Below are 115,343 nucleotides of genomic sequence, written 5' to 3' on the forward strand. Positions count from 1 at the left end.
GGTAAAGGGGTTGATGTTGCGCGGGGTGGGTTCCATCTGTTAAATATAAAAAATTCGGGGGATTGTTGTGACCGAACAACGGGGATTTTTTGGGGTGTGGGGGAAACTCCAACCGGCAGCTGCTCCCTGCCTCCCCCAAACGACCACGAAAGTGGTCAAACCTTTCAATAGCTCCAATGCACCGGCTCGTTGGGATGAACATGGTTTTGGTTCCTTCCCAAAATGTTTTGGCCCGCGATTCCGGTTTGTTTCCCTCACCCCAGCACTCTCCTCCCCTAACCACTTCGTTCTACGGGATTTTCAACTTGAGGGAGAGGGGAGCTAGTGTGCACTTTCGGGATCGGGGTTCTTTGGGAATTTATGTTTACACCTGCCAAAATAGGTCAATCCCCAAAAAGTTCTCTGAAATCTTTGAAAGATATTACTTTTATGTTTTGGACTTCGAAATCCAGCAGTAGTTTGTCTCCTGTGACAACTAATTCGGCTTGTGACTGAATGGCTAGGTCAAACAGGAAATTGTCCTTTGCATCTGGGCATCCCTGATAATTGCCGGAAATTGTTATTGAAGTAGTCAAATTTTGAACAAAGTCCAGATAATGACCCGGCTCAGAATAAAGGAGATTTTTAAATTTATCCCTCGCCAACACATCCCCCAATTCTTCTTCTAGTTCCGTGCAGGAAAATACAATCAAATTATGATCGAAGATGAGTTTTGCAATTGCATCCAATTTTCTGCCGACAATGTAGCTTACCCAGATATTAGTGTCAAGGATTATCTTTTTTCCTTTTCTCATACCGGGCTTTTCTCACTGAGCTGCAAGATTCGACAATTTCTGAAAGTGAAATACTATTTGCCTGCACGGATTTATTCAGCCGCTCGGCTTGAGACATAACTAATCCTTGCTTATCGGCGACCCTCAAATCAATGCCCATTTTTTTCGCAATGGCTAAAAGAAGCTTAATGTCTTCATCGGAAGCGTTACTCAAAATCAATGTTTCCATCCTTTGGTTGATTTTCTTGCTAACTAGCTAACAAGTCCGTTCTAATTGACTGGATTCACTAATATAACGGATTAACAGGACAAATGAATATTGCTGAACACGTAACGTTCATTTCTTTCAATTATAATGGTCTTTTTTATCTAAGACATGTGTACAAAGACAACCCCATTGCCAGACCTTCCAACGTATTTGTCCTCTCCCTTTAGGAGACTTAGAGAGGGGTAACTGAGGGGACGGGTTCTCGTGGGAAAAATGGTTTCGCTTCGAAATTGGCTTGGGTCGCGATTCCGGGTCCTTGTGCCCTCACCCCAACCCTCTCCTCCCGTAACCACTTCGTTCTACAGGATTTGCAACTCCAGGGAGAGGGAGCTTGATTGCGTATAGGAGAATGGGTTTTTTCCATTTCCTGGCCTGTGAAACGACATGAACAAAATATATTGGGGATATACGCACTCCAGAGGACAAAAACAACCTCTCGCTCGCCCCCTCCTGTTTTAGGAGGGGAAACACCTGGGTAAACCAAACCACCCATTCGCACAAAAACAAATCACCAAGTCTCTCTGCCTCTAAGAAACGGAGTCTTTTAGGTGAATTGGATAGTTTTATTGAATGGAATACCCATCCGATTCCTTGTTCGCGGAGTTCAACCCCGTCCGGGGTTGGGGAATCGTCGTTGGTCCTCCAGATCCCCGAGCTAACGCACGGGGCTAATGGGGTTGAAACCCTCCGGGTTTCTTTGAACCTGTTGGAGACTGTGTCAGGTGTCACCCAATGGAGTGAACCTAGGAAAGGTTATTGTCTTTTGCCGTTTTCCTTTACAGTGACGGCCGTTTCCATACCAGCACTTGTGTTCCCTGTTTCGTCCCAAGACCCTGAAAGGGTCCAACAATAATAACGCCGGGAGAAACCCGGGGAATTGGGACACCACCCCCAAACCCAGAACCACGGAGTGGTTCAACTCCACAGCTCTTCCTAGCTGGGAGGAATATATTTTGATAAGCCTAACCTTGTTTCAGGATGAGGGATGGTGGGTGAAAAATGGTAGGCTTCGAAAGGTTGATCATTGCCTCCGCCTTGTTTCCACCACCCCCTTTTTCCCCCTCCTAAAACAGGAGGGGGAGAGGTTGAGAATGGTTGTTTTCGCTTCGGAAGAGATTGATTTTAAGAAGACGCTGTACCGTCATTCGGGATTGGTAATCCCCCAGAACAAAGTCTGAAGCATTCCTCTAGAAAAGTATAGGCTCTCAAATCCAAACTATTTTTTCGAAGACCTGCAGCCTGCGGATTACAAATCCGCTTTATCTGTTCTCGAAATTGCAAATTTCGAGAAACGGGGTGTTTTTAGTGACTTGCACTATTTCGGCCCTCGTCCCTGACCTTCTGTGAAAAAAAACTTTTTCGGAGCGAGCAACAACGTTCCACATAAAGAACCTTCGCGCCCTCTGTGCCTCCTTTGTGTTCTTAGTGACAAAAACCTTCCGAAGCGAAAACCAACCTTTCGCCTGAAAACAAGTCCCTAAGTCTCCCGGTCTTAAAAATTACCAAAAAACCTTCGCGTCCTTTGTGCCTCCTTTGTGTCCTTAGTGACAAAAACCTTCCGAAGCGAAACCAACCTTTCGCCTGTAAACAAGTCTCTAAGTCCCTAAGTCCCCTCGTCTCTAAGTCTCTTCGTCACCAAGTCACCAAGTCCCTTCGTCACAATCACTCCTCCTCAAGCTCTCGGTAGGCTACAATGCCTCCGAGCACGTTGCGGACTTTGGTGAAGCCCTTGCTTTCCAAGAACTTCTTGGCGTTGCCGCTGCGGGCGCCGGAACGGCAGTGGACTACTATCTCCTCCTCCTTATGGGCCTCCAGCTCGCTGAGCTTCTCGGGGATATCGGCCAAGGGGATGTTCCAGGCTTCCAGGTTGTCGTCCTCGTATTCGTACTCTTCCCTGACGTCTATAAAGACAAACTTTTCCTTGTTTTCCAGTCTTTCCTTAAGCTCGTTTACGGTAATATCTTCCATCTTTTGTTTATTTCACTAGTATTCTTACTGACTTGATTTTGTCTTTTTGTCTAAAACGAATCAAATATATGCCTTTTTGCCTGTCCTCAAAATGAATAATCTTGCCTTTTTCGAAGTTTTCTATCCTTGCGGGAACCTGCCTGCCCTGAAAATCATAAACCGCTAGCTCATCCAGGTCACTCCCGGATTCCAGGTACAGCCTTTCTACCACGGGGTTGGGATAGGCCCTTACCTCCTCTTCCGGCTCCTCCTCTTCTTCATCCACTACCTCCCCCAAGGAAAGGTGAGGCCTTATCATGAGGTTGCCGCTCACGGTTTCGTTTTGTTGCCAGGCACCGGAAACGTTGTAAAACACCTGCTCCCCTGAGTCCGAGGACTTGTCCAGGCCCACATACACAAAGTCGTTGGTGAACTGGGTAAAGCCTACATAGAAGGTGCCCGACACCTGTATGTTGGAGCCCAGGGGGAAATAGGCAAACTCCCCGAGATCCTCCAGCTCGGGAATAAGCACCTCCCGCTTGTATAGGGGCTCCTGACCCAGGCTGTCCCATACCATCAGCTCTACGGATCTGCCCCGCTGCATAAAATTGGTGAAATTGATGCTGATGCCCTTAATAAATACCGGAGTGCCAATCTCGTACCTGAGGGCCAACATCCCTGCTCGTTGGTTGATGCCTGCGGAATAGTCCACCGATCCGTTGTCATAGGCCAGGTAATCCCTGACGGGCAAAATATACCGTACCGTATCATTGACTTTGTAATCCATGCTGGTGTTAAACACCGTGTCCCTGCCACTAATGCTTTCCACCTTAAACCTGTCCCCGGTACTTAGGTACATAAGTGCCTCCAGGTCGAAGGGCTCCTCCTCCTGCCAGTCAATGTCCTCCTGCAGGGTAAAGCTGGTAAAGCCCCTGCGCTCCCCGGCCTGAGGAACAGGACTGAGGGGCGTGTTTACGTTGATGTTTTGGATCACTGCCCCTGTCTGAAGGTTCCTGAACTGTACGGTAAACTCCATGGCCCTAAACCGGTTACTCAGGTTCTTAAACTGTCCCGAAAGGGGGCTGAGGTATTCTTCCGACTTTTGGGTAAGTTCAAAAAGGGGAATGGCCCCATACTTTCCAAAGGGGCTGGAGGGCAATTGGGTAAGAGTACGGTCCTCGTAGAAAAGGTCACTTTCGCTCCTGCCCTTGTTCAGGTAGATATAGTCCAGCACCCAGGTATCGAAAGGGCCTGAAAGCCTGCCTATATGCAGGAACCTAAAGCGAAACTGATCGTGTTGGAAGGCTTCGGTAACCTGTAGGATTTCCTGGGTAAAGTCCTGGGTAGCACCCTCGTCTCCACCTATTACCTGCCATACCAACTCCCATTCCCCCTGCTCATTTAAAAAATGCAGTTCCAGTTGATCGTTGTCATCCGGCATTTCCCCTTTGCCGGCGGCTTGCCAGAAGAAGCTGAGGTAAACGGTAGCAGCCTCTGCTGTGGAAAGCCCTGAAAGGTCTATGGGTTTGGAGGTCAGGCGATCCCCTTCCCCATTTTCCAGCAGTTCCCGTGCATAGGCCTCCCCTCTTTGGTCCACCCCATCCAGGTAGCATACACCTATGGAGGGAGGGTTGTTTCCCAAGGTCATGGAGCCAAGTACCCCTCTGCTGTCCCAGAGGTCCTCGCGAACGGCCCCGCTGCTAAAGTCGTCCCAAAAGGGCAGGCTTAGCCGCTCTTCCAGGAGGCGAAGGGAAAGAGCCTGGTGATCGGGTGATTTTTTCGGGGTGGGAAGTTGTTGAAATTGGGCACTTGCCTTCCAGCATGGCAGTATCCCAGCCAAAAGCAAGCACAAAAAGGCCCAATTTCTCCTTCTATACATACGTTAAAGTTCCAAATCTTCTTCCAGTTCAGACACCCATATATCCACCCTTTCGCCTGTAGAGGCATCAATGCCAGAAGGGGGCAACTGTTTTATCACCGTGCCTTTGGGTACGGTGTCGGTTTTTACGTAGTTGAGGTTGCCCATCCTCAGGCCTGAGCCCAGGATAAGGAATTCCGCCTCAATATCATCCATGCCGATGAGATTGGGCATTTCCAGCCTTTGGTTGCCAAGCCCGTCTCCCACCACCAGGTCTATTTGTGAGCCCTTGGGGATTTCAAAGCCCTCGCGGATATCCCTACCTCGGTATTTTTGTTCCAGCACCACGTTCATGCCAATATCCGGTACATAGGAGATGTCCCCTCTTACCAAGCCGTGGTTTGCCAGAATTTCCTGTGCATTCTTCAGGGGAGCATTCACCAAATTAGGCATACTGATCAATGGGGCGTTTTGGGCATTGAGGGTCACGTAAATTTTTCGGTTCTGCTTTACCTTGGTGCCGGGCCTGGGGTTTTGCTTCAACACGTGCAGGGGCTTTTCCTCCGCCACATACCCACTATCCGGGGTAATTTCCAGCAACAAATCCCGGGCTTTCAAAAAGGCCTCCAGCTCCTCGTAGTGGTACCCCTCCAGGTCCGGAACGCTTACCGACTCCCCGTGATTAGTGTACTTGGGTAGGTACATGTAAAAAAACAACATTAGGAATACCAACAATATCCCTATCATAGCCAAAAGGTGTATTCCTATTTTTTTAGCAATCGCTAGTATTTCATTCATTATTAACAGGCATAAGTTACTTGCAAATCTACATAAAATATTTTCAGTCTTGACCCATGTTCGCAAAACCGTAAACGGCTAAAAGCAGGATTACGGTATATGGACTACCGGATAATCAAACGCTTGGTGGCAGAAATGGACTGACCGGTAATTTTGACCACAAAAACACCACTATTTAGCAGTGCTTTGCTAAAACTGTAGGTTTGGTTCAGCGTAAAATCAAAATCCACCGAATAGGCCACCTGCCCGCTCATATTGATAAACTCTATCCTCACGTTTTCATATTCACTCAGGTTGAATGCAATGTTAAATACATCCTCGGCGGGATTGGGATAGATAACCGTGTTGTCCAACCCAGGGTCAACAGGATTTGGGTTGTCGGACAAAAACAGCTCCACGTTGTCCAGATACAATGCCGCCCCGCTGCCTCCTTCTTCCGAGACCCTGAAGTACACCCGGGTCTGTTCTGCACCCTCCCCGGTAAATTCATTTAGGTTCACGAATTCCCGTTCATAATCTGTTGCGGTATTGGGGTTGGGAAGGCCGGAGCCTGAAACGGTATTTATCTCCTCCCCGGTCCTACTCCAGACCACGGTGCCCGAACTTCCCCCGTCCTTGCTGACAAGGACTTCTAAGCTGATCGGATTCGCCTGGGAAAAGCCTCCTGCAGCCAAGTCAAAAAACAAGCTGGCCCTATTCGTCTCGCTAAGGTCAAATAACGGGGAGGACAACCAGTGGGAATCACCAGGGGTGAAATTTTCAAGGCCAACCACATTCTCTCCGTCTTCCTGTAGCGAAAAGATCCTCCAGGTAGGGAACCCCCTCTCCGGATTTATTTCGGTCCACCGCCCCAGGTCATTTTCTTGGTCGAAATCCTTCCTCCAGGGAACCACTACTTCGGCTTCACTTTGTACAAAGCGCCTACTGATTTCGTCGTCGGTGCCCGGGTTTTGGTCAAAATTGGGTTGGTATAGGCGATAATCCAGCCGGTTTCTTCCATTCCGAAGCAGCGAGGGCATGGCTACACTCACACTTTCACCCACAGGGATAGAGATGTCATCGAAAAGCTGGGTGTCCATGTCCCGCCTATTGTGCAGGCGGTCGATAAAGAAACCGAAAGAAATGGGCAGGTTGCCTGTATTTCTGATCCGCAACACCTCATCTCCTTGCTGCCCCGAGGTGACGGGCAAAGGCTGCTCTAATTCCACTATCTCAAAGTCGTAACGGAAAACTTCTTCCTGGAAAACCTCCACATCCTTAATAAACAAGTTGTTTCCCCAGCCATTTACCACGATAAAGGCTATTCTTACATTCGGCTGCCCTGCATATTGGGCCAAGTTCACCACTTCCCGTCTAAACTGGCTCTCCGAACTAGGAAAAAATTCTAAAGAGGATGGGGGCTGAGTCTGAAGGGTGACTTCCTCCCTGTCATAAAGGGGTCCGGTAAGGTCAAAGGTATTGCCACAATCGGTGGAAACGGCCACCACCATCTTATCCTGAAAGAATTCATTGTCAAAGGGTCGGTAAGCCACGTTGAAGGTCAGCTGGGGGTTCTCCAACTGACTCAGATCCATATTTGGACTTATAAAGTAATTTAGTTCCCCCCGCTGCTGGTAGTCGTATCCGTTTACGTACATCATCTGCTGGGATACCCCATCTATGGCCATGCTGATGCTGGACCAGGTAATAGACTGATCCGGGTTTAGAATGTCCCATTGTCCCAGGTCACTTGCCATGTCCAGCCTGTAGGGCAAAGTCATGTTGGAAGCCAGATTAGGCCTGGTTCTCCTAAAGCTGTTGAAAGGGTCCTGGTCTGGTTGGTTATTTACCTCCAGGATTTCCACCTCAAAGGTGTTTTCCCCTTCCGGCAGGGTAAGAAAATCGAAATTCAATGTGTCCTTTTCTCCGGTCCCTAGATTTAGGTTAAATTCCCGTAGTTCTATTACCGTTCCGTTCAAGGTGATTTCCACTTCGGCCTGGGTTACGGTTTCAGTACCCACATTCATGACCACTATGGAGGGTACCACCTCTGGGGTGCAGATAAAATTGTCGGGGCCTATTACCTTTTCTATGGAAAGATCGAAATCAAAGAGATCGGGTGCCACCAATCCCGGGCTGGAAAGCAGCGAGTTTCTTCTGGGACTGGAGGCGAGCACCACATCCATCCTTTCCACCTGCCCCCTGGTAAACAGGTTCATACATTGGTCCTGAGTGTAATCCATGAAGTTTTCCACCATATCCCTGGAGTCGCAGGTAAACCTGGGGGTTAAGGAACACTCAAAGTTTGCCCCATCTTGATTAGGGGTGTCGTCCACAAAATCGCTCGCTTCACAACCCCCATCCCCCCAAATATGGCGTAAACCCAAAAAATGGCCAATTTCATGGGCGGCCGTCCTCCCCCTGTATTCGGGGTCAGCATTGCCCCCTACCCCAAAATAACGGAAATTCACCCCTACACCATCTATGTTTCTAGAAGTGGGAGGGAAAGCATCTAAACCGGGTAGGTCTGCAATGGGGTAGGTAGCAAAGCCCAGCTCTGCACGAATCAAAGGCAATACCCATATATTCAGGTAGTCTTCTGGTGGCCAGAATGCAATGGAGCTGATTAAAGAAATATCACTTGCCCTATAGCTGAGCCTGCTGCCTTGCACCCTGTTGATGCCATTGGTGGGCATACCATCCGGATCCCTTCTGGCAAGCACGAATTCTATATTGGCACTGGCGGCCACGTCCCTAAACTCATTGGGGGTCAATATTGTGTCCTCGTTGAGTCTATTGAAATCTTCGTTTAATATTCGGATCTGGGAAAGGATCTGTTCTTCGGGGATATTGGCTCCCACCCCTAAGTCGGTGCCCGTATGGATCACGTGCACCACCACGGGGATCTGTCTTGGGGGCCCATCCTGTAGGGTACGCATGGAGGACGCATCCCTTTTCTGCTCCTTAATTTTCTCTTTCATCCAGGACTCAAAATATTCCCGGCTACCATAGACCCCTAGGGCTTTTTCCTGGATTTCCTCCAGCACAGCCACTCCACATTGTTCGTTGTGCTGGTGTTGAAAAGTCTTACCAAAATGGACCTGACTCCAGGCCGATCCGGTACCTATACATAAAAATACCAGCACTGAGAAGTATAGGATACGCAATGCTGGTAAATTTTTTCTTATAAGCACCCCAAAAAAATCAGGCAACTTCCACATTTATAGCTTCCACTTTTGATATTTCTGGGATGGCTTTTTTAATGGCCTCTTCTACGCCTGCCTTTAGGGTCATGGTGGACATGGGGCAAGAGCTGCAGGCTCCGGTGAGTTCCAGCCTTAGCACCATTTCGTCCGAAAGATCCACGACTTTCACATTGCCCCCATCTGCTTCCAAATAGGGACGGATAGTATCCAAGGCATTTTCAATTTGATCTCTATATGTACTTAACATGGCGTTTTGTTAAACTTTCATCTGAACCACTTCTGTTTTTGCCTTTTCCGCATTCCGGATGGCAATTTGTCGGGCTACATTTTCTGCCAAGAGCCCAAAGGCATCAGCAGTAAGCCCATCCTTCAATACAGCGGGATATCCGCTGTCCCCACTTTCCCTGATGCTTTGCACAATGGGTATTTCCCCCAAAAAGGGCACCTTATGTTTGTCCGAAAGCGTTTTGCCGCCATCCTGTCCAAAAAGATAATACCTGTTATCCGGCAACTCTTCGGGGGTAAAATAGGACATATTCTCCACTACACCCAAGATTGGCACATTTATTTGCGGCTGCTTAAACATGGACAGCGCCTTGGTGGCGTCTGCCAAAGCCACTTTTTGGGGAGTGGTCACAATCACCGCCCCCGTTACAGGTACCGTCTGCACCATGGTCAGGTGGATGTCGGAAGTACCAGGGGGCAAGTCCAGTATCAGGTAATCCAGTTCCCCCCAATCCACATCTCCAATAAACTGCTTTAAAGCAGAACTCGCCATGGGTCCCCTCCACACCACCGCACTGTCCGCAGGGGTAAGAAATCCAATGGACATCAACTTAACTCCGTACTGCTCTATGGGTAGTATTACGTTTTTTCCGTTTTCTTGTTTCACAGCGGGCTGTTCCCCTTCCACATTAAACATGGTAGGCACCGAAGGCCCGAAGATATCGGCATCTATCAGGCCTACTTTCGCACCTTTTTGAGCCAGGGAAACTGCCAGGTTAGAAGCGCAGGTGGATTTGCCAACCCCTCCTTTTCCGGAGGCCACGGCAATGATGTTCTTTACCTTGGGAAGTAAGGGCGCATCGTTCCTGGTGGTGGTCACGTTGGAAGTCATAAATATATCCAGTTCCAACCCCTCACCAAAGGCCTTTTCCAGGGCTCCCTCGCAATCGCTTTTGATCAGTTCCTTCAGGGGACATGCCGGGGTGGTGAGCACCACCTTGAAGGCGATCTTTTTTCCATCCACTTTTACGTCCTGAATCATCCCTAAGCTTACCAGATCCTTTTTTAAGTCAGGATCCTGTACCTGCGAAAGTGCCTTAAATACCTTATCTTCTGTAATGCTCATAAATTTACTTTGCTAAAAGCCTCCATCTTCCTTGTTCCGATTCCAGCTTTCCTTGTACTAATAAAGTACAAAGTTAATGGTTATTGTCTAAATTGTATCAATTCATGGGGATAACCTGCCCAAGCTCCTAATAGTTTCAGGAGCCAAAGGGAGGAATGGATATTTTAATTTGTTTATAATTGATTTTTAGGGGTCCACCTGCCTATTCCGTCCTAAGGTGGAATCTCGAAATCTAAATCATCCCCACCATTCTTAAAAATTATTGATTAAGTACTAATTTTTAAGGCTACCAAGCTGCGCCCGTTGCGAATTCGTTGCGCTCCCCTGAAAAAACACAGGGTAAGGCTGCGAGAAACCCAATGTCATTTCCTTTCTGTAAATGCCAATTTTTAATACTCCGTATGATGTGCTCCTCATGCTCGATTTAATAGGATAAGCCTTATCTTTGTCCTCAAATCGTATGTATAGGGTATGGCAATCAGCAATCAAACCACAGAAAAGGTAAGAGAAAGAGCTGACATCGAAGAGGTTGTCAACGACTACGTTTCCTTGAAGAGGAAAGGCCAAAACCTATGGGCATGCTGTCCCTTTCACCAGGAAAAGACCCCTTCCTTCTCGGTGTCCCCTTCCAAACAAATCTACAAATGCTTCGGCTGCGGAAAGGCAGGGGATACCATTCAGTTTATCATGGACATAGAAGGTGTGGGGTTCAACGAGGCCATCAAGCACCTAGCACAGAAATACGGGATAGAAATTGAGGAGAGCAATGCTCCCTCCACCCCGGAGGAAATACAGCAGTACAATGAAAAGGAAAGCCTGCTCATAGTCCTTAACTACGCCAAAAACCATTTTGCGGAAAACCTCAAGAGCGAGGAAGGCAGATCCATAGGCCTTTCCTATTTTAAGGAAAGGGGCTTCGATGCCGAAATCATAGAGAAGTTTGAACTGGGATATGCCCAAAACAGTTGGGATGGCCTTTTGACTGCCGGAAAGAAAGCGGGATTTGAAACAGAAACCCTAATGAAGGCAGGCCTAATCCTCGAGAAAGACGGGGAAAAGTGGTACGACCGCTTCAGGGGCAGGGTGATATTTCCTTTCCATAATCTCAGTGGCAAGGCCATTGCCTTTGGGGCTAGGATACTCACCAATGACAAAAAGCAGCCTAAATACATAAATTCCCCGGAAACCGAGGTGTATCACAAAAGTGATGTGCTTTACGGGATCTATCAGGCCAAACAGGCCATACGGCAACATGACCTCTGCTTCTTGGTGGAAGGATACACCGATGTGATTTCCCTGCACATGGCAGGCATACCAAACGTGGTGGCCTCCTCAGGGACTTCGCTTACCGAAAACCAAATCAAGCTGATCAAGAGGTTTACCGACAACGTGACTGTGCTCTATGACGGAGATCCTGCCGGGATCAAGGCCTCCCTGAGGGGTATAGACATGCTGCTAGAGGGGGGGCTTTTTGTCAAGGCGGTGGTTTTTCCCGAAGGAGAAGACCCGGACAGTTACTCCCGCAAAGTGGGAAAGGAGCGCTTTGCCTCCTATTTGAAGGAGAAGAGCCAGGATTTCATCCGCTTTAAAATTGGCTTGATGTGGGAAGAAAGCCGGGAAGACCCCATCGCCCGGGCGGATGGCATTAGGCAGGTAATACATAGCATAGGCAAGGTGGGTGACGCCATGGTGAGAAACCTGTATGTAAAGGACGCCTCACGGTTATTGGAAATCGATGAGAACCTTATTCATGCGGAGATAAACAAACATTTCCTTTCCCAACAACGCCGTAAAGATTGGAAGGAAAAGCACATGGATTCCCCTTCCCCTCAGGAGGAGTTTCTTCCGGTGGAAAAACCTAAAACCGACTACGGGAATATCCTGATGCTCCAGGAAAAGGAAACCATTCGGATCCTGATTACCTATGGCTGGGAAAAAATTTCCGAGGAGCTTCACGTCTGCGAGTATTTAATGCAGGAAACCGGCGAACTGCAGTTTGAAACTCCCGTGTACAAAAGAATGTTTGAGTACTATAAGCAGGCATTGAAAAAAGGTATTTTACCCGGAACCGATTATTTTCTACAAGGAAATGACAATGAAATCAAACAAGTTGTCATAGATATGGTTAGTCATAAATATGAATTGTCGGAGTTATGGGAAAAAAGATTTCAGATTTTCACTATCAAAGAGGCAGATGACTTGGCAAAAACAGTATATTCCAGCGTCCTAAGGCTTAAAAGAAGGGTAGTACACAAAATGCTTCAGGAAACCATGGAGAAAATGAAGTCGGCTGAAGATGCCGATATCCAGGAGCTGCAGCGGGTGTATATGGAAGTTAAATCCTATCAGGTGACCATAGACAAGCAATTGGGCATGGTGATTTCAAATTGAACAATTTAAATAGAATATAACCAAAACAACATATTTATCCATTGACATATATGGGAGAATTCAAGTTGAACAGCATAGAGGAAGCCATTGAAGACATCAAGGCGGGTAAGGTAATAATAGTCGTAGATGATGAGGATAGGGAAAACGAAGGGGATTTTATTTGCGCCGCAGAAAAGGTCACCCCAGAGATCATCAACTTCATGGCTACCCACGGCAGGGGTTTAATCTGTGCGCCATTGGTGGAGGACAGGTGCAAGGAACTAGGCCTGGAAATGATGGTGGGTTCCAATACCGCCGTATTCGAGACCCCCTTCACCATATCCGTGGATTTGGTAGGGCATGGCTGTACCACCGGCATCTCAGCCAGTGACAGGTCTAAAACGATTCGGGCTCTGGTAGATCCTGACATAGATCCTGCCGAACTTGGAAAGCCGGGACATATTTTTCCACTGAAGGCCAAGGCCGGGGGAGTGCTCAGGAGGGCTGGACATACGGAAGCTTCTGTGGACTTGGCAAGGCTAGCCGGGTTGGCTCCTGCGGGAGTGCTGGTGGAAATCATGAACGAGGACGGCACCATGGCCCGACTTCCGGATTTGGTGAAAGTGGCAGAAAGGTTTGACCTGAAGCTGGTCACCATCAAAGACCTTATCGCCTACCGACTCCGGAACGAAAGCCTGATCAAAAGGGAGATAGGGGTGAATTTGCCCACCGAGTGGGGGGATTTTGACCTGATTGCCTATGAGCAGACCAATACCAACGAAATCCATATGGCCTTGATCAAGGGGCAATGGGAGGAGGATGAGCCTGTAATGGTGAGGGTACATTCTTCTTGTGTCACCGGGGATATCTTTGGCAGCTGCAGGTGTGACTGTGGCCCCCAACTTCACAGTGCCATGGAAATGGTAAACAAGGCTGGAAAAGGTGTGGTGGTATATATGAACCAGGAAGGCCGGGGCATAGGTCTAATCAACAAACTAAAAGCTTATAAACTTCAGGAAGAGGGGATGGACACCGTGCAGGCCAACCTAGCTTTGGGATTTCCCATGGACAAAAGGGACTATGGCATAGGTGCCCAAATCCTTAGGGACCTGAACATCTCCAAAATTAACCTAATCACCAACAACCCCACCAAAAGGGCAGGGCTTTTAGGGTATGGCCTGGAAATAGTGGATACGGTTCCTCTGGAAATCGATTTTAACCCCCACAACGAGAGATACCTTATCACCAAAAGGGACAAAATGGGCCATCAAATCCTTTCCAAAGGATTAAAGAAAATTTAGGTTATTCCCCCAAATACCCCTACTTTGCTTCAACATATGGAGTGGTTTTTGCGTACTAGGTAAGTAGAAACCAAATTTAGTTGTGGTATGAAAAAGTTAACCTATATCTTCATTGTAAGTTTATTTGTGTCGTTAGGTGTTCAGGCTCAGGAGTTCCCTTCTCAAGTATGGCATAATGGCAAGGTGTTTCTGGAAAACGGTGAGGTCTTTGAGGGTAAGGTAAAATATGATCTTGAAAACAACGTGGTAAACGTACAGGATCAAACCATTAAGACCTTTAATGCGGTATCTATACACCATTTCGAAATATTTGATGAATATTATGGAGGGGTAAGGGTTTTTTATAGTCTTCCCTATGCCATGAACTCTGATTACAAGGTTCCGATTTTCTTCGAGTTGTTGGTGGAAGGGGAGGAAATGACCCTGCTATGCCGGGAATTCATTACTGTGGACAACCGGGGAATGAACCATATGGGCATGAGAGGTATGCACATGGGTCCCATGTGGGGAGCCCCAATGATGGGATTCAATAGGCTAGCTTTCGAATATTATTTCCTTGCAGACCAAGAAATACAAAAATACAGTCAAAAGAAAAGGGAACTTTTTGACCTCATGGACGACAAGTCCTCCGAGGTGCGCTTGTACATGCGCAAAAACAGACTTTCCCACGATAGGCGTGGAGATCTGACAAGGATCACCGCGTACTATAACCAGCTTAAACAAGATACATAAATGTCAAAACCGCTTATTTTGGTGTCCAATGATGATGGCATCACTTCCAGAGGGATCAGGGTTTTAGTAGATATCATGAAAGAGTTGGGAGAGGTACTTGTAGTAGCTCCCGACAGCCCCCAATCCGGAATGGGACATGCTATCACCATTGGAAATACCCTTAGGTTGTATGAAGAAGATATTTTTAAAGATGTAATAGCCTTCAAATCCAGTGGTACCCCTGCAGATTGTGTGAAACTGGCTAAGCATTATGTGCTTAAAGATCGTAAACCCGACCTAGTGGTAAGTGGCATCAACCACGGCAGCAACACCTCCATATCGGTGCTCTACTCCGGAACCATGTCTGCGGCCATTGAAGGAGCGATAGAGGGTTTCCCCTCCATAGGCTTCAGCCTCTGTGATTACAGCTCCAATGCCGACTTTTCCCATACTGAAGAATACGTTTACAAAATTGCCCAGCAGGTGTTGGAAAATGGAATCCCCAAGGGCGTGGCCCTAAACGTCAACTTCCCCCCTAAGCGAAACGAGGCCATGAAGGGCATCAAGATTTGTAGACAGGCCAGGGCCAAATGGCAGGAAGACTTCGAGGAAAGGTACGACCCAAACGGAAGGAAATATTTTTGGCTGGCAGGCAACTTTGTGAATTTTGACAAGGGAGAGGACAACGACGAGTGGGCCATTGCCAACAACTATGCTTCCATCGTACCCTGCCAATACGACCTCACCGCCCATCACGCCATCTCCCAAATCAACAATGATTGGGATTGGGAAAAGATGAAGGATTGATATGCATGGTTAATGGATGCACAGCATTTATGATCCCAAAACACGGAATTGGTTAAACTTTACTGCATTATGCGGAGGGAATAGGAAACTACTCCAATGCACAATCTAACTCAAATCCTACATGTGCCTCAAAGGTCCTGTTCCAGGGGAGCTGGAATTCCAAGGAGGATGGAGGCAAGCACCTTAACTTATTTTGCTGCTCATAGTTTAGGGCGGAAAAGTATTCAGCGGCAAGGCTGGAAAAATGCTGCTGCATTTCACGCATGCCTAAGGCCTCCATTTCAGCACGCTGCTCATCACTGAGAATCCTACTGCTTTGCTGGTATTGGTTAAATGCCTTATTTACCACATCTCGGGTCAGGTTATTGTAATAATAATCGTTCATTACCCGGTGAAAAGTGAACCAATGCTGGGCAATCAATACTCTCTCTTTCCTTTCTCGATCATCCAGCAGCTTTTCTGTAGCAGCGTAATAGACCAAACCGTGGGGTAAAGCTGTGCCGATGGTATTGCCAGTGGTGTTCCAGGAGGCATATCCATAAAGCAATGGCAACACGCCTGAACTTATCAAAGCATCCGTAAATGGCCCATCTCCACCTTGTACGTTACCCTTGGGGTCAATATCTGCTACAATTACCCTATGACCTTGCTGTATGGCTTCCCTTATCTTTTCGGTAAACTTACCTGCTGCATTCTCCTCAAACCTACTACTGAACACAAAATACAACAAGTCTGCCTCCTTTCTTTCCTGGACTTCATCCGCTCCGGTGGCAGCTATATGCAGGCTTACGGTCTGCCTAAGTGGCCTGTCCTCGAATGCCATGATCTGATCACTCATCTCTTTGGAAGAGTAAACCGGATATACCTTTGGCTTTACACCCAGCCTTTCATTCACTGCCCTTGCTAATAGCAGCATAAGCGTTTCATCTGCACCTGGTTGCACAGCAATTTTTTCCCCAAGACCTTTTTGCTTGGTTACTTCAATCAATTTTTCCCTGTCCTGAATGTGAATCCCCTCAGGCATGGCGTCATCCTGCGAAAGAATGAGATAATCTATTACTCCCTTTTCTACCAACTCAATGGCTTTTAGGTTTACATGGAGGTTCCTCTTTCTGGTTTTTAGGTAATCAGAAATAACCTCTTTAGGTAATAGGGCATTCAACTCCTCGGTACGCTTTACAGCATCCACACCATCTTGCACAGAAACTTCTGCCCATTCGGCAAGCTGTACCCGGTAGGATTCGTTTTTGCCATCCGCCGTGGGTGCCAAACGCATGATTACATTTTGGAAATAAAAGGGCACATCAGGGGCAAGCGCCTTTACTTGTTCCAGGATCTCCATTCTTTGGATGGCTTTGGCCTCCTCTACTCCATGCACTCTTGCTGCTACAAGTCCTCCATAGGTGAGCATATCCATAGCCACTACCACAGCATCAATATCCCCATAGTCCTGCTCCAGCATCCATTCCAGCAGCTCATCAGATTTCCCCGGATCGGTAAACCAACCCAACAATTCGTCTGGGGGGCTGACTACCTCGGCATCTGAAATCTCCGCTATTTTCTTGGGAAATTGATAGCATGGTGGCCTGTCATCCAAGGGGATAAGTAAAATTCTACTGCTGCTCTCCTGGGAATAGGCAAGGTGGATTAGGGATAGGAATAAAAAAAATACTAAACTGTTTATTTTATGCATAACGACTATTTTTCGGGCCATTGGATGGCTATACCTTGAGATTGAATAAAGGATTGAAAAGACTTTAGGAGTGCAGGGTCTTCCCTCACGGTTTTAGGGGAAACCCCTTTTTCCAGGGCAAAGGGAACCAGCATTCCTACTGCCTCCCCAATACTCCACTCCACAGGGTGCAGTCTATAGCAACCGTTTGTGATATGGGTGGTGCCGATATTCTTGTTGGCAGCAAGGATATTTTCCATCCGCTCAGGGATTAGGCTACCCAAGGGGATCTGAAAGGGAAGGGACCCGAAGTCGATATAATTGTCCCCTCCGCTGCTGGGGTGAAGGTCTATATGGTAATACCCAATACCCACACTATCGTGGAAATTCTTGGAAACAAGTGCATCTCCACTCAGTCCAGAAACCTCTGCCCTCTGCTGGGCACCCACATGCTCCTCCAAGACGGTGAACAGTGCCTTAATTCTCCTGGATTCCCGTATGTAGGGATATTTGGCCAGACCGTCCTCGGTGCCCATGACATCATTCCTCAGACGAAGGCCCTTCCATCCCTTGCCCCCGTCAGGCCTTGGTGCCTCGGTTTGCAGCCAATACAGCATAGACAGGCTGAGTTGTTTTCCCCTTTCCACGTGTTTGGCGATTTCCTCCTCACTTACATCCACGATATTTCCCAGGAAATAATCGTTTTGGGGCCAGTTCACGATGCTGATGTCCCCTTCATAAAACCCATCGGTAAAGTTTTCTTTATGGATGATCCTCCTGTAGTTCCAAAGGTTGAGTTTACTGCCAGTGGACACCCCCTCGGGATGGAAACCCAGTTCTTTTGGCTGCAGGGTCTTTGGATCGGAGTAATTCAACTCCAGTAGTTTCCCTGCCCAGGGTGGGTTCATGTCCGGTTCAAAGTTCTTCCAGAAGTCATATTCTTCCGGTTTGGGAATAGTCCAGTCCTCCCCTTTCAAGTAATCCATGGCGAAGCATACCGTAAAGGCCTGGTTGTTTTCCGGCCGGTTGGTTTCTGTGGCATGCAATTCCCCCGTTTCCGACTTGGCCTCGGTGCCGGTCCGGTATTCCGTGCCAGTCATCGGCAACAAATCCCCCAGTTCGGTAGCATCCACAAAATAAGGTGCTTCAAGTAACATCTTGTTACCTGTATGTAATGATTTAATTTCCAGTGATTTAACCTTATTACCCTGTACAGAAGCTTTAGATGCCTTATGGTTCCTTAGGAGTAGGAGCTGTCGGGCACTTTCATAGGGGGCAAACATGCTTTCCAATACCTGAAGTGCTACTTTTGGTTCGTGGCAGAGTGCGGAAACAGTACCGTTTCCCGGGTTCAGAAATTCCCTTTCAGCAGCCTCCTCCGTAAGGGGATAGTGGTTTTTGTAGTATTCTCTAACCTTTCTTCGGAATTCCCTATATAGGGATGTGGCTCCATGGGTTTCTATCCATTGGTGTTCGTCTGGGGGAACACCCTGCTGGGTAATCTGTCCTCCTATCCAATCCGTTTCTTCGGTCATGATCACACTAAGTCCATTCCGCAAAGCGGAAAAGGCTGCTGCACATCCCCCGAGCCCAGCACCCGCAATAACTATATCCGCCTTGAAAAGCCTTCCATTTTCATTAACCAATACTTTACCGGATGTACCGGAAGCGGTGTACGGGATCCCGAGGCCTGATGCAGTAATTACCCCACCCAAGGCAATCCTCTCCATAAAGTTTCTCCTGTTCATATCTATTTTTGTTTATTGTATGCAATCCTTTGGGTTGGGGACAAAGCTTGGAATAACCACCCTTTTTCTGCCCCTAATTAATCCTTGCCGTAGGACTCAAAAAAGCCCTCTTGAAGGGGAAGCCCTTCATAAAAGAAAAAGACTTCTCCGAAAACCCCATTTTCTCTATGCAGTGCAACCTTGGTCTCCAGAAATTCCTTAGGGGCCAGGTAGTCCCCTACCTTTAGCAGAACCCCGGGAACGAAAAGGTGTTTTTTGCCCTCTGGTACCCAATTTAGGTTTTCCAAGAAGGTTGCTATATATGCATCTTCTTCATAACGGTAAACCTGGGGTATTACAAGGTCCACATATCCTTCTTTTATCCACTTTGGCCAATCCTGAAGGTACTCCTCCTTGCTCCATGGATATACCGAAGGAGAAGAAGAAACCGTCATCCGCGGTTTTTTGTGCTTCACCTTCCCATATAGCTTCTTCCAAAAGTCACTGAGTTTGTCTGCCCTCCATTGTACCCATTCCTCATCCAGGTGGTCGGAAGGGGGAGTATTGCCTCGATGCTCTTTTTGGTAAACGGAAACGGTATAATCATCGTATCCCCCTGTGGATGGCAGGGCGGGAAGCCTGTCATCACCTTGTACACCCGCCACCCCATAGTTGCTCACCACCTCCATTACCAATTGGATCATGAAATCCTGAACCTCCGGATGGAAGGCGTTCAACCACTGAAAGCCATTCTTGTCCAGCAGGTTACCCTCGTAATCCCTGGCCGCCCAATGGGGGAATTTCTCCAGGATTTTTCCCCCTTCCCCCTGGTGGTAAGAGGCAGCAAACCCATATTCAAACCAGGCATGCACTGCAATCCCTACTGCCTCAGCCTCTTCGATTACCTCTTGTAATGGATCCCTGCCTTTATATTTAGGGTCTATATGCTCCCCAAAATACTGCATAGTCACCTCACTGGGATATTGGGTGTACCCTTTATTCCAGGTTACCATAAAGAGGGTATTAATACCATTAGCCTGACAACGGGCCACTGCCTTCCGAATATTATCCCTGCTGTGCAGGACATCACTGGCCACATTGGTAAGCCATACCCCCCTTATGGGGCTGTTATTCCTTTTGGCCACTGCTTCTCCCCCACCTATCACCATTAGCAGCAGGAAAACTAAAGCCATCTTCAACTTACACAAAACTATCCCAAACTCCTTAAACATAGCCTTCTAACCGTTTACTCCTAAAACCAAAAATCATTCGATACTCTCAAGCGTCTTCCAAACCTGGTACAATCCCCTAGGCACATGAAAGCAGCCCTTCCATTTACCCCCCTTGATGGGCAGCAGCACTTTGCCATACCTGTCCAGGTAGCCATACCATTCCGGGTAGTCCTCGTCCCTGAAATGGGTCCAAGTGTACTGATGCACCTTTTCAAACCACCTGGCACAACGTTCATCCCCGGTAAATTGGTAAGCCTTGGCCAAGAACACCAAGGTCTCCAAATGCACCCACCATAGTTTTTGGTTCCATTCCAATTTTTCCGGTGGGAGACCTTTGTAGTCCAGAAAATAATAAATACCCTCGTAGGTGTTGTCCCAGCCGTACTCCAGGGTCTTCAATCCGGTTTCAACGGCCTTTTGCACCAAGCTTTCATCCCCAAACCTATGGGAAAGGTCCAGCATAAACCACATGGCTTCCAAGGCATGTCCGGGGCTGGTAAGCCTTCCCTCAAAAGAATCGCAAAAGGATCCATCGGGATAAACATTTTCCAGGATAATCCCGGTATCCTGCTGGAGAAAGACCTCCATCACCTCATGTATCACCCCCGGCACCAGCTCTTTCACCATCTCCGGACCCAAGAGATGTTCCAGCTCCAGGGTGAGGTTACTCAAAATCATGGGCAACGCAAAGTCCCTTAAGGGACGGGTACCCGGATAGGCCTTGGCATATTTGCCCTTGGGGTTCGACTTTCTCTTTAAAATCCGTTGGAAGGTGTTCTTGGCAAGTTCAGCATATTCCCCCCGGGCATCCACTTTATAAAGTGCCCCGAAGGCCATGGCTGCAAAGCAGTCGGAAAAGATATTGTAGGGCTGAACCAGGGGTCTTCCCATCCGGTCCAGGGAGAAATAAAAATTCCCTTCCGAATCATGACCGAATTTTTGCAGGAAATCGGCACCCTTGGAGGCCAATTCCAGCCAAACGGGGTTTTTGTCCACCTTATCGTAAAGCGTGGCATACATCCACACCTGCCTCCCCTGAAGCCATACAAACTTATCGGTATCATAGACCTTTCCCTTTCTGTCCAAACAGGTGAAAAAGCCTCCATACTCATGATCAGGGCTGTTTTCTGTCCAAAAGGGCATTACCCTTTCCAATAGCTCATTTTTATAGGTTGTTGCCAACCCCTTCATTTTTTCCTTGTTATTCATTGATCCAATGGTCTTTTTTCTTTGCTGTCTTTCATCCAATATGCCTCTATGGCCTCCAGGCTCATTCCCGCAGTTTCGGGTATCATCCTCCATATGATATACATGTAGGGCAGGCACATAAACGCAAAGAGCAAAAAGGTGCCCGTGGGGCTTAGGTTTTCCAAAAACCACGGCGTGAGCTGCCCAACCAGATAGGTACCCACCCAAAGGGAAAATCCGGCAATGGACATAGCCAATCCCCGGATGTAATTGGGGTACATTTCTGAAAGCAAAACAAAGATAACAGCAGAAATGGAAATAGCCGTACTGAAAATATAGGCCAAGAACAGCACCAGTAGAAATACGGAGGATAAACCCAACTCTTCCCCTTTATAAAAATAAAAACTGATCAACAGCAGGGTGATGATCATCCCACTTACCCCAAAGTACACCAGCTTCTTTCTGCCCACCTTATCTATGATAATAAGTGCAAGGATGGTGGTGAGCACATTCACCACCCCTACCATAACCTGGTAGAAAAGAGCATCTCCATCAGAAAGCCCGCTCTGCTCAAAAATACTGGGGCCATAATATAGTACTGCATTTACGCCCATAAATTGACCCAAAATGGCTATGGCCACCCCTATAAGTACGGGTCGGAGTACCTGAGGGCTTTTTAATTGCTCCCATTGCACGCCCTTTCCAGTGCTGGATACCCGCCCCACTTCCGATATTTTTTTCCTTGCGGCCTCTAGGGACCCGTATAAACGGGTAAACACCAGTTCCGCTTTTTCCACTTTGCCCTGAATTACCAGCCAGCGCGGGCTTTCAGGAATCAACAAAAGGACCAGGAAGAACAGGAAAGCAGGTAAAAATTCCATACCCAGCATGGCCCTCCATACCTCATCCTGAAAAATTTTGGCCCAAACACTCTCCGAAGAAAATCCAGCTGACCTGGAAATATGCAGTAACTGAAAGTTCACCAGGTAAGCACCCAAAAAGCCTATGGTGATGGCAAGTTGGTATAGGGAAACCAAGGATCCCCTGTACTGGGGTAAGGCCACCTCAGAAATATACATGGGAGAAACAATGGAAACCATACCAATTCCCATGCCTCCAATGATGCGAAACACCACCAATTCGGTTAGGCTATGGGAAAATGCACAGCCAATGGCCGAGGCGGAAAACAACAGCCCCGAAAGAATCAGTACAGGTTTTCTGCCATACCTATCCGAAAGGGCCCCAGCTATGGAGACCCCCAAAATGGAGCCTATCAAGGCACACCCCACATACCAACCCTGCTCCATGGCAGAAAGCTGGAACTGGGCACTCACCTGGCCTATGGTCCCCGAAATCACGGCGGTGTCATAGCCAAACAAAAACCCGCCAATGGCGGCAACTATGGATAAAAAAAGGATATAGGCAAGTGGTTCTTTATTGTTCATGTAGTTAGTATTGCACTGTTATTTTTGGTTCCTTTTTAGGCCCCACCGTGTTCAGGGCAAAATATAAGTAAAAAAAGCGAGATGCTACCGCTATATTTAGAAAGTAAGCGATTGCGGAGAACAGGCAAATGCAAGTAAGGCCCAGCCCTGGTATTCCAAGTCCATTTTATTGAATACCTATAAAGATTGTCCAAACCTGGCTTCCTGCATATTCCAAGGTAGTTTAGGCGCAAATGCCCTGTAAAATTTCAAAGTTGAGGGCTTATTTGTGGGTTTTGCCCAATAGCCACCTGAAATGCCCATGAGAAAGAATTCTCACACAGGGGGATGATTATTCTGGGCATTCCCCCGAAACGAGTTCGGGGCAGGCTATATGACCGCTTAAAAGAAATTATAAACAGATGAAAAATAAATCCGAAGACAATCCATATTCTTCCCTGCAACTGCAACTCTAAAATCATTGCCATTTTAATCCTACTGGGGTTTTACCTCTCTTCGGTTACAGTCCAGGAAAGGATGCTCATTATTCCATTTACCTCAAGGTGAAAAATTAGGATTCCTTTCTCGAAAGGTTGCCGCGACATTTGAACTTATACCAGAAAGGGGGGACTATTTTTTTCATCCGCTTAAGCAGGGACATCATCCAGAACCTGTATATCTCCTGTAATTAAAAAAAGCACCGAAAAGGAGGCTTCAGCTCCTTTTCGGTGCGAACTTTTATTCTGCACTTCCCATCTCCATCATTTCTGGTGCTCCGCTTACGCTGAAGGTGTGGCTGGCATATTGGGGGCGACCTTCGCTGCTTACCCCTTCAAGGATCACCTTATAATCCCCAACTGCATCTGAGGTATAAAAAGTGATTCTGGCCTTGCCTTCATCGGTCACCATCATATTGGGGTTCCAATATACTGTGGACCTTAAATCCGGCAGGTCATAATAATCAGACTCAGGGGATTCATATTTTGGGGCATAAAACCTCTTCGTTTTGGTATATCCAGTGGCCTTGTGGGTGACCAGGTGTTTTCCCGGTTCGGGTTCTTCCTGTATAGCCGCTCCCCTTTCAGTAAAGAGGGCAATTACTCCTCCCCCTCCCCTACCTCCGTAGATTCCTATATTTCCGGGACTTTTGAGAACTTCTACCCTGGCGATGTCAAATTGATTGATGCTGGAAACCGTACGCTCATCAATGGGCATACCATCCAAAAGGTACAGTGGTGTACCTTGTCCACGTATCACGGCCCTGAATTCATTGAATCCGGACTGGGTGACCTGAAGACCAGCAACCCTTCCTTGCAGTGCTTCCATAATGTTCCCCGATGGAGCCACAGGAAGCTGTCTCCTCTCCAAGGTGACATCTGCCTGCCTATGGAGACGGAAAGGTTCGTGGATATCCGCCCTTCCTTCTACCACCACTTCTTCCAATAGGATTTCTCCCAATTCCATGGCTCCTACATCAGCGTCAAAGGGTTGGGTATATTGCTGTCCTGAAAGTGCGTATCCTTCGGGTACCATCTTGCCAAATTCCGCGGGAAGGCTAACCTTAGGCTGAGGCTGAAAAGGGAAAAAATCCCGGTAGGCCATATGTACTTCCACATTGCTGGTTCTGCCCCTCGCGTCGGTACCTTGAACCATCACATCAATGGAATCCTTAAAGTAAAAGCCCCTAAACCTAAATCTTCCCTCCTCATCCACGGGGGTGGTAATAAAGGTTTGAAAACGGTCTTTTAAAAACAAGAGGGCTTCCCCTTTTTCTATGGGTTGTCCATTGGGCTTTCTCAAGGCTCCCCAAATATTAAGATCGTACTCATTGGGATATTGGATGTTGGGTAACTTTTGTGCGGCAATGGCCTCCCACTGGTATTTACTCCAGCCCTGGGTCATCATCAGGTAACGTAGGGCACGTTGTCTTTCCGGATCCTGGTTATCAAAATAGTAGGCAGGCTGTTCTATATGCCCTTTTAAGTCTGAGCTTAAAAGCAAATAGGTCATGATATTCTCCTCATTCTGCTTTCTGCCTACCCACTCATCAGCGGTCACGGAAACGGAAAACCTGAAATCCTCATCCTCCTCCTTGTCAAAGTCTACCTCTAAGGTCACTTTTTCCCGAGTTTCGTAATTGTCCTTATCCGACCCCACTTTTAGGGCATTGGGCTTGCTTTCCCTAATAAACACCAGTCGTTCCGCTAGGGGCTCCCCTTCTGCAGTTCCCAGGTTGAGCCTTAGGATTCCCGATGGAAATTCAGATTTCTGGAGGTTAAAGACTTCCGGAGTATCTGGTTTAGCCTGTACCTCCTCTGCTTGTTTAAGATCATCCCCTGCAATTACCGTGAGTACCAGGTTTTGTTCAGATGAGGAATTGGTTTTTACCCGCACTTGGATTTGCTCAGGGTCTTCGACCTCATCTACTTCCAGCACATAACCGGTTTCCAATACCTGTGGTAAAGGATAATCCAGGGTAGAGCCATCCTTGAAATTCACTTTTGCAAAATACCTTTTTCCCACTTCAGGAGTCAGTTCAAAGGCACCCATTCCCAAGTGAAAATCCTTAAAATCCGTAATTTTCTGTCCTTTGGCATCAAAAACAGTACCTTCCACAGGCACTCCATATCCATTATTGCCCAAGGCCTTGAAAGCCACATTGGAGGTAATCCCATCTACCAAGTCCCCTCCTTCGGGAAAAAACTGAAGATCCACTGTGGCCTCCCCGTCCAGGGTAGGTTCTTCTGAGCTCCTGTCTTCACCCAAGACCAGTATTTCTTTTTGGAAAAAATGCTCCTCCCCGAAATTCCTCATCCAGTTGGTAAATGCAGAAATCCGGTAAACCCCGGGATCCAGATCATCCGGCAGTAAAATGTCCCCCACTGCCTCCCCGTCCATGATGGGCAGGGTAAGGCTTTTCACATGGGTGCCTGCATTATCCAACAAATCCACGTAAAGGACGCCACTTTTTTTGGTGGGGATAAGGTTGCTGCTTTCCACTACATAGCCTTTCAGCCATATCATTTCCCCTCTAAGGTAATGGGGCTTGTCGTGGTGAACATATACTTTTTCAGGAGCCAAATTCACCCGGTATGCATTAAGGGTCACCCTTATTTTCTCCGCCAATTCATCCGAAAAGGGCAGCATTCCCAGTAACCCCACTAATGGTATTACCCATAACAAACTGCTATATTTTTTTATTAAATTCATGTGCTTATATTTTCTTTTTATTTGCCACATAGCCTGCCCCATCCAGTAGCTATCAGGGGGCATCCCTCCGTGTTTCATCTTCATCATGCCTGACTGCCGTCCAGGCAGGCTCGATTTCATTCATTGTTAGTGGATTGCATCATTGCTACTGTAATTATGTACGCAAAAATCATTCTAAATGATTTGCAGGAGAAAATATGTGGCCCAATTCCCCTTTATTTTGCATTTTTTAATGCTTACATTCGCTAAAAAACGGTTAGTTATGAAAAGTCCCTTCCTATTACCCTTCTATCTTCTATTGTTTTTTTTATCTTGTAGCGGGCCCAAAAGGCAAAATATGGATACCCAGGAGTGGCATAACTACTGGTACCAGGGCCAGGCAGAAATCAGCACATTTGACCTGCTCCAATATCGCTACGGCGAAGAAAGAGAGGGAGAGGCCGTGATGATATTCGTCACAGAGGATTTTTCCAGAAAGAAGCAGGTAAAACTGGACGACCCTGAGCAAGCTGGCAGGGATGCCGAAAAGGTGCTAAAGTTGAATTTTACGAAGGAGTTTAAGACCGGTATCTATCCTTACCACATGATGCTTTCCGTGTTTTCACCTGTATATGCCAACACTTCTGCCATGAAAATCACTGCCTCCTCCCAAGAATGGTGCGGGCAATCATTTACGCAGATGAATCTCTCCGGAGGAGACCGGTACAAGGTGAAGTTGTTTTCCTATTTTGAGGAAGAGGGAGATGAGGAATTCAGCATTACTGCCATGGCAGAAGACCACCTCTGGAACCTGATCCGCTTTGGCCCTGAGCACCTTCCCACAGGGGAGATAAACCTGATCCCGGGATTATTGGAACAACGGTTTTCCCATATCCAGCCTGCCCCCCAAAAAGCCCTGATCCGTATCAACAGGGTGGACAGCACCTATGACGAACTGGAGGTAGATTACGTGGAATATAACAGAACGCTAAAGGTCCACTTCGAAAAATCATTTCCTCATCAAATTATTTACTTTGAGGAAATACATGAAAATGAGGACGGCAACCAAGAGGTCACTACAGGGGAAAGGAAGGCAATCCGGCAAATTGACTACTGGAACCGAAACAAGAAGTCGGATACCCGGTACCGCAGGGAATTACAGTTGAGTCCATGAGGGATAAAAGGGTTTATTTAGGGACACTGATTATTTTCTATGCCCTTGGTATAATCTTGATGGGGTATTTTATTCCCAGGACCCAGTTTGGGCTGGGCTTTTTTATCTTTGCCTTACTTTTTGGGCTGTACTTGTTGATTTACGATTCCTTTGGGAAGTTTCGGCCCCTATTCCGGACGCTGATTCTCCTGTCTCTGCTGTTCCGCTTTCTACTTCTGCTGGCAATTCCCGCGCTGTCAGATGATATTTACCGGTTTATCTGGGATGGCCACCTCCTGCTGAATGGGATGAATCCCTTTGTCCATACCCCCACCGAAGCCCTCCCCCTCCTGCAATCTGGCGACCCCACATTTTACAGAGGCCTGTACGAACAACTTAACAGCCCTGACTATTTTTCCGTGTACCCCCCACCAAACCAGCTTATCTTCTGGATGGCTGCTGCCATTGGACAGGAAAACCTTTGGATTTCGACCCTAGTGGTAAGGCTTATCCTACTCGGTTTCGAAGTTGGCGTGATACTACTTTTGTATATTTTGTCGAAACAGTTTAAAAAACCGACCTCCAGGGTCTTACTTTATGCCTTAAACCCTTTGGTGATACTGGAAATCACCGGAAACCTTCACTTCGAGGGGGTGGTCTTATTCTTTTTGTTGTTGACTTTTTGGCTATGGCACAAAAAAAGTAAGAGGATTGGATTAGCCTATGGAATGGCGATTGGCATTAAATTGACTCCCATAGTATTGGCTCCCCTCCTTTACTTTCAAAGCGAGTCTACAATCAGGAAATGGTTACTGCTGGGCACCATGGCTGTGCTGTTGCTGGCGTTTTTGCCCTTAGGTGCTGATTGGGGTGGGTTTTGGGAAGGTATAAAACTCTACCACGGAAAATTCGAGTTCAATGCATCCATATACTTCCTGGTGCGGGATGTCGCCATGCAATGGATGGATTACAATCCCATTGTTTACCTGAGCCCCATTTTAACCCTACTTACTGCATTGCTGGTTCTTTGGATCGTTTTCCAGAGGGTATTGCCCATGGATATTCTCCAAAAGGCTATCTGGTGCTATTTGATCTATTTTTTGCTGCATACGGTGGTGCACCCCTGGTACATCCTTATTCCCTTGGGAATCTCTGTACTTACCCATTATAGAAGCCTTGTACTTTGGTCCTTGATGATTTTTACTTCCTATGAGGCATATAGCGTCCCTGAGGTCGAAACCTCTGCAGCACTACGGTTTATCCAATATGCAGTCTTGGCGGTTGCCCTTCTGTTTGATATCCGAAAAGGCAGGCCGGGTGTATTGAATTAATTTCCCATCATCTACTCCAGCCTCTTGATGGTGATGGTATCTTTGCCCCTTGACTTGGGAGAGCGATACACCAAGGCTATCCTTTCAAGTCCATCTGGCCAAGCAGTTTGCAGACGCTCATCATCCATCTTAATAGGATTAGTGGATACCTCAAACAGGTTGGGATCAAATTGCATTTCCAACTTAAACCCATCTCCCGTTAAGGTCAACCTTCCCTCACCGTCATTACTTACCTTACAGGCCGTTATAAAATGCTGAAGGGTTTCCCCCTCGGTTTTTTGAAGTCGGAAGTCATTTTCAATCAAAAATTCCTTTCCAGGCCTTAGGGAATAAGTCCTCAACCAAGTGTCTACTCCTGCTTCATCAGGATAGGCATTTGAAATATCCACTGTAAAACGCTTTCTCCTGTTATTTTCCTCAAAATCCACCGATTTTGCGCTATACTGCAGTCCGTTTTTCTGGCCAAGTCCATTGATCACAGGAAGGTTATGGTATTCTGACTGCATGGTCCATATTTCGTACCTGCGGTCACTGAAGGTTTGGGCTGTATAGGTCCCCACCCCTGCATCTACCAGCGCAGGTTTTCCGTCCATATATAAAATAAATGTCCCCACATCGTTGTGGTTGTGGCTTTCTGCATTGTGGCCACCCTTTGCTGCAAAGTAAAACCCTTCCTTACTTCCCTCTTTTTCCCTTGCAGCTGCAAGTCCTGTATCAGGCAACCAAACACTTCCCAAATAGGGGGCCTCCTCTTCATACTCCAGGAGTTCCTCCATGTGGAGGAGATTTTCTAGGGCCAGCTCTATTTTTCCGGTCAAGGGTTTACTTCCGTATTCCTGTTGTCGAGCCACATAGGCACCAAACCCCATCATAGTATCGTCTTCTATCTTTTTGCCAAAACGGAAAATTTCCCCTGCCCTTGTAGCAACACGGTTTGAGGCATCTGCGAAATTGATGAAGTATCGGTCTGCAATAAAAGCCCGGTAGATATACCTTCCAATATTAGCAATTTTTTCTTCCCCATACACATCTACCTTACCTTGGGTGGCCCTGTCCAGAAGGTTGAGGTAATCGTAGAGTTTGCCCCCGGCATGACTCCAATAAGAAGGCCCCTCATCGCAACCACCATCATCCTCATAGGCATCCAAAAACCTATCCACTGAAACCATGGTTTTAAACACCCCTTCCTTTCGCTTGTTTGGGTTTTCCTCCATCAAGAGTATGGTAATCAGGGCATTGTAATTACACCAAACGGTCCAATTATTCATTCTTTGTCTACTGGTATTTAGTCCCATCCACCAGAAATCGTCCCGTTCATAATAGGGCTCCAGCATCTTTTCACGGACTTCTTTTTTGATTCTCCGGTTTATTAGTGGGCTTATCTCTTCAAAACTTTCATGGAAAAAATGATGTGCTAAAGCCAACTCCGCGGCAATTTGACCCACATTAAGATCTATAGTGGGTTCCTCCACGTCTGGAATTCCGAAACCCGCTTCCTGTAGATAGAGGTGTGCGGACAAACCCCAATAGGTCATTTCTGAAAGATCCCAGATACCGTTGACTAGGTCATCGATAAACCTCCCCTCTCCTTCCATCAGCTCTGCCATAAATAGGGCTTGAAATGCCTTTCTTTTTTCTGAAAAGGGGTTTTGCATAATTACCCTGCTACCCGATCTTACAAACGCAAGGTAATCAGTGGCCTTTACTTGTGGCCAATCAAACCCCAAATAAGCTTCACCTGTTTCTATATAAACCATTCTCAAGGGTTCCGAAATAGAAGCTTCCCAACCTTCCCTGTCCTTATATGCAGGATAATCCAGCCAGGATCTGTCTAAGACCAAATGGGTATTTAAATCTTCCTGGGTGTATTTTTTGGATAAAAGGTTGCCTTGACCATATAAAGTGGAAACTATCAAGAGGAATACCGAAGCAAAAGCGAGTAGGAAACGCATAATATTGGGTTTATGTTGAGGAAATTAATCGACTTCCGATTAAATATTACCATTCCTAACCTATGTAATAAATTTTATTTCACCAAAGGTGCCCGACTCGAAAATTAGGAAAAGTTAGGGTCAGTAAAAAAACCAAATGGTTGTCCTTTTACTTTCCCATCTGTGATCATTATTAGAATAGCTCCTTCAAATCCTGCCACCCCTTGTCCCTTTGAAAAGTCAGCTCCCCATTTGCTATGCTTAAAGGTGATCTGAAATTGTTGTGATAAAGCTGCCCGGTACCAAGCCCCTGGTGGAGGGTATTGCCTGTAGTGGCTGTAAATTGGGCTATGGCATTTAGGCCTATATTGCTTTCCAGGGCAGAGGTAATCCACCAGCCGACTCCTTTACTATCTGCCATCCCTATCCATTCCCTGCTGCTTGACAGTCCTCCAAGCAGGGTGGGTTTCAGTATGATATAGGGCGGTTGAAGGGTGTCCATCAGTTTTTTCTTACCTTCCACTTCGGCAATGTTTATGAGTTCTTCGTCCAAGGCCACATGCACAGGGGATTCCCTGCACAACTTTCCCATAAGGTCCCACTGGCCTGGCTGTACTGGCTGCTCAATGCTATGTATCTTAAACTTGGAGAGGGCCTTTAACTTTTCCATGGCAGTGTCACTGTCAAAGGCTCCATTCGCATCCACCCTTAGAATGACCCTTTCGGCACCGTGGGTTTTACGCACCATCTCCAACAACCTACATTCCTGGTCAAAATCCAATGCCCCAATTTTCATCTTTATACAGGAGTAGCCATCTCTCAGCTTTTGTGCAATCTGATCCTGCATAAACTGCATTTCCCCCATCCACACAAGACCATTTATGGGTATGGCACGCTTGGAAGAGGTAAATGTAGAGGGAAAAAGCACTTGGTTCCCTCCCTGGACCAAGTCCAGTAATGCGGTTTCCATAGCAAACCTTAAGCTTGGTAGAGAGGAATCCATTTCACTACCCAGGACATCTAACAGCTTCTGGGGGTCTTTTGGCAATGTTAAGGTTTCAACATATTGAAGGGCCTTCTTTGCCCTTTCCTCAAAATCCGGCAGGTCATCCCTGCTAAGCCCGGTAAGGGGACCTGCTTCTCCGTAACCAAATTGATTTTGAAAGGCAGTAGAACGTACCTGAAGGAGGAAGGTAACTTTGGATTTCAGTACCCCCCGGGAGGTACCGGCATCAAACTTAAACTGAAGGGTGTAAGGTTTTAAAATGGCCTTACAGGTAAATGATGAACTCATCTGCTTTTGGAGAAAATGGGATTGAGTTGAAATCGCCTTATATTTGCACTCGTTTACTCAAAAGTAAGCTTTTGGCAGTTCTTTACAGGCAAAAATGACATAAAAAGCATATGCAGCGTTTTCAAAACTCTGATTTTCACTACGATTTACCACAAGAAAGAATTGCAAAGTTCCCTTTGGAAGAAAGAGACCTGTCAAAGCTCCTATGGTATAAAAATGGGGATATTAGGCATTATACTTTTCGCCAACTCCCTGCCCATATACCTGAAAATTCACTGATGGTATTTAACAACACCAAGGTGATTCCGGCGAGGTTGTATTTCAAAAGAGAAACGGGTGCCCTGATTGAAATTTTCCTGCTGAAGCCAGTTCTTCCCTCTACATTAATCCAGCTAGCAATGGAGGCAAATGGGGAGGCTACCTGGGAATGCATGATAGGCAACCAAAAAAAATGGAAGGACCTTGAAACCCTCAACCTGGACTTAAGCCTTGGTCAAGGGAATATTCGGTTAAAAGCCCGCCTAGTAGATAGGGAAAAACGGTGGGTAAACCTCCAATGGACACCGGAAAACACTTCTTTTGCCTCGGTAATTGAGGCGATTGGGGAAGTGCCTCTACCCCCTTATCTGAACAGAAAAGCAGAGGCGGAGGATAAACCCCGCTACCAAACAGTATATTCCAAAAACGAAGGTGCTGTGGCTGCTCCTACTGCGGGACTACATTTTACCAAGCAAGTACTGGACACCTTGCAGACCCAGAAAACAAGGTTGGACTACCTTACCCTACATGTGAGTGCTGGGACCTTTCAACCCATAAAAAGTGAAGATCCCAGGGATCACCCCATGCACAGTGAGCAAATGGTTTTTAGCAGGGAAAACCTGGAAAACTTAATCAGGGAAAGGGACAAGCTTGTTGCCGTAGGTACCACCTCCCTAAGGTCTTTAGAAAGTCTTTACTGGTATGGTGTTAAGTTGTTGAATAACCAGCAGGAACCCTTTGCCATAGACAAGAATGATCCTTACTTATTTGATCCTGACGAACTTCCCCACCCCAAAAAAGCCATAGAGGCAGTACTCAAAAAAATGGAGGAGGATAGAAGTGATGTACTTTTTGGAACTACCTCTATCTATATTTATCCGGGATATCCTTTCAAGATGGTCGATGGCCTAATTACAAACTTTCACCAACCCTCTTCTACACTAATGCTATTGGTTGCTGCGTTCGTCGGTGAAAAATGGAAAAAAATTTACAGCGCAGCTCTGGAAAAAAACTATCGTTTCTTAAGCTACGGTGATAGTAGTTTGCTCTGGAAATAAGGTAATGGCTATCAATCTATACCATTACTTCCCAATTTTTGGATCCCATTGATGAGGTTTTGATAATATGTCCTGCCCACCGGTACCTTTTCCTCCAGCACTGTTATTTCTTTGGGAGAAATCGTGTTAATTTCATTTACATTGATGATGTAAGATTTATGGATCCTAATAAAGAGGTCACTTGGTAGCAACTCCTCAAATTCCTTCAATATATTACGGAGGGAATAAGACTTCTTCCTAGTCACCAGCGTGGTGTAATTACCATCTCCCTTAAGGTAAATGATATCCATAAATTTAACTTTCGATAAACAGCCCTTATCCCTGATAAATATGGCATCCTTGATGAGCAATTCCTTAGAACTAGTCAGCTTTCCATTCGAGGATAATCCATTTTTGGCGATTCTTTCCTTCATTTTCATAACCTACCTTATTAAATACATGTTTTATTCAACATGAAACCATGAAACGGGTGAAATGTTTAATGTACGTTATCAAAAATGTAATAAGCACAATTAAACTCCTAAGGTAAAATTATGCAATATTGAGACCTATAAAAATTTATTGGAGAGAAAATGTTAATTCTTAGGTTAAAATATTAAAAATCAATAAGTAAGGGTTTTTATTTTATTTGGATGTCAACATTCTCATTTATAATTTCAGACAGTATCTCTAATTTTTCTTGTTGAAACAAATCGTCAATAATGAAAATGTCCTCTGCATCATCTGCCTTGAAGTTTTTGTAGTCTTGGAATTGTACCCCCCCGATTTCCCTTCTATTTATGGCTTCCCTAAATCTTTTGCCTCCTCCATCAACATGAAATTCATAAGCAAGGTAATCGATCAGGTAAGATTCTTTGTCAATCCAGTAGAGGTAAACATCATCATGATCGTCTCCGCCCCCGTCTTTGTCGAAGGTCACCTTTAGTAGAAAATAGGGTTTGTCATGGATAGCCACCTCTCCAATTAACTGCTTATTCACTGCTTGGTCGTTAAGCACCACCGGCAATAGGTTAAAATACATGACAGAATTAACCGAATTGCTATATGCCCTCTCCTTGTCTTTGGTTACCTCTACAGCATTCCCTTGCACATAACGCTGGAACTCCCCGTTGACCAGGACGTCCCTTACACTACGAGAAAGGGAATCTTCAAATTCACGGCTGTAGTTGCTGTAGCCATCCTTCCCTCTCTGTAGGGTATAGTGGATGTCCCTGAAATCAAACTCCATTTTTATAGTTTCCCAACCCTCACCCCAATGTGCCGCTATGCTTTTATCCACGATAATTTGTGCCTCATTGTCAAAGGTACAAGATTGAAACAAACATAAAAATACCCCGTAAAAGAGGGCAATAAAAGGCTTAAAGGTGCTACATTTTACTTTCACCATGCAAGAAACTGTTCATTGGATTTAATTGAACAGCAAGTTAGCCCAATAATTTAATTTTTTGGTTATATTTCAAGCCCAAAGTGGTAGATTTTTAGGATGCTTCACCCAGGTATTATGAGAAAAATAGTCACGAGTTTGTTTTTGTTTATTTCCCTGTTTCAAGCGGGCTTTCCTCAGGAGGGATCCCTGAACACAGAAACGCAGTCCCCTCTCTCTATTGAGGAGTTTTCTGATGGCCTTCTCAAGGGATTAATGGCCGAACATGAAATTCCCGGGGCAGTACTTGTGGTGGTCAAAGGAAACGAAACCCTTTTTTCCAAAGGATACGGATATGCTAACCTGCAAGAGAAAAGCAAGGTAAACCCGGATACCACCATGTTTAGGATAGGGTCAATCAGCAAACTTCTGATTTGGACCTCCATTATGCAACTCCAGGAAAAGGGGCAGTTGGATCTGAATGCGGATATTACCCAATACCTTGGGGATTTTACCCTTAAAAAGAAAAATGGCCAAAGGATTACTTTAAGAAACCTAATGTCCCATACTGCGGGTTTTGAAGAAAGGATATTGGGTTTAATGGGTGAGGATGAAAGTAGCATGGAACCATTGGAAAAGCTGCTGGAGGAAGATATGCCTTCCTTGGTAAGGCCTCCCAATAGCCAGGCATCCTATTCCAACCATGGCAGTGCCCTTGCGGCATTAATCGTAGAAAAAGTAAGTGGCTTGGACTTTGAAACCTATGTGGATGAAAATATATTACATCCCCTAGGCATGAATTTTAGTACCCTTAGCCAGCCAGTTCCCGAGCCACTCACTCCCTACCTTTCCCAAGGATATTCCGGCACCTCAAATCCTGTGGCCAAGGAATTTGAATTTATACGGGCTTACCCCGCCGGTGCAGCCAGCAGTTCTGGGGCGGATATGGCCAAATGGATGAAAATGTACTTAGGTGAAGGGACATTTCAGGAGAGCACTATACTGGATTCCGCTACCTTCAGGGAAATGATTAAGACGGCGTTTTCCCATCACCCCAATATTAACCCCATGCTACATGGGTTTTTGGATTTAAGCAGAAACAACACTAGAGCCTATGGTCATTTTGGGGACACCTTCTGGTTTCACTCCATGATGTTGCTGGTGCCGGAAGAGAAGATTGGGGTATTTCTCTCTTTAAACGGCAGCAAGGGAACATTGACCTATCTTGGATTCTATGAGCAGTTTATGGACAAATTTTTCCCCGAAAGGAACCCTCAGATTTCCGAAATCAAACTTACCGAGAAGCTGTTGGACGAACTGGAGGGGGATTATAAACTCAACCGCTATTCCAAATCGGATCTTACTAAAATCACTTCACTCTTTGCGCGGTACAAAGTTGAAAAAGGGGTAGATAATTCTATCAGGGTGGACAGCCCATTAGGAACATCTATTTACCTGCCTGAGGACAGCCTTTTGTTCAGAAAATCAGGGAGTTCAGAAAAAATCGCTTTCGGGAAGGACGACGAAGGTAAGGTGAAGTTCCTGTATGCCGATTTGCTACCTATGATGGTCATGGAAAAAACACCCTGGTACGAGGGTGAAAAACTGCATCTCTTTATCTTTGTTACCGCAACATTGGTAAGCTTCTTCATCTTGTGTTTTTGGCCCATGGTGTTTTTATCCAGAAGGAGGTTTTACCCTAGCGATCCCAATAGGCGTTATTTGCCTTTTTCCTCCAAGTCCCTAGCCTGGACAAATGCCTTTCTTTACTTATGCTTTATTATTGGAGTTTCCTCTGTTTTGAGTGATCCCCTTGCCCTACTCATGGCCATTCCCACAAGCTTTAAGTTATTACTTTTTTTGCCTATCCTATTTACAATTTTGACCCTGCTTATGTTAGTACATGGCTTGAAGATATTCGAAATCGCCGCCATATCTATAAGGACCAAAATTTTCTATTTCATTCTGGTGCTAGTCAATATTTCGGTGGTGTTTCAGTTGTTTTGTTGGAACCTATTAGGATGGCAATACTGACGGGAAAATGAGCCTTGAAGGTTTTGCCATTGGGGTGGACTACCAATTCTTGAGATAGGTCACTACATCTGGTATACTGGCACTATGGCCGGTGGTAATATAATGCCCTGAGGCAGCCATTCCCGCAAGCAAGGAATGTTCTGCTCCCAACCCCCTTATCCAACTTGTCATAAACCCCGCATTAAAGTTGTCTCCTGCCCCGGTAAGTACTTTGGGCTTTTCCACGAGTTTTCCCTGCACCTCTACTGTTTTATCCTTCCTAACCAGAATGGAAGAGGAATTGGGGTGAACCAAAAGTAAATCCACCGATATCTCCGAAAAGAGGATTTTGGAGGTGGTAATAAGGGACTGCCCGGAATGTGGCTCTTCGCCCTTCAGGGCTGCATAGATCAATATGGTCTCATTTTCGTTTAATCCGAGGACTACCGTTCCATAAGCCTGGTATTCCGAAAGGACCTCAAGCATTTCCCGTACAGATGCACTGGATTTTTTGGACGGATCACACAGGTCAAAGAAAAAGTACCTTTTTTTATCCTTTGCCTTGGGCAACAGTTCTGTAGCTATTCCCCTCCAAATATCCGTGGCGTGTGGAAGGTTCACCCAATCCACAAAGGCCAACAAATCCATGTTATCAAGGGCTTTGGAAATCTCTGACAAAAGGGGTTTTTGTTTCTTTATATACTGCCAATCCAACTCATCAAACACATCCAACTCGGAAAAAATTATCTTGCCGTCACCGAACTCAAAAGCGTTGCTTACCGCTTCAGGGCCCAGGGACACCAATTTGCAGCGTTTGTTCAATTCCTCAAAGACAGGGTGAAGCTTGGGTTTTCCCAAGGTACCCATACAAGTGGTATCTACCGACAAGGCCCACAAGGCATCTGACATGATTGGGGCATTGCCGCCTGCCTTTGTAATCCTGGTCTTAAGCTCCACCTGTCCGCTCTTTCCTGCATGCTTGGCCAAATGCTTGGAAAAATCAAAAATATCAGGGAAAAAAACCCTTTCTTCCCCATCTAAACTCTTCACCGGAAGTTGAATCTTATCTACATAACCGTCAAAGCCCACAAATGCTTTAGGTACCACCTCAGCCGCTTCCTGCAGTTTTTCAATGGTTTCTGCTATGAGTTCCTTCATTGGATTATTTGTCTGCTTCCGGTTTTTGGTTTTCAGTGGCAGTTGGTTTTCGGGTACTTTCAGAGTTCCCAGCTTTTGTAGTACTTTTAGAGGTTCCTGCTTTAGGGGCACTTTTGGGAGTACTCCGCTTCGGTGTGCTTTTGGAGGCACTTGGTTTTGAGGTGCTTTTTGGGGTACTCTTGGTGGCCTTGGCTTTTGGGGTACTAAAACGATTTTTAGCTTCCTCCAACATGGCCACCGTGGCGGTAGCACCTACCCTTGTCACTCCTATTTTCTTCACTTTTAGAAGGTCATCCAAGGTGCGGATCCCTCCAGCAGCCTTTACTTCAACGGATGGGTTAGCATGGGTACGCATTAGTTTAAGGTCTTTTAGGAGTGCTCCTTTATAGCTGTATTTTCCGTCCTTTCCCTTTACAAAGCCATAGCCTGTACTGGTTTTCACAAACCCTACCTTGGCTTCATTACAGATTTCACAAAGTTTGATTTTGAATTTGTCCTCCGGTAAATAGTCGTTCTCAAAAATAACTTTCAATACCGCACCAAAAGTGCTCGTAGTCTCGGCCAAAGCCTTGATCTCATTACTTACGTACTTCCAATCTTCCTCCAGCACCTTTCCAATATTCACCACCATGTCGATTTCCTTGGCCCCATCTTTACATGCCTGCAGGGTCTCTGCCAGCTTGATGGTAAGGGAGGAATTTCCATGAGGAAATCCAACCACAGTGCCTACCAACACTCCTGAGCCCTTTAACCATTTTACAGCATCCGGTACTGCATAGGGCTTGATACAAACGGAGGCCACCTTGTACTTTTTTGCAATGGCACATCCATCCTTGAGTTCTGCATCTGTCATCGTGGGATGAAGCAGGGAGTGATCTATCATCTTGGCCAATTCTGAAAGTTGATCCATATCAATTTTATTTGGATTAGTGAGCAAAGGCAATTTAAAGAACTTTTTAGGCATATCCACATTTTTCAGCCTGCATTCCAGAAATGAAGCTGAAATTAAGACAAGAACCAGCAAATATCCCTCCGGAACACTATACCTTGAGTTCCCTGTACAAAGACCCCCAAGGTTCCCTCATTCTCCTATGCAAAAGTTGATTAGCTGCAAAACTATTGGTGAATTTTTCCTTTTCCGGATCCCATTCCAGATCCTGATTAAGCATCATGGCGATATTACCAAGGTGCGAAATGGTGATAGACCTGTGCCCCACTTCGCAGGGGGCTATAGCCTCTTCCCTAGACAGCACGCAATCTATGAAATTCCGGTAGTGGTTGTCACTTTTGTAAAGATTCGTTTCCTGGGACTGGATCTCTGTTTCGTCAATTTTCTCTGGAGTCACCTCGTAGTTACCCCTATTGGCCCATGCTTCACCTTCGCTTCCTATGAAGGTCACACCATGCCTTGCCTCATTGGAGACAGTGAGCACGACACCATTCGCATATACACATTCAAAATAGAATTCAGTCGCGGTGTCCCATAGGGGGTGGTCAGACCATTTGGCTCTGGCATTTTGGATTTTGACAGGCCCGGTACCATCTGTGCCCATCCCCCACTGGGCAATATCCGGATGGTGCCCTCCCCAGTCCGTGACCATTCCGCCGGAGTAGTCCAGCAACCAACGGTAATTCACATGGGTACGGGCAGGGCTGTAGGGTGCCTCAGGGGCAGGGCCAAGCCACATGTCATAATCAAAGCCCTTGGGAACAGGCTGTGGTTCGTGAAGATGGCCAGTTTTACCGAAATCGGGTGTGCCACCGGGCAAGCCACAAAGCACATTTCTTAAATCCCCTATTCTGCCATTCCTTACCAGCTCACAAACCCTCCTGAAATTCTTGTCTGAACGCTGTTGACTGCCGGTCTGAAAGATAACTCCATATTTTTTTACTGCATTACTCATGTCCCTTCCCTCTTCAACAGTTAGGGTAAGTGGTTTTTGGCAATATATGTCCTTGCCCTTTTTTGCTGCCATCATTACGGGAATGGCATGCCAGTGATCGGGGGTAACCACCTCCACCGCATCTATGGACTTCGTGTCCAGCAACTCCCGGAAATCGGTAAACCCCTTGCTGGATTTGTAAGTCTTTCCGTGCTTCTCCTTGTAGTGCTCGTCCACCATATTCATGATGAATTTCCTTCCTGCTACCTTGCCATCCCAATACCCATCGCTTTCCTCGTTGACATCACAAATGGCCGTGATTTGAACCCTGGGGTCATCGATAAATCCCCTGACATCATTTCCGGCTTGGTTTCCCGCTCCAATAAAACCCAAATTGATACGGTCTGAGGGAGCCACGAACCCATTTTTACCTAGGGCAGAGGCAGGAATAATGGTAGGCGCGAACAATGCCCCCGCAGCCATTGTCCCCGCTTTTTTTATAAAATTTCTTCTGGGTTTATACATGAGTGTTAAGTGTTTTGGTTTGGTAATTATATGATTTCAAAATATCGCTTCCTTTCCCAATCGGTCACCGAGGCTTGGAATTCCCTGCACTCCCATTCCCTAGTATTACAGAAATGATCCACAAAACCCTCTCCAAATAATTCCTTGGCTAGACCAGAGGTTTTCATTTGGGTGGTGGCTTCCTGTAGGGTGCTGGGCAAGATTCCGTGGCTGAAATCCTTATAGCCGTTACCCACCGTCGCGGGCTGATCCAACTTTAGCTTGTTTTTGATTCCATATAAGCCTGAAGCCAGACAGGCGGACATGGCAAGATAAGGGTTTACGTCAGATCCTACCACCCTGGTCTCCAACCTGGTGGAACTCTCCTTTCCTTGAAGTACCCTGAGGGCAGTGGTCCTGTTATCATAGGCCCAGGTCAAGGTGGTTGGTGCCCAGGCCCCTTCCACCAGCCGCTTATAGCTATTGATGGTGGGAGCCACCATGGGCAGTATATAGGGAAGACAAAACAATTGTCCGGCCATATACTGCATCATCGTTTCACTGATGGACTGCCCGTCCTTGTAAAAGAGGTTGCCTTTTCCTTCCTTACTCCACAGACTCTGATGGATATGTCCTCCATTACCCGGGAGATCGTCGGACCACTTGGCCATAAAGGTGGCCATAATCCCATGTTTGTAGGCGATTTCCTTGGTGCAGGTCTTAAACAGGGTGGCACGGTCAGCGGCAGCCAGCACATCCCCGTACTTGATGGCAGCCTCATAGACCCCTGGCCCCGTTTCGGTATGCAAGCCCTCCAAGGGAACATCAAACTGCTGACAGTAATCAAACAAATCATTGAAAAAACCGGACTTTAGGGAAGACCTCAGGATGGAATACCCAAACATGCCCGGAGTCATTGGCTTTGAATTTCCAGATATGCCAGACTGAAACCCATCCGGAGTGGTCTCGAAGTTGAACCACTCAAACTCCTGCGCAAACCGGGGGAGAAAACCAGCAGTCTCAGCCTGCTTTTTGATTCTTTTCAAAAGGCTTCTTGGGCATACCTCCAGGCCATTCCCTTCCTTATCACTGAAGTCTGCCAAAAAAAAGGGCAATCCATTTTCCCAAGGTATATTCCTCATAGTACCATGATCCACATAGGCATCAAAATCCGGATACCCGGTATGCCAGCCCGTAACCTGCACATTGTCATAAGATTTATCCTCCATGTCCCAGCCAAACACCACCGCACAGAAACCCATACCCCCTTCCAGGATAGACAAAAATTTCTCCTGTGAAACCACCTTGCCCCGCAATACGCCATCAATGTCCACTATGGCCAGCTTGACTTTATGGAAATCGTTGTTTTGGAGATAGGCTTTGATCTCTACTTTACTTTTCATTGTCTAAAGGTTGAAGGTTTTGATAGATAAATAAACGGAATACCAAATAGGATCCCCCCATCATTCCAAAAAATAACAAGGCCAACAAGGAATTATAAAGGGTGAGGGCAATTAGGGAAACCATTGCTATCACAAGGGCTATCCAGGGGAACAAGGGAAAAAAGGGGACTTTAAACGGTCTTTCCAGTTCTGGCTCCTTCTTCCTTAATGCCAGTAAGGAAACCATGGAAAGAATATATAAGCCCAGTGCGCCAAACACAGCGACAGTGATGATTTCGCCGGTCTTTCCTGTCAGTAAAGCCAGAATACCTATTCCCATATTGAAAACAAGTGCGTTGGTTGGGGTTTTGAACCTGCGACTTACTTTTCCAAATGCCTTGGGGGCATAACCCACCCTCCCAAACTCGAAGGTGGTTCGCCCTGCTGCCAAGATGATCCCATTAAAGGAAGCTACCAAACCGAAAAGTCCGATAAAGGTCAGTAACTGATACATGCCGGTGCCCTCCCCTACCACCATGGCCATGGCCAATGGCAAGGGAGAATCGGATGCTTCCATGCTTCCGGGTAAATAAACCACCGACTCCCACCCACTCACTCCAACAGCGGCGGTAAAAGTCAGCAAACAAAGCACTATTAATGTGAGTAAGGCTGTTCCAAATCCGATAAGGATGTTTTTCTGAGGGTTGATCGTTTCTTCTGCCACATTTGCTACGCCTTCGATAGCCAGAAAAAACCAAATAGCAAAAGGAATAGCAGCAACCACTCCCATATAACCATTGGGGAGAGAATTTTGCTCCAGATGCTCAAAGGAGAATGCGGGCAGAGTGGTACCTGCAAATAACAACAATCCCCCTACAGCAATTACCGTGATAAAAAGCTCGAAGGAGGCTGCAAGTTGCAAGCCCAGGATATTTAGCCCTGTAAAGATAAAATAGGCCACAATCCCGATAAGAAGGGGATCCAGTGCTGGGAAAAATATCCCAAAATAGGCCCCAATCGCAGAAGCGATGGCGGGGGGTGCAAAAATGAATTCTATGTTTTGCGCCATCCCCGTCAGGAATCCCAGGTGCCTGCCCAATCCCCTTTCGGCATAGGCAAAAGCCCCACCGGCACGGGGGATGGCACAAGCCATTTCTGTATAGCTAAAGGTAAAGGTGATGTACATAAGGATGATAAACCCTATGGCTATGGCAAGGCCTAGGGTACCCCCTGCCTCCAACCCAAGGTTCCATCCAAAGTAATTGCCGGAAATCACGTAGCCCACCCCGAGGCCCCAAAGCATAATGGGTCCCAGTGTGCGTTTGAGTTCTCCCGAACCCTCTTTTTTATTTTCCATAGAGGTTGGTGTTAGTGGTTTTTTACAAGTGTGGTCTTACGGTTGGTTTATAAAAAAGCATGCTTTAAATATATCAAAGAAAAGGTAAAATCACATCATTCCTTTGGCAAGTTTCCGAATTGGAAACCTACATTTGTAAAAATGGATGTACGAATGGAAAAAATAACAGTCATAGGAGCAGGCACTATGGGCAATGGAATAGCACATGTCTTTGCCCAGCACGGATACGAAATAAGTCTATTGGATGTGGATGAAAAAAGGCTGGAAAAAGCCCTGGCCACCATCGAGAAAAACCTGGATAGACAGATAAAAAAAGAGCTGATGGATAAAGCCAGCAAAACCGCCACCCTTCATCGCCTTAAAACCTTTACAGATCTCCGGGAGGCTGTGCACAGTGCCGACTTAGTGGTGGAAGCTGCTAGCGAGAACCAATCCCTCAAATTGGACATTTTTAGGCAAATGGATAAGTTGGCACCAAAGGCCTGTATCCTTGCCAGCAATACCTCTTCTATCTCCATCACCAAAATTGCGGCTGCCACCCAAAGACCGGAGCAGGTTATCGGTATGCATTTTATGAACCCGGTACCTGTAATGCGGCTGGTGGAGGTGATCCGGGGATATGCTACCTCCGATGCCACCACAGAAAAAGTGATGACACTCAGTAAGGAAATCGACAAAACACCCGTAGAGGTAAACGATTATCCAGGCTTTGTGGCAAATCGCATTTTAATGCCAATGATCAATGAGGCCATCTATTCCCTTCATGAAGGGGTGGCAAAGGTAGAAGCAATAGACACGGTAATGAAATTGGGCATGGCCCATCCCATGGGTCCCTTACAATTGGCAGACTTTATAGGGCTAGATGTATGCTTGTCCATCATGAGGGTAATGCAGGAGGGCTTTGGCCAACCCAAATACGCTCCCTGTCCACTATTGGTCAATATGGTGGAGGCAGGGTTTTTGGGAGTGAAGACAGGTGAGGGATTTTATAAATATGGGAATGATGGGAAAGCAACTGGCATTTCCAATCGGTTCAATGAATAGTTTTATACCACCTAGCTACCTATACTTCCAATAAGTAAGATTGCAATTTAGATGGGGGTAGTGAAAAAAGGAGGGGAGAAAGTGACCTTAGGGGATTTCCGAACTCCAAAGGTCTTTTCTGAAAACTGAACCTTATTTATTGATCTACTTTTCCAAGGTTGGAAAACCCTCGAGGTCCAAGAAAAGATCTCAAAGGTTCGGGCATTTGACCTTTGGGGTTTTTTTCCGAACCCCGAAGGTCTTTTTTGGTTTGGGTGTCGGTCGGATATACCTATTTTGTTATCGTTGAAAACCCTCGAGGTCCAATTAAAGACCTCAAAGGATTTGTGAACTTGACCTTTGGGGTTTTTTTCCGAACCCCGAAGGTCTTTTTTGGTTTGGGTGTCGGTCGGATATACCTATTTTGTTATCGTTGAAAACCTTCGAGGTCCAATTAAAGACCTCAAAGGATTTGTGAACTTGACCTTTGGGGTTTTTTTCCGAACCCCGAAGGTCTTTTTTGGTTTGGGTATCGGTCGGATATACCTATTTTGTTATCGTTGAAAACCCTCGAGGTCCAAGAAAAGTTCTCAAGAGTTTTTTGCCAATCACAAGGGTTTAATCCGGATATTCCTGAACTTCATCACATACTCCTGCCCGTCTTCCATGCCATGTGCTTGCAAGCCAATAAAACCTTTGGAATGGGTTTCATACACCTCTTCCAAAACCAAATCTTCCACCTCCTGGCCATTTACCCAGGATCGTATCCTGGGCCCCTCGGCAAGGATCCGCATATGGTTCCAGCCTTCGTCATGAAGGTAATGATGTCCGTTTTGGATCTTCTCTTCCGAAGACAACCAACCCGTGCCTAACGCCTCCCCATAGATCAAACCCGTGGTGGGGGTTCCGGGCTTGTGGTTCCGCTGCATTTCCACCTGAGGGCCATACACCCTGCCCGCCCGGTTATGGTGGCCCTCCCCATGCGTAAGGGGCTTGGCCTTGGAACGGATTTGTATGCCCGAGTTGGTCACGCTGTCTATCATTACTTCCAGCTCCATCTCAAAATCGCCAAACTCTTCCTTGGTGCATAAAAAGCTGTTCTCACTGTTTTGTACGGTACGGGCCACAATGGCCCCATCTTCCACCCTGAATCGGTGCGAACCGTTCAGGTGAACCCAACCATCCAGGCTTTTTCCATCAAATAGGGATTTCCATTCCCCCTTTTCGGAGCTAGAATCATCCTCTTCATCGGGAAGGGCAAAGGCCACAATGGAATCTCCGTAGGGAGTGGCGTTTTTACCTCCTCCCCCTGCGGCAATTACGATGTATTGTTTTCCATCAATCATATACACCGAGGGGGTGGCATACCCGGCCGCAGGCAGCTTGTACTCCCACAACAGCTCCCCATTATGGCTGCTGAAGGCCCGAATCATCTCATCCGGAGTCCCGGAAATAAAGACAATCCCGCCAGACGTGGTGACAGGCCCACCAAAATTCTTGGCTCCCGTCCCGGTAATCCCCTTGGCTGCCAATTCAGGATATTCCCCCAAAGGCACCTTCCACAGGATTTCTCCCTCTACAAGGTCCACGGCATTTAAGGTACCCCAAGGTGGGGAAATGGCCGGTGCACCGTGGGAGTCCGTGAAAAAGGGATTGGACACCGAATACCGTCGTATGCCATTGTCACTTTTAGCTTGAACCTCACTGCTGTCTGCCTGTAAAAAGGCTATCAGGTCATTTACCTCCCTCCAGGTAAGCTGCTGAAAAGCGGGCATAATACCCTTTCCTGTGGCCAATAATTCCCGGATTTCTGCTTCCTCCATGGACACTTCCTTTAATGCCGGATAAGTGGGAGGATTGCCTTCCCTATCCGCTCCATGACAGGAGGTACAGTTCTTTTGGTACACCAAGGCACCTTTGGCCAAAGGCCCTTCCTCCTCTTCCCCATCAGTATCATAAAAAAGATGCAAAGTATTGATAGAAGGGGCCTCATTGGCATTGATATATACGACGTTAAGGTATGGGTTGTACGTCCCTCCACCCCACTCCACTCCCCCTTGATGGCTGGGAGTGGTGATGATTCCGGCCGTAGATGGCGGGGTATAGAGAAAGCCTGACTCATACTTTCGGAAGGTTTCCAGTACTTCCTTGTGCGTATCAGGGGTGATCTGTGACAAGTCCGCCTCATGCATGGAAAGCCTGACCAAGGGGGGAGGCCTTAAGGGGAAGGGCTGGGTGGGCCAGGCTTCCTCTCCCGGCACGGTAGAGGCCGGAACGGGCAATTCCACCACGGGAAAAACGGGCTCCCCGGATTCACGGTCCAGCACAAAAGTCAATCCCATTTTGGTAAACTGCACCACTACATCCCGCTTTTCCCCCTTATTATTGATTGTGAGCAACATGGGTGCTGGGGGGTTGTCATAATCCCAAATATCATGATGTACGGTTTGGTAATGCCAGATTCGCTCCCCTGTTCGGGCGTTCAATGCCACCACACAATTCCCAAACAGGTTCATTCCCTTTCTGAACCCCCCGTAATAGTCATTAGCCGGGGAGCCGGTGGCAAAAAACACCCAACCCCTCTCCTCGTCCAAAGAAAAGCCTCCCCAGGGGTTTGCCCCACCATAGCGCTCGCCCTCTACCCATTCCCAGGTATCATAACCATATTCCCCTTCATGGGGAATGGTATGGAAGATCCATCGAAACTCCCCGCTGACCGCATCAAAAGCGCGTATATCGCCTGGGGTGGAATTGTATTCCTCCGGCACCCTACTGGTGACGATCAGGAAATCCTCAAATACGATCCCGGGAGTGGTCACTTCAATGGAAGCTGTTTCGGACTCCACGGGCAGGTGTTTTCTTAAATCTATGGAACCGTTTTCACCAAAACTTTCTATTAATCGGCCAGTACCTGCATCCAGGGCAAAGACCCTGTTGTTCACAAAGTGAAATATCCTTTTTCCGGCCTCACCCTCCCAATAGGTCACGCCCCTGTTTCTTCCCCTGAACACCTTTTGATTATCATTATGGGGAGTGGGGTCAAACACCCATGCCTCTTTTCCAGTTTTGGCATCAATGGCCACCGCATCGAGCTTTGGAGTGGTGAAATAGAGCAACCCGTCGATCATAATGGGGTTGGAATACATGGAGGGGCTATTGGGGTCCCCGGTATGGTATTCCCAGGCTTTCTCCAGCCTATGCACGTTTCCGGCATGGACCTGTGCCATTTCTGAAAACTGAGTGGCCTTTTTATCCCCCCTGTAAATGGCCCAGTCGGTGAAGTTGTCGTAGGGGTCTACTTTGTGGGAAGATTGCTCTTCCTTTTGTACGGGTTCACAGGCGATGGAGATCAAAAAAACTAAAGGCAGGTAATATTGCTTCATGGTGCGATTAAATTGGGTCAGCCGGAAAAGTAAAAAAAATCCCTGAAAGCTCCCAGTGGTTTTAGGATATGAGGAAACAGGATTTGATAAAAGAGGGGTCGGACATATCGGTAGGCCCATTTTCAAGAAAGGTCTCCCTGAAGGCATTTTTGTTGCCCTTAACTCGGAATGACTTCAAGGTCTCAAAATCATATGGAGGTGCTGCCCCGGTAAGCTCCGGTGCTGCTTTCGGGGTAGCATAATCCACCCTAATTTGCTGGTGATAAGTGATAGGTGATGGGTGAGAAGGTGGAACCTAGTTATCATTCCTCATTCCTCAAAAATACCCTCCCTTTGTGGAGTCCGCTATTTTTTTAAATACCGATGTGCTTCTCTAAACGTAATAGACGCTTTTCGTGATCGGCTACGTGTCCAGCAACATAATTCATGAATTCACCGATTTCCTCTTGAAATTCCCCAAATGAATCCTTGAGATGACCTGTGGACTCATGCAAGTAGGAAATTTTTGCATCCACGTTTGTCAGGGCACGTTTCACACGTTGTTCAAATTCTTCAAATCTTTCCATTAGTTTTTGCTTCTGTACCTTCCCTAAATATAGTATACTTATATTCAATATTTTAGGTTTTAAGAACTTTTTGCACGCAACAACTTCCCCATTTGACTTATTCCTTGAAGTCAATCCAGATTCTTTTTTCTAAAAAATGACCGCTCTGGGAGCAGTAGGATGCAAAAGATAATGAATTTAGGTGTTAAATTTTAACCTCTTCAACCTTAACCTGAAAATCAATCTTTAAACGAGAAGTTGTTTTACACAGCAAAAAACTATTTTTTGCGAGACGAAATTTAAACCTATAGGCAAATTGATTTTTAATTTTTTGCCAAATTTTGTCTCACTCCATCACGTTTGACCGTCTAGGGTTGAAATAAGACATAACCATAAGACGAACCCAAGCAACCTTAAACCAAAGATGACTGACTTGTAAAACAAATCCAATGAAATCGAGCATGAGGAGAACCTCACACGGAGGGATGATTATCAAAGCGAGATTCCATATGACCGCTGAAAAGAAATTATAATCATATGAAAAAATTCCACCTTCTTGTCCTTCTAGGCATTGTATGCATAAGCTGTGAAAGGGAATGGGATGACCCTATTCCGGAGGGAGCTGTGCTGGGTGCACCGTATTTAGTCGCAGAACTTACCGAAGAGGGAAAAGTCCTGCTGAACTGGGGATTTAACAGACTGTGTGCCGGGTGGTTGTGTCCCCACACCGTGGATGGAAGCAGGTATGAGGTGTACTGGAAGTTTCCAGGAGCTGATGATTTTGTTCGCTTAGCCCAATTGGGAGAAGAGGAGCGGTCATTTATGGTCGATAACCTGGAATATGGCGTCCCTTATGAGTTTAACATGAAAACCTTTCGGGCGGGACACATGACCACCTCAAACCGGATCATGATCGTGCCCAACCCAATCCCGGCATATGAAACCTTGATGGAGCTGGACAACTGGGACCCTATCCTTAATCCGAAAATTAACAGTCCAGGGGACAAGGTTGCTTTTGTCTCCAATTACCGATGGGCTCAGGGCAGCCAAGATTTCATGACCTTAAGCCTCTTCTTACATGACTTGGTGTCCGGTCAAACAGAATTGGTTAAGCAGAACAGCTACCATCCGCAGTGGTCAGCGGATGGGCAACGCATACTGTACGGCACCACCGACGGAAAAAGTCAAATTGCCCAAGGCTACTTCCCCTCTCAATTGGAAACCTATAATGTGGAGACCAAGGCATTTAGACTGGTAATAACAGGTCAATACCAGCAGTATTTCCCAAGTTTTGGTAAAGATGATGATGAGGTATTGTTTCTTTCGGACTCTCTAGAAAGAGGGGAAATGGGATTATGGAAAACCGATAGCAGTGGCGACACAGAAGTTCTCTGGCCTTCTTTTCAATTACCTGAACATGGAGCGGGGTTGCCTTTATTCACTGGTCTGGATGCCTCTAATTTCAGGAATTTGGTGGCCTTGGATAGGCTGAGTACGGTAGAAAACAGGTCTGTGTATACAATCTATGGTGTGGAATTTGGAGAGGGTGTCCAAAAGAAGGCAATGGTGGAGTCCCGCTGGAATGATATGGCACCTGCATTTTCGCCATTCGATGAAAAATTGCTGGCCTTTGTATCCGACAGGTCGGGAAGCAGGCAAGTTTGGACGATTGACATTTCTACTGGCAAACTCAATCAGGTCACCTTCTTTCAGGAAGGTGCATTCATTTCAGGTACAAGCCTAAGCTGGATCGACGGTGGCCAATCCCTGGTGGTACCGATATCCAGTTCTCAAGGTGTGTCGCAGCTGGTAAAAGTGAATGTGATTACATAAACATTCATTCAAATAAGAAAACAACCATTTATATTGAAATTTTTCTGCTAAGCTTACACGAAACTATCAACGAAAACGTTAAAAGTTTTAATTTCTAAATTGTTCGAACATGAAAACGCTGGGCTTTTTTCTTTTGCTATGTATGGCCTTCTCCTTTCCAGGCATAGCCCAAACACCTTCTTCCCACTCCATCTATGCCGAACTGGGCGGGGCCGGCTTGGCCTATTCCTTTAATTATGATTTTAGGTTTGACAAGGAGGACCTTCAATCCTGGGGTATGCGTATAGGTGCCGGTGGTTGGGCCAGAAACGATACCTATAACAAGGAGGCCCTTCTTACCCTTCCCGTGCAGATCAATAAGCTTTGGGGCAAAGGCCCTCATTATTTTGAGCTGGGGGCAGGTGGCACTTTCTTGTATTATAGGGACAGAAACATCTGGCAAGACGATGTGTTTATCCGGAGAAACTTCCACTTTATCCTGGACTCCGGACGCACCCCGGCAGTGATGGGAACCCTCAATATGGGATATCGAAAGATCCCTGTGGACGGAGGGGTTACCTTTAGGGTAAATTTGACCCCAATCTTCAACCATAACGGCTTCTGGCCCCTCTTTGCCGGAGTGGGTGTGGGATATGCTTTTTAACTCCAACAAATAAAAAAATGAAATACTTCTTTTTGGCCATATTGGCCACGCTTTCGCTACATCAATTGGCTGCACAGGAAGTCCCTGTCCCATCCAGAGCGGTATATACTGAATTAGGCGGAAACAGCTTGATTTATTCCTTTAGCTATGATTTCAGGTTTGACCCTACCCACACGGATGGCTGGGGAATGCAGGTAGGAGCTGGTGGCTATTACCGGGATAATATGGGTTTTTTTACCATGCCCTTGATTGTTAACCACTTGTTTGGTAAGGAAAAACATTTCTTCGAAGTGGGTGCAGGTGCCACTCTTATGGCCTTCCGGGCCAGGTATGTCACTTGGCAATGTGATGAATTCGGATGCGGACCTATTTACGAACGAAACAGGACAGAAATCGGTCTTCCCATCCATGGGTCCCCAAATGCCATGGGCATGCTTAGTTTTGGTTACCGTAGAATCCCCGTAGGCGGTGGTGTGATGTGGAAAGCCACTCTTACCCCTATGTTCAACAGCAATGGGTTTTGGCCGCTCTTTGCCGGAATGAGTGTGGGTTATGCCTTTTAATGCTGCCTAGTCCAAGCTAATCCTTACAAATCCTAATTCATCTTCTATATTTTCGTACAACCAGATTTTGTTATCGATGAAAAAGTGAGGGGGTGGTATTTTTTGATAGTGGTCGAGAAAGGTTTCTTTGATGATATTAAGGTCCTTGTCCAAAACCGTGAGGAAAACCTCTGCTCCCCTTTCTATAGGTAATCCACGCTCATTTCGATCTTTCTCAAATAGTGTTTTATAGGAGATTCGAATAAAACGCTGTGTTTCATGATCCCATGTCTGGGTAACTGGTAAAATGAGGAACCTTATGAGCCAACCAATAAAGGCTATGCACTAGTTGAGCTTTTTAATAATTTAGCATTCTTGCGTTGGAGCGAAGAATGGGGGGAAATTTCAGTTTTACCATGGAAGCAATTATTGGAACAACTCTGGTGGGATGAAGTTATTTTAAAAGAAGGTTAGTTCCGCAATCATTGCCAGCAAAGATATTCTTTGCCATTGTAGCTGTTCCGCATGTGGTAATTGGTGGCTTTAGAGTACTCCGATAATGGCTTAGCCTTTTGAACCCTTTGATTATGGCACCCATAGGTTTAAATTTCTAGCTTATGACATGATTTAGGCAGCAGGTAATTTATACCTTTCAAATCACCCTTGTCTCTGAATACAGGTCAAAGGCAGCTACCAAGAGTTGATGGTCGGGGGCCTGACCGTAACGGGGATACTTTTGCAGTTCGCTTCGCTGTTCCACATAATCAGGAGCATAGATGGCTTCCAGTTCATCCCAGATAATTACTAGGTAGGCATAAGGCACCCTGCCTGAACGACCTTTTTCCAGCCATTCGTCCAAAAGTGATTCATCAAGCGGTTGGGGATAATTGGGGCCTTCAAACAAATTGTAGTGTCGAATTATAATTCATCCTCAAAGATAGGTCAATCAGGAGGATGTTCAAAAGATATTGTTTTTGAATTGATTTTCATTAATATGAAATCGAGCCTGTCCTGACGGCAGTCAGGGCATGACGAGCACGTCACACACTGGGATGATTATCAAAGCGAGATTCCCCCGAAACAAGTTCGGGGCAGGCTATGTAGCCATTGAAAAGAAAATATAAACACATGAAAACTCAATATTATCTATTTGCTTTCTAGAACTCCGACTGGGTGTAGTATGCCACTACACCCTTCTATCGGAAGTATACTTGAAAAACGTTATCTTTAAAGGGCCATTTGCAATGGCCAACTTGCGCATCATCAATTTGAAAGATGTACAACCAAATCGTCCTTTTTGTCAGGAATGCCACCTAACCTACTACAAACTTTCTTATTCTCCTTTGCGTCGCAATTCATAGATATAATAGCATTGGTACTCCTTTTCATACTCGTGAAGCTCGGCTTGATCCCGGTGGTAATGGATAAACCGGTTTTCTCCCACAGCCAAGGCCAGTTCACCGGGCTTTTCCCAAAGCATAGGTTTACCGGCCAGTTCCCCTTCTTTGATGGGTATATAATACCGTCTCACCGAGGCATTGAATTTGTCCCTTGAAGCCTCGTCCATCTGTTCCGACCAAAGCCCCTTTTCCCCACCAGTTCTATAGGCCAGCAAAAAGGTATCTCCCGTTCCCATCATATTGTGAAAATTCCCACTAAAGGCAAGGGAGGGCCGGTTATTTTGAAGGTTTTCCCTACTTGCCTCCTCCATAGGAATAGAATTGAGCACATCCGGTGTTAACCTCGGCACAGTAATGCGGTTGACCAGTTCAAAATCCCTATTGGGGTCATACTGATACAGGACGCTATCTGCTCCCAAAATGACAGAGACCACACTCGAAGTCCCGTCAGAGAAATGTAAGGGTTTATCAAGATAGGGATAGAACCTGTCCTGAGAAAACCTGCTGCTGGGATCCAATTTTCCTCCTTTTTTGACCTCCCCATTTTGTGGGTTGATGAGGTGTACCATGTTTAAAGTATCGAAATAATCCCTGGGATATTGGTGTAGGATGGCTTCGTTGAGGTTTACAATGGGCCATTCCTGCTCATCCAAATTAAATGTCGATAGATAATCCCTTACAAAATGAATCACTTTAAACCTGGGCTCCTGTTCAAAGGGGTAACTTCTTTGCTTCTGCAAATCAAGGTCATAAACATGCACCTGATCCATTCCGACCAAGACCACATCATCCCCCACAAACCCGGCACGAAGCAAAACCATACCAAAACCGTTTGGGCCTTCGGCAAGTGAATTTTCCACCACGATATTACCCTTTTTGTCCAAGATATAGTAAGTACCTTCCAACCCCATGGTGGACATCAAGTAAAGTCCTTTTTCCTTATGAAAATCAATCAGGTTCAAGGGCTTTAAAATATCCGTGGTCAAGGAGTCCACCAGTACCAATTCCATCTGAGGAAGTTCCTTCTCCAACCCTTGGTCATTTTGACAGGAAGTCCCAGCCAGGATCACTCCCATGATTAGCATACCTAACCGCATGTTTTTCTGTGCTTTGTGAATGCTAAATGTAATTAATTTTTTCGTTAAAACTAATTAATAGGTTGTTTTTATGGGGAAATGCTTTTTTCCAAGAACTCAGGAAATTCATCTTTACTCGGATCGAAAGCCACCAGCAAGCCATCCTAGTCCACCAAAAATATTTTGCCCCCGGAATTGGCCCCGACCGGGTGTAGTATGCCACTACACCCTTCTATCAGAAGTATATTTGAAAAACGTAATCTTTAAAGGCCATTTGTAATGGCCAACTTGTGCATCATCAATTTGAAAGATGCCAGCAAAAAGATATCTCCCGTTCCCGTCAAATTGTGGAAATTTCCGCTGAAAGCAATAGAAGGCCCGTTTTTTAGAAGGTTTTCCCTACAACAACTATAAAGCCACTATCTTTGTATGCATCATAAATGGGCTTCCTTTCACTGCTAAAAAGATGGTAGATTTGATGGGATCTTATAAATTGTAATCATAAGTAAAACCAAATGAAAAATTTTCGGCTACTTTTATTCGGCTATGTGCTATTTTTACTACCACAGTTATCTACTTATGCCCAGGACTGTACATTTACCAATCCTGTTTGGAAAGGTGCGGATCCGTGGGTTTTTCAAAAAGGACAATCCTATTTTTTCTGCAAGTCCGAAGGCAAGGGCATAGCCATAGCGCAATCCAGCACTTTGACAGATCCGGGGGAGTGGATGAAAGTATGGGATGCCCCACAGGGATCTTGGAACAGCGCCAATATATGGGCTCCAGAGATCCATTTCATTCAGGGGAGATGGTATATCTACTACACCGCAGGAAAAAAACCTGGTGGACCATTTATTCACCAACGTTCAGGGGTACTAAGGTCAGCCTCTGATGACCCCTTTGGCCCCTATGAGGATATGGGAATGCTGCAAACCGGAGATGATGTGGAAGACCCCGATGATGTAAAATGGGCCATAGACCTTACCCCCTTGGAACACCAGGGTAAACTTTACGCCATTTGGTCGGGTTGGGAAGAAAATAGGGACACCGACAAAACCAAACAGCATCTTTATATTGCCAACATGGAAAACCCTTTTACCATAAATGGCCCAAGAGTGAAGCTTTCTTCCCCTGAGGAAAACTGGGAAACCGGTGGGGAACTTGACCTGCAGGAAGGGCCTCAAGTCCTAAAAAATGGGAACAAAATATTTATCATCTATTCCACCCGTGAATCCTGGAGGCATTTTTACCGCCTAGGCCAGCTTGAACTAATAAGCCAAAACGCTGACCCCCTGAACCCGGGGAATTGGCTCAAAAAAGGGCCTGTTTTTGAAGGAACAGAGCAGGTGTTTGGGGTGGGGCATTGCAGCTTTGCAAAAAACCCGGATGGAACAGAGGATTGGATACTCTACCATTCCAAAACCTCCACCGAACCCGGATGGGACAGGGACGTGCGGTTACAACGGTTCTATTGGGACGATCAGGACCACCCTGATTTTAGGGAGCCCATACCTACCGGAATAAGTATACCTTGCCCCAAACCCAAATAAGGATATTTAGGATGCTGTTTGGGTGTAGTATGCCACTACACCCTAATATCCTCGACTGGGTGTAGTATGCCACTACACCCTAATATCCTAAATCAACCTGAGAAACGTAAACCAAAAAAAGCCATTTGTAATGGCTAACTCGCAGCAACAATTTGACACATGTAAATCCAACCCCCTCGACTGGGTGTAGTATGCCACTACACCCTATTATCCTAAATCAACTTGAAAAACGTAAACCAAAAAAAGCCATTTGTAATGGCTAACTCGCAGCATCAATTTGACAAATGTAAAATCCAACCCCCCTTTTGTTAGAAACTACACCTAATCCACGATTTCGGGGTACTAATTATCTGAAAAACTAAATTCCCCTAAAAACCAATTTCATGGGCCAGAAACTCCTTTTGTTCCTCTCCTCTAATGCCTACAGCTATGGAGCGATTCTCCCAATCAATATGAAAAACCGCATAGTGCAGCTCGGCAATATGCTCACCAATCCTGTGTTTATTGGCTTCGGGTCTCCATTTATCCCAAGTATGGGTAAGACCGCTGGAGGTAATGTCATATAAGTCGTATCCATTTGAAAGGGTCTTCCTGGAAATCTCGGCGATATGCCTGTCCCCACTGAGCAAAATAGGGTTTTGGATGCCGGTATCCACAATCAAATTGAATAATTTCTCCCTTTCCTTGGGGAAATTCGCCCACTTTTCGGAACCGTGCTCCTCAGCGATGATTTGAATCCCGGAGGCAATAATATGGATGCTGGCATCAGAATTTTTGAACTCCTTTTCAAGCCATTCCCACTGTTCCTCTCCCAAAATGGTTCCTTCCAGGTTCGGTTGATAGGCATTGTCCTTTTTATAAATGGTATCCCTGTGGTACCTGGCATCCAGCAAGAACACCTTTATTTTTTGATCTCCGGACCCATAGGTATAGGAAGCATAGGCACCTTTTTGATCCCTACGGGGCGAGTCTTCGGGTTCATCCAAGAAATCCAGCATCAGTTGCTGGCTTTCATCCTTTTTCGCATACTGAAATCCACCGTCGTTGATGCCGTAATCATGATCATCCCAGATTCCGATTACTTCGACTTGCTCCCGGACTTTCTTGTATTCTTCGTGTTCGTATTGGCTTTTGTATTTTGAAGCCAACAATTCCATATCATGGGTATCCCCATACACATTGTCCCCCAGCCAAATCCACAGGTCGGGGTTTTCCTCCAAAATGGGTTGCCAAAGTGGCTGTGGGAGATTATGCCTGTTACAGGATCCAAAGGCTATTACGCTGATACCCGCTTCCTCCTCGGCCACCAGCCCATTTTCCACTTTTTGGTTACAGGAAAAAACCAATAAAAGACCAATCAGCCAAATGGTGAAAGTATATGTATTCATATGATTATAATTTGTTTTTTAAAGGCCATATAGCCTGCCCCTGCCTGCCCCGAACTCGATTCGGGGAACTTGTTTCGGGAGCCTGTCCCGAATTTATTTCGGGAGAATCTCGCAACGATAATCATCCCAGTGTGTGACGTGCTCGTCATGCCTGACTGCCGTCCAGGCAGGCTCGATTTCATACTGTGCAATTTACTACAAGGTTGAGGAAAAACCGACTCCCAAATCTGTAAAATATTCGCGAATTTGGTTTTTGGGCAGGTTTTTTTGAACCATATAAGACATATAAGGGCATTTAAGGGATATGTTCTCTTATACTTTTTGGGGTTTAAAGGAATTAAGTCCACATTTTGTCCATCCGGGTTTTCTAGGTGCTACATGTACGGAAAACTTAATTTGGGACAAGAAATAGACACGCTCTCTATCAATCATCACTAATCCACCCGATGGTGCACCCTTGGGGGTCCGCACATGGCCCCTATTACATCCAGACATGGAAATTCCAGGGTCAGTTGGGTGTGGTTAGCTGACAATATTACCTCTGCACTTCTGCCCATGTTGCCCTCCACTTCGGGCAGGCTTTCCAAGGGTCCGTACACCCCACCCTCCAGGGCCAACTCATGTTCATGGACAAACTGAATCTCTTTTCCCGAAAGCGAATAGGTACCCTCCAGATAATATGAATATCCTATGTCTGTCACCCCTTCCCTCTCCCTATAGGTATTTGTTCTAAGGAAATCGCCATTGGGAAAAAACACATAGGTATCCACAAAGTCAAGGTCCAAATCCTCTCGAAGGAACACTGCTTCCCAGGTCCCCAAAATGGATCTGGGGTCGATTTGTTCAAAATCATCCTGGCAGGCTACGGCAAAGGCAAAAGCCATACAAATATAAATGCGAAAGAAAATCTTATCCATAAGTAAATATATTTTGTGCTATCCACAAAAGTGAAAGGTAGGGCAATTACTCAAGGCCTCCTCCGCGTGTACCTCTCCCAAATTGATTTCAAATCTATCAATATAGGTAGGTTTTTCATTTAAAGGGATTTAACTGCATTCCAATGTCCCTCCTTCATGCTCCAATGCTGAAAAAGAGAAATCCCTTTGGCCCCTGCTTCCACAGATAGTTTATGGGCCTTCTTGATTTCCTCCGGGCTAAGTTCAGGCACAAACAGTCCTGCGTAGATTGGGGCATTTTGCTGGAGGGCAGCTTTTTCCTCCTGAATCATTCTCCCCACCCATTCGATGTCCTCATTATAAAAATTATGGTATAGCATGGGCAGAAAAGCATCCAGCTGCCACTTGCTCCATTGTTGTCTTACATGTTCCCAGTTTGGAAACACGGCAGCAGTGGCCACTTTATTTTGCTTTTTGATTTCCGGCATAAAACGCTCATTGACCAAGTCTGTAATCAGGTCGTACCTGAATTGCCTCCACTCTTTACTAGCAGAAGGATCATCCAAATCCTTTAACGGATCGATGCCCGTTTCATTTTTGAACTTTTCCCGGGTTAGAGGATGATAACAGTAATCGTATTCAGGCATTTCCCTGTCTTGAACAAGGTCATATTTAGGTTGTAGTGCCTCTGCCAGGATCACATCGGGTAAGCGGATATAATCCAGGTGCACACCCGTTAACCCCTCTATGTCTGCCAGGGATTTGACAGTTTCCTGCACAAAATCCATGGCATCAGGATGAGAAGGGCTCAGAAACTTATAATAGTCCACGTAAGCCGGATGAGTATTGGCCGGCTGGCCAAGTCCATTCACCGCATACCAATCCGTCTTTTTGGCAACATATTCCGGGATATTGCAGGGCATGGTAAACATCCAAGCGTGTACCTCCAAACCTATTTCTTTTCCGTGAGCCGACAGGTTATTGAGAATGGGCTCTCCCATAGGGAGGCGGTCGGTCTGAAAGCTTGCTTTTCGGCCATTATAGGATTCGAATAGCACTGCGTCAAACCCTGCATCTTTGATTTTATCCAACTCCCGCTTCCACTCTTCAGGCTTCAACCCCTCCCTGGGGGTCATCCATATCCAGTTTTTAGCATTCAGGGGGAGGCCTTGGGGCCTTTTAGAAAAAGTAGAAGCCATTAGGGTAGGAGAAGCCAATAAGGCCATTCCACTCACACCAAGATTTCTAAAGAATTTTCTTTTGTCCATATCAAAACGAATTCGGTTAAATTTATAGTTACAGCTTTATGTTAAGGAAGTCGACTAATTATTATTTTTAAAATTATCAAATAATTTTTACTTATTAATCTATTTTTTATACTAATTTATAAATGATTTAAAAATTTTTTCTATAAATCCCTATATGGCTATTAACTACCAATCATGCTTTTTTTAGTATATGCATTTGCATTTGGAATAATAATAATTAAAAATTTTTAAAAAATGAAAAATTTAAAATTTAATACCAATTAAATGTGATCTTAATTTCTCCAAATACGTTTACTAAAATATGGGTCCGTTAACCTAAACGGATCCTTAAACCTGGATTCCATGAATGTAAGAAATGCAACCCTTTTCCTATTGTTGTTCTTCTTTTTGTCCGGCTCTCAATTGGCATTTTGTCAGACCGCACAGCAAAAGAAGGATGAAAAAGAGCTTATTCAGAAGGATAAGGACAGACAGAAAACCGCAAATGCCACAAAAAAAGAATACAAAAAGAAAGCAAAGGAGTCCCGTCGTATAAGCAATGAGGCAAATTACGCTTCCAAGCAGGCCAAAAGATCGGCAAAAATGGAAAAACGGGCACAAAAAGCAAGAAAAAGAGCCGAAAAACAACTGGAAAAGTCCAATAAGGCTTCCAAAAAATCGGACAATAATTAATTTTGCCTTTGAAAAAAATTAATCCATCTCTCTAATTTAGGGATGGATTAAACTTTTTTAACGCTATTACCAATCAATCAGGTCTCAACACGAATTCTTCCCTTGGTCTTTTTTCGAGAAATGTAATAATTGGAATAGAGAGGATCTTGGCTGCAATTTTCTTAATGTCCGAAAAGCTGTTTGGCTTTTGGATATAACAGGATGCCCCATTTTTATGGGTAAAGTCGATTTGTTCTTGATTGGCGGATGTCGAATAAATCACTATAGGAATATCCTTAATAAGAGGGTTGCCCTTTATTGCAGCTAAGCATTCAAAACCATTGATTCCAGGCATATTGAGATCAATAATGATGAGATCTGGCTTTTCGGCACCCACCATTTGAAGCAAGGCAAACAATTCCTTGCCGTTCATGGCTAATGAAATTTTAACTTGAGCAGAAGCTTCGGAAAAGGCCTCTGCTAATAATTCTTGGTCATCTGGGTCATCATCGACAATCATCACATGAAATTGAAGATTGCTAGGTTGGCCTTGAGAAATCTCTTCCTTTATGGATTTCCTTGAAGATAAACTATTTATTTTATCCAGGAATTGGCCGAAGAGTAAAATAGGTTGTAATAGGTGCGATTGGGGGTAAATTATATCCATATTGTTTTATGGGTTTTGGCTTCCTTGTGTTTTTCTTTGTTGAAAATGGGATTGGGAAAGAGGAACTATTACGGTAAAGACAGTCCCATTTCCCGTACTATCAGCGGAAATATGGCCATTGTGGGATTCGACTATTTTTTGACAAATGGCCAATCCAATACCTGTCCCTTCATAGTCGGATTGGTTGTGTAATCGTTGGAAAGGTTCAAATATCCTTTCCTTATATTTCGTTTCGAAACCTATGCCATTATCCCTGATTTGCAACTTACAGAACTTCTCCTTTCCCCAATGGTAATCCTTATACCAGTCCTTAAAAGCGTAGTTGCCTTTTATCTGGTCATCCTCTTTTAACTGAATGCCCAAAACAAATTCAGAATCTATTTCTATCTCTGGCCTTTTTCCGGTTTTTTTAAACTTTATGGCATTGCCAATCAAATTTTGAAAGAGTTGCCCCCATTGGGAAGCGTTTCCTTCAATATCTGGAAGGGTCCCAATTGAAATTTTCGCGTTGCTCTCCAGAATACTCACCTCCATATCACCTAGAACATCTTGAAGTATATTATCAAGTGATATTTTTTGAAACTCCAATTCTGAGGAAGCCAATCTGGAAAAATCCAATATGTCATTCATTAGGTGCTGCATTCTAGAGGCTGCAAGATTAATTTTCTCCACATAAACCTTACTTTTTTGGTGCCAATCCGGTTTTTCTGCATCATCAAGCAATGAAAGGTAAGTCTTGATTTTCCGCATAGGCTCTTGAAGGTCATGGGAGGCAATATAGGCGAACTTCTGAAGTCCTTTATTCACCTCTTCCAACTCTTTTGTTTTAGACAACAGTTCCTGCTCATTTTTCTTCTGTTCACTTACATCCTGTCCTGTTCCTGTCAATTTAGTGACCTTACCTTCCCCATTTACATGTACTTCCCCCCTTACCTGAATCACCTTGACCTTTCCGGAAGGGGTAAGGATCCTGTGAAAAAAATCTGTAAAATGTTTCTGATCAACAGACCGTTTAATTACACTGACTAAGTATTCCTGGTCTTCCTCAGGAACATAGCTGATGATATCTTCATGAAAAATTAAGTCTTCATGTTTTATGGGGAGTTCAAAAATATAAAACATTTCGTCCGACCAATGCACTTTATCCGTTTCCAAATCCCACTCCCAAGAACCCATTTTCGCAATGGATTGGGCCTCATTCATTTGCCGGATTTTTTGATTCAGCCTATCTTCCACAATTTTTCTGGTCTCCACCTCTGCTTCCAGTTCGGTAGCTGTCTTCATCGTAAGTGCCACTGGCGCATACTTGATAAGGTATCCCACCGTGACCCAACTTATAACCCCAGTCATAAAGAGCATTAAGGCATTGAACCGGTAAACGGGTACCCAAAAAATTATGGCGTCTATCAAATGGGTGCTACCACAAGAAAGGATAAACCCGGCAAACAAAAAGTATCCTGTATGAAACTTTAAATCCCTTTTTTTAATCAAATAGCCAATAATAATTACCGGAATTGCAAAATAGGCTGACCAAACAAGTAGGTTACTAGATATGTAGAACCAACCTAAAAAATCAGTCCATTCATTCCCGCACAGCCATCTTGGGGGAAATCCTGAAGTATCAAACAAACGCTGAAAGAAATCTATGAGGGCAGAAATCATAAATTGACCGTAACAGAATGGAATAACACAAAATAAATTTTCTTTTTTATGATAAATTAAAGAACATGATCTTCTTTAACAATTTTTTTATTCGAAAATAACGCATGCAATAAAAAAAACTTGTCAGGAAATGCTCTTTAATCCGGAAATCTACTGGTATCCAAATTGGGGATGATTCGTACGGCATTTTTATAATAAACTTTTTTTAATACCTCATCGGGTAATCCCAACCCATACATTCTCCAAAAAGCATGGTATTTTTTATAATAGGGAAAATATTCATCCTCGGTTTCCAATACCCTGAAATAGGTATAAAATTCCTCCTTGTTATAGGCGTCCTTGGCAAAAAGCACCCTGTCCTGGCAGTTAATGAAGAATTGTTTGGCGCGTCTGGGTTGCCTGCCAAATTCCGCTATCACAGCACCGATGCCAAAATTCACATTGGGGAATTCTTTTAAGTGGGCTTCTGCTTTATCAAGATCATTGGCCATCCATCCCATATGGGCATTGATGAAAGTGGTGTTGGGGTGCTTCCTAAAAACGTTATGTTGCTCGGAAATTATTTGTTCAAAGGGGGCAGGGTTGTTTGCTGATCTTCTTCGGTTAGGGTTCAACTTAAGCTCCAGCCACCTTTCGTTATTTGCATCCATAGGTTCCCAAAACTGGGCAGGGTCTGCGGAATGGATGAGTACGGGAATACCTAGTTCCCCGCATTTTTTCCATATAGGATCCAAATCGGGATGGTCTACAGGTACTCGCTCACCTTGGATATCCTTTACCGAAAGCCCCAAGCTCTTATATATCTTAAGCCCATTGGCACCATTTTGAACATCCTTTTCCAAATCCAGCAAGGCTTTTTCCACCCAAGCCCTTGTGCCAAATTCCCTGAAAGAAAGGTTAGTAAAAACGATAAACCTACCCGGGGCCACCCCATTGAACCTTCTGATCATAGAATACATATACTCTTGCCCGTCAATATCATTGGTATCCCTAGACCTTCCCCTGCCACTAAGGTTCACCATCACCGCCATATTAAGCTCTTCCATTTCCCTTACCAGCCTGTTCACGGTTTCTTCATGCACGTTCCACTGATGACTGTGCACGTCTACAAAAGGAAACTTAGCTTTCTTTACCGGGTTTTCAGGCACCACCAAAGTGGAAGGTGGGTTGTATTCCTCAAAACTCATCTCCTGAGCAAAGGCAGAATACATCATTAAAACCCCAAAAATCAGGAGGAAAAAAAGTACAATAAAGTTGAAGTTTGAGCTTTTTTTCACACAAATATTCATTATGGATTGGTTTATGGTAATTAGAAAACAATTTTGAAGAACAAGTTAACCCTTAAATTTTTCTCCTCTTTTCCGTTCTTGTAAAAAATTAAAAGCAGCCAACTTTTGGAAACCAATACATTCGTGAAAATCCGTGCATCCGTGGCTAATAGAAAAATCCAACTTAACGGATGATATCAACTTTTTGCCACTAATGCACTAATGGTCACTAATAAATTCTTTAAAACCTGGGTATCCGTGGCTAATTCAAAAACCCACAATAACAATCGATTAAACTTTTTTGCCACTAATGATCAAATGAACACCAATACATCCGTGAAAATCCGTGTATCCGTGGCAAATTCAAAAATCCAACTTACCGGATGATATCAACTTTTTGCCACTAATGCACTAATGGTCACTAATAAATTCTTTAAAACCTGGGTATCCGTGGCTAATTCAAAAACCCACAATAACAATCGATTAATGTTTTTTGCCACTAATGAACTAATGGAAACCAATACATTCGTGAAAATCCGTGTATCCGTGGCTAATTCAAAAATCCAACTTAACGGATGATATCAACTTTTTGCCACTAATGCACTAATGGTCACTAATAAATTCTTTAAAACCTGGGTATCCGTGGCTGATTCAAAAATCCAACTTAACGGATGACATTAACTTTTTGCCACTATTGAACTAATGGACACCAATACATCCGTGAAAATCCGTGCATCCGTGGCTAATTCAAAAATCCAACTTACCGGATGATATCAACTTTTTGCCACTAATGCACTAATGGTCACTAATTCATCCGTGAAAATCTAAGCATCTGTGGCAATAAACTTTTTCCTATATTCTTGACTATACTTATCAGTAAATTAGTCGTTTATACTCCAGCTTTCCCCTTCCAAAATTTACAAGCAAGCCTAGTTTATTTCTAGAAACCTTCAAGTAGTTGATGGTCTGGGCGATATGTTCATCTGAGAGTACCGACACACACTTTACCTCCAATATAATTTTATCCTGTACAACAAAGTCAGCATAAAATTTATGTCGAAGCAAAATACCCCTAAACCAAACCGCATAGTCTTTCTCCCTTTTGTAAGGAATGCCATCTTGATTAAAAACCAATTCTAGCGCATCTTTATAAACGACTTCAAGAAATCCATGGCCAAGTTCCGAATGCACTTCCATACATTTGCCGATGATTTTATAAGATTCTTCTTTGTAAATTAAACCTGAACTCATTGTAAAGTTGTTTAGGGATCAAATAAATTAGTATAAATTAATGGATTCGTGGCTGATTCCAAAACCCACAATAACAATCGATTAATGTTTTTTGCCACTAATGATCAAATGAACACCAATACATCCGTGAAAATCCGTGCATCCGTGGCTAATTCAAAAATCCATCTTACCGGATGATATCAACTTTTTGCCACTAATAATCTAAAGAACACCAATACATCCGTGAAAATCCGTGCATCCGTGGCTAATTCAAAAATCCAACTTACCGGATGATATCAACTTTTTTGCCACTAATAATCTAAAGAACACCAATACATCCGTGAAAATCCGTGCATCCGTGGCTAATTCAAAAATCCAACTTAACAAATGACATTAACTTTTTGCCACTATTGAACTAATGGACACCAATACATCCGTGAAAATCCGTGTATCCGTGGCAAATTCAAAAATCCAACTTACCGGATGATATTAACTTTTTGCCACTAATGCACTAATGGTCACTAATAAATTCTTTAAAACCTGTGTATCCGTAGCTAATTCAAAACCCATAGCCCCGAATTACTTTTTTTTCAGTAATTCACAATTTGGAACCACTAAATTCGAGGAAATCAGTGTATCCGTGGCATTAAACATTCCTTTGTCTTAATTTTGAAATATGAAAAACAACGACGTTCTCAGGAGTATTAGATATACCTTTGATTTTGATGATGATACCATGATTAAAATATTTGCAGAGGCAGAGTTGGGCGTGACCCGTGCCGAGGTGTGCGATTGGCTAAAAGCAGAAGAAGACCCTGAATACAAACCCATCAATGACTATAAACTGGCTACTTTTCTAAACGGATTAATCAACCATAAAAGGGGTAAAAAAGAAGGAAAACAACCGGTGCCGGAATCCCGGCTCACCAACAACCTGATATTGAAAAAACTAAAAATCGCCCTTAACCTTACCACGGAGGACATGTTGCAAATCCTGGAGAAAGCAGAACGAAAAATCAGTCCCCATGAGTTGAGTGCTTTTTTTAGACGGCCAGAACAGTCGCAGTACAGGCTTTGCAAAGACCAAATTATGAGGAACTTCCTTCATGGCCTTCAATTGGTGTATCGGGGAAACTAATACCTTTTTGTAGGTGTTTGTGAGGAATGGCCAGAGTAGAATCCCTAAATTTGTAAAAAAAACATGGGCCTTTCACCCATTTAGTTAAAAAATGAAGAAAAGTACAAAAAGAGTAGTGGTGGGGCTTTCGGGCGGAGTGGATAGTTCTGTGGCCGCATATCTTTTAAAAAAGGAGGGGTACGAGGTTATAGGGATGTTTATGAAAAACTGGCATGATGAGTCTGTTACCATCTCTAACGAATGCCCCTGGATGGAGGACAGCACAGATGCCATGTTGGTTGCCGAAAAACTTGGTATTCCCTTCCAAGCTATTGACCTAAGTGAGGCTTATAAAGAGCGGATTGTGGATTACATGTTCTCCGAATACAAGCAGGGAAGGACACCAAATCCCGACATTCTTTGCAACAGGGAAATAAAATTTGATATATTCCTAAAAGCTGCTGAAAAACTAAACGCGGATTTTGTTGCCACAGGACATTATTGCCAAAAGGACACCATCCAAAAAAAGGACAAAGTGGTTCATAGACTCCTGGCCGGAGCAGACCCTAACAAAGACCAAAGCTATTTTCTCTGCCAGCTAAACCAGGAGCAACTTTCCAAAGCCTTGTTCCCAATAGGCCACCTGCAAAAATCCGAGGTACGTGAGATTGCCAAGGCCCAAGAATTGGTAACCGCAGAAAAAAAAGACAGTCAGGGACTTTGCTTTATAGGGAAGGTTAAGCTGCCTGATTTCTTACAACAACAACTAAAACCCAAAAGAGGAGACATTTTGATGATCCCCGCAGAATCACCCGTCTACCAAAAGAAAATGGTGCATGTGGGGGAAGAGCAAATCGAGGAGTTGCAATTACCCGAGCTGGAAAGTCTCTGCATACCCAATACCTATTCTTCGGATTTGGGAGAGAAAGTTGGTGAGCACAAAGGGGCACATTATTACACCATAGGTCAGCGAAAGGGTCTCAATGTGGGTGGAACAGGAAAACCCCTTTTTGTAATTGCCACGGACACCCAGAAAAATATCATCTATACCGGGTTGGGGGAGGACCATCCCGGACTGCTAAGGTCAGGGTTGTTTGTCCCTTCAAAAGACCTGCATTGGATTAGGGAAGACCTTAGACTGGAACCTTCCCAACAGGCACGTTTCCTGGCACGGATCCGGTATAGGCAGCCTTTGACTTGGGCTACCCTGCATATGAAAGACAAGGGGTGCTATATCTTGTTTGACGAACCGCAAAGGGGCATTGCTTCCGGACAATTCGTTGCTTGGTACGATGGAAATGAGACTATAGGGTCTGGAACTATATATTGATGAGGTTGGAAGTTATTTTTGAAGACGAAGACTACGTAGCAATAAACAAACCTGCAGGGGTAATGGTGCACAAGACTCCCCTAGAAAAAGACCCCTCTACCCTTTTTGCGGTTCAACTACTTAGGAATCAATTGGGAACCAGGGTGTATCCCCTGCACCGACTCGATAGACCTACCTCCGGAGTGTTGCTATTTGCCAAGTCCAGTGAGGCAGCATCCCTCTTGCAGCCGGCCTTTGCAGGAAACAGCATAAAAAAATACTATCTGGCGGTGATCAGGGGTTATGCTCCCGAAGCGCATGGAATCATAGAACAGGACTTGGCAAAGGACCTGAATGGAATACCCCAGGAAGCTATTACTGAATACTGGGAATTAAGCAGGTCGGAAGTCCCTATGGCATCTTCGCCAAGGCACCAGACAAGCAGGTATGCACTGATCCGCATTTATCCACATACCGGGCGAATGCACCAAATCCGAAGGCATATGGCTCATATCAGGCATTACATTATAGGGGACAGCACACATGGTGACAACAAGCAAAACAAGTTTTTCAGACAAGCTTTCGGCCTGCAAGAATTGCTTTTGCATTCCTTGCACTTAAGCTTTCCCCATCCTATATCTGGGGAAACCACCAACATCAAAGCGGGGTTGCCGGGTTATTTTGAGAAAATGGTGAATACGCTTAATTTAAAATTTTCGGATAAGGACGGCTATTCATCTTCAAAAGGCGAAGATTCCAGGGGTTGAAGGACGGCATCTATGATGTGTATGACCCCATTTTGTGCCTCTATGTCCCCAGTCTCAATGGATGCCTGCTGGTTAAAGCTAATTTGAGTACCTATTTCGGTGACAAAAACTTTCTTTTCAATGACAGAGGTTAATTCATCCGCCAGGTTCAGACTATTGGAACTAGCTTCTCCACTGAGAAGGTGATACCTCAATAGGTCTTTCAATTGATCTTCGGGAATGTCTTCCAATACCTGCCATTCCTCATGTTCTTCCAAGAAGTTCTCAAAGGCCAGATTGGAGGGGGCTAAGAGCGTGAAAGGCCCTGAGCCTGCTAATTCCTCTGCCACTTCTGCCAAGTTCATTGCATTTTCAAATAGGTGAAGATCTGGAGTTTCCCCGATTACAGAAGCTATGGAGCCCGGCTCAATGATCAGAGGGTCATCCGGGGCTTCTATCCTACAAGAAGAATAAAACACAAGGAACAGGACATAATAAATTGCAAATAATCTAAATCTGGCCATAAATAGTATTGGTAGTTAAAAACCAATTATCAAGAGATGTGCCGAAAATCCGAATATGTTAAATATGGGGGTGTAATTTCTATTTCACCTTATTCCACGGTAATGTCTACAGGAGCAGAAGTATATACCAGTTTCCCCTGGTCAAAAACTTCCAAATAGATAAAATAATCCCCTTTTTTGGGAGGTTGCCAAGAGAGAGGCTCACTAACTTCTCTTGTTTCTACTTCCTCATTTACCCTAAAAACTATTTGCGGATTTTCCAATCGTTCCAAAAACATTCCCGTAAAGGCCACCTCTATAGTTTCCCCTTCTTTAAATCTGTTTCCGTCATTGGGAAAAGTAATTGTAAGGGAAGGTTGTTCTAGTTCATCAATCTTTAAATACTCTCCTTGCGTACTGACTTTTTTGAACATTTCATATACTTCCCTGTCATCTTCAATGCCATTGAATTCAAAAGGCATATTCTGATTGGTGGCACTATGCATAAAACCCCAAGCAGCGCCGTGATATACAGCGAGAGCCAATGCAGCAGCACCTTCCTTTCCTACCTTGTCGTCTTCATTGCATACAATTGGCTTTCCATGTCCCTTAAGTGCGTTGATCTTGTCCCCATAATCCGCCAGAGAGGTATTGTTAAAATGAATGAGTATATAGTCCACCTCAGGGATAAGGGCATCGGGGAACCTGCCATGTCCCAATCCACTGGTGCTCACCAGCAGTCCGGGATGATTTTTTTTCGCAGTCCGGATAAGGTCTATTTGCCCTTGGTCACTGATCAACCAGTCCGCATCAGGCCATCCCTTAAAACCACCATGAGGAAACTCATTGGCCACCTCTAATATTACATTGGTATAGCCTTTTTCTTTGATCCACTGGGCTGTGTTTTCTACGGCATTAAGTATACTTTTCTTACTATCCAGCGCATATTTGTGTCCTCGCTGTCTTTGGTAAAAACAAGAGAGGATAACCACCGCCCCTAGTTTGTCATTGACTTTAATCACAGATTCTACCCTATCCAGGTAGGAATCCCTTAACTTTCCATCAGGTTCGTAGGCGGAATTTATCGCCCCTTCATAACCTGGCATTCCACCTTGTAGGGAAATTACAAAGGCATTTACACCTTGGTTGACGTATTCCGGTAACTTAGCGATAAACATCTCTGTATTCTGTTCAGGATCGAATTTCCCGACCTTATCCCTCCATTTCTCCCCCCTATCTTCAAATACCGCATTCACCATACGTACATTCATCAGCAAACCTTCCGCAGGGGATCCCGGATTGACCAATTCCCCGTTGATATGCCATTTTTCATCCTCAATACTTACCCTAGTTTGAAAGGAAGGTTCCTTGGCATGGCAGCCCAACAAAATAAACAAAAAGAGCACAACATTATTTCTCATTGTATTATATTTTTAAAACCCATCCACTCCCCTATTCATAATTCTTCATTCCCCCGTCTGTAATTCGTAATTTACTTATTCCGAATTCCTTCCTCCAAAAAGCTGGGCAAATACCCTCACATTGAGATAGAAATCCTTCAAATCTAAAGCCTCCTTTGCATCAAAAAACCGTAACGCCATGCATTCCGTGCTAGGGGTGAAATCCATATGCTCTAATTCAGTTTTATACAATACATTCACAATATATTGACCATGCGGATTAGTACAAGTAAAAAAATAGCTGGGCTGTTCTTCAATTAGGGTAACCCTGAGCCCCATTTCTTCCCATATTTCTCTCTTTAATCCTTCCTGTGGCGACTCCCCAAAGTCCAGGCCTCCTCCAGGAAGTTCCCACTTGCCGTTCTCCTCTTGCACCAACAAAAACTTCCCCTCCCTGTCCAACACCAGAGCCTTAACACTAACCCTGTAAAAACACTCCGGAATTTTGAAATGTTCCATTATCAACTTTCCTTTAACCAAGCTACTTTTTGATGTGAAACGTGACTCTTGCCTATGATGTCCTTATAAAGTTCAGGCCTACGGGCCTTGATATACCTGCTCCCACCTGCCATCTCCAATTTTTGCGGGGTAAGGGTTGCAATGACAAACTCATCCTTCATGCTTCGGCATTCAGCTATGACATCCCCAAAGGGATCAATGATCATGCTGCACCCATTTTTTAATTGGTCGTCGTCCATTCCTATTGGGTTTGAAAAAATAGCATAAACGGCATTATCGTAAGCCCTGGCAGGTAGCCACTTCATCAACCAGGCACGGCCTTTAAGACCATCAAATTCCATCCGAAGAGAAGTTGGGTCCTCTTCCTTGTTGTACCATAGTTTTGGGTCCACAAAACCCGCTCCAGGACGGCTAGATGGGGTACACATGGTGACATGCGGCATAAAGATGATATCCGCACCAAGAAGCTTGGTTGCCCTTACGTTTTCTATAATATTGTTGTCGTAACAAATCAGTATCCCACATTTCCACCCTTTCCACTCAAACACACAATAACTGTCCCCCGGGGTGATGTGGGGATTAATAAAAGGGTGCAGCTTATGGTACTTTGCTATCAGGCCAGTCTTATCCACGGCCACATAGGACTTATAGACACGGTCTCCTTCCCCCCTCTCAAATAAACCAGCCAGCACCAGCATATCGTGTTTTTGGGCTATTTCAGTCAACCGCTTTACACTAGAACCCTCAGGTACTGGCTCCGATATATCCAGCATTTGCTGCCGGTTCAACTTTCTTGCAAAAGTATATCCGGTAATGGAACATTCATGAAAAGCAATAGCTTGGGCACCACGTTTCGATGCCGAAGCAGTAAGCTCTTCAATTCTTTTTAGGTTAAATGCTTTGTCTGCACTTCTGTTCTCAAATTGCGCAGTAGCTATTCTGAGTGGTTTCATAAATCCTGATCCGAAATAAAACAAACATCCGTGACTCTAGATAGAACCACGGATGTAAGTAAATCAAAATTCATCAAAAATCCCCTATTTGTCCGATTCGGATTTTTTTGTTGGGGGAGTTAAATAAAATTTACGCTGTGGAAAATATTCCGGGTCTTTGGGTTGCCTCATCTCATTTTTCTGCATTTCCTCCTCTTCCGGCAAATTGGGGGACATACCCGGAAATACTTTAATAGGTGGCATCATAATGGGTTGTAATAAGTCTATGTCAGATGGTATTTTCATTTCCGTGAGGGTGATTTTATTAGAAAGTAAATCATCGTACTGAAACGATTCCGCCTCTTGGTAAAAAGGGCCATCGGGATCCATGGGCTGTTCAAATCCAACTACATCCTGCCCTGAACAAATGCCAATGGCAAGGCAAAATAAGGTTATTGGGAGTATTGTCTTTATCATGGTACAATGGTTTGAAATGAAGCACCTTTCAAACAAGATATGGCATAATTGTTTACTATCATAACATTTTATCTTTTTTTTGCAAAAAAAAGTTATGTGAGGATAGATTTACAAGTGGCAAAAAAGGAGTATGAAAGGAAAATAAGCGGCTTATTTTTATGAATCTATCTCATTCGTAGGAAATAAAATGCAGCACTGATGACACTGATTAAGCGGGAATTTGCTGATTTTTAGCTTATTTGCTTAACCAAAGTACCCAATCCCCTCCAGCTGGAGCCTTTAGCTCCTGAGTGCCGTTTTTTACTATACCTGTATTCACCCATGTGCCAGCACTAGGGTTAAACCATTTAGCACGCATATTGTCTTCTTGAATATCCAGGCTGACGCTTGGGGCATCCTGCTTTGGGAAATCTGTCTCCGGTTTGTCTCCAGAGGGATTTGCAAGATAGATGATGATGTTTTCGGAATCACGAATACACTTGTGGGTTTTTGGGGAGTTCCCCACCAAGGCATCATCGGGTTGCATACCCACTAAGGATATTCCTGCTTCGTTAAAAAAACCGTGGATATGAATAAAATCATGGCCACCTTGTTGTAAAACCCCTTCCCTATTCGCATCATAATATCCCCAAACCCCTTTTTCTTTGCCCTCGTATGGGATAAATGTATTTTTTAATTCCCCTGTGGGACCCACATCATGTCCGGAAAATGCCTCATAGGTACGAAGTCCCCCATAAGTGGCATGACCACCGGAAAGTAGTGAGGCCCACATCAACCTTCGGAAAAAATACCTCCTGTGGGCTGCAGCCCTGTATAGTTCATAACGGTCTTCGTCGTTGACGATGGGTTGTTTCACCTTGTCCCTAAAAGCCTTGATCAGCGTACCTTCCACTTGATCCAAATCTTCCAAGGTCACCAAATCTGACCAAACTTCATTTACAAACATATATCCTGTAAACCTGGATTGATGATTTGTGATCAGGGTGCCCCAGGGCTCTCTACGGGCAAAGTCATTCCCTAACATATCAATGGTCCCCATATGCACCTCTCTACCCTCGAGTCCCTCATTTTTCTCAGTGAGAACCATATCGTTGCTGATGGTCCACTGCACATTGGGGAAAGATGACCAGCGTGCCTGTGCATATGCACCCACTATTCTTGCGGCTGGATCGCCTAAGGGGTATTTATTGATCAAATTGGCATCTTCAGCATATGGTATAAGTTGCAGAATGATGTGGGGATGATGCTCTAAGGCATATAAAATCCTCCGCTCAATTTCCCTCCAGTACCCTAAAGCCAAGGTTTTACCGTCGGCCTCAAACAGGTCTCCCACAGCTGATCTCTGCATGGCAAACCAGGTTCTAATTTTGGTGATACCCATCTCGCTTGCCTGATCAATATATTCCTTCCAGTAGGGTTCGGAGGCCACCACATAGCGGTACCCGGTGTCCCCAATGTGCACAAACCAATCTCCGTTGTCGTAGGCGAATTGGTAAGGATCCTTCGGATGGATACCCATCTTTCCCAAAAAATCAGAATCAAGAACGGTAAAGACTCCTTTCTGTCCATCCATTTGAGGGTCATTGGAGGTTGATTCCCACTGCCATTCTCCTACTTCCTCGCAATAGGCTCTTGCCTTGAAAAGGATGCCCCCATCATTGAACCCCTCTACTTTTACTTTTTTACCGGAAGGAAGGGTGAAGGTAACCTGAAGCGTCAAGTCATAAAAGGGACTCCTATCCACCTCGGAAGTATGAAAAGAAAGTTCATAAACCCCAAACTGCCAAGCATTATCCCTATCACGCACCAGATAATCTTGGGCAAAGAGCTCTGTACCCAAGAGAGCAATCACGATCATTTGCCCCAAAAGAAACTTGATTACGTCCATAGTTGAATTTTTAGGCTTTTGGAAATTCCCATGGTTTCCGGTATTCCGGCATCAACAAGTCATTTGCCTCCTTGTTGCCCTGGAATGCTTGTCTTTCACTATCCCATTCCAGCAAACCTGAGCCGGTACGTGCGGCGATATTTCCCATATGTGCATACATAGCCACGTTCTCCCCTATGCTTATGGGGCATTTTGTTTCCTTTCTGGATTTAATCGCTGCCAAAAAATCCCTTACGTGGTTACCCATGTCGTTATGGGGGCTGGTTTTTCTGTAAGGAGAAGCCTCCCTCTCAGCCTCTTCCTTATCTGTACTCCCCTCCAACTTAAGTATCCAGTTTTCCCTATTTGCCACTATGGTGGACTTATCCCCTACAAACTCCACCCCGTATAACATGTCGTATGGACCACTTTGAATACCGGCGGTATGCTGCCAGTTGATCACATAATCCTCCATAGGAAACACCACTGACATGGTATCAAAGGTTTCTCGGCTGTGATCCTCGAAGGAAAGGTTTTCACCATAAGCCATAACCTTTTTGGGAGGAGTAGTGATGTCCTTTGCCCAAAGTGCCATATCTATCAAATGCACCCCCCAATCTGTCATTAGTCCACCTCCATAATCCCAAAAATGCCGCCAGTTACCATGAAAACGGGTAGGATTGAAACTTCGCTTAGGGGCAGGACCTAACCAAAAGTCATAATCCACTCCCTGGGGTACTGACCTATCATCCTCCTTCTTCGCTCCAATTCCATAGTTGAAGTTGGCCCAAATATTCACTTGGCGAAGTTTCCCCAATTTTCCATCCTTGATATAGTCCATCACCCCATTCCACACCACTCCACTGCGCTGCTGCTGTCCTACCTGTACCACCCTTTTGTGCTTTTGTGCGCTTTGGGTCATTACCCTACACTCCGCAATACTATTGGCCAAGGGCTTTTCTACATACACATCTTTACCTGCCTGGCAGGCATTTACGGTATGTAGGCAATGCCAATGGTCCGGACTTCCCACAATCACCGCATCCATATCCTTGTCTTCCAACATTTTGCGGAAATCCGAATAGGTCTTTGGGGATTGACTAAAATCAGAATTCAACTCAGCAGTTCTTTCCTCCAACAGCTTGCTATCCACGTCACAAATGCCCGTGCAGTTTACGGATGCCGTATTCAAAAAGTCTTTTAGCACGTTAAACCCTTTATTTCTGCAGCCGATAAGGCCAACGTTCACTTTCTCGTTGGCACCCCATACAGTTCGAGGCAGGTAAAGTCCTGAGGCCAAAGAAAATGCCAAACCACCTTGAGTGCTTTTTTTGATAAAGGTTCGTCTAGAGATTTCCATTTATTAATTTGGGTTATGTATAGGTTTATTATTTTTTGGTATTGGTCTAGTTAGAAAAGTCGGGATAGAAAAGCCTACTCTCCAAAAATGAGGTTTCGCTCATGGATTCACTTTGCCAATTAATCTCCAGCGAGGGTGAAGGCCCGGAATGTTGGGCATAAACCAGATGAAAAGGGTGCCTGCCTTTTTCCAGTTGAATGGTAGCCTTGACTTTTTCTCCACTCTTATACCCTTTGTCCGCATCAAACAACATGGCATCATGGATATGCATAACCGCCGATCCATCGCTACTTAAGGTAAAGGAATAAGAACCCGTTTGAGAAACCTCAAAATACCCCTCATACACATTTACAAAACCTCCATTGTCACTTTCTCTAAATTGTATAGTTGGAAGTGCTTTTACCTCATCAGGTGCCTCTTTAATAGTATTGACATCAGGAGCATAGGCAAGTGCCCGCTTGAAATGCCTGAACATCACCCCCTCCTTAAGCTTTACCTCGTAATCGATGGCAGCCAGGGGTTCTTCATCATACAAGCGCTGGGCCTCGCCATTGGGTCTTCTCCATTGTATCACCCTTCTCTTCATTTCGGCTTGCAGTTTGTCAAATTCTTCTGATGTCCCTGCCAAATCCTTTGTTTCCTTAGGGTCATTTTGGGTATCGTAAATCCTAAAATCATCCGTATGGGACTGGATATCATACCGTATGCCTTTGTACCCATGCAGGTACAGTACCTGCATCTCCCCTCGTGTCTGTCCCTTGTGGGAAGGATCAAAACTTGGATAATCCGGAGTGGCACCTCCTACAGTGTACTCAATGTAAACCTTGCCTCCGAAGGGTGATTTTTCGCCCTTTAAAAGGGGAAGCATCGAAACCCCGTCGGTATTGGCCGGGGCAGGTAGGCCAGACAAGTCTGCAAAAGTCGCCAGCCAATCATGGAAAGCCGTAGGAGTGTCTGAACGGGAATCTGCCGGAATTACTCCTGGCCATCTTACCAATGTAGGCACCCTGATCCCTCCTTCCCAGGTGTCCCGTTTGGTTCCATCCATCACCCCGAAGCTCTCAAACAAAGTAGGCGCATAGTCTCCATACCCATAGGACTCATGATGGGGGCCGTTGTCAGAAGTGAACACCACCATGGTATTATCTTCTATTTCAAGATCCTTGAGCAACTGGACAATATCCGCCATACTGTCATCAATTCTTCTTACCATACTGGCAAAGCGCTTGTGAACTTCCGGCCAATCTTTTTCTGCGTATTCGGGATGTATATAGGTATCCACTTCCCCATCCGCCGTATTGATATACTGTCCGGGTTTTCCTATCCATTGCATGCCGCCATCTACCCCCATACCCTCCGGATATGACTTTGCGGCCACCTGAAGCCCAGCATGTGGAGTGTCATGTGCCAGGTAAAGGAAAAAAGGTTGGTCTTTACTGTTTTTCTGGTGGTCGATGATGTATTGCTTGGCCCTGGCAGTAAATAAATCAGTGGTATAGCAACCCTCCAGATCTTTCGAAATCTCTTTAACCCCATCATACAATTCCACTGGTGGCCTTGCAGGTGCCTCATGAGCGGGGTAATGGTTGTGACCATCGGTATGTCTCACATAACCAAAGAAATAGTCAAAACCCCGCTTGGTGGGGTAGGCTTCCCAAGTTTCAGGACTGTCACCTTCTAACCCCTGCAACCCATACTTACCGATCAATGCGGTTGCGTATCCGGCTTGTTTCAGTACAGATGCCAGCGTATGGTTGTCAGGAAGGGCCTTGTCAAATTGGTTGTTCCTGATTTCGGCATGACCCTGGTGTACTCCCCGCAATAAGGAAGCCCTGGAAGGTGCACATACGGGGGCAGGCACGTAATGCCGGTTAAGCCGCATTCCTTCGCTTGCAAATTGATCCAGGTGTGGAGTGCTGTGGTAAGGTTTGCCTTCTACTTTACGTTGGTTTTGAAACAGAACCCCAAGATCCCCATAGCCCAGGTCATCTGTTAACACAAAAATGATATTAGGTGGACGATCCTCCAAAGCATTTACCTCTGCCAAAAAGGCTGCCATTGGAAGAAAAATAAAATTTAGAATTACGATACGTTTAAGAATTTTCATGTGTTTATATTTTGTTTCAGTGGTAAGACCTGGCTGCCATTCCTTCGGCAGGTAAACCGTCAGGAAGGTAGCTTGCCCCTGCCTTCCCCGGACTCGTTTCGGCGGAATCTTCACACGATCAATAATCTTCGTTTGTCGTACAGCGTCATGCCAGATTGCATAAGGGTAAGCTTAAATGAAAACCAATCTAAGAGTACCTCGTTCAGGTTTTATTTAAGCTCAAGGGGTTCAGTGTTTACATACTCCTCTCCCCTGATGCTGATGAACTTTTCGACTAGCTCTTTGAGCTTTTCCGGTTGCTTTTGCGCAAGATTTTGCCTTTGTCCTATATCCTGATTCAGGTCGTACAACTGGAATTCCTTGGAGTTTCCTAATTCGATATTCACGTTTTCATTTACTTTAGGGCCATCATAAGGGGGAATCATGATCCAATTTTCATGGCGAAACGCCGTCCTGCTTGTAGCTTCCAATACAAGGGAACTTCTACCCTTCTCGGATTTTCCCAGCAATTCTTCCAGCAAGTTCTCTCCGTCCTCCGAACTTTCCTCACTCCCTACCAATGCAGCCAGTGAGTTTAACAAATCCATTTGGCACACCATGGCTTCTGACACCTTAGGCTTAATTGTCCCTTTCCAATACGTGATAAAGGGTACACGGGTACCTGCTTCAAAGAGGCTGTATTTGCCCCCTCTTAATGGTCCCCAGGGAGTATGGTTCCCAAGTTTTTCCACTGCATCGTCATAATATCCATCGTTTAATACAGGGCCGTTATCACTGGTAAAAACCACCAGGGTGTTTTCCAAAATCCCCTCTTCTTCCAGGGTATCCATCAATTCTCCTATACACCAATCCGCTTCCAATATCACATCGCCCCTGGGGCCCATGCCTGATTTACCTTCAAACCTGGGGTGGGGTGTCCTAGGCACATGAGGTTGCTGAAGCGCATAATAGAGAAAGAAAGGGCTGTCCTTTTTGGATTTGATATAAGACTTAGCCTCTTCCAAAAACACATCGGCCATGTCCTCATCCACCCATTTGGCTTTTTCTCCCCCCTTCATAAAACCTATCCTTGGTATTCCGTTCACAATACTGTTGTTATGGCCATGGTGCCATTTCATCCTCAACAGTTCAGGGTTGTCCTTACCTGTAGGTTCCCCTTCAAAATTCTCCTCATAATCTATTTTTATGGGATCATCGGGGTCGAGGCCTTGTACCAAGCCATCCCTTAAGTAGACGGTAGGCACCCTATCCTGGGTGGCGGCCATAATAAAGGAATAATCAAAACCCAACTCATTAGGGCCAGGCCCCACCTTTTGGTTCCAGTCGACGTTTCCACGCCCCAAACCCAGATGCCATTTGCCTACTACCGCCGTATGATATCCTTTTTCCTTGAACATTTTGGGAACAGTGAGCTGGTTGGTGTCGATGATCAAAGGTGCAGTTCCGGGCAGGATCCTGGCATCCTCGTTCCTCCATGGGTATCTTCCGGTGAGAATGGCATATCTACTGGGTGTACAAGTGGCAGAGGTGGCATATCCATCCGTAAACCTCACCCCTCCTTTTGCTAATTTATCCATATTTGGAGTGGTGATCTCTGTGGCTCCATATGCGCTTACATCCCCATACCCAAGGTCGTCCATATAGATAAACACTACATTAGGAAAGGCAACTTTCTTTTCGGATTCTGAGTCGGATGACCCACAGGCAAAAAGTGTAGAGATGGCAAAAACCAGACTATATAGATTAATCTTGTAGGTCCTCATCATAGGAATGTTATATTGGGTTGGGTAAATAGTAAACACAAAAAAAGTAAATAAACGACGATATCCAAAAGAAGGTTGTTAAAAAAAATTATTTTATAAAATGAAAAAATTTTTCAAACCTTAACCTATTCCCTTCGTAAAAAAGCTTAAAAAAAGACCTTAAAACAACCATCTTAATAAATTGATATTCAATTGTTTAAGTGATATTTTTTACTTTTGGTCAAAATTTATATTCGGTTCAACACTCGAACCGCCATACAAAATAATATTTTGTAATTGTCAATTAACTTATTTGAGTAACCAACTATTTTAAATTAGATAATTATGAAAAAGAGGATGTTAATGGTTAGTTTAACTACCACGATGTTGTTATCTTCATGTGCACCGGGAGTGGTGAGACAGGGAGAAATCGGTGTGAAGCAGCGGTTCGGAAAAATATCCGACAAAACCTATGACCCGGGAATCTATTGGTTTAATCCGGTATTCGCAAAATTTATAAAAGCACCTATAAGGACTACCAACCTTGAGGTTTTTCTGAACTTGCCCAGTAGAGAAGGGTTGACGATTCAATCAGAAATTTCCATTCTCTACAGGATCAATGAAACAGATCTTAAGAAAATCATCACCGAGGTAGGGGTTACCTATGAGGAGGACATGATCCTACCAGTCTTCAGGTCAGCGGCAGCAGACATTGCGGCCAGATTCATAGCACAGGATATGCACACGGCGAAAAGATCCACTATGGAAAGAGCCATCCAGGAAAGAATGGATGAAGTGCTGGCCAACAGGGGTTTTCATATTGAATCTGTACTGATGAAAAGTATTCGCATGCCTGCCGGGCTTACCAGAGCCATAGAGGATAAGCTCACCGCTGACCAAGAAGCGCAACGCATGGAGTTCGTTTTGCAGAGGGAAGAAATGGAGGCAAAGCGAAGGATAATTGAAGCAGAAGGCAAGCGGGATGCCCAACAGATATTGGCAGAGGGTTTGACTAGGGAAATCATTGAGTTAAGAAGCCTGGAGGCATTCACGGATCTGGCATCTTCTCCCAATACCAAGATCATCATTAGTGATGGCAAAACCCCCTATCTCCTCAATTCGGACACCGGTTCCCGGCCCTAACTTGTTTTGACGTATTGCACAGGGTTTCCACCATTCCACCCGGAAACCCTGTTTTCCCAATTCCATAATTTCTTTGTTCTGTTAACCGAAAATCCTTTAGTAATGGAAGTTCGAAAGAGTATCCCTGTGCTTTTAAAAACAGTGGTGATCTTTATCCTTTTGGCTTCAGGGGTTGTGTATGAATCCTATGCCCAATACTTCGGCAGAAATAAGCCGAGGTTTAAGAGGGATGAAGCAAAGCTGTTAGAGTCACCCCATTTTGACATTTATCATTATTTGGAAAATGATTCCACGGCTGTCAGGTTGGCTAAGTGGCACGAATGGTGGTATCATAAACAATTGCCTATTTTAAGGGACACCTTTAAAGTAAGAAACCCCATCGTGTTTTATAACCACCACCCCGATTTCCAACAATCCAATGTAATCAGTGGTGAAATCTCCGTGGGATTGGGTGGAGTGGCCGAAAGCCTCAGAAATAGGATTGCCATGCCATTCAATCACACCCATGCTCAAACCGGCCATGTGGTGGGGCACGAATTGGTACATGCCTTTCAATTTAGGATGCTAAACAGTATTGACTCCTTAAATATCCGCCACATCCGGAATATCCCTCTTTGGCTGGTGGAAGGAATGGCTGAATACATGTCTTTGGGAAGAGAACATTCTCACACGGCCATGTGGATCAGGGATGCATTGGTACATGACCGGTTCCCTACGCTGAGACAAATGAGCAATAGTTTTGAGTTTTTCCCCTATCGCTATGGGCATGCCTTTTGGGCCTATGTGGTAGGCATATGGGGACAAGACATAATCAGGCCTTTATTCCTAAACTCGGCTGCCTTGGGTTATGAAAGGGCACTGGAGAAGGTATTGAACCTTACCGAGGATGAATTCTCAAAGCGATGGGCTGACCATACCAGAAATTATTATGCCCCATTTTTGCAAGACACCACGGAAATAATGGGGATAAGGTGGTTTCATCCAGAGAATACTGGAAACCTCAACCTCTCTCCGGTATACAGTCCGGACGCGAGGTACATGGCTTTCATTTCTGAGAAAAGCCTGTTTTCCATTGATGTGTTCCTGGTGGAAGTAAGGTCTGGTAGGATAGTGAGAAAACTGACTTCACATGTTCAATCCATGCACGTGGATGACTTCAATTTCATTGAATCTGTGGGCACATTTTCCCCTGATAGCAAGAGATTTGCCTATACGGTATACAGCGGGGGAAGAAATCAGATTATATTGGTAGACGTTCAAACCGGTAATACCCTGGATGAAATAGCCATTCCAGAACTGGAAGCATTCAATTATATCTCCTGGTCACCAAATGGCAGGTACATGGTAATGACTGGGCTAAAGGATGGACAATCCGACCTTTATCTCTATGACTTTGACAGGAAAAATCTTACTCAGCTTACTGACGATCCACATTCTGACATTCAACCCACTTGGTCTCCAGAGGGAAACCGTATTGCCTTTGTATCGGATAGAGGAACCTACGCAGGCCCAAATGATTTTAGGCATAGAGGTTTCAACCTTTGCCTGCTGGATTTTGACTCGCATGAGGTTTCCATTTTAGATATCTTTCCAGGTGCGGAAAATATGAATCCACAATTTTCAGTGGATGGAAACGTGATCTATTTCCTTTCCAACGCCGATGGCTTTAGGGATTTGTATGAGTATAGTTTGGTAAGTAATGAGATGTTCCGGCTCACCAGTTACTATTCCGGGATTTCGGGAATCACACAATGGTCACCTGCGTTCACCGTGGCAAGGGACAACGGTTTGATGGCTTATAGCCTTTTTCAAAACGGGAGGTACCATATCTTCAGAGCAGACCTTTCTGATTTCTACGTAACCTACAAAGAATCCGACGGCAAGACGATTGATAAAAGGGCAGGTACCTTACCCCCAGCACATAGTATTGGGATAGAAAGGGCCAGGGCTATGCTGGATTCGCTGGATAGGACCTTTAACATTCAAGAAGAAGAAATCCAGCCCAGGGATTTTAGGCCCAAATTTAGACTGGACCACATTGGAAATATGGGGCAAATAAATATGGTGGGAGGTACATATGCTACAGCATTGGCAGGAGGCGTAAATGCACTCTTTGGCGATATTCTGGGAAACCACCAGTTATTTACCGGAATTTCACTAAATGGTGAAATCTTCGATATCGGTTTTCAAGGAGCCTATGTGAACAAAAAGAATCCACTCTTTTGGGGAGGAATGGTTTCTCATGTCCCCTACCAATCTGCGGCATCAAGTGTATTCTTAGACTCCTTGACCGTCGGGGATATGCAGATCCCAGTAGTGAACAGTGCCCTTGACCTCATCAGAACCTTTGAAACCAGGGCAGGGGGTTTTGTGGTACGTCCCCTATCCAGGGCAATGAGGTTGGAGTCCGGCCTGTCCATCACCCGATACCATTTTCGAGTGGATCGCGTAAACAACTTTTTCCACAGAGGTACATTCCTCCGTGAAACGCATACAAGAGAACCTTCCCCTCCTGGGTTTAATGTGGGGCAAGTAAACGCGGCATTTGTGGGGGACAACACTTCTTTTGGAACGGTGGGTCCTTTGATGGGCACCAGATATAGATTTGATGTGGAAAGGTATTTTGGAGCCACCAATTTCTATACCGCATTGGCCGATTACCGTAGGTACGTCAGAATGGCTCCTTTTACAGTAGCAACGAGGCTTTATCACTTTGGAAGGTACGGACAAGATGTGAGAAGGGACATCCTTCCACCTATATTCCTGGGCCAACCTACATTGGTAAGAGGCTTTACTGGAAACTCCTTTAGTAGGAATGTTAACCGGACTGGTAATTTTTCGGTCAACCAACTTGTAGGAAATAAAATAGTGGTCGGAAATTTGGAGGTCAGGCTACCACTGTCGGGGCCAGAACGATTATCCATGATCCGGTCCCATATTTTACCTACAGAGTTTTCTCTTTTTGTGGATACAGGTATGGCTTGGGATAACAGGGGTCTGGTAGGCCCCCCATCGGGTTATGATGGGGATATTGACTTGACCAGGAGACCAGTGGCCAGTTCCGGTGCCTCCCTAAGAGGGAACTTATTGGGCTTAGCCATTGTGGAGGCTTTTTATGCCGTGCCTTGGCAGCGACAATGGATGGGTGGAGTGTTTGGATTGAATTTCACTCCTGCTTGGTAAGCGGTGTTGAAGCATTCTCATCTATGTCACCTCCATTTTCTTTTTCTTGAAAATGGGGGTTGGCATGGATTTTTTTCTATTTGAACCTGTTTAAACCTTTTGAAAAACCATTAATTAACATTTACCTAACACTTTTAACTTTTTGTTAAGGTCATTTAACTTATTTTTCTCCCAATGGTTATCCATAAGGTGTTTAATTTGTAATGTATGATATTATCGATAAAAGCAATAACAGCAAAAAAAGGAAAATGGAAGATTGGGCTAGTAATAGCCCTGATTTTTGTGGGAGGTATAATTGGGGTTTATTCCTTTGATCAAAATGCAGGTGAGAACCTTTTTTCCACCGAAAAGGGAGATTTCAAAATTGAAATCAAAACCCAGGGTGAATTAGAAGCATTGGAAGGTGTAGAAGTCCTGGGACCTCAAGAGGCCAGAAAATACAGAGTTAAAAATTTTACCATTGAAAAGTTGGTGCCCGAGGGTACTGTGGTGAAAAAAGGGGACTTTATTGCCTCCATAGACCAGTCGGACATGTTTGAAAAACTGGAAGAAAGAAGATTGGACCTGGAGCAGTACCAAGCTCAGTTTGAGCAAGTACAATTGGATACCTCCCTTATTCTTAGGGAAGAAAGGGATAACATCAAGAACTTGGAATTTACGGTGCAGGAACAGGAATTGATTTTGGAGCAGTCCCAGTTTGAACCACCTGCAATCGTGGAAAGAAACCGACAACGACTGGAGACAGCCAAGCGAGAACTCTTCCAAGGAAGGGAGCGGTATGCCATGAAAACCTTGCAGGAGGCTGCCCGGATGAGAGAGATCTCAAGTAAGTATACCGAACACAAGGAAAAAGTACAGGAGATGGAGGCAATTCTAGAAGAATTTGACATTGTCGCTCCTGAAGATGGAATGGTCATCTACCGAAAATACAAGCGAAAGAAGGTAGTAGAAGGCACCCAAATCAGTTCTTGGAAACCAGTAATAGTAAAACTTCCAAACCTTAAAAGTATTCACAGCATCACTCAGGTCAACGAAGTAGATATCCGCAAAATCGAAAAGGGGATGCAGGTGGAAATTACTATGGATGCCATGCCGGAGAAAAAATACAAAGGCACAATCGCGCAGATAGGAAACGTGGGGCAAAGTAGGTCCAACTCGGATTCTAAGGTTTTTGAAGTGGTAATCCAATTCGACGAATTTGATCCTCTACTACGACCCACCATGACCACTGGACATAAAATTCTGGCGGATCATAAAGAAGATGTACTTCAAGTCCCTATGCGGGCCATACACGTAGAAAACGACAGCATCAACTTTGTCTATACCGCAAATGGAAAAAAACAAGAGGTGATGTTGGGAGAAGACAACTCGGAAAATGTAATTATAGAAAAAGGGCTGGCTGAAGGGGAGAAAATCCACCTCACAAAACCTGATTGGGAAAACAATCAATTAGTAGAACTTTTGGAGGAACTAGATGGTAAAAGAAATCCACAGGAAATTCCAGAGCCTTTGGCGGATTCCTTCAATGATTAAACAAGAGATTATTTCTCCTTAATACTACTTCAAACCTATTAGACCAACCTAAGTTTACTTAGTTTCAACTCTTGAAAAAGTATTAGGGTAATCGGTTGTTCCAGCAACTGAGATAAGGTTGTCAACTTTTTTGGCAACCTTTTTTTGTCTGACCCGGATCAATAACTAATGACATTCTGCGTCCATTTTCATTAATTGTACCACATCAAGGGTAAAATCCCAAAATTATCCATTGAGGCAATCTAACAATGGTTCTATGGTTTCAATTTAAAAAGTGAGCTTATCTAGCTGTCCTCTAAAATATAGCCCTTTCCATGTATATTGGATAAGCTTACTCCAGGATCCAGTTGTAGATGCTTCCTAAGTTTTGCCACATGAACGTCCATGCTTCTCCTGTTAAAATAGTCCACACCACTCCAAAGCTTGTTCAGCACAATTTTCCTGTCCAAAAGTTGGTTTTTTTTCTGACATAGCATGCGCAGAAGTTCTGCTTCCTTTTCGGTGAGCGACACCGTACTATTACCATCAGTAAGTCTTCTACTTCGAAAATCAAAGGTAAGTTTTCCAATAGAAAAATCCTCCCCCGGATCATCCTGTAACATGTACCTCCTCAAGACAGCATTGATTCTGGCAATAAGTTCCTCCTCGTCCACAGGTTTTACAATATAATCATCTGCCCCCTTTTGAAATCCCTGCAGCTTATCAATCTTCATGGACTTAGCGGTAAGAAAAAGTAAAGGAATGTTCGGATTATGTTCTTTAATTTTTGTTGCCAATGTAAAACCGTCCATTGCCGGCATCATGACATCCAAAATGCAAATGTCGAAAGATTCCTCTAAAAAAACGTCAAGTCCTTTTTGGCCATTTATCTGCCAGGAAACGATGAAATCATTCATTTCCAAGTAGGTTTTTAAGGCATATCCTAGAGTCTGGTCATCTTCTACTAGCAATATTTTCGGTATCATGCTCCTTTGCTGAATCTAATGTTATCAATGGAAGCCGGATTTTAACCACACTCCCCTTTCCCAATTTACTCTTTAATGAAATCGTGCCACCATGCAATTCAGTGATCATTTTCACATAACTCAAGCCCAATCCAAAACCCTTGGTTTGGTGTATATTGCCTTGACTCACTCTATAAAACTTATCGAAAATAAAATCCAAGTTTTCTTTGTCTATCCCTATTCCTTTGTCAGAAATGCAAAGGACTAATTGGGAATCCTCCACCCTTGTTTCTACCCGGATGATCGGTGAATCTTTTGAATATTTGATAGCGTTGTCCAAAATATTGTCCAGTATATTACCAACATGCATAGGGTCTCCAATAACTATATGTTGAGCGGCTAGTAAATCCAAGGTTAATTTTCCACCCTTGGCCTCCACTATGATATTGTAAACCTCCGCTTTGGTTTGGATGACTTGGTGCAAATCTATTCTTTTCCAATCCAATTCAGGGTCGTTTCGCTCAAGCAAAGTGAGCTCCAGTACTTTTTCCACTTTGTTTTTTAGGTTGTGGTTTTCCCTCTCCAACAAAGAGAGGTGGTAATCCAACTCCTCCTTAGAAAATTGTTGCCCCTTATCCTTAATAATCTTATAAATGATGGAGGAAGCGAAAATGGGTGTTTTTAACTCATGGGTTAAATTGTTAATAAATTCATTTTTGAGTTTCGACAACTGCTTTTGCCGCTTCAAGACTAACACCGTACTGAAAAAGCTGCCTAACAACAATAAAATAAAAATAAAAGTGACCAATAAAATGGAAGATATTTGATAGGCGATGAATAAGTTTTTATTATGAAAAAGCAGGCCAAACCTAAAAAGGTGTTTGCCATATACCTGATCCACCACTCCACCAGGGTACATCGCGTATTTTTGAAAATGAGGTTGATACCCCTCTTTAGCTGAAGAAAAAGCAATAGTGTCTTCTATGCGTTGGTAGAAAGCAAAATCATAGTCCAAATAACTAAGTCTATGGTCACTCAAAACGCTATCCACCCTGTCTTTATAGGCCGTAACCATCTCTACTTCCAAGGAATCCCTGGTACTGCGCGGATGAACCCTATCCCCTAGAAGCGCGAGTAAGTTGGCTGTCACCTCCACATCATCCAGCAGCACCTCCTCCATGTCCCTTAGCACCTTGCTGATTTCCCTATCAAATTGCCTACGCTGAAGGTCCACTTCCAGTTTAGTAAGCCTATACTGAACAAAAAGCAGCCCGATAAGAGCTGTAAATATCATAAAAGTAACCACATAAATATGATCTCTTACATAATCTATCCACTTGTTCAATAAATGATGAACCATATCCCATTTTAACCAATACTTAAAGGACCCACAACCTATTTAACATTTAATTAACGGATTTAACTTTTCATTCAGCAAAACTTAGTCCCTATTATCCGGTCGTTTATCCATTTCATAAAACTAGTAGGTCATGTAAATGGATTTTTTTATTAAATTCACCACCCACCAAAAAAATGGATTTGAATTTGATTCAATCCGGAGGAATATAAACTCCATGACCCAAAATATGCTTGCTAATACCAATTATAGACTAGTCGTTGCCTTGGTTTTCTTGTTTTTCCTTGGCTTCTCAGCTACTGCACAAGAAAAATTCGAACTCCGGGATGGAGACAGAGTAGTTCTTCTGGGTTCGGGAATTATCGAAAACGAACAGCAATATGGCTGGCTGGAAAGCCTTTTCACCTCCTTGTGGCCCGACCGCTATATCAGTTTCAGAAATCTAGGTTGGTCGGGAGACACAGTTTTCGGAGAGGCCAGAACCTATTATACCAGTCAACCCTCCCCTTTTGAATTATTGATCAGCCAAGTGAAAGCCGTCAATCCAAGCCTCGCTATCCTCGCCTACGGCATGGTAGAATCAGAAAAAGGAGAGCAAGGTTTAGCAACTTTTACTGAAGGGCTAAACACCCTGTTGGATTCCTTGGACAAATTGTCCACCAAGGTGGTCTTGTTGAGCCCTCTTTCACTAACTCATCAATTAAAATCAGAAAAAGAAAGAACAACCCAAGATGCCAACACCTACTATACAAGAATAAAAACGGTAGCCGATGAAAGAGGCCTGACACATATTGATATAAACCCCTTGATGGTTAACCATGGGAAGCAGATTATGGGAACGGGCGTTCATCTTAATGAGAAAGGATATGCCTGGTTAGCAGCCTACATTAGGGAAGCTTTGGGATTTCCAATACAGGAAAGTAACCTTCAAATTGATTGGAGAAAAAAAGAGGTGCTTACCTCCTCCGAAATTTCCAACCTAAAATGGGAAAATAAAGAAAACCTATTTTCCTTATCCCTGATATACGAGTATCTACCGATACCGCTTCCGGATAGGATCGAATCACAACCAACAATCATGGTGAAGGGGTTGAAAAAAGGGCAATATGGGCTTAGGATAAATGAAGAAATCGTGGCGGTGGGTACCCATCAAGAATGGGAAAAAGGGATAGTTTTACAGCAAGGGCCTGGAATAAGGCAATCGGAACGATTGAGGGAAACCATACAAAAGAAAGATGAAATCTATTTTAGGCAGTACAGGCCTCAAAACCGAACCTATATTCTTGGTTTTAGGGCTTATGAGCAAGGGAGGCATGAAGAGGACCTCAAGGACCTTGATCTCTTGGTAGCTTGGCTGGATGGACAAATTAACCAACTCAAGCAACCACAGCAACAACAACTCTACTTTTTCTCCATCCAATAGATGTCATGAACACCCAACAGATGAAATACAGTACTATACCATTAAACCCAAAGTGCCTTCCTGTGCTATTTTCTTTGTTTTTCCTTTTTGCGTCAGCAGCAAATGGACAAAGCAAGCTAAAGGATATTCCTTCTCCGGAAGTTCAGCAGCAGTTGGAGATGTTTCAGCTGGCCGAAGGATTTGAAATTGAGCTATTTGCCGCAGAACCCATGGTGGTAAAACCCATACAAATGAACTGGGATGCTGAAGGTAGGTTGTGGGTTGTCAGCAGCACGGTATATCCCCACCTGAAACCGGGAGAGGAACCCAATGACAAGATTTATGTATTGGAAGACAGTAATGGCGACGGAAAAGCGGACAAATCCACGGTCTTTGCTGACGGGCTTATTACACCTACTGGGATTTTGCCGGGAGATGGTGGCGTGTATGTGGCCAATTCCACGGAGTTGCTGCACTTCAAGGACACCAATGGGGACGGAAAGGCAGACCATAAGCAGGTTATGCTTTCAGGTTTTGGTACAGGGGATACCCACCACCTGATCCATACCTTTCGATGGGGACCTGATGGCCTTATGTACTTCAACCAGTCCATCTATATCTACAGTCATGTAGAAACCCCTTATGGCACTAAACGACTACATGGTGGCGGGGTATGGCAATTCAATCCGCAGACCTTGGAGCTCAATGTATTTGCAAGGGGGTTAATCAACCCTTGGGGCCTGCAATTTGACCGATGGGGAAGTATGTTTATAACGGATGGGGCAGGAAATGAAGGTATTAATTATAGCTTCAGGGATGCTACATTTACCAGTGCTCCCGGTATAGAAAAACGGATCAGGGGCTTGAACCCCGGTCAACCCAAGCATAGCGGTTTGGACATCATTTCCGGAGGGCATTTTCCGAAGAATTGGTCTGGCAGGTTGGTTACCAACGATTTCAGGGCCAACAGAATCAATACTTTTACCCTGCAAGAACAAGGCAGCGGATTTGTTTCTACCCAATCCGAGGATCTGCTTTGGACAGACCACATTGCCTTTAGACCTGTGGACATACTGGAAGGGCCTGATGGTGCGCTCTATGTGGCGGACTGGTATAACCCTATCATTCAGCATGGGGAAGTGGACTTTCATGATCCCAGAAGAGACCAACAGCATGGGAGAATTTGGAGGATCAGCGCAAAGGGTAGGATAAAATCACCCTTTTCCTACCTGCAGGATAGTGAAATAGAATCCTTATTGGAGGCCTTAAAGGCCAAAGAATATATGACCCGAATCCAGGCAAAACAGCTTTTAAAAAAGAAAGACCCGGAAAGAGTACATCAGGCCTTAGAAAAGTGGGTGAATAATTTAAACCCCTCGCATCCCGATTACGATCATTACTTAATTGAAGCATTGTGGACTTTTGAGCTTATCGGGAAACCGAATCTGGAAATTTTGACAAAGGGTTGCACCTTAAATCAGGGCCGTGCCAGGGCAGCCACCTTCAGGTTGCTGGGGAATGGCAAATGGGATTGGGAGGAAGTAAAAGAATTATTGGTTTTGGGGGTAAAAGATTCCCATCCCCAAGCTCGCAAGGAAGCAGTAATCTCCCTTGGAAAGTTTGAAAATGCAGAAGCTGCAAAAATTGCACTGGAGAGTCTAGAAAGTGGAACGGATGAGTTCAAAGATTTTGCTCTGTGGCATACCTTAAGGGAGCTGGAACCTTTTTGGCTACCCAAGGTGCTGGAAAATCCCAATTATTTCTCGAATAACGAGAAAACAGCATTTGCGATGAAAGAAATTCGTGATCCAAGGGGAGCCGGCATCTTATTATCCTTACTAAAGGAAGGGAGGGTTCCGGAAGTCTTTGGTCCACAAGCCCGGAGTACAATTGCCAGAATTTCAGACGTAAAAAACCTCAATAGGATTTGGCAAATAGCGCAAGAGGAACCTTCCTCTGCCAAAGACTGGGTGACAGTATTGCTTAATGCCGCCAGCAACAGGGGTGTAAGACCCAATGAGAACCTTTTAAATATCCAACGGTTTTTTCAGCATGAGGAACCCTCCGTAGGGAATATGGCAATAGAACTAGCCGGCTATTGGCAATTGTCCTCCTTAAATCAGGAATTGATGAATTTGGTAATCGATGGGGATGAAGATCAAATGAAAATGGCAATTCAATCCATTGGCAGGCTGGAAGACCCGAAAAGCAATACGCTGATACAATTGCTTTCCGGCGAAAAATACCCGCGATCCATCAGGGTACAGGCTACTGCCCTGATGGCCCAAAATGACCGGGTGAAAGCAGCAAAATTGGCCCAAGAATTACTTAATGCGTCTCCAAACGAAGAAGATGCTCATGTTTTATTTGCGGCGATGATGCGAAATGATGAGATAATTGCAACCTTTACTTCCAGTCTCATGGAGGCGGGAATTCCCTCTGAAATGGCCAAAATAGGAAGGCAAGCAATGGGTAGGTATGTGCCTTGGCATAGGCAAGGGGATAGGGATGTGGTAAACCTGAAGAAGGCCTTGGAAGCCTCAGGAGGAATTCTCCCTCCCGAAAGAATGCCTCAAAAGCTAAATGAACAGCAACTCACGGCATTGGTACAAGAGGTCCGGACAGGGGCAGATGCCATTTCCGGAGAGGCTGTATATAGAAGGAAGTCACTAATTTGCCAAAGCTGCCATGCCATTGGCGGGGCTGGTGGCCAGCTTGGACCAGACCTGAGCAGTTTAGGCACCAGTTCCCCCATAGATGAAATTATACTTTCCTTATTGGAGCCCGCAGAATCCATAAAAGAGGGATATGAGCTGCAAAAAATCACCAAACAAGATGGAGGAGTAGTAATGGGTTACCTGGTAAAAGACGGTGCTGACGAACTGATCCTGAGAAACGCAACAGGCCAGGAAGAAAGCATTTCCAAAGCCCAAGTTAGCAATCACGATAATGTTCCTGGCTCACTTATGCCACCAGGGCTCACCTCCAGCCTGGAAAGACAAGAGTTTATCGACTTGGTGGGATTTCTCTCCAAATTGGGAAAACCGGGGGAATTTAGGGTTCCGAACCAACGATTTATCCGAAAATGGGGAACTGTTTCCAGCCTTCCAAAGGAAATTGGCCAGAAAGAGGATTTGGCTCAAAATTCAGGAAACCTTTCCATCCAACCTATTTACAGTATGGTTTCGGGGGAATTGCCCATAAGTGAAATTCCAGAATTCAACCTAGCGGGCTCACCCTATAAAATAGTGCAGTTTGAATTAGAGGTACTTGACAAGGGAACGGTACAGCTTCACCTTAACACGAACAAAGGGGTTCTTTTACTAAAATCCAAAGGATGGGAAAATGTACAGGACAGAAAAGTAAACGTTGCGCTAAATGCGGGTATCCAGAAAATCAAACTTTTGCTCAATATGGATGAATTTGTAGAAAACAGCTTGCGTGTGGAAGTAATAGAAGAAGAAAATGCTACCCCGACCAGATTAGTGATGGGAAGTTGAATTAGTTCATTTTCCATCCTCAAATTTATTGGTTAACCAAGCCTTCAGGCTATCCTCAGCAGGTATGTCTATGCCAAAAACATCCCTAATCCTCACTAATAGATGCTCCATGTTTTGGATTCGCTCTTTTTGGGTTTTGCCATTGACAGGATGAAAAGAAAAATGGTCATCCATTAGGCCATACCTGCCATCCTCCTTAGTTTGGGCCAGGAAAAGATGGTTCATGAATAGCGACTTTTCATGGTTGCACAAGTAATAACTCATCACTTGGTAGTCGGGCAATAGGTATTCGTCCAACCCAAATGAATACATGGGTTTCCAGTTTTCCTCCAGTTTGATATGCAGCACATATAAAGAGCCGTTGTGGGATATTTTAAAATCTTCATGGGATGTCGAATGAGCCTCCTGCGATTGTAAGGGCAGGGGGGCTGTCAAGGTATTGCCACCAAACCCAACATCAGCGATATAGGGTTCTTCTCCAAAATTGACCAAGAGCAATTGATGGTCTCTTGGCATCACTACATCTTCCGGGATTTGCCACATTACCCTAGCTGCCAACCCGGTCACCTCAAACCCCAAGGTTCTAAGTACAGCGCCAAAAAGTAAATTATGTTCAAAACAGTAGCCTCCCCGCTGTTGGTAAACGATTTTTTGCACAAGGGCATCCTGTTCCAGTGCTAATGGAATACGCAGCAAGGGATTGAAATTTTCAAAAGGGATACTCAAAGTATGCCGATAATGCAAGGCTTGGAGGCAATCCAAGGAACAAGCAGGTTCATCCTCAAAACCGATTTTTCGAAAATAAGCAGACAGCTGCTCTTTGGAAAGAGGCGTGTAAAAGGGAGAATTTTTGGCTGGGGTTTGGGCTTTAAAAGAAGAAGTGTTCATGACAATAAAAGAGGCTGCCTAAAAAGGACAGCCTCGAAAATATTATAGGAATAATTAAACTTTAGGCAATTTCCAGCCATTTTGGTAACTGGCTTTGGCCAGTTTGTTGGCATCCGACTCTTTAAAAGCATCTTTGCTCTTGTCCCAATAGATCTTCTTACCCAGCTTATAGGCCACGTTACCCATGTGGGCATTGATGGCTGCCACGGAACCTGTCTTGATCCCGCAATTCAACTTACTGGCGTCATTCGCTTTAATGGCCTCCACAAAGTTTTTACAGTGCGCCCTTTGGGCATTCCCTTCTGGCTTTACATGTTCTACTGCCTCGATTTTCTCTTTTCTTTCCCCATCCACACTCTCGGTTTCGGCGATCACCTTCCAGCCTCCACGGTTTACGACTAAGGTGCCATTATTGCCAATAAAAGCAATACCCTCAGTGGTGCCGTAGTTCCCTCCATCTATACCTGTGGCATGTTCCCACAACATGTTGAAACCATCGTATTCATAAACGGTTTGAAGGGTGTCTGGGGTCTCTGAGGCATCATCGGGATAGGCCAATTTACCGCCCGATGCCATAATTGATTTGGGGGCACTCACATTCATAGCGTATAAGGCTATGTCTATTTCATGCACACCCCAATCGGTCATCAGGCCACCTGCATAGTCCCAAAACCACCTGAAATTAAAATGGAAACGATTTTCGTTAAAGGGGCGTTTTGGTGCAGGGCCCAGCCACATATTGTAATCCACTCCCTGCGGGGCTTGGCCATCCGGCTTCACCGGAACCGGTTTCATCCATCCCTGGTAGGCCCAGGTTTTGACAAGACGGATATTGCCAAGTTTTCCTGATCTCACAAAATCAATTGCCTGTTCGTACTGGGAGCCGCTGCGTTGCCATTGCCCTACCTGTACCATTTTGCCATACTTTTCCGTGGCTTTCACCATCAAGTTGCACTCTTCTATAGAGTTGGCTAAGGGTTTTTCCACATAAGCATGCTTTCCCGCCTCCAAGCTGTCTATAAGGTTGAGGCAATGCCAATGGTCAGGAGTGCCGATAATCACTGCGTCAATATCCGGATCCTCCAGCATTTTACGGTAATCTTTGTATTGCTTAGGTTTTGTTCCCCTCAGTTCCTCCACATTTGCCGAGCGCTGGTCCAGCACATTTTGGTCAATATCCGCTAATGCCACACAGTTGATTTCGGGCAATAGCAAATGGCTGTTCATATTAGACCATCCCATGCCCTTACAGCCTATCAAACCAAAATTTATCTGTTCATTGGGGCTTATCTTTTGCTTATATGCGGCCAAATGCTCAGCCGTCACCAAATTAGGTAATGCAACCATACCGGCCGAGGCCATAAGGGAATTTTTTATGAATCTTCTTCTTGAATCCATGGTATTAGATTAGGTTATTGTTAATCAAGCTTTCTCACCCAGATGTTTCTAAAGCTCACCAAGTCACCATGATCTTGCAGGTGTATGGGAAGCTTGTCATCATGGGCCACATAGTTGGGTATTCCTATGTATTCGGTAGGCCCCTTTAATGTAACGTTGTTTTGTACCAAAATACCGTTATGAAAGACGGTAACCCTTGCTGGTGATACCAACATCCCGTCTGAGTTGAACCTGGGAGCAGTAAACACCACATCGTAGGTGTTCCACTCACCGGGAGGCCGCATAGCGTTTACTAAGGGGGGGTGCTGTTTGTATATACTGGCTGCCTGCCCATTGGTATAGGTGTCGTTTTCGTAGGAATCCAAAATTTGCAATTCGTACTTACCCATAAAGAAGAGCCCGGAATTTCCCCTGCCCTGACCTGTTCCCTTAATTTCAGTAGGTGCACTCCATTCTATATGAAGCTGCATGTCCCCAAATCCTTCCTTGGTCTTTATGCCTCCAGTTTTGGGTACTACCACAAATTTTCCGTTCTCCACTTTCCAGGGAGCAGCCTTACCAGGTTCCCTTTCACTTTCCCATTTGTCCAGGTTTGACCCATCGAAGAGCACAATAGCATCTGCCGGGGGCTGGTGGTTTTCTTGCCCAGGCTTAACCACCTTTACTTCTGGTTCATAGAATTCCGTTGCCTCAGGGGGAAGCTTAATCTCTTTTTTGTCCTGTGCCATAGCTGGTTGTAAAAGGGTGCATACACCCACTAAGCCTAACAGTGTAAACAACTGTAGTTTCATATGATTAAAATTTGTTTTTTTAAAGGACATATGGAATCTCACCACGAACAATCATCCTAGAGTGTGACGTGATCATCATGCCCTGACTGCCGTCAGGACAGGCTCGATTTCATACGTATTTTAAGTTTAAAGTTAATTTCCGAACGCACAAAATAAGGGATTTGTACAACAAAAATGGTAGTGGATCTTAATTTTTTTAGGCATTGAGCCGAATGAAGGGTCATGAATTAAAAAAATATTGAACCATAAATGGGTTATTGGACTTATTTTGATTGGTTTTCCATCGGTTTCTAAGATTTGCATGTTAATATTCCGGGCACTTCAATCTAAAAATTACAGACTGTTTTTTGCGGGACAGGCCTTTTCCAATCTGGGAAACATGATGAAGCAAGTGGCCATAGGCTGGTTGGTATATAGGCTGACCGATTCTGCGCTGCTGCTAGGTGTAGTGTCTTTTTCCAGGGAAATCTCTGCCTTTCTTTTCAGCACACTCGCCGGGGTAATGGCCGATAGGTATAACAAACACAAGTTATTAATGTTCTGCCAGGGAGCTGTAAGTTTAAATGCTGCCCTGTTGGCCTGGCTGACCCTAAGTGATCAAATTTCCGTGGCTATTCTGATTGTGTTACAAGTTCTCTTTGGCTTGATCAGCGGCTTGGAAATGCCAAGCCGGCATGCCTTTGTCAATGACCTGGTGGAGGACAAATCTTACCTCACCAATGCCATCGCCTTGAATTCCTCCCTATTCAATACGGCAAGGATAGTAGGCCCGGCCATTGCAGGAATACTGATACCCCTTATTGGGGAAGGTTATTGCTTTTTGTTATATGCGATCTTGAGCTTTTCCGTGGTGCTGATATTTTTGTTTATCCGCTACATCCCCATACCCAAGGAGGTCTCAAAGAGGAATTTCTTAGAGGAATTTAAAGAAGGAGCACGCTTTTCCTTAAAGACCAAGCATATCCGGCTTATTCTCGTACTGGTCTCCGGGATCACCCTGCTCGGTGTCAGCTATATGGTGGTGTTGCCTGTATTTGCTGCGGATGTTTTTCAGGCAGATGCAGTCGTGTTTGGGTATATGACAAGTGCCGTAGGCTTAGGCTCATTGTTGGGAGCCTTTTTTGTGGGTGCCAAAAACAACGCCATGGGATTGGATAAATGGATTTTGATCGGAACCATCATCTTTGGAATTGCTTTAGGCACATTTGCCCTGTCCCCCTATCTTTGGCTTTCCCTATTGGCACTTGTGGCTACAGGGCTGGGAAGGGTAATCATCTTTACCGGTTCAAACACTCTGCTCCAAACCATTGCACCGGAAGAAAAACGGGGAAGGATCCTCAGCTTTTATATCATGCTTTTTATGGGTGCACTTTCCCTGGGGAGCTTCGCCATTGGTTGGGTCACAGACCTGGTAGGCGGTCCCTTGACCTTGGCAGGTGGCAGCGTGGGGGTCCTGATCATGGCCCTTTATTACAGCCGAAACCTCCTCGCCTTCAGAAAAAGCACCTATAAGGTAATGAGACAATCGGGAGCCGCATGACTTGGTTATTTTTCGGTGACTAGTAATTTATTAAAGGTAAAGCTCAAATGGATGGTAGATAATTAAATATGAAATCAGTGAATCAATTCGTAGTTTAGGAATGATCTCATCAACTTAAAATGTTCGTCAAAGCTGAATAACAGAATTTTCTCTTCTATCACCTGCTGCAAGATTATCAAATCCGGAATTCCTACTTTATATATCCCATTTTTTAAATTCATGTATTGCAATTCACGAATAACTATCCAATCGATCCTAAGTGGAATTTTTTCAATCGATCCTAAGCTTTCTGCAACATCATTTCTACTATGATGATTTATCGAAGGAAGCAGCTCTGTTATGATCAGCTCATTTATGCATATCATATCTTCTTGGATCAGCCTATCAAGTTTTGAGTTAGTACCCGACCTTAAAAAATCTATCCAAACTGAACTGTCCACCAGTACTTTGTACCTAGACATCAGACCGGCCTCTTAGGGTATCCAAGTCAATTTCCAAATCCAATGTTCCTTTAAAGGTTAATAGCCGTTCTCTCTTTATTTTTGCTACCTACGCTTCTAAGGCTTCTCTTATTAATTGGCTTTTCGTTTTTGCCCCAGTCAATTTCATGGCTTCCTTAATTAATTTCTCTGGAATATCCAATGTGGTTCTCATAATTTTTGATGTATTAATGCATGGTTTTATATGCCAATATAAAATAATTAAATTTATAAAACTCGAAGCTTCCATTTCTACACTATCGAGATTAATAAAATAAAACTCTATATTCTCCACTTTTTTCTATTTGAGGAGTATATTTGTTAAGTTCATCCAAAATAAATTACCAAAAACACCCCTCTAATTTCCTAAATTGTCACTATTAGGCAGAAACCCTTATCCTATATGAAGCCTTTACCATTACTGATAATTAATACCATCACCTTTGCCCTTACTTTGGGTGCCAACTTTATCGCAGGAGCAGGGGTTGGAGAAATCCCCTCCGTGGGTGAGATCAGTGACCAATATCCCTCTTTGCTGACACCTGCGGGCTATGCCTTTTCCATTTGGGGGATCATCTATTTGATGCTTGGTGCTTTTCTGGTTTACCAATGGGTGGGATATGCTAAGGGTAACAACCAAGAGTCCCTGCTCCCCTCCGGGGCATGGTTTGCCCTGTCGAATGTTTTCAACATTACATGGCTCCTAGTATGGGTACATGGATATTTGGGACTGGCTGCCGTAGTTATTGCCCTGCTTCTTTTTTCCTTGATCAAATTGGTCATCAGGCTCAGACTGGAAATATGGGACGCACCGCTTCGACATATCGCTTTCGTTTGGTGGCCCATATGCATCTATACGGGATGGATAGTCCTGGCCACCGTGTTGAACATCTCCATTTTTCTGAATCAATTTGGGGTATTGGAACAGGTTTTCGCCGAAGAAGTATGGGCGGCACTAATCATTCCCATCGCCATGGGGGTATACCTGTACCTAACCTTTCGTAGAAATATGCGGGAAGCAGCACTTGTCGGGGTATGGGGATTGGTGGCAGTGGGGGTAAATCAGCCATCTCCCGAAGGATTGGTAGCTGTGGTGGCATGGATAGCCGCCGGTGTCCTTTTTCTGGCTGCCGGGTATCACGGCTTTAAAAACATGGGTACCTCTCCTCTTATGAAAATAAAAAAGGAGAGGTAGAAAATTAGGCTTTACATTTAAAAAGATCAGGTGTGTTTACTGTTGATTCCCAAAGTCTTTACTATATGGGCTGCTCATTAGTTTCCGATGTAGACGGGTGGCTACCTTTTTTAGCTAAAGCGTTGTGATGGGGTTTCTATGGATTTTTGTTGCTGAAAGACAGGATTAAAAATCGCACCTATAAATACTGGTCAATCATGGTTCTGATATCTCCTGAAGGTCTTTCCGCAGAAGGGTCTATTACTTTTCCCTCTTTATCCAAAAGCAGGAACCTCGGGATAGCATTGACCATAAAATGCTGTGCGATTTCTGATTTCCAGCCATTTTCGGCAAGCCATTGCAGGCCCTCCATGTTTTTGGACTTCACCATTTTTTCCCAAGGCTCCAGGCTGTCATCTATAGATACAGTCAAAAAAGATATAGGCTGGTCCTTATATTCTTCTTTTATTTTGTCCCAATGGGGATGCTCTGCAATACATGGTCCACACCAAGTGGCCCAGATGTCTATGTATACCAAATCACCTCGCAGGTCACTAAGCTTAACCGAATCGCCCTCTATATTGACAAAAGAAAAATCAGGAACTTCCTTTCCAGGCATAAGGATTTCCCATTTATCATTGAGGCTTTTTAGCCTTGCCTCTAATTTGGGGCTTTCGTTCTCGTCCATGAATTTATCGTAGGCATTCTTCACTGAAACAGGCCCTTTATATTCTAAGTTTTGGCTAATATAATTATAGAGGAATTGGTCTTTTACGAATTTATTTCTCAATAAACTATCCGCTACCCTATATATTGCCTTTTCCCTTCCAGCCTCATCTTCGTTTAGCGTGGTGTCCTGTTGTAAAATTTCCTTTACTTCATCATTTACGATTCTTTCGACAATGGAAGTATAAGAGCGAGAGGCCAACAAATCAGCCCTATCTAAATTAATTTGTGAAAGTGCCGCTTTGGTTTCGTCCTTTGGAAAATCAACAGAATCCTCACTGATTTTATTTTCATAAGCATGTGCCATCGGATATTGCAAATCAAAAAGTAGGGGCTCGTATTCAAAATAAGCTTCCTCCACTTTTAGAAAATCAGGGGCAATTTCATTTTCGGCTTTCAGTTTTTCAAACGATTCCCTTTGATGATCAAAATAGTTTCCTTTCTTCTGAAAATATTGCTCTTTGTCCAGAGCCATTAAACTCCATAATTTACTTTCAAAATAGAAATTCGACTTCTCGAATAAATAGGTGTTTTCGGCCACATGATCCCCTTCCAACAGGAATGTGGCCTTAAAATCTTCGGAATCAGCAAACACGAAAACACTATCGCCCGGACTAAGATACAATTCGAAACTAGCTCTGTCTGCCCTAAAAAAATAGGTCTCTGAATCTTCTGCATCAAAATCGACATAAAAACTCCCATCTTCTGCTATGGGTATGGAAGTGAATTCACTATCCAGGAAAACATCAATTTCCTTGGCCTTCGTATTTTCAAGGATTCCTGCTACTATTATTTTATTGTTAAATGCATTTTGTTGCCCGCAGCTTGAAAATGCCAAATAGGGTAAGGTCAACCATAAAATAGCGGAAATCTTCATAAGGATAAAGTTAAATGGCCATTGAAATCACCGTAAAATTTAGTGAAAACAACCTAAGAATCACAGTTTTTTAATGGATTTTAACAAAATATAACGAGCAAAAAACCTTTGAGGTCTTTTTTGGACCTCGAAGGTTTTTTACGTTAACAAATTGGGTATATATAACTGATATACAAAATCTCCCATAGACCTTCGGGGTTATGAAAAAAACCCCAACGGTCTAATACACGAACCTTTGAGGTCTTTTTTGGACCTCGAAGGTTTTCAACGTAAGCAAAATAAATATATATATACTGAAATAGTAGTCCTATAAGGTCATCAAATCGTTCAACGTTTGAAGGGCAGTAGATAAATTTTCAGGAGAAACATCCCCAATTTTTCTGATCAAACGAACCTTGGATATGGACCTGATATGAAAAATCAAAATTTCTGAATCTTTGGTCAATCCGTTGGATGCATTGGGTTGAAGTACAGGATTACCCTTGTAGTTTTTTATTTTTGAAGTGAGTGGAGCACAAATGACTACAGGTAGGTGTTGGTTTACCAGATTCCCACTTAGTATAACCACAGGCCTAAAACCAGCCTGTTCACTTCCTTTGGAAGGATTCAGATCAGCATGCCAGATTTCACCCTGCTTCATCCTCCAACTGCTTCAAGTAATCTTCAATACCTTCTTCTGCTATTTTCAAAATATCCCCGTCCTCCTCTGAACCTTTATAGGATTTGATATAGGCGGCCCGCTTCAAATGTTCAAGGTATAGATCCAAAGCGTGTTCAATCAGCTTATTTTTTGGCAAAGCCAGTGCTTTTGCCTGTTCTGTAAGCCTCTCAATCAATTTATCTGGCAGGGAGGTAGTAATAGTAGCCATAAGTATATTTACGTTTTATAAATATAATCACTATTTACATATTATAAGTTCTCGTTTTGGGGAAATATTTCAAAAACCCGGCAAACTACTCCCCCAAAAAGTCAAAGCACAAAAACCTTTGAGGTCTTTTTGGATCTCGTATTTCATACGTTAATTAATTGGGTATAACTAACTGATATCCAAACTACCCCAACAGAACTTCGAGACTCGGAAAACCCCAAAAGTTAGCTATGCCAAACCATTTTCCTATCGACTACCATCAAAACAGCTCCAGAACTTTTGCCAGAAATATCTTCACCTCTGCCATTTCCTCTTCTGACAAAGCCCCGATTTTCTTGATAAAACGTTTTTCAGAAATACTTTTGACTTGGAAACAATCAGCCAATGAAAATTTACTAATTCCATTATTTGTATTGGGGTAAATTCCAGCCATCCAAGGCTGCTGAACTTTTGCGCCATCCGTAAGCGGTACCACCACTTTCAAAGGCAATGCTCCCAAGGCATCTGAGTTGACGATGATGACGGGTCTCGTCTTTTTGATTTCATGACCAACTTGAGGCTCGAAATTTACCAACCAAATTTCTCCATTTCGCATCAATCAATAATTTCGGTGTCTATATCTCCACATTCTTCCAACTCCTCTTCATAAAATGCTCTTGTTTCCGCCAAAGAAGCTTGCTTTTTCATCTCAGCGTAAATTGCATTCTTGTTTTTTTTCGCCTCTTCCATTCTGATCTGAAAGGAGGGCCTGCTTACAGGCCTGATCATGATTCCGTCGCCATGGTCTTCGATGATGACTTCCGAAAGCCCATACTTTTCCACCAATGCCTTCGGGAGAATGATCCCACTGCTATTTCCAATTTTCCTGATTTTTGTTTCCATACCCTAAGCTAACGAAATGTTATAACATATTATAACTTTTAGGTTGAGAATTTGAAATAGTAATAAGGTGGAATTTACGGGTAAAAAATTCATCCCCTTTTGTTGCGGTTTCATCCTATTAAAATTCGGCTTCATTCGCTTTCATTTCGAAGCTTTTTCCCTGCTGCTTTACTTTGCCTGCATACCCACCAAAAAACAGGAATCATGAAAAAAATTTTACGCTTAAACATCATCTACTTTATTTTTCAGGTCATGGGGTTTGCACAAAACCCCCAAGCCTCCACCGATTACACCCAGACCATTCGAGGTCAGGTGATGGATCAGGTAACCAAAAGTGGGTTGCCGGGAGCCAGCGTCCACATTCCCGGTACAGACCCTGTAAAAGGAACCGTTACCGATTTAGACGGCAATTTTGTGCTTGAGGAAGTGCCTACGGGAAGGATTAGCCTCCAAATCAGTTTCATTGGATATGAAAATGCCTTCCTTAGAGAAATTCCAGTTACTAGTGGAAAAGAGGTAGTCTTGAATATCACCTTAAGAGAAAAACTGGAACAAATGGAGGAGGTGGTGATTAAAGCCGGTGGAAACCCACAAGATGCTACGAATGAATTGGCCATGGTTTCATCCAGGGGTTTTGACATGGAAGAAACCAACAGGTATGCAGGCAGCCGTAACGACCCCGCAAGGATGGCACAGAACTATGCAGGAGTAAGTGGTGCTAACGACTCCCGGAATGACATCATCATCAGGGGCAATTCACCGACAGGCGTATTATGGAGGCTGGAAGGCATAGATATTCCCAACCCTAACCATTTTGGGGCTATGGGTACCACTGGGGGCCCGGTGAGTATCCTGAACAACAACCTATTGGGGAAAAGTGATTTTTTGACTGGTGCCTTTCCTGCCCAATATGGGAATGCTACCGCCGGAGTTTTTGATCTTACTATGCGCAAAGGAAATGCTCATAAACGGGAACACCTGGTTCAAATGGGATTTAATGGTTTTGAATTAGGTACAGAAGGGCCTCTTGGAGGGGAAAACGGAGCCTCTTACCTTATCAATTACCGCTATTCTACTCTGGCCCTGATGCAAAATGTGGGGTTTTCTTCAGGGACAGGTGCTGCCATTCCCTATTACCAGGATTTGTCTTTCAAGTTGGATATCCCAACAAAAAATAAGGGCAGGTTTACCCTTTTCGGTATTGGAGGAAAGAGTAATATTGACCTGATCGGCTCAGAAGTGGATAGCAGTAACACCGACCTATATTCCGAGATTTCCCAAAACATTTACAACGAGGCCAAAATGGGGGTAGTGGGGCTTACCCATACCAAATATTACAATGAAAATACTTATGGCATTACTTCCTTTTCAGCGGATTATAGTTTTTCAGGCAATGTAGTAGATTCCCTAAGCCTGGAAACCAGAGAACCAGTTCCTTTTTACCGCAACAATTATGGGCTCACTAAATACCGGGCCCAATACCATTTTCACCAAAAATTGAACAATAAAAACAACTACATTATTGGTTTCAATTATGATTTATTAGGATTCAATTTACAGGACAGTGTGTTTAGAGCTCCCCTGGACAGGTTCGTGGAATTGAGGAATGAAAAGGGCCATTCCGGTTTGGTGCAATCTTTTGCCCAATGGCAACATCGCTTCACTGAAGATTTGTCGGGCACCTTAGGGCTTCACCATCAATATTTCACGTTAAACAGTTCCCAACAGGTGGAACCTAGAATGGGCCTGAGCTATCAGCCCAGTCAAAAAGCCACTTTTAGCTTGGGATATGGACTGCACAGTCAACTGCAGCCCCTTCCCATCTATTTCCTTGAATCAGAAATGCCAAATGGGCAATTTAGGAGGACGAATGAATCTTTGGATTTCACCAAATCCCACCATTTGGTGGCAGGCTACCAGTATCAAATTGCCCCAGACATCAGGTTTAAATCCGAAGTTTACTACCAACACCTTTTCAATGTGGCGGTGGAAGAACACCCCAGTAGCTTTTCCATACTGAATGCTGGTGCGGATTTTGGTATTCCTAATGTGGACAGCCTGGTTAACCAGGGAAACGGAAGAAATTATGGGCTGGAACTAACCCTGGAAAAAAGTTTTAGTCAATCGTCTTATTTCCTGGTAACTGCTTCCCTGTTTGATTCCAAATACCAGGGAAGTGACGGGGAATGGAGGAATACCGCATTTAACAGCCAATATGTTTTTAATGGGCTATTCGGTAAGGAATGGAAGATGGGTTCTAATAACCGAATATTGTCAGTGGATATCAAAAGCACCTATGCTGGAGGACAATACATTACCCCGATTGATTTGGAAGCCAGTATACTTGCACAGGAAGCCGTCTATAAAAATGAACAAGCCTATACTATTAAAAATCCAGCCTATTTTAGAACCGACCTAATGGTCAGCTATACGGTCAATAAGAAAGGGCTTACCCATGAATGGTCCTTGGATATACAAAACGTATTTAACAACCAAAACATGTTCAGACAAACCTATAACCCCATCTCTCAGCAAATTGTCAACAGTTATCAGCTTGGCATTTTCCCCATTCCCCAATACAGGTTGACTTTTTGACACATATATTGGTAAAAGCAAAATAGCCAAAAGGGGTAGTATATGAGGGTGGAACAATTAATTGAATATTCCTGATAACTCCTTTAATTTGCAATGAAGAGGAGATGGCAAGCCAACTAAAATCATTGGATTAATTAAAACCATACTCCTATATGAAATCGAGCCTGCCTAGACGGCAGTCAGGCATGACGAAGACGACATACAGAGGGATGATTATTGAATATGCGAGGTTCCCCCGAAACGAGTTCTCCGAATCAAGTTCGGGTCAGGCAAGGGAAGGCTATGTGGCAAATAAAAATCAATTATAAACAGATGAAATCGAGCATGACGAGCACGTCACACACTGGGATGATTATCATGGCGAGATTCCATGTGGCCGTTGAAAAGAAAATATAAACATATGAAAATCCACCCACCTTTTGATCGGTTTCTGATGATGGTAGGATTATCCTTTCTTGTAAGTTTATCCAGTGATGCCAAGAGTCCTTTTCTTATGGTTTGGTTGGTTTCCTTGCTGTTTACGGTTGCCTATTGGGAAGGCAATTACCAGATTGTTGGTATGGTACGGCAAAAATTTCCCAGGATTGAACAAACGAAAAAAAGAATCTTTACCCAAGTGGTTTTTTCCCTATCCTATACGGTTTTGGCAGGAATAGTACTGGTAGGCATATCCCACTTAATTTCTTATGCTACATTTGAATGGGGTTTTCTTCAGAGGGTTGTATTGCTGGGGTTGGTTATTACCATCATCATTTCAATAGTCTATGAGATGGTGTTTTATTTTGAACTTTGGAAGGAAGCTTTATTAGAGGGAGAAAGGTTGAAGAAAACCGAAGCCAGGCTACAGTTTGAGAGCCTTAAAAATCAGGTGAATCCGCACTTTTTGTTCAATAGTCTCAATACACTTTCTTCCCTGATCCATAGTAATCCCGATAAAGCGGAAAAATTCACACAACAGTTTGCTCAAATCTACCGCTATGTACTGGAAGTAAAGGATAAAACCTTCGTTCCACTGGAAAAGGAACTGGATTTTGTACAGACCTATATCTACCTCCAGAAAATAAGGTTCGGAGATCACCTGATCTTTGAAAGCGAAATAATATCCGGTAGGGAAAATTTTTATATACCTCCTTTGATCCTTCAAAACTTAGTGGAAAATGCCATTAAACACAATAAAATAAGTGAGAAAGAACCCCTTACCATCAAAATGTGGATAGATGGAGAATGGCTGAAAGTCAGAAATAACCTACAGCTGAGGAAAGATCAAGTCGCATCCACCAAAACAGGTTTGAATAATATCCAAGAAAGGTTCCGGCTGGTAAGTGATCAGGATACAAAATTTTACAAGCAAAATGGGTACTTTTATGCTGAAGTACCCCTTATTAGAGGAGAATAATATGGAAGCCATCATAGTGGAAGATGAAAAATTAGCCGCAGAAAGGCTCAAAAGGTTGATCAACAAAGTGGCACCGGAAATCCGAATCAGCAGCATGCTAGGTACCATAGAGGAAACCGTAGATTTTTTGAAAGGGGCTTCACCGGATTTGATATTTTTGGATATCCACCTTGCTGATGGTTCCAGCTTTGAAATTTTTGAACAGGTAAAAATAAATGCCCCTGTCATTTTCACTACTGCCTATGACGAATATGCCCTTAAAGCCTTTGAAGTCAATAGTATAGATTACCTGTTAAAACCTGTGGATGAGCAAAGCCTAAAAAAAAGTTTGGACAAATTTGAGCACCTCAATAAGCAATTTCCACAAGGAATCGATCAATTACTGTTCTCCATTAAAGAGAAAACCATCCAATACAGGCAGCGTTTGATGGTGGTATATGGGAGTAAACTTAAAGCAGTTAAGGTTTCTGACGTTGCGTATTTTTTTGCGGATAACAAGTTGATTTACCTTATGGAAAAAAGTGGTCATAGCTATGTGTTGGATGAAACCCTAGATCAACTCCACCCCACCTTGGACCCATCTTTGTTTTTCCGGGTAAACAGAGGATTTATAGTAAACATCGATGCCATAGCGCAGATGAACAGCTATTCTAGGAGCCGGATAAAAATAGACCTCATGCCAAAATGTGACAAAGAATGCATCACAAGTACGGAAAAAACCCCTGATTTCAAAGCATGGCTTTCGGAGTAGGATCGAAAAAGTCGACTAATCTTTAGTAATTACTTTTAGCTTTGCATAGTTTGAAATTAAATTGGACTGCTCTAGGAAAATGAAACAAATTTCGCTGTTTTGTTACTTGCATTATTTATGTTTGGGTTTATGCTGCTGCCAAAGCCAGGAGCCCACTTCTCCCCCAACTCCGCCTATCACAGAACAAAACCCTCATTCTTTGGGAAGGGTAGGCAACTTTGAGGATGTGGATTCCAATACGGAGCCTGGTCTGGTTTTGATGGGAGGCAGCACAGATGTTGATCAGGCTATGCGCTGGATGATCACGCGCTCTGGTGGTGGGGATTTCGTCATTATACGATCCTCCGGTGGCACAGGATATAACGACTACCTTTTTGAACTTGGCCAGCTTAATTCGGTAGAAACCCTTCTGATAAACAGTGTTGCAGCTGCCAACCATGAGGGTGTTTTTGAAACCATAAAGAACGCAGAAGCCCTATTCATTGCCGGAGGAGACCAGTCCCAATATCTCCGGTTTTGGGAAGGCACCAAAACAGAAGAGGCCCTTCAGTACCTTATCCATGAAAAAAAGGTTCCTATAGGAGGGACCAGTGCGGGTTGTGCGGTCATGGGAGAATTTGTTTACACAGGAGAAAATGGCAGCATCATTAGTTCGGAGGCCCTGAGCAATCCTTTTGACTCTAAGCTTACTGTGAGAAGGTCAACGTTAATTAACCATCCTTTTCTTCAGAATACGATCACTGATCAGCATTTTTCCCAAAGAAACCGGCAAGGAAGACTGGTGGCTTTTATGGCAAGACTGAGAGAGGTTTCTAATGGCAAACCGCTGAAAGGAATAGCAGTGGATGAAAAAACCGCAGTTATCATGGACAAAGAGGGGGATATAAGAATCATGGGCCAAAACAAAGCCTATTTTATCTTGGAAAATGAGCCTGATAAAGCTCCTGAAGTTATGACCAATGCCGCTCCACTGACCTGGAACTTGCATCAAAAGGCCCTAAAATCACATGAAACAAACAGCTCAAGTGAGCTATTGGATTTTAATCTAAAGGATTGGGATAGCACTTTCCCAGGATTTTGGTATGTGGAAGAAGGCACTCTTTATTTCTGATTGGGATAGTCATCCTAATAACATTCTTTACAATGTAATGGACACTCGGGGTTCGGGAAAAATCCCAAAGGTGGAAAATTACATTCTCATCAACTTATCCCTGGCCTCGTTCTGGGCTCTTTCCGAGTCTGCCTTATGTTGATCATAGGTTTTCAAATCATAATCCTTAAGAATATCTGCCACCCTCACATCCGGGTCAAGGCTTTCTATGATGGACCACTCCTCCTCATGAAAATTGGTGATCTTTACCTTCCTCCCGTATTTCTCCCTAATTTTCCCAAATTGCTGTACAAAGGGCCAGGAATGGAGAAAAGCTTTCTCTAGGTTAATTGGTGCACAGTAAAGGTTTTTTTCCCAAAAACCTGTCTGTACCATGGGTTCACCTGAAAAATCACTGATTTGGGCTCTACCCTTTCTGGTGCTTGATGCCACGATATAGCGGTGCTGGGCCGCTTTGAGGTTTATGGTTTTACCTCCACCATAAGCAGATGGCCAAAATACCAGTTCAGCTCCTTTTTCTTTTAGCGCCTTCCATCCATCGTCCCAAATAATGTCAAAGCAAATTTGTACCCCAATGGTCCCAAAGTCAGTTTTGAAGACAGGTGGATCCAAGGAGCCGGGTGTTAGTCCTCTGTTGATTTCATTTTCGGTAAGGTGGGTCTTCCTATATTCACCCACATATTCCCCGTTTCTATCTAACAAGACAGCAGCATTATATACGTTTCCCCCCTCCTTGGTATACACCGCAGCTAGGACATAGGCATTATTTGCTTTGGAATAAGCGGACAGGGCCTGAACTGCCTTTTCCGAAATAGTTACTTTTTCCTCAAGGGTGTAGGATTTTCTTACATTGGAGGTGGCAAAAACTTCTGGTAGGCAAATAATGTCAGGTTGGTAAACTGCTGATTGCTTCATAAATCCCAACATGGACTCCAGCATTTGTTCAGCAGTATCCGTCACTAAATCCTCTTGGCTCAACCCAGCCACCCATACTTCACGAGGAAGCCTGTTTTCCCTTATGATGGCACTTTTACCCGCATAAAGAGATGAGGTTAACATTGTCGCAGCCCCTGTGGTCAAGGATGCATTTTTAAGGAAGGTTCTTCGGGAATGGCTCATCAAATTGTAAATTATTTTCTTTTCTTCCCACAAAATAACTAATGTTTCCCTTTATTCCAGCAATGGACATAAAAAAAGCCATGAAACAAAGTTTCACAGCTTTAGTCAATTAACAATAAACCCAAAATAACCTGATGTAGGGGAAGGAATCGAACCTCCGCATAGTCTAATAAAACTGATTCCCAGAATTGTATTCGTTTCAATTCTTTGAACCTACATATTAACTAAACAAATACAGAAACAAAAAGTTTGAAAATCTTAGATTAATTTCCTTAAATGGGAAAGATTGTTGGGGACAAGCTTTTTGCAACAAACAATTTAACACAAACTTCTTGCCAAAAAAGGGAAGAAAAGGATAACCCAAGCATAATTTGCCAAGGTTATCCGGATAAATTCAATCGAATGGCCAAATGCTATTCTTAGGGCTTGTTGGGATCTTCGGGAAGCCCCAATCTCTTAAAAAAAGTAGCAGGTTCTTCTGGCAGCTCTACTGTCTCATCATAGGCTCTACCAGTGTCTTCGTACAAAGCCCTCCTGCCCTTAATATCATCCACAAGCTCCTGATAAGCTATTTGGCCTACCCTTACCGCTACCCTTCTAGGCACTACCACTACTCCATCCGAATCGGCTACCACCACATCGCCTGGATACACAGTGCAACCACCTATCACTACCGGCTGCTGAACATCTATGACCTCATTTCTTCCTATACGCTCTCCCCTGCCCCTTTCAAAATAGTTGGTGTAAACAGGGTTTTTTTGACGGATAATTTCATCAATGTCCCTTACACCTCCTGCGGATACCAGACCCACGGCTCCTTTTTCCTGCCAGTCCATAATATTTTTGGATCCTGTGGAACCAGTGTCATTGTCGTCCTTATTGTCCATAACCACCACAGTTCCTTCCTTGATAAATTCCCCAAAAGGTTCTGCGGAGAGTTGGGAATACCACATCCCTCTCCATTGTCTGTAGACCTCATAATTCTCAGGTTTAGTAAGGTCCGCACCAGGGTGCATGGGTCTGTTGGTAGGGCCATATCTCACAGTGACAGCGATTCCAGAGAAGCGATGTTCCATCGTTTCTACATCCTTCCATAAAGGAGCAATTTTTGGATCCATCACCCCTACGTCCATGTAGCCAACAGTTACCATGCCATCTACCACATCTGTTACTCTTGCCCCCTGATAGAGTTCAATCAACACGGCATCATCTACATCATTCCCCGTTTCTTGCCCATAGGCAAGTAAGGAAATTAACAAAAAAGAAATGCTGATGCAGCCGAATAATCCCATTCTTGTAAGCATTTTTCGATTTTTAGGTTATAGGTTAATAATTAATGATCATTAATGACTCAAATTAGTTAAAATTGGGAAAACAAAAAAAAGAATACCCCTGTACTTCTTCATTCGTAAAGTCATTCAACTTCTATACTATGAAATCGAGCCTGTCCTGATCGCAGTCAGGGCATGACGCAAGCGACACACAGAGGCATGATAAAAATCATGCGAGATTCCCCCGAAACAAGTTCCCCGAATCAAGTTCGGGGCAGGCAGGGGCAGGCTATTTGACCGCTGAAGAAAAATTATAAACATATAAAATCGATCCTGCCTGGTCGGCAGCCAGGCATGACGCAAGCGACACACAGCCACAAAGACGAGAATACCTTGAACCCCAGGGTATTTGAAAAGGATTTAAAAGTCCTGTTTTACAATATCTAACAATCTAATCCCTACTGATTTTTTTATTCGCTATCAAGTAGAAAGTATACTGGCAATCCTCAATTCATCCTCATCCACTTTTTTGTCATCGACTATCGCCCTTTTTATGGGGGTATATACCACCTTGTTATTGATTACCCCTACCATCACGTCGAATTTTCCATGTAACAATCCCTCTACTGCCGAAACCCCCAACTTACTGGCAAGGGTTCTGTCAAAGGCAGAAGGAGCACCTCCCCTCTGCAAGTGTCCCAGTATGGTTACTTTTATGTCATAAGAAGGAAGGATTTTCCTTACTTTTTCTGCGATTTCTGCAGCTCCACCACTTTTTCCACCTTCGGCGACAATCACGATGTTACTTTCCTTTTTAGCTTTTTCCCGGGTTTTTAGGCGCTCGATCAATTTCTCTACAGGCATTTTTTTCTCCGGAATCAGGATGGCCGCTGCGGCACTCCCAATTCCTGCGTTGATGGCAATAAAACCTGCATCCCTTCCCATAACTTCTATAAAAAATAGCCGGTCATGACTGGTGGCTGTGTCCCTGATTTTATCAATGGCCTGTATGGCTGTATTGCATGCTGTGTCGAACCCTATGGTCAGGTCTGTACCAAACAGGTCATTGTCTATGGTTCCGGGAAGACCCACAGCAGGAATTCCATATTCCTTGAAAAAAAGATGTGCTCCGGTAAGGGATCCATCTCCACCGATTACTACCAGTGCGTCAATCCCATGATGCTTAAGGTTTTCATAGGCTTTTTTTCTACCCTCCGGAGTCTTGAACTCCTCACTCCTCGCGGATTTCAAAAAAGTGCCTCCACGTTCCAAAACATGGGCGATAGCTCTGCTATCCAGCTTCCGGATGTCATTGTTTATCATCCCTTCATAACCTCTATATATCCCGTAAGCATCAAGGTTGTAATAGAATGCCGCACGTACCACAGCCCTTATGGCGGCGTTCATTCCTGGTGCATCTCCTCCTGAAGTGAGTACTCCTAATTTTTTAATGGTAATTTGATCCATGTAATTATGGGTGGGTGGTTAGATTTTTAAACATCATTTCCGCAGCAGCCAGATTGGTAGCTAATGGTACATTATGAACGTCACAAATACGCATAAGCATCTGAACATCTGGTTCGTGAGGGTGCTTTCCCAAGGGGTCACGAAAAAAAATCACCAAATCCAATTTTTTCTCGGCCACCATGGCACCAATTTGAGCATCGCCCCCTAATGGGCCCGATAACAGCTTTTCCACTTCAAACCCTGCTCTTTCTATATGTTCCCCGGTGGTACCTGTGGCTACCAGTTCAATACCTCCAAGTGCTGCCTTAAAACCACTAAGAAAATGAACCATATCCGCCTTTTTCCCATCATGGGCTATTAATGCGATTTTCATCTGTTTATAATTGTCTTTTAGAGGTCACAATGCCTGCCCCTACCTGCCCTGATCCCGATAGCTATCGCGATCAGGGAACTTGCTTTGGGGGAATCTCGCAATCTATAACTAAGCCAGTGTGTGACTTGCTCGTCCTGCTCGATTTCATAAGAATAATACAATTGAATTTTAAAGTTATAAAAAAATGGGGGAATGTTTTACAATTCTCAAACAGAACCATAACATTCGTAGTACTCAGGATTCCCTTTCCAAGAAATACCTCAGCAACTCTTCCCACTCTTCATCTAGCGTTTTACTGGAAATCACCCGCCCAGCCTTGTTGTACCAATACCCGGCATTCCCCATATCCCCTTCCTTTCGATGGAGGTATGCATGTAAATAAGCAGAATCCTTGTCCAATAAGCTATCGATAAGGCTATGCGCTTTGTCCCAATCCCCTTTGGCATCATACCATAAAGACCTTAGGTGAACAGAAAGTTGCTCTGGGATTTTCTCGGAAGCCAGGCTCGCTTTGAATTCTTCAATAGTCATTCGCTGTAGGTTGGGTTTTCAGTGTCAAAATAAATAGAATACTTTTGTTCCTCCAAAGTTAGCAGGTTTTTTTATCTCTACCATGATCCAAGAGAAGACTTCTCCTCGTACATTTCCCCAACAAAGAACATACTAATACGAAATCGAGCCTGCCTGGACGGCAGTCAGGCATGACGAGAACGTAACACTCAGGGTTGATTATAGACTGCGAGATTCTCCCGAAATAAATTCCCCGAAACGAGTTCGGGGCAGGCAGGGACAGGCTATGTGCCCATTAAGAAACAATTATAAAAACATGAAAACCTTTGCCTTCTTTATTTCTCTTTTATTTTTAACTAATCTTCAAGTAATTGGACAGGTGGGTGTAATGTACCAAATGCAGGGCAAGGGGAACGGAATGTTGGGATTGGGCACCCAGCTGCAAAATGCCTCCTCCTTTCACCTTGGCAAGGAAAGGCTGGAAACTATCCCTATTTACAGAGAAGTCAACTTGCATCGCACAGTATTGGAGGGAACTTACGGGATAACGGAGAAACTGGACCTTCAATTTGCACTTCCCTACCATGTTCATTACGGGTTGTCCAGTACCACACTTCGTCAAGACCTGGAACTGAAAAATCGAGAGCAGGGGCTTCAGGATATTACATTGCAAGCCCGCTATTTGTTTTTGGAAGAAAACACAAATAGTGGGAGGGTTCAGGGCTTCGGAGCCATGGGCTTTGCCGCTGCAATTGGAAACTACCAAGTCACAGAAAACCTTCAGTCCCTTTTGGCGATTGGTAACCGTGCAAAAAGGTTCCATGGCAATTTTACCGTGCTTTACCATTCTGACGAGCATTTTTTCGGAAGGTTGCATTCAGGATACACCTATTCTAGTGGCCCAGTTCCTGCACATGTGGAGACCTTTCTGGGGATTGGGGTGGATCATAAAGACATATTTGTGGAGGCCTATTTTCAGGACTTGCATAGTTTGAACGGTCCTGATGTCTTTGGGGAGGGATTTAGCGGTGCCTTTCCATTCTCCAATATTGGTTTTCAGCGCGTGGGAATCGAAATCTTCAAACCCATTGGCAGTGGAGTAGGAATGAGTCTAGCAGGATTTCAAACGCTGGGTGGTAGAAACACCTTTCGATCCACCGGTGTGTCCTTGGGCATTGCATATTTATTTGGAAGAGATCAACCAAAATACAACCATTATTAGCCATGAAGACTAAATTTACATTGCCATTGCTATTTTTGCTGGTATGTCTAGCAGGCAGCTGCTTTAACCAGGTAGATGAACCACCAGGCACTTTGTCTGCGACCTTGGTGAAGAACAGGTTTTTTAACCTGATGGAATCGGCCCTAATTCGAACGGGCTTGATAGTGCCCCTCTCAAACCCAAATCCCGACAGGGAAGCTGAAGGTTATACCCTATTTGCCCCAACCGATCATGCATTTAAAGAATTCGAAAACCGTACTGGGAGAAAAGTGGATGATCTACAAAGGGACTTTCTCCATGAGCTGCTTCAGGGACATCTGCACAGTGGCATCCTTGCAGGAGAAGAATTACGCCATGGAACATTTATTTCCATGTTAAATGGAAATGAAATCCATGTGGTAAAAGATCAGCAAAATACCTTCGTGAATGGCGCAAAACTCGTTTTTACAGATGCACCATCCACTAACGGTGTATTGCATGGATTGGATAAAGTTATTTTTAATAGTGATAAGAGCGTATTGGATTGGGTGAGCGACTTTAAGAGTGAAAAGGTCTTTTTGCCGGGGGAACTAAGTATTTTTTATGCCGCCTTGTGGAAATCCGGATTGGTGCAGGAGTTAGAAACGGCTTCTAATCTCACCGTATTCGCCCCCTCGGATTTGGCCTTTCGGCAAGCAGGTATCCTTAGTGAGCAGGATTTGGAAAATTGGTCTCCACAAAAACTTAAGGAGATCTTAAATCGACATTTTATAAAATCGAATACCTATTTTAGCCATGAACTGAATGGTCAAAAAATTGTGACACAAGGCAATGAAATCATAGAAATTGATTTTGAAAGCAATGGAAGTTTGAAATTTAGCTTTCAGGGTAGTGAAAAGTCCACCAATGCCATTCTTACTGATATTGCTGGCAGTCAGGGAATAATGTTTATCATCGACCGGGTGATTGGGGAGTATTGAATCTCTTGTTTTCTTGGTAAAAAATTGAAGGGTCAAAATAATCGAGATCCGAACCCTTTAAAACACATTTTTTCCTATAAGCACCCTAAATTGTGCCCAAGCAGGCACTAATATTGACCCTTGTTCTATCGTTGGACTAAACCTTATACCAAAGGAAGCCTCGTAACCGACTTGCCAGGTACCTTTTGTTTTTTGAAGTACTCCAAAGGTTATAGGCAAATAAAAGGAAGATAACTCTTCCCTACTTTGAGTTTCAAGATCTAGCAACCCGAATTCCAATAAGGCCAATTCATTTTCATTTAAAGAAACTTGTTGATCCTTAGTCAAAACCTTATGGGCAAACCCTATACCTGCTCCCATATAAAACTGAAACCTGGAAGGCACATACCCTAGCTTGTTCGGGTTAGTATAGTATAATGGGAGGAGTTCCAGGTATCTCATATTACCTGACCGATAGGAGCTGGACTGCAAAGCATTCGAGGCGATACCTTGCCACCCTACAGAGGCTTTGATGTCAAAATGGGCATGAAGTGATTTGAAATAATGGAGGGAAATAGATGGTGAGCTTCCGGAATGAGCCCCAATATTTCCCTCCGAGCTACTAAAAGGGCTGATCGAAACAGCTCCCCCCAATCCCAAATTTAACCTAGTAGTCCTTTCTTCCTGTCCGTACAACCCGAAGGAAAGTAGGACAAAAATTGCAATGAGAAAATGTAATCCTAATCGGTGTGTCATGGTTTCTGACAAGTTGGTATGCCAGATATACGAAGATTGGATTAGTACTGGATTAGTTGTTGCTCAATAAGGATCCACATCTACCACACAGCGTACGCTCTTAAAGTCCTTATGTGAATTTATCTCCTGAATGGCCTCAACCATGGCTTTCTTAAATGCCTGTTGGCTTGCAGAAGTCTTCTCCAGCTTCACTAAGATTTCAAATAAGTATTGGTTCTTAATTTTACCAATCAGTGCCTTTTCTGGTCCCAGAAGGATCTTTTTTACCTCAATGGCAGCAAGCAAATGTAAAAGTTGCTTAGAAGCCCTTTCAGCAACCTTAAACTCCTTATGCCTGGTGGTGATTTTTATGTTTTTCACATAGGGGGGATAAAAAAACCGCTTTCTTTCCCCCATTTCTTGCAGGAAGAAATTCAAATAATCCCCTTTAATGATTTGATCAAAAATGGCCAGTTCCGGTCTTCTGGATTGAAGTATTACGGTACCCGGCATTTGTCTCCTACCCGCCCTTCCCGCCACTTGTGTGATCATTTGAAAAGCCCTCTCCCCAGACCGAAAATCAGGGAAAAACAACATCCTATCGGCATCCATTACACCCACCAGAGTTACCCTGTCAAAATCAAGGCCTTTGCTTATCATTTGGGTGCCTACCAAAATATCGATGTTTCCTGCACCAAAATCCTCCAAAATCCTTTGGTAACCATACTTGCTCCTAGTGGTGTCATGATCCATTCTTGCTATTCTGGCTTCGGGAAACAACAACCCAAGGTTTTCCTCAATCCGCTCTGTACCTAAACCTACAGCTGTAAGTTGTTGACTGCCACAGGCAGGACAAACTTTGGGTACCTGCTCCTTGAAACCACAATAATGGCACCTCATATCTTCGCTATATTGATGGTAGGTGAGGCTTACGTCACAATGTTCGCATTCTGGAATCCAACCACAATCTTCACAGGAAATATAGGGTGCATATCCTCTCCTGTTTTGAAAGATGAGCACCTGTTCCTGCTTATCCAGGGCATCTTGAATTTTTTCCCTCATTAGGCGAGTCATATCCAGCTTAAAGAGGTTTTTTTTCTTGTCCACCAACATGTTGGAAAGAAGGTATTTCGGCAACTGAGCATCCCCAAACCTTCTCTGGATTTGTACCAACCCATATTTTCCAGTCCTTGCATTCGAATACGACTCAAAGGAAGGGGTGGCACTACCCAGCAAGGTCTTGGATTGGTGCAACCAGGCCAACATTATGGCCGCATCCCTTCCATGAAACCTTGGAGAAGGCTCATATTGTTTGTAAGAGGCCTCATGTTCTTCATCCACTATGACCAAACCCAAACTATCAAAAGGCAAAAAAACAGCAGAGCGAACTCCTACCACAAAATTATAAGTCCCATTTAAAACGCCCTGCCAAACCTCCACCCTTTCGTTGTCGGAGTATTTGCTATGAAATACCCCCATTTTACTCCCAAATACTTTTTGAAGTCTGGCCACCACCTGCGTGGTCAGGGCAATCTCTGGAAGCAGCAGGAGCACCTGTGACCCGCTCCCCAACACCTCT

General features: G+C 44.4%; 98 protein-coding genes (1 of these 98 running past the window's edge). 35 read left to right on the plus strand and 63 right to left on the minus strand.

Translation table 11 applies throughout. The features are described 5' to 3' along the window. Positions 1–383: 383 nt before the first annotated feature. Positions 384–794: a putative toxin-antitoxin system toxin component, PIN family gene (locus tag DB520_RS11550; RefSeq protein WP_114749893.1), complete on the minus strand. Its 411-nt coding sequence runs from the start codon at positions 792–794 to the stop codon at positions 384–386. Then, positions 766–1,002, minus strand: a complete 237-nt coding sequence (locus DB520_RS11555; protein WP_114749894.1) for a hypothetical protein — start codon at positions 1,000–1,002, stop codon at positions 766–768. Before DB520_RS11555 ends, DB520_RS11550 begins: the two co-directional genes overlap by 29 nt. A gap of 845 nt (positions 1,003–1,847) precedes the next feature. On the opposite strand from DB520_RS11555, the gene DB520_RS11565 reads away from it, so the two are divergent. Then, positions 1,848–2,219 carry a hypothetical protein gene (locus tag DB520_RS11565; protein ID WP_114749896.1) on the plus strand — a complete coding sequence of 124 codons (372 nt, stop codon included), beginning with the start codon at positions 1,848–1,850 and terminating at the stop codon, positions 2,217–2,219. 484 nt (positions 2,220–2,703) lie between these two features. On the opposite strand, the gene DB520_RS11570 is transcribed toward DB520_RS11565, so the two are convergent. The 6 genes from DB520_RS11570 to DB520_RS11595 form a co-directional block, all read right to left on the minus strand. Next, entirely contained in the window at positions 2,704–3,009 is a 306-nt protein-coding gene (locus DB520_RS11570; protein WP_114749897.1) for a rhodanese-like domain-containing protein, read from the minus strand. Between the two features lie 7 nt (positions 3,010–3,016). Continuing rightward, positions 3,017–4,867, minus strand: coding sequence for a T9SS type A sorting domain-containing protein (locus DB520_RS11575; RefSeq protein WP_114749898.1), 1,851 nt, complete (start codon positions 4,865–4,867; stop codon positions 3,017–3,019). 3 nt (positions 4,868–4,870) lie between these two features. Continuing rightward, entirely contained in the window at positions 4,871–5,644 is a 774-nt protein-coding gene (locus DB520_RS11580) for a PASTA domain-containing protein (protein WP_114749899.1), read from the minus strand. A 104-nt stretch (positions 5,645–5,748) separates the two neighbouring features. Further along, positions 5,749–8,790 (minus strand): T9SS-dependent choice-of-anchor J family protein, encoded by a 3,042-nt coding sequence (locus tag DB520_RS11585; protein WP_198675311.1) that lies wholly within the window; start codon positions 8,788–8,790, stop codon positions 5,749–5,751. 37 nt (positions 8,791–8,827) lie between these two features. Continuing rightward, positions 8,828–9,076, minus strand: a complete 249-nt coding sequence (locus DB520_RS11590) for a NifU family protein (RefSeq protein WP_114749901.1) — start codon at positions 9,074–9,076, stop codon at positions 8,828–8,830. Positions 9,077–9,085: 9 nt separating this feature from the next. Beyond that, positions 9,086–10,180, minus strand: a complete 1,095-nt coding sequence (locus DB520_RS11595; RefSeq protein ID WP_114749902.1) for an Mrp/NBP35 family ATP-binding protein — start codon at positions 10,178–10,180, stop codon at positions 9,086–9,088. A 471-nt stretch (positions 10,181–10,651) separates the two neighbouring features. Between DB520_RS11595 and dnaG the strand changes: the two genes are divergently transcribed. From dnaG to surE, 4 genes are all read left to right on the plus strand, one after another. Next, complete coding sequence (dnaG, locus tag DB520_RS11600; RefSeq protein ID WP_114749903.1) at positions 10,652–12,571, plus strand: DNA primase; 1,920 nt, start codon at positions 10,652–10,654, stop codon at positions 12,569–12,571. Positions 12,572–12,621: 50 nt separating this feature from the next. After that, on the plus strand, positions 12,622–13,851 hold the full coding sequence (locus DB520_RS11605) for a bifunctional 3,4-dihydroxy-2-butanone-4-phosphate synthase/GTP cyclohydrolase II (RefSeq protein WP_114749904.1): 1,230 nt from the start codon (positions 12,622–12,624) through the stop codon (positions 13,849–13,851). Positions 13,852–13,938: 87 nt separating this feature from the next. Beyond that, entirely contained in the window at positions 13,939–14,583 is a 645-nt protein-coding gene (locus DB520_RS11610; RefSeq protein ID WP_114749905.1) for a hypothetical protein, read from the plus strand. Further along, on the plus strand, positions 14,584–15,369 hold the full coding sequence (gene surE / locus DB520_RS11615) for a 5'/3'-nucleotidase SurE (RefSeq protein ID WP_114749906.1): 786 nt from the start codon (positions 14,584–14,586) through the stop codon (positions 15,367–15,369). It abuts the gene before it with no gap. A gap of 88 nt (positions 15,370–15,457) precedes the next feature. On the opposite strand, the gene DB520_RS11620 is transcribed toward surE, so the two are convergent. The 6 genes from DB520_RS11620 to DB520_RS11645 all read right to left on the minus strand — a co-directional run bounded on the left by DB520_RS11620 (position 15,458) and on the right by DB520_RS11645 (position 25,942). Then, positions 15,458–17,062, minus strand: coding sequence for a DUF4127 family protein (locus tag DB520_RS11620; protein WP_157972044.1), 1,605 nt, complete (start codon positions 17,060–17,062; stop codon positions 15,458–15,460). Between the two features lie 5 nt (positions 17,063–17,067). Then, positions 17,068–18,789 carry an FAD-dependent oxidoreductase gene (locus DB520_RS11625; protein ID WP_114749908.1) on the minus strand — a complete coding sequence of 574 codons (1,722 nt, stop codon included), beginning with the start codon at positions 18,787–18,789 and terminating at the stop codon, positions 17,068–17,070. A 77-nt stretch (positions 18,790–18,866) separates the two neighbouring features. Beyond that, positions 18,867–20,000, minus strand: coding sequence for a glycoside hydrolase family 10 protein (locus tag DB520_RS11630; protein ID WP_232834933.1), 1,134 nt, complete (start codon positions 19,998–20,000; stop codon positions 18,867–18,869). A gap of 33 nt (positions 20,001–20,033) precedes the next feature. After that, positions 20,034–21,209, minus strand: a complete 1,176-nt coding sequence (locus DB520_RS11635) for an AGE family epimerase/isomerase (RefSeq protein WP_232834934.1) — start codon at positions 21,207–21,209, stop codon at positions 20,034–20,036. Continuing rightward, entirely contained in the window at positions 21,206–22,633 is a 1,428-nt protein-coding gene (locus tag DB520_RS11640) for a sugar porter family MFS transporter (RefSeq protein ID WP_114749909.1), read from the minus strand. The genes DB520_RS11635 and DB520_RS11640 overlap by 4 nt, the downstream gene beginning before the upstream one ends. Before the next feature lie 717 nt (positions 22,634–23,350). Beyond that, a complete protein-coding gene (locus DB520_RS11645) occupies positions 23,351–25,942 on the minus strand; it encodes a TonB-dependent receptor plug domain-containing protein (RefSeq protein WP_114749910.1) in 2,592 nt (863 codons plus the stop codon). A 217-nt stretch (positions 25,943–26,159) separates the two neighbouring features. Between DB520_RS11645 and DB520_RS11650 the strand changes: the two genes are divergently transcribed. Then, positions 26,160–26,975: a hypothetical protein gene (locus tag DB520_RS11650; RefSeq protein ID WP_232834935.1), complete on the plus strand. Its 816-nt coding sequence runs from the start codon at positions 26,160–26,162 to the stop codon at positions 26,973–26,975. Then, a complete protein-coding gene (locus tag DB520_RS11655) occupies positions 26,972–28,285 on the plus strand; it encodes a glycosyltransferase 87 family protein (RefSeq protein ID WP_114749911.1) in 1,314 nt (437 codons plus the stop codon). Before DB520_RS11650 ends, DB520_RS11655 begins: the two co-directional genes overlap by 4 nt. An 11-nt stretch (positions 28,286–28,296) precedes the next feature. On the opposite strand, the gene DB520_RS11660 is transcribed toward DB520_RS11655, so the two are convergent. Both DB520_RS11660 and DB520_RS11665 read right to left on the minus strand, forming a co-directional pair. Further along, on the minus strand, positions 28,297–30,237 hold the full coding sequence (locus DB520_RS11660) for a heparinase II/III domain-containing protein (RefSeq protein WP_114749912.1): 1,941 nt from the start codon (positions 30,235–30,237) through the stop codon (positions 28,297–28,299). 172 nt (positions 30,238–30,409) lie between these two features. Continuing rightward, on the minus strand, positions 30,410–31,510 hold the full coding sequence (locus DB520_RS11665; RefSeq protein ID WP_114749913.1) for an o-succinylbenzoate synthase: 1,101 nt from the start codon (positions 31,508–31,510) through the stop codon (positions 30,410–30,412). A gap of 110 nt (positions 31,511–31,620) precedes the next feature. On the opposite strand from DB520_RS11665, the gene DB520_RS11670 reads away from it, so the two are divergent. After that, positions 31,621–32,826: an S-adenosylmethionine:tRNA ribosyltransferase-isomerase gene (locus tag DB520_RS11670; protein WP_114749914.1), complete on the plus strand. Its 1,206-nt coding sequence runs from the start codon at positions 31,621–31,623 to the stop codon at positions 32,824–32,826. Between the two features lie 11 nt (positions 32,827–32,837). On the opposite strand, the gene DB520_RS11675 is transcribed toward DB520_RS11670, so the two are convergent. Beyond that, entirely contained in the window at positions 32,838–33,245 is a 408-nt protein-coding gene (locus tag DB520_RS11675; RefSeq protein WP_317047760.1) for a LytR/AlgR family response regulator transcription factor, read from the minus strand. A 200-nt stretch (positions 33,246–33,445) separates the two neighbouring features. Continuing rightward, entirely contained in the window at positions 33,446–34,213 is a 768-nt protein-coding gene (locus DB520_RS11680; RefSeq protein ID WP_114749915.1) for a DUF6503 family protein, read from the minus strand. 114 nt (positions 34,214–34,327) lie between these two features. On the opposite strand from DB520_RS11680, the gene DB520_RS11685 reads away from it, so the two are divergent. Further along, positions 34,328–36,223: a serine hydrolase domain-containing protein gene (locus DB520_RS11685; RefSeq protein ID WP_157972045.1), complete on the plus strand. Its 1,896-nt coding sequence runs from the start codon at positions 34,328–34,330 to the stop codon at positions 36,221–36,223. 39 nt (positions 36,224–36,262) lie between these two features. On the opposite strand, the gene DB520_RS11690 is transcribed toward DB520_RS11685, so the two are convergent. From DB520_RS11690 to eat, 5 genes are all read right to left on the minus strand, one after another. Then, positions 36,263–37,360 carry a PfkB family carbohydrate kinase gene (locus DB520_RS11690; protein ID WP_114749917.1) on the minus strand — a complete coding sequence of 366 codons (1,098 nt, stop codon included), beginning with the start codon at positions 37,358–37,360 and terminating at the stop codon, positions 36,263–36,265. A 4-nt stretch (positions 37,361–37,364) separates the two neighbouring features. Then, complete coding sequence (deoC, locus tag DB520_RS11695; RefSeq protein WP_114750278.1) at positions 37,365–38,270, minus strand: deoxyribose-phosphate aldolase; 906 nt, start codon at positions 38,268–38,270, stop codon at positions 37,365–37,367. Between the two features lie 130 nt (positions 38,271–38,400). Further along, positions 38,401–39,768 (minus strand): Gfo/Idh/MocA family protein, encoded by a 1,368-nt coding sequence (locus tag DB520_RS11700; RefSeq protein WP_232834936.1) that lies wholly within the window; start codon positions 39,766–39,768, stop codon positions 38,401–38,403. Positions 39,769–39,794: 26 nt separating this feature from the next. Beyond that, positions 39,795–41,150 (minus strand): glutamine synthetase family protein, encoded by a 1,356-nt coding sequence (locus tag DB520_RS11705; protein ID WP_114749918.1) that lies wholly within the window; start codon positions 41,148–41,150, stop codon positions 39,795–39,797. Then, positions 41,140–42,486, minus strand: a complete 1,347-nt coding sequence (gene eat, locus DB520_RS11710; RefSeq protein ID WP_114749919.1) for an ethanolamine permease — start codon at positions 42,484–42,486, stop codon at positions 41,140–41,142. The genes DB520_RS11705 and eat overlap by 11 nt, the downstream gene beginning before the upstream one ends. A 153-nt stretch (positions 42,487–42,639) precedes the next feature. Here eat and DB520_RS11715 point away from each other — a divergent pair, with 153 nt between their 5' ends. Continuing rightward, a complete protein-coding gene (locus DB520_RS11715; protein ID WP_114750280.1) occupies positions 42,640–43,530 on the plus strand; it encodes a 3-hydroxybutyryl-CoA dehydrogenase in 891 nt (296 codons plus the stop codon). Positions 43,531–44,117: 587 nt separating this feature from the next. On the opposite strand, the gene DB520_RS11725 is transcribed toward DB520_RS11715, so the two are convergent. After that, on the minus strand, positions 44,118–46,892 hold the full coding sequence (locus tag DB520_RS11725) for a family 16 glycoside hydrolase (RefSeq protein WP_114749921.1): 2,775 nt from the start codon (positions 46,890–46,892) through the stop codon (positions 44,118–44,120). 68 nt (positions 46,893–46,960) lie between these two features. On the opposite strand from DB520_RS11725, the gene DB520_RS26640 reads away from it, so the two are divergent. After that, entirely contained in the window at positions 46,961–47,134 is a 174-nt protein-coding gene (locus tag DB520_RS26640) for a hypothetical protein (protein WP_157972046.1), read from the plus strand. Positions 47,135–47,245: 111 nt separating this feature from the next. Here the strand turns inward: DB520_RS26640 and DB520_RS11735 are convergent, their stop codons facing one another. Next, positions 47,246–47,458 carry a hypothetical protein gene (locus tag DB520_RS11735; RefSeq protein ID WP_157972047.1) on the minus strand — a complete coding sequence of 71 codons (213 nt, stop codon included), beginning with the start codon at positions 47,456–47,458 and terminating at the stop codon, positions 47,246–47,248. A 516-nt stretch (positions 47,459–47,974) separates the two neighbouring features. Here DB520_RS11735 and DB520_RS11740 point away from each other — a divergent pair. From DB520_RS11740 to DB520_RS11750, 3 genes are all read left to right on the plus strand, one after another. Further along, on the plus strand, positions 47,975–49,270 hold the full coding sequence (locus tag DB520_RS11740) for a TolB family protein (RefSeq protein ID WP_114749924.1): 1,296 nt from the start codon (positions 47,975–47,977) through the stop codon (positions 49,268–49,270). Between the two features lie 109 nt (positions 49,271–49,379). Then, positions 49,380–49,913: a hypothetical protein gene (locus DB520_RS11745; protein ID WP_114749925.1), complete on the plus strand. Its 534-nt coding sequence runs from the start codon at positions 49,380–49,382 to the stop codon at positions 49,911–49,913. A gap of 17 nt (positions 49,914–49,930) precedes the next feature. Further along, a complete protein-coding gene (locus DB520_RS11750; protein WP_114749926.1) occupies positions 49,931–50,476 on the plus strand; it encodes a hypothetical protein in 546 nt (181 codons plus the stop codon). 6 nt (positions 50,477–50,482) lie between these two features. On the opposite strand, the gene DB520_RS27640 is transcribed toward DB520_RS11750, so the two are convergent. From DB520_RS27640 to DB520_RS11765, 3 genes are all read right to left on the minus strand, one after another. Further along, on the minus strand, positions 50,483–50,797 hold the full coding sequence (locus DB520_RS27640) for a DUF4221 family protein (protein WP_114749927.1): 315 nt from the start codon (positions 50,795–50,797) through the stop codon (positions 50,483–50,485). 310 nt (positions 50,798–51,107) lie between these two features. Next, positions 51,108–51,359, minus strand: coding sequence for a hypothetical protein (locus DB520_RS11760; protein ID WP_114749928.1), 252 nt, complete (start codon positions 51,357–51,359; stop codon positions 51,108–51,110). Between the two features lie 429 nt (positions 51,360–51,788). Then, positions 51,789–52,952 carry a hypothetical protein gene (locus tag DB520_RS11765; RefSeq protein WP_114749929.1) on the minus strand — a complete coding sequence of 388 codons (1,164 nt, stop codon included), beginning with the start codon at positions 52,950–52,952 and terminating at the stop codon, positions 51,789–51,791. A 494-nt stretch (positions 52,953–53,446) separates the two neighbouring features. Between DB520_RS11765 and DB520_RS11770 the strand changes: the two genes are divergently transcribed. Further along, a complete protein-coding gene (locus tag DB520_RS11770; RefSeq protein WP_114749930.1) occupies positions 53,447–54,481 on the plus strand; it encodes a glycoside hydrolase family 43 protein in 1,035 nt (344 codons plus the stop codon). A 368-nt stretch (positions 54,482–54,849) separates the two neighbouring features. On the opposite strand, the gene DB520_RS11775 is transcribed toward DB520_RS11770, so the two are convergent. The 3 genes from DB520_RS11775 to DB520_RS11790 all read right to left on the minus strand — a co-directional run bounded on the left by DB520_RS11775 (position 54,850) and on the right by DB520_RS11790 (position 58,033). Then, on the minus strand, positions 54,850–55,869 hold the full coding sequence (locus DB520_RS11775) for an alkaline phosphatase D family protein (RefSeq protein ID WP_114749931.1): 1,020 nt from the start codon (positions 55,867–55,869) through the stop codon (positions 54,850–54,852). A gap of 434 nt (positions 55,870–56,303) precedes the next feature. After that, complete coding sequence (locus DB520_RS11785) at positions 56,304–56,786, minus strand: lipocalin-like domain-containing protein (RefSeq protein ID WP_114749933.1); 483 nt, start codon at positions 56,784–56,786, stop codon at positions 56,304–56,306. 119 nt (positions 56,787–56,905) lie between these two features. Beyond that, the gene (locus DB520_RS11790; RefSeq protein WP_114749934.1) at positions 56,906–58,033 is read right to left on the minus strand and encodes a glycoside hydrolase family 10 protein; all 1,128 of its coding nucleotides are present in this window, start codon (positions 58,031–58,033) and stop codon (positions 56,906–56,908) included. 342 nt (positions 58,034–58,375) lie between these two features. On the opposite strand from DB520_RS11790, the gene DB520_RS11795 reads away from it, so the two are divergent. After that, positions 58,376–58,705 (plus strand): hypothetical protein, encoded by a 330-nt coding sequence (locus tag DB520_RS11795; RefSeq protein WP_114749935.1) that lies wholly within the window; start codon positions 58,376–58,378, stop codon positions 58,703–58,705. A 73-nt stretch (positions 58,706–58,778) separates the two neighbouring features. Here DB520_RS11795 and DB520_RS11800 read toward each other — a convergent pair whose 3' ends face one another. From DB520_RS11800 to DB520_RS11810, 3 genes are all read right to left on the minus strand, one after another. Further along, positions 58,779–59,351 (minus strand): response regulator, encoded by a 573-nt coding sequence (locus DB520_RS11800; RefSeq protein WP_114749936.1) that lies wholly within the window; start codon positions 59,349–59,351, stop codon positions 58,779–58,781. Between the two features lie 6 nt (positions 59,352–59,357). Beyond that, positions 59,358–61,013, minus strand: a complete 1,656-nt coding sequence (locus DB520_RS11805; protein ID WP_114749937.1) for a sensor histidine kinase — start codon at positions 61,011–61,013, stop codon at positions 59,358–59,360. Between the two features lie 137 nt (positions 61,014–61,150). Further along, on the minus strand, positions 61,151–62,302 hold the full coding sequence (locus DB520_RS11810; RefSeq protein ID WP_114749938.1) for an amidohydrolase family protein: 1,152 nt from the start codon (positions 62,300–62,302) through the stop codon (positions 61,151–61,153). A 237-nt stretch (positions 62,303–62,539) separates the two neighbouring features. On the opposite strand from DB520_RS11810, the gene DB520_RS27475 reads away from it, so the two are divergent. Both DB520_RS27475 and DB520_RS27480 read left to right on the plus strand, forming a co-directional pair. After that, positions 62,540–62,668, plus strand: coding sequence for a hypothetical protein (locus tag DB520_RS27475; protein WP_262511317.1), 129 nt, complete (start codon positions 62,540–62,542; stop codon positions 62,666–62,668). A gap of 63 nt (positions 62,669–62,731) precedes the next feature. After that, positions 62,732–62,860 (plus strand): hypothetical protein, encoded by a 129-nt coding sequence (locus DB520_RS27480; RefSeq protein ID WP_262511318.1) that lies wholly within the window; start codon positions 62,732–62,734, stop codon positions 62,858–62,860. Between the two features lie 294 nt (positions 62,861–63,154). On the opposite strand, the gene DB520_RS11815 is transcribed toward DB520_RS27480, so the two are convergent. After that, positions 63,155–63,532 carry a GxxExxY protein gene (locus DB520_RS11815; protein WP_114749939.1) on the minus strand — a complete coding sequence of 126 codons (378 nt, stop codon included), beginning with the start codon at positions 63,530–63,532 and terminating at the stop codon, positions 63,155–63,157. Between the two features lie 655 nt (positions 63,533–64,187). Between DB520_RS11815 and DB520_RS11820 the strand changes: the two genes are divergently transcribed. From DB520_RS11820 to DB520_RS11830, 3 genes are all read left to right on the plus strand, one after another. Continuing rightward, positions 64,188–64,649, plus strand: coding sequence for a YehS family protein (locus DB520_RS11820; protein WP_114749940.1), 462 nt, complete (start codon positions 64,188–64,190; stop codon positions 64,647–64,649). 91 nt (positions 64,650–64,740) lie between these two features. Next, complete coding sequence (gene mnmA / locus DB520_RS11825) at positions 64,741–65,958, plus strand: tRNA 2-thiouridine(34) synthase MnmA (RefSeq protein WP_114749941.1); 1,218 nt, start codon at positions 64,741–64,743, stop codon at positions 65,956–65,958. After that, entirely contained in the window at positions 65,958–66,704 is a 747-nt protein-coding gene (locus DB520_RS11830; protein WP_114749942.1) for a pseudouridine synthase, read from the plus strand. The genes mnmA and DB520_RS11830 overlap by 1 nt, the downstream gene beginning before the upstream one ends. Here DB520_RS11830 and DB520_RS11835 read toward each other — a convergent pair. The 9 genes from DB520_RS11835 to DB520_RS11875 all read right to left on the minus strand — a co-directional run bounded on the left by DB520_RS11835 (position 66,668) and on the right by DB520_RS11875 (position 77,614). Beyond that, positions 66,668–67,207: a fasciclin domain-containing protein gene (locus tag DB520_RS11835; RefSeq protein WP_114749943.1), complete on the minus strand. Its 540-nt coding sequence runs from the start codon at positions 67,205–67,207 to the stop codon at positions 66,668–66,670. The two genes, DB520_RS11830 and DB520_RS11835, sit on opposite strands and share 37 nt — an antisense overlap. Positions 67,208–67,296: 89 nt before the next feature. After that, positions 67,297–68,607, minus strand: coding sequence for a cellulase family glycosylhydrolase (locus tag DB520_RS11840; protein WP_114749944.1), 1,311 nt, complete (start codon positions 68,605–68,607; stop codon positions 67,297–67,299). A gap of 75 nt (positions 68,608–68,682) precedes the next feature. Continuing rightward, entirely contained in the window at positions 68,683–69,105 is a 423-nt protein-coding gene (locus DB520_RS11845; protein WP_114749945.1) for an NUDIX hydrolase, read from the minus strand. 2 nt (positions 69,106–69,107) lie between these two features. Further along, a complete protein-coding gene (locus DB520_RS11850) occupies positions 69,108–70,058 on the minus strand; it encodes a nitrilase family protein (protein ID WP_114749946.1) in 951 nt (316 codons plus the stop codon). Positions 70,059–70,142: 84 nt separating this feature from the next. Continuing rightward, entirely contained in the window at positions 70,143–70,514 is a 372-nt protein-coding gene (locus tag DB520_RS11855) for a hypothetical protein (RefSeq protein WP_114749947.1), read from the minus strand. A 235-nt stretch (positions 70,515–70,749) separates the two neighbouring features. Further along, complete coding sequence (locus DB520_RS11860) at positions 70,750–72,402, minus strand: DUF5060 domain-containing protein (protein ID WP_114749948.1); 1,653 nt, start codon at positions 72,400–72,402, stop codon at positions 70,750–70,752. Positions 72,403–72,412: 10 nt separating this feature from the next. Next, positions 72,413–73,741, minus strand: a complete 1,329-nt coding sequence (locus tag DB520_RS11865; RefSeq protein WP_114749949.1) for a Gfo/Idh/MocA family protein — start codon at positions 73,739–73,741, stop codon at positions 72,413–72,415. 46 nt (positions 73,742–73,787) lie between these two features. Further along, complete coding sequence (locus tag DB520_RS11870) at positions 73,788–75,848, minus strand: sulfatase-like hydrolase/transferase (protein ID WP_198675313.1); 2,061 nt, start codon at positions 75,846–75,848, stop codon at positions 73,788–73,790. A 209-nt stretch (positions 75,849–76,057) separates the two neighbouring features. Further along, the gene (locus DB520_RS11875; RefSeq protein ID WP_114749950.1) at positions 76,058–77,614 is read right to left on the minus strand and encodes a sulfatase family protein; all 1,557 of its coding nucleotides are present in this window, start codon (positions 77,612–77,614) and stop codon (positions 76,058–76,060) included. 321 nt (positions 77,615–77,935) lie between these two features. On the opposite strand from DB520_RS11875, the gene DB520_RS11880 reads away from it, so the two are divergent. From DB520_RS11880 to DB520_RS11895, 3 genes are all read left to right on the plus strand, one after another. After that, a complete protein-coding gene (locus DB520_RS11880) occupies positions 77,936–78,733 on the plus strand; it encodes a prohibitin family protein (RefSeq protein WP_232834937.1) in 798 nt (265 codons plus the stop codon). 102 nt (positions 78,734–78,835) lie between these two features. Then, a complete protein-coding gene (locus tag DB520_RS11885; RefSeq protein ID WP_114749951.1) occupies positions 78,836–81,916 on the plus strand; it encodes an eIF2A-related protein in 3,081 nt (1,026 codons plus the stop codon). Positions 81,917–82,123: 207 nt separating this feature from the next. Further along, positions 82,124–83,449 carry an efflux RND transporter periplasmic adaptor subunit gene (locus DB520_RS11895; protein WP_114749953.1) on the plus strand — a complete coding sequence of 442 codons (1,326 nt, stop codon included), beginning with the start codon at positions 82,124–82,126 and terminating at the stop codon, positions 83,447–83,449. A 284-nt stretch (positions 83,450–83,733) separates the two neighbouring features. On the opposite strand, the gene DB520_RS11900 is transcribed toward DB520_RS11895, so the two are convergent. Further along, a complete protein-coding gene (locus tag DB520_RS11900) occupies positions 83,734–84,414 on the minus strand; it encodes a response regulator transcription factor (protein ID WP_114749954.1) in 681 nt (226 codons plus the stop codon). Next, positions 84,383–85,753 carry a sensor histidine kinase gene (locus DB520_RS11905; protein WP_114749955.1) on the minus strand — a complete coding sequence of 457 codons (1,371 nt, stop codon included), beginning with the start codon at positions 85,751–85,753 and terminating at the stop codon, positions 84,383–84,385. Before DB520_RS11905 ends, DB520_RS11900 begins: the two co-directional genes overlap by 32 nt. Before the next feature lie 214 nt (positions 85,754–85,967). On the opposite strand from DB520_RS11905, the gene DB520_RS11910 reads away from it, so the two are divergent. Together DB520_RS11910 and DB520_RS11915 are read left to right on the plus strand one after the other, a co-directional pair. Then, positions 85,968–87,173, plus strand: a complete 1,206-nt coding sequence (locus DB520_RS11910; protein WP_157972049.1) for a GDSL-type esterase/lipase family protein — start codon at positions 85,968–85,970, stop codon at positions 87,171–87,173. A 5-nt stretch (positions 87,174–87,178) separates the two neighbouring features. Continuing rightward, entirely contained in the window at positions 87,179–90,652 is a 3,474-nt protein-coding gene (locus DB520_RS11915; protein ID WP_114749957.1) for a PVC-type heme-binding CxxCH protein, read from the plus strand. Between the two features lie 6 nt (positions 90,653–90,658). On the opposite strand, the gene DB520_RS11920 is transcribed toward DB520_RS11915, so the two are convergent. Genes DB520_RS11920 through DB520_RS11930 form a run of 3 tightly spaced genes read right to left on the minus strand, consistent with a single transcriptional unit; the run spans position 90,659 to position 93,729 of the window. Then, on the minus strand, positions 90,659–91,540 hold the full coding sequence (locus DB520_RS11920) for an arylamine N-acetyltransferase family protein (protein ID WP_114749958.1): 882 nt from the start codon (positions 91,538–91,540) through the stop codon (positions 90,659–90,661). A gap of 54 nt (positions 91,541–91,594) precedes the next feature. Beyond that, a complete protein-coding gene (locus tag DB520_RS11925; RefSeq protein WP_114749959.1) occupies positions 91,595–92,938 on the minus strand; it encodes a Gfo/Idh/MocA family protein in 1,344 nt (447 codons plus the stop codon). A 20-nt stretch (positions 92,939–92,958) separates the two neighbouring features. Next, positions 92,959–93,729 (minus strand): 3-keto-disaccharide hydrolase, encoded by a 771-nt coding sequence (locus DB520_RS11930; RefSeq protein WP_114749960.1) that lies wholly within the window; start codon positions 93,727–93,729, stop codon positions 92,959–92,961. 301 nt (positions 93,730–94,030) lie between these two features. Between DB520_RS11930 and DB520_RS11935 the strand changes: the two genes are divergently transcribed. After that, a complete protein-coding gene (locus tag DB520_RS11935; protein ID WP_114749961.1) occupies positions 94,031–95,269 on the plus strand; it encodes an MFS transporter in 1,239 nt (412 codons plus the stop codon). A gap of 74 nt (positions 95,270–95,343) precedes the next feature. Here the strand turns inward: DB520_RS11935 and DB520_RS11940 are convergent, their stop codons facing one another. After that, positions 95,344–95,730 (minus strand): PIN domain-containing protein, encoded by a 387-nt coding sequence (locus DB520_RS11940; RefSeq protein WP_114749962.1) that lies wholly within the window; start codon positions 95,728–95,730, stop codon positions 95,344–95,346. 88 nt (positions 95,731–95,818) lie between these two features. Further along, on the minus strand, positions 95,819–95,923 hold the full coding sequence (locus tag DB520_RS27235) for a type II toxin-antitoxin system VapB family antitoxin (RefSeq protein WP_232834939.1): 105 nt from the start codon (positions 95,921–95,923) through the stop codon (positions 95,819–95,821). Positions 95,924–96,151: 228 nt separating this feature from the next. Here DB520_RS27235 and DB520_RS11950 point away from each other — a divergent pair, with 228 nt between their 5' ends. After that, positions 96,152–96,943 (plus strand): TspO/MBR family protein, encoded by a 792-nt coding sequence (locus DB520_RS11950; protein ID WP_114749963.1) that lies wholly within the window; start codon positions 96,152–96,154, stop codon positions 96,941–96,943. Between the two features lie 178 nt (positions 96,944–97,121). Here the strand turns inward: DB520_RS11950 and DB520_RS11955 are convergent, their stop codons facing one another. The 5 genes from DB520_RS11955 to DB520_RS11975 form a co-directional block, all read right to left on the minus strand. Next, positions 97,122–98,525: a TlpA family protein disulfide reductase gene (locus tag DB520_RS11955; RefSeq protein ID WP_114749964.1), complete on the minus strand. Its 1,404-nt coding sequence runs from the start codon at positions 98,523–98,525 to the stop codon at positions 97,122–97,124. Between the two features lie 307 nt (positions 98,526–98,832). Next, positions 98,833–99,165 (minus strand): type II toxin-antitoxin system PemK/MazF family toxin, encoded by a 333-nt coding sequence (locus tag DB520_RS11960; protein ID WP_114749965.1) that lies wholly within the window; start codon positions 99,163–99,165, stop codon positions 98,833–98,835. Further along, a complete protein-coding gene (locus tag DB520_RS11965; protein ID WP_114749966.1) occupies positions 99,152–99,394 on the minus strand; it encodes a ribbon-helix-helix protein, CopG family in 243 nt (80 codons plus the stop codon). Before DB520_RS11965 ends, DB520_RS11960 begins: the two co-directional genes overlap by 14 nt. 259 nt (positions 99,395–99,653) lie before the next feature. Next, positions 99,654–99,989 carry a type II toxin-antitoxin system PemK/MazF family toxin gene (locus DB520_RS11970; RefSeq protein ID WP_114749967.1) on the minus strand — a complete coding sequence of 112 codons (336 nt, stop codon included), beginning with the start codon at positions 99,987–99,989 and terminating at the stop codon, positions 99,654–99,656. Beyond that, positions 99,989–100,276: an AbrB/MazE/SpoVT family DNA-binding domain-containing protein gene (locus DB520_RS11975; RefSeq protein ID WP_114749968.1), complete on the minus strand. Its 288-nt coding sequence runs from the start codon at positions 100,274–100,276 to the stop codon at positions 99,989–99,991. Before DB520_RS11975 ends, DB520_RS11970 begins: the two co-directional genes overlap by 1 nt. Before the next feature lie 204 nt (positions 100,277–100,480). Between DB520_RS11975 and DB520_RS11980 the strand changes: the two genes are divergently transcribed. From DB520_RS11980 to DB520_RS11995, 5 genes are all read left to right on the plus strand, one after another. Beyond that, complete coding sequence (locus DB520_RS11980) at positions 100,481–102,871, plus strand: TonB-dependent receptor (protein WP_114749969.1); 2,391 nt, start codon at positions 100,481–100,483, stop codon at positions 102,869–102,871. 152 nt (positions 102,872–103,023) lie between these two features. Next, on the plus strand, positions 103,024–103,179 hold the full coding sequence (locus DB520_RS27240; protein WP_232834940.1) for a hypothetical protein: 156 nt from the start codon (positions 103,024–103,026) through the stop codon (positions 103,177–103,179). Between the two features lie 92 nt (positions 103,180–103,271). Continuing rightward, positions 103,272–104,267, plus strand: coding sequence for a sensor histidine kinase (locus DB520_RS11985; RefSeq protein WP_157972050.1), 996 nt, complete (start codon positions 103,272–103,274; stop codon positions 104,265–104,267). Then, on the plus strand, positions 104,236–105,018 hold the full coding sequence (locus DB520_RS11990; protein WP_232834941.1) for a LytR/AlgR family response regulator transcription factor: 783 nt from the start codon (positions 104,236–104,238) through the stop codon (positions 105,016–105,018). The genes DB520_RS11985 and DB520_RS11990 overlap by 32 nt, the downstream gene beginning before the upstream one ends. A 199-nt stretch (positions 105,019–105,217) precedes the next feature. Then, on the plus strand, positions 105,218–106,129 hold the full coding sequence (locus DB520_RS11995) for a cyanophycinase (RefSeq protein ID WP_198675314.1): 912 nt from the start codon (positions 105,218–105,220) through the stop codon (positions 106,127–106,129). 78 nt (positions 106,130–106,207) lie between these two features. Here DB520_RS11995 and DB520_RS12000 read toward each other — a convergent pair whose 3' ends face one another. The 5 genes from DB520_RS12000 to DB520_RS12020 all read right to left on the minus strand — a co-directional run bounded on the left by DB520_RS12000 (position 106,208) and on the right by DB520_RS12020 (position 110,890). Next, a complete protein-coding gene (locus tag DB520_RS12000) occupies positions 106,208–107,248 on the minus strand; it encodes a carbon-nitrogen hydrolase family protein (protein ID WP_157972051.1) in 1,041 nt (346 codons plus the stop codon). Positions 107,249–107,667: 419 nt separating this feature from the next. Next, positions 107,668–108,552, minus strand: coding sequence for an RraA family protein (locus DB520_RS12005; RefSeq protein WP_198675315.1), 885 nt, complete (start codon positions 108,550–108,552; stop codon positions 107,668–107,670). Between the two features lie 447 nt (positions 108,553–108,999). Beyond that, entirely contained in the window at positions 109,000–109,986 is a 987-nt protein-coding gene (pfkA, locus tag DB520_RS12010; protein WP_114749974.1) for a 6-phosphofructokinase, read from the minus strand. A 4-nt stretch (positions 109,987–109,990) separates the two neighbouring features. After that, entirely contained in the window at positions 109,991–110,359 is a 369-nt protein-coding gene (locus DB520_RS12015; RefSeq protein WP_114749975.1) for a methylglyoxal synthase, read from the minus strand. A gap of 234 nt (positions 110,360–110,593) precedes the next feature. Beyond that, complete coding sequence (locus DB520_RS12020) at positions 110,594–110,890, minus strand: hypothetical protein (protein WP_114749976.1); 297 nt, start codon at positions 110,888–110,890, stop codon at positions 110,594–110,596. Between the two features lie 295 nt (positions 110,891–111,185). Here DB520_RS12020 and DB520_RS12025 point away from each other — a divergent pair, with 295 nt between their 5' ends. After that, entirely contained in the window at positions 111,186–112,091 is a 906-nt protein-coding gene (locus DB520_RS12025; RefSeq protein ID WP_114749977.1) for a hypothetical protein, read from the plus strand. A gap of 2 nt (positions 112,092–112,093) precedes the next feature. Beyond that, the gene (locus DB520_RS12030) at positions 112,094–113,050 is read left to right on the plus strand and encodes a fasciclin domain-containing protein (RefSeq protein WP_114749978.1); all 957 of its coding nucleotides are present in this window, start codon (positions 112,094–112,096) and stop codon (positions 113,048–113,050) included. Positions 113,051–113,107: 57 nt separating this feature from the next. On the opposite strand, the gene DB520_RS12035 is transcribed toward DB520_RS12030, so the two are convergent. Next, positions 113,108–113,785, minus strand: coding sequence for a hypothetical protein (locus DB520_RS12035; protein ID WP_157972052.1), 678 nt, complete (start codon positions 113,783–113,785; stop codon positions 113,108–113,110). Positions 113,786–113,848: 63 nt separating this feature from the next. Next, on the minus strand, positions 113,849–115,343 hold the 3' portion of the coding sequence (priA, locus tag DB520_RS12040) for a replication restart helicase PriA (protein ID WP_114749980.1). The gene runs 1,022 nt beyond the window's last position; the window shows 1,495 of its 2,517 coding nt (coding positions 1,023–2,517); its start codon lies off the right edge, out of view — the gene reads right to left on this strand; its stop codon occupies positions 113,849–113,851.

The organism is Pleomorphovibrio marinus, assembly GCF_003347495.1.
GTDB lineage: Bacteria > Bacteroidota > Bacteroidia > Cytophagales > Cyclobacteriaceae > Pleomorphovibrio > Pleomorphovibrio marinus.

Coding starts and splice junctions, on each gene's coding strand:
- DB520_RS11645 (WP_114749910.1), bottom strand. CDS start 25,942: ATGAAATCGAGCCTGCCTGGACGGCAGTCAGGCATGATGAAGATGAAA.
- DB520_RS11625 (WP_114749908.1), bottom strand. CDS start 18,789: ATGAACAGGAGAAACTTTATGGAGAGGATTGCCTTGGGTGGGGTAATT.
- DB520_RS11965 (WP_114749966.1), bottom strand. CDS start 99,394: ATGGCTACTATTACTACCTCCCTGCCAGATAAATTGATTGAGAGGCTT.
- DB520_RS11850 (WP_114749946.1), bottom strand. CDS start 70,058: ATGAAACCACTCAGAATAGCTACTGCGCAATTTGAGAACAGAAGTGCA.
- mnmA (WP_114749941.1), top strand. CDS start 64,741: ATGAAGAAAAGTACAAAAAGAGTAGTGGTGGGGCTTTCGGGCGGAGTG.
- DB520_RS11940 (WP_114749962.1), bottom strand. CDS start 95,730: ATGTCTAGGTACAAAGTACTGGTGGACAGTTCAGTTTGGATAGATTTT.
- DB520_RS26640 (WP_157972046.1), top strand. CDS start 46,961: ATGAGGAAACAGGATTTGATAAAAGAGGGGTCGGACATATCGGTAGGC.
- DB520_RS11910 (WP_157972049.1), top strand. CDS start 85,968: ATGACCCAAAATATGCTTGCTAATACCAATTATAGACTAGTCGTTGCC.
- DB520_RS11640 (WP_114749909.1), bottom strand. CDS start 22,633: ATGAACAATAAAGAACCACTTGCCTATATCCTTTTTTTATCCATAGTT.
- DB520_RS11820 (WP_114749940.1), top strand. CDS start 64,188: ATGAAAAACAACGACGTTCTCAGGAGTATTAGATATACCTTTGATTTT.
- DB520_RS11590 (WP_114749901.1), bottom strand. CDS start 9,076: ATGTTAAGTACATATAGAGATCAAATTGAAAATGCCTTGGATACTATC.
- DB520_RS11635 (WP_232834934.1), bottom strand. CDS start 21,209: ATGAATAACAAGGAAAAAATGAAGGGGTTGGCAACAACCTATAAAAAT.
- DB520_RS11790 (WP_114749934.1), bottom strand. CDS start 58,033: ATGGACAAAAGAAAATTCTTTAGAAATCTTGGTGTGAGTGGAATGGCC.
- surE (WP_114749906.1), top strand. CDS start 14,584: ATGTCAAAACCGCTTATTTTGGTGTCCAATGATGATGGCATCACTTCC.
- pfkA (WP_114749974.1), bottom strand. CDS start 109,986: ATGGATCAAATTACCATTAAAAAATTAGGAGTACTCACTTCAGGAGGA.
- dnaG (WP_114749903.1), top strand. CDS start 10,652: ATGGCAATCAGCAATCAAACCACAGAAAAGGTAAGAGAAAGAGCTGAC.
- DB520_RS11775 (WP_114749931.1), bottom strand. CDS start 55,869: ATGAATACATATACTTTCACCATTTGGCTGATTGGTCTTTTATTGGTT.
- DB520_RS12005 (WP_198675315.1), bottom strand. CDS start 108,552: ATGCTTACAAGAATGGGATTATTCGGCTGCATCAGCATTTCTTTTTTG.
- DB520_RS11845 (WP_114749945.1), bottom strand. CDS start 69,105: ATGGAACATTTCAAAATTCCGGAGTGTTTTTACAGGGTTAGTGTTAAG.
- DB520_RS11800 (WP_114749936.1), bottom strand. CDS start 59,351: ATGGATATAATTTACCCCCAATCGCACCTATTACAACCTATTTTACTC.
- DB520_RS11905 (WP_114749955.1), bottom strand. CDS start 85,753: ATGGTTCATCATTTATTGAACAAGTGGATAGATTATGTAAGAGATCAT.
- DB520_RS11835 (WP_114749943.1), bottom strand. CDS start 67,207: ATGGCCAGATTTAGATTATTTGCAATTTATTATGTCCTGTTCCTTGTG.
- DB520_RS11990 (WP_232834941.1), top strand. CDS start 104,236: ATGCTGAAGTACCCCTTATTAGAGGAGAATAATATGGAAGCCATCATA.
- DB520_RS11970 (WP_114749967.1), bottom strand. CDS start 99,989: ATGCGAAATGGAGAAATTTGGTTGGTAAATTTCGAGCCTCAAGTTGGT.
- DB520_RS11685 (WP_157972045.1), top strand. CDS start 34,328: ATGAGAAAAATAGTCACGAGTTTGTTTTTGTTTATTTCCCTGTTTCAA.
- DB520_RS11955 (WP_114749964.1), bottom strand. CDS start 98,525: ATGAAGATTTCCGCTATTTTATGGTTGACCTTACCCTATTTGGCATTT.
- DB520_RS11745 (WP_114749925.1), top strand. CDS start 49,380: ATGAAAACGCTGGGCTTTTTTCTTTTGCTATGTATGGCCTTCTCCTTT.
- DB520_RS11570 (WP_114749897.1), bottom strand. CDS start 3,009: ATGGAAGATATTACCGTAAACGAGCTTAAGGAAAGACTGGAAAACAAG.
- DB520_RS12000 (WP_157972051.1), bottom strand. CDS start 107,248: ATGAGCCATTCCCGAAGAACCTTCCTTAAAAATGCATCCTTGACCACA.
- DB520_RS11665 (WP_114749913.1), bottom strand. CDS start 31,510: ATGAGTTCATCATTTACCTGTAAGGCCATTTTAAAACCTTACACCCTT.
- DB520_RS11925 (WP_114749959.1), bottom strand. CDS start 92,938: ATGGATTCAAGAAGAAGATTCATAAAAAATTCCCTTATGGCCTCGGCC.
- DB520_RS11660 (WP_114749912.1), bottom strand. CDS start 30,237: ATGCGTTTCCTACTCGCTTTTGCTTCGGTATTCCTCTTGATAGTTTCC.
- DB520_RS11985 (WP_157972050.1), top strand. CDS start 103,272: ATGAAAATCCACCCACCTTTTGATCGGTTTCTGATGATGGTAGGATTA.
- DB520_RS11575 (WP_114749898.1), bottom strand. CDS start 4,867: ATGTATAGAAGGAGAAATTGGGCCTTTTTGTGCTTGCTTTTGGCTGGG.
- DB520_RS12020 (WP_114749976.1), bottom strand. CDS start 110,890: ATGACTATTGAAGAATTCAAAGCGAGCCTGGCTTCCGAGAAAATCCCA.
- DB520_RS11795 (WP_114749935.1), top strand. CDS start 58,376: ATGAATGTAAGAAATGCAACCCTTTTCCTATTGTTGTTCTTCTTTTTG.
- DB520_RS11915 (WP_114749957.1), top strand. CDS start 87,179: ATGAACACCCAACAGATGAAATACAGTACTATACCATTAAACCCAAAG.
- DB520_RS11605 (WP_114749904.1), top strand. CDS start 12,622: ATGGGAGAATTCAAGTTGAACAGCATAGAGGAAGCCATTGAAGACATC.
- DB520_RS11935 (WP_114749961.1), top strand. CDS start 94,031: ATGTTAATATTCCGGGCACTTCAATCTAAAAATTACAGACTGTTTTTT.
- DB520_RS11595 (WP_114749902.1), bottom strand. CDS start 10,180: ATGAGCATTACAGAAGATAAGGTATTTAAGGCACTTTCGCAGGTACAG.
- DB520_RS11815 (WP_114749939.1), bottom strand. CDS start 63,532: ATGAGTTCAGGTTTAATTTACAAAGAAGAATCTTATAAAATCATCGGC.
- DB520_RS11860 (WP_114749948.1), bottom strand. CDS start 72,402: ATGGACGTAATCAAGTTTCTTTTGGGGCAAATGATCGTGATTGCTCTC.
- DB520_RS12015 (WP_114749975.1), bottom strand. CDS start 110,359: ATGAAAATCGCATTAATAGCCCATGATGGGAAAAAGGCGGATATGGTT.
- DB520_RS11580 (WP_114749899.1), bottom strand. CDS start 5,644: ATGAATGAAATACTAGCGATTGCTAAAAAAATAGGAATACACCTTTTG.
- DB520_RS11675 (WP_317047760.1), bottom strand. CDS start 33,245: ATGAAAATGAAGGAAAGAATCGCCAAAAATGGATTATCCTCGAATGGA.
- DB520_RS11750 (WP_114749926.1), top strand. CDS start 49,931: ATGAAATACTTCTTTTTGGCCATATTGGCCACGCTTTCGCTACATCAA.
- DB520_RS12025 (WP_114749977.1), top strand. CDS start 111,186: ATGAAAACCTTTGCCTTCTTTATTTCTCTTTTATTTTTAACTAATCTT.
- DB520_RS11875 (WP_114749950.1), bottom strand. CDS start 77,614: ATGATGAGGACCTACAAGATTAATCTATATAGTCTGGTTTTTGCCATC.
- deoC (WP_114750278.1), bottom strand. CDS start 38,270: ATGGATCAACTTTCAGAATTGGCCAAGATGATAGATCACTCCCTGCTT.
- DB520_RS27240 (WP_232834940.1), top strand. CDS start 103,024: ATGAAATCGAGCCTGCCTAGACGGCAGTCAGGCATGACGAAGACGACA.
- DB520_RS11865 (WP_114749949.1), bottom strand. CDS start 73,741: ATGGAAATCTCTAGACGAACCTTTATCAAAAAAAGCACTCAAGGTGGT.
- DB520_RS11550 (WP_114749893.1), bottom strand. CDS start 794: ATGAGAAAAGGAAAAAAGATAATCCTTGACACTAATATCTGGGTAAGC.
- DB520_RS11630 (WP_232834933.1), bottom strand. CDS start 20,000: ATGTTTAAGGAGTTTGGGATAGTTTTGTGTAAGTTGAAGATGGCTTTA.
- DB520_RS11705 (WP_114749918.1), bottom strand. CDS start 41,150: ATGAAAAGTAAAGTAGAGATCAAAGCCTATCTCCAAAACAACGATTTC.
- DB520_RS12030 (WP_114749978.1), top strand. CDS start 112,094: ATGAAGACTAAATTTACATTGCCATTGCTATTTTTGCTGGTATGTCTA.
- DB520_RS11900 (WP_114749954.1), bottom strand. CDS start 84,414: ATGATACCGAAAATATTGCTAGTAGAAGATGACCAGACTCTAGGATAT.
- DB520_RS11980 (WP_114749969.1), top strand. CDS start 100,481: ATGAAAAAAATTTTACGCTTAAACATCATCTACTTTATTTTTCAGGTC.
- DB520_RS11740 (WP_114749924.1), top strand. CDS start 47,975: ATGAAAAAATTCCACCTTCTTGTCCTTCTAGGCATTGTATGCATAAGC.
- DB520_RS11770 (WP_114749930.1), top strand. CDS start 53,447: ATGAAAAATTTTCGGCTACTTTTATTCGGCTATGTGCTATTTTTACTA.
- DB520_RS11930 (WP_114749960.1), bottom strand. CDS start 93,729: ATGAAACTACAGTTGTTTACACTGTTAGGCTTAGTGGGTGTATGCACC.
- DB520_RS11680 (WP_114749915.1), bottom strand. CDS start 34,213: ATGGTGAAAGTAAAATGTAGCACCTTTAAGCCTTTTATTGCCCTCTTT.
- DB520_RS11700 (WP_232834936.1), bottom strand. CDS start 39,768: ATGTATAAACCCAGAAGAAATTTTATAAAAAAAGCGGGGACAATGGCT.
- DB520_RS11765 (WP_114749929.1), bottom strand. CDS start 52,952: ATGCGGTTAGGTATGCTAATCATGGGAGTGATCCTGGCTGGGACTTCC.
- DB520_RS11670 (WP_114749914.1), top strand. CDS start 31,621: ATGCAGCGTTTTCAAAACTCTGATTTTCACTACGATTTACCACAAGAA.
- DB520_RS11735 (WP_157972047.1), bottom strand. CDS start 47,458: ATGGAAAGATTTGAAGAATTTGAACAACGTGTGAAACGTGCCCTGACA.
- DB520_RS11655 (WP_114749911.1), top strand. CDS start 26,972: ATGAGGGATAAAAGGGTTTATTTAGGGACACTGATTATTTTCTATGCC.
- DB520_RS11880 (WP_232834937.1), top strand. CDS start 77,936: ATGAAAAAGAGGATGTTAATGGTTAGTTTAACTACCACGATGTTGTTA.
- DB520_RS11950 (WP_114749963.1), top strand. CDS start 96,152: ATGAAGCCTTTACCATTACTGATAATTAATACCATCACCTTTGCCCTT.
- DB520_RS27235 (WP_232834939.1), bottom strand. CDS start 95,923: ATGAGAACCACATTGGATATTCCAGAGAAATTAATTAAGGAAGCCATG.
- DB520_RS12035 (WP_157972052.1), bottom strand. CDS start 113,785: ATGACACACCGATTAGGATTACATTTTCTCATTGCAATTTTTGTCCTA.
- DB520_RS11840 (WP_114749944.1), bottom strand. CDS start 68,607: ATGAGAAATAATGTTGTGCTCTTTTTGTTTATTTTGTTGGGCTGCCAT.
- DB520_RS11725 (WP_114749921.1), bottom strand. CDS start 46,892: ATGAAGCAATATTACCTGCCTTTAGTTTTTTTGATCTCCATCGCCTGT.
- DB520_RS11960 (WP_114749965.1), bottom strand. CDS start 99,165: ATGAAGCAGGGTGAAATCTGGCATGCTGATCTGAATCCTTCCAAAGGA.
- DB520_RS11805 (WP_114749937.1), bottom strand. CDS start 61,013: ATGATTTCTGCCCTCATAGATTTCTTTCAGCGTTTGTTTGATACTTCA.
- DB520_RS11895 (WP_114749953.1), top strand. CDS start 82,124: ATGATATTATCGATAAAAGCAATAACAGCAAAAAAAGGAAAATGGAAG.
- DB520_RS11855 (WP_114749947.1), bottom strand. CDS start 70,514: ATGATAAAGACAATACTCCCAATAACCTTATTTTGCCTTGCCATTGGC.
- DB520_RS11650 (WP_232834935.1), top strand. CDS start 26,160: ATGGATACCCAGGAGTGGCATAACTACTGGTACCAGGGCCAGGCAGAA.
- DB520_RS11620 (WP_157972044.1), bottom strand. CDS start 17,062: ATGCATAAAATAAACAGTTTAGTATTTTTTTTATTCCTATCCCTAATC.
- DB520_RS11920 (WP_114749958.1), bottom strand. CDS start 91,540: ATGAACACTTCTTCTTTTAAAGCCCAAACCCCAGCCAAAAATTCTCCC.
- DB520_RS11810 (WP_114749938.1), bottom strand. CDS start 62,302: ATGAATATTTGTGTGAAAAAAAGCTCAAACTTCAACTTTATTGTACTT.
- DB520_RS11690 (WP_114749917.1), bottom strand. CDS start 37,360: ATGAAGGAACTCATAGCAGAAACCATTGAAAAACTGCAGGAAGCGGCT.
- DB520_RS11975 (WP_114749968.1), bottom strand. CDS start 100,276: ATGGAAACAAAAATCAGGAAAATTGGAAATAGCAGTGGGATCATTCTC.
- DB520_RS11870 (WP_198675313.1), bottom strand. CDS start 75,848: ATGAAAATTCTTAAACGTATCGTAATTCTAAATTTTATTTTTCTTCCA.
- DB520_RS11715 (WP_114750280.1), top strand. CDS start 42,640: ATGGAAAAAATAACAGTCATAGGAGCAGGCACTATGGGCAATGGAATA.
- DB520_RS11610 (WP_114749905.1), top strand. CDS start 13,939: ATGAAAAAGTTAACCTATATCTTCATTGTAAGTTTATTTGTGTCGTTA.
- DB520_RS11555 (WP_114749894.1), bottom strand. CDS start 1,002: ATGGAAACATTGATTTTGAGTAACGCTTCCGATGAAGACATTAAGCTT.
- DB520_RS11785 (WP_114749933.1), bottom strand. CDS start 56,786: ATGGATAAGATTTTCTTTCGCATTTATATTTGTATGGCTTTTGCCTTT.
- DB520_RS11830 (WP_114749942.1), top strand. CDS start 65,958: ATGAGGTTGGAAGTTATTTTTGAAGACGAAGACTACGTAGCAATAAAC.
- eat (WP_114749919.1), bottom strand. CDS start 42,486: ATGGAAAATAAAAAAGAGGGTTCGGGAGAACTCAAACGCACACTGGGA.
- DB520_RS11885 (WP_114749951.1), top strand. CDS start 78,836: ATGGAAGTTCGAAAGAGTATCCCTGTGCTTTTAAAAACAGTGGTGATC.